At 62.6% G+C, this 115,343-nt stretch carries 101 protein-coding genes and 1 pseudogene (2 of these 102 running past the window's edge); 46 read left to right on the top strand and 56 right to left on the bottom strand.

Annotated elements, in window-relative coordinates:
* Positions 1-1,289, bottom strand: partial view of a xylulokinase gene (gene xylB, locus WN982_RS03595; protein ID WP_341314427.1) — the 5' portion only. 193 nt of this gene lie to the left of the window's left edge; the window shows 1,289 of its 1,482 coding nt (coding positions 1-1,289); it begins with the start codon at positions 1,287-1,289; its stop codon lies beyond the left edge, outside the window.
* A 165-nt stretch (positions 1,290-1,454) separates the two neighbouring features.
* The gene (gene dalD / locus WN982_RS03600) at positions 1,455-2,867 is read right to left on the bottom strand and encodes a D-arabinitol 4-dehydrogenase (RefSeq protein ID WP_341314428.1); all 1,413 of its coding nucleotides are present in this window, start codon (positions 2,865-2,867) and stop codon (positions 1,455-1,457) included.
* Positions 2,868-3,253: 386 nt separating this feature from the next.
* Here dalD and WN982_RS03605 point away from each other — a divergent pair, with 386 nt between their 5' ends.
* The 7 genes from WN982_RS03605 to WN982_RS03635 all read left to right on the top strand — a co-directional run bounded on the left by WN982_RS03605 (position 3,254) and on the right by WN982_RS03635 (position 11,323).
* Positions 3,254-4,234 carry an AraC family transcriptional regulator gene (locus WN982_RS03605; RefSeq protein WP_341314429.1) on the top strand — a complete coding sequence of 327 codons (981 nt, stop codon included), beginning with the start codon at positions 3,254-3,256 and terminating at the stop codon, positions 4,232-4,234.
* A gap of 124 nt (positions 4,235-4,358) precedes the next feature.
* A complete protein-coding gene (locus WN982_RS03610) occupies positions 4,359-5,294 on the top strand; it encodes a substrate-binding domain-containing protein (protein WP_341315706.1) in 936 nt (311 codons plus the stop codon).
* A 60-nt stretch (positions 5,295-5,354) separates the two neighbouring features.
* The gene (locus tag WN982_RS03615; protein ID WP_341314430.1) at positions 5,355-6,875 is read left to right on the top strand and encodes a sugar ABC transporter ATP-binding protein; all 1,521 of its coding nucleotides are present in this window, start codon (positions 5,355-5,357) and stop codon (positions 6,873-6,875) included.
* Entirely contained in the window at positions 6,862-7,869 is a 1,008-nt protein-coding gene (locus WN982_RS03620; RefSeq protein WP_341314431.1) for an ABC transporter permease, read from the top strand. The genes WN982_RS03615 and WN982_RS03620 overlap by 14 nt, the downstream gene beginning before the upstream one ends.
* Positions 7,870-7,906: 37 nt before the next feature.
* Positions 7,907-9,007 carry an alcohol dehydrogenase catalytic domain-containing protein gene (locus tag WN982_RS03625; RefSeq protein WP_341314432.1) on the top strand — a complete coding sequence of 367 codons (1,101 nt, stop codon included), beginning with the start codon at positions 7,907-7,909 and terminating at the stop codon, positions 9,005-9,007.
* A gap of 37 nt (positions 9,008-9,044) precedes the next feature.
* Positions 9,045-10,589 carry an FGGY-family carbohydrate kinase gene (locus WN982_RS03630; protein WP_341314433.1) on the top strand — a complete coding sequence of 515 codons (1,545 nt, stop codon included), beginning with the start codon at positions 9,045-9,047 and terminating at the stop codon, positions 10,587-10,589.
* Positions 10,586-11,323 carry an SDR family oxidoreductase gene (locus WN982_RS03635; RefSeq protein WP_341314434.1) on the top strand — a complete coding sequence of 246 codons (738 nt, stop codon included), beginning with the start codon at positions 10,586-10,588 and terminating at the stop codon, positions 11,321-11,323. The genes WN982_RS03630 and WN982_RS03635 overlap by 4 nt, the downstream gene beginning before the upstream one ends.
* An 836-nt stretch (positions 11,324-12,159) precedes the next feature.
* Here WN982_RS03635 and WN982_RS03640 read toward each other — a convergent pair.
* From WN982_RS03640 to kynB, 4 genes are all read right to left on the bottom strand, one after another.
* Entirely contained in the window at positions 12,160-13,290 is a 1,131-nt protein-coding gene (locus tag WN982_RS03640) for an IS481 family transposase (RefSeq protein ID WP_341313135.1), read from the bottom strand.
* Positions 13,291-13,549: 259 nt separating this feature from the next.
* Entirely contained in the window at positions 13,550-14,476 is a 927-nt protein-coding gene (gene kynA, locus WN982_RS03645; RefSeq protein WP_341314435.1) for a tryptophan 2,3-dioxygenase, read from the bottom strand.
* A gap of 10 nt (positions 14,477-14,486) precedes the next feature.
* Complete coding sequence (gene kynU / locus WN982_RS03650; RefSeq protein ID WP_341314436.1) at positions 14,487-15,737, bottom strand: kynureninase; 1,251 nt, start codon at positions 15,735-15,737, stop codon at positions 14,487-14,489.
* A gap of 28 nt (positions 15,738-15,765) precedes the next feature.
* Complete coding sequence (gene kynB / locus WN982_RS03655) at positions 15,766-16,404, bottom strand: arylformamidase (RefSeq protein ID WP_341314437.1); 639 nt, start codon at positions 16,402-16,404, stop codon at positions 15,766-15,768.
* Positions 16,405-16,534: 130 nt separating this feature from the next.
* Here kynB and WN982_RS03660 point away from each other — a divergent pair, with 130 nt between their 5' ends.
* A complete protein-coding gene (locus tag WN982_RS03660; protein WP_341314438.1) occupies positions 16,535-17,044 on the top strand; it encodes an Lrp/AsnC family transcriptional regulator in 510 nt (169 codons plus the stop codon).
* 17 nt (positions 17,045-17,061) lie between these two features.
* Here WN982_RS03660 and WN982_RS03665 read toward each other — a convergent pair whose 3' ends face one another.
* Complete coding sequence (locus tag WN982_RS03665; protein WP_341314439.1) at positions 17,062-17,571, bottom strand: flavin reductase family protein; 510 nt, start codon at positions 17,569-17,571, stop codon at positions 17,062-17,064.
* A gap of 281 nt (positions 17,572-17,852) precedes the next feature.
* On the opposite strand from WN982_RS03665, the gene msrA reads away from it, so the two are divergent.
* Positions 17,853-18,401, top strand: a complete 549-nt coding sequence (gene msrA / locus WN982_RS03670) for a peptide-methionine (S)-S-oxide reductase MsrA (protein WP_341314440.1) — start codon at positions 17,853-17,855, stop codon at positions 18,399-18,401.
* 98 nt (positions 18,402-18,499) lie between these two features.
* On the opposite strand, the gene WN982_RS03675 is transcribed toward msrA, so the two are convergent.
* The 3 genes from WN982_RS03675 to pdxH all read right to left on the bottom strand — a co-directional run bounded on the left by WN982_RS03675 (position 18,500) and on the right by pdxH (position 21,990).
* Positions 18,500-19,900, bottom strand: a complete 1,401-nt coding sequence (locus WN982_RS03675) for a DUF72 domain-containing protein (RefSeq protein WP_341314441.1) — start codon at positions 19,898-19,900, stop codon at positions 18,500-18,502.
* An 84-nt stretch (positions 19,901-19,984) separates the two neighbouring features.
* Positions 19,985-21,199 (bottom strand): cyclopropane-fatty-acyl-phospholipid synthase family protein, encoded by a 1,215-nt coding sequence (locus WN982_RS03680; RefSeq protein WP_341314442.1) that lies wholly within the window; start codon positions 21,197-21,199, stop codon positions 19,985-19,987.
* 149 nt (positions 21,200-21,348) lie between these two features.
* Complete coding sequence (pdxH, locus tag WN982_RS03685; protein WP_341314443.1) at positions 21,349-21,990, bottom strand: pyridoxamine 5'-phosphate oxidase; 642 nt, start codon at positions 21,988-21,990, stop codon at positions 21,349-21,351.
* A 201-nt stretch (positions 21,991-22,191) separates the two neighbouring features.
* Here pdxH and tcdA point away from each other — a divergent pair, with 201 nt between their 5' ends.
* The gene (tcdA, locus tag WN982_RS03690) at positions 22,192-23,046 is read left to right on the top strand and encodes a tRNA cyclic N6-threonylcarbamoyladenosine(37) synthase TcdA (RefSeq protein ID WP_341314444.1); all 855 of its coding nucleotides are present in this window, start codon (positions 22,192-22,194) and stop codon (positions 23,044-23,046) included.
* A gap of 99 nt (positions 23,047-23,145) precedes the next feature.
* On the opposite strand, the gene trxA is transcribed toward tcdA, so the two are convergent.
* Both trxA and WN982_RS03700 read right to left on the bottom strand, forming a co-directional pair.
* Positions 23,146-23,994 (bottom strand): thioredoxin, encoded by an 849-nt coding sequence (gene trxA, locus WN982_RS03695; protein ID WP_341314445.1) that lies wholly within the window; start codon positions 23,992-23,994, stop codon positions 23,146-23,148.
* A 72-nt stretch (positions 23,995-24,066) separates the two neighbouring features.
* Complete coding sequence (locus WN982_RS03700) at positions 24,067-24,942, bottom strand: pirin family protein (RefSeq protein ID WP_341314446.1); 876 nt, start codon at positions 24,940-24,942, stop codon at positions 24,067-24,069.
* A gap of 196 nt (positions 24,943-25,138) precedes the next feature.
* On the opposite strand from WN982_RS03700, the gene WN982_RS03705 reads away from it, so the two are divergent.
* The gene (locus tag WN982_RS03705) at positions 25,139-26,020 is read left to right on the top strand and encodes an EamA family transporter (RefSeq protein ID WP_341314447.1); all 882 of its coding nucleotides are present in this window, start codon (positions 25,139-25,141) and stop codon (positions 26,018-26,020) included.
* Between the two features lie 95 nt (positions 26,021-26,115).
* Here WN982_RS03705 and WN982_RS03710 read toward each other — a convergent pair whose 3' ends face one another.
* Positions 26,116-27,684 carry an N-acetylmuramoyl-L-alanine amidase gene (locus tag WN982_RS03710; RefSeq protein WP_341314448.1) on the bottom strand — a complete coding sequence of 523 codons (1,569 nt, stop codon included), beginning with the start codon at positions 27,682-27,684 and terminating at the stop codon, positions 26,116-26,118.
* On the bottom strand, positions 27,666-28,250 hold the full coding sequence (gene tsaE / locus WN982_RS03715; RefSeq protein WP_341314449.1) for a tRNA (adenosine(37)-N6)-threonylcarbamoyltransferase complex ATPase subunit type 1 TsaE: 585 nt from the start codon (positions 28,248-28,250) through the stop codon (positions 27,666-27,668). Before tsaE ends, WN982_RS03710 begins: the two co-directional genes overlap by 19 nt.
* A 17-nt stretch (positions 28,251-28,267) precedes the next feature.
* Here tsaE and queG point away from each other — a divergent pair, with 17 nt between their 5' ends.
* The 3 genes from queG to xerD all read left to right on the top strand — a co-directional run bounded on the left by queG (position 28,268) and on the right by xerD (position 31,020).
* Positions 28,268-29,509, top strand: coding sequence for a tRNA epoxyqueuosine(34) reductase QueG (gene queG / locus WN982_RS03720; protein ID WP_341314450.1), 1,242 nt, complete (start codon positions 28,268-28,270; stop codon positions 29,507-29,509).
* A gap of 108 nt (positions 29,510-29,617) precedes the next feature.
* Complete coding sequence (locus WN982_RS03725; RefSeq protein WP_341314451.1) at positions 29,618-30,088, top strand: methylated-DNA--[protein]-cysteine S-methyltransferase; 471 nt, start codon at positions 29,618-29,620, stop codon at positions 30,086-30,088.
* Positions 30,085-31,020, top strand: coding sequence for a site-specific tyrosine recombinase XerD (gene xerD / locus WN982_RS03730; protein WP_341314452.1), 936 nt, complete (start codon positions 30,085-30,087; stop codon positions 31,018-31,020). The genes WN982_RS03725 and xerD overlap by 4 nt, the downstream gene beginning before the upstream one ends.
* Positions 31,021-31,062: 42 nt before the next feature.
* Here the strand turns inward: xerD and WN982_RS03735 are convergent, their stop codons facing one another.
* Positions 31,063-32,625 (bottom strand): AMP-binding protein, encoded by a 1,563-nt coding sequence (locus WN982_RS03735; protein ID WP_341314453.1) that lies wholly within the window; start codon positions 32,623-32,625, stop codon positions 31,063-31,065.
* A gap of 140 nt (positions 32,626-32,765) precedes the next feature.
* On the opposite strand from WN982_RS03735, the gene ybaK reads away from it, so the two are divergent.
* Both ybaK and plsY read left to right on the top strand, forming a co-directional pair.
* Positions 32,766-33,257 (top strand): Cys-tRNA(Pro) deacylase, encoded by a 492-nt coding sequence (gene ybaK, locus WN982_RS03740; RefSeq protein WP_341314454.1) that lies wholly within the window; start codon positions 32,766-32,768, stop codon positions 33,255-33,257.
* 125 nt (positions 33,258-33,382) lie between these two features.
* Positions 33,383-34,027 (top strand): glycerol-3-phosphate 1-O-acyltransferase PlsY, encoded by a 645-nt coding sequence (gene plsY / locus WN982_RS03745; RefSeq protein WP_341314455.1) that lies wholly within the window; start codon positions 33,383-33,385, stop codon positions 34,025-34,027.
* 64 nt (positions 34,028-34,091) lie between these two features.
* Here the strand turns inward: plsY and WN982_RS03750 are convergent, their stop codons facing one another.
* Positions 34,092-34,577 (bottom strand): YajQ family cyclic di-GMP-binding protein, encoded by a 486-nt coding sequence (locus WN982_RS03750; protein WP_007180572.1) that lies wholly within the window; start codon positions 34,575-34,577, stop codon positions 34,092-34,094.
* A 172-nt stretch (positions 34,578-34,749) separates the two neighbouring features.
* Between WN982_RS03750 and murB the strand changes: the two genes are divergently transcribed.
* Entirely contained in the window at positions 34,750-35,778 is a 1,029-nt protein-coding gene (gene murB, locus WN982_RS03755) for a UDP-N-acetylmuramate dehydrogenase (RefSeq protein WP_341314456.1), read from the top strand.
* Between the two features lie 174 nt (positions 35,779-35,952).
* Here murB and WN982_RS03760 read toward each other — a convergent pair whose 3' ends face one another.
* Together WN982_RS03760 and argF are read right to left on the bottom strand one after the other, a co-directional pair.
* The gene (locus WN982_RS03760) at positions 35,953-37,179 is read right to left on the bottom strand and encodes an argininosuccinate synthase (protein WP_341314457.1); all 1,227 of its coding nucleotides are present in this window, start codon (positions 37,177-37,179) and stop codon (positions 35,953-35,955) included.
* Positions 37,180-37,303: 124 nt separating this feature from the next.
* A complete protein-coding gene (gene argF / locus WN982_RS03765; protein WP_341314458.1) occupies positions 37,304-38,233 on the bottom strand; it encodes an ornithine carbamoyltransferase in 930 nt (309 codons plus the stop codon).
* Between the two features lie 444 nt (positions 38,234-38,677).
* Between argF and WN982_RS03770 the strand changes: the two genes are divergently transcribed.
* On the top strand, positions 38,678-39,022 hold the full coding sequence (locus tag WN982_RS03770; protein ID WP_341314459.1) for a DUF3579 domain-containing protein: 345 nt from the start codon (positions 38,678-38,680) through the stop codon (positions 39,020-39,022).
* A gap of 240 nt (positions 39,023-39,262) precedes the next feature.
* Here WN982_RS03770 and rpsT read toward each other — a convergent pair whose 3' ends face one another.
* Positions 39,263-39,541: a 30S ribosomal protein S20 gene (gene rpsT, locus WN982_RS03775; protein ID WP_341314460.1), complete on the bottom strand. Its 279-nt coding sequence runs from the start codon at positions 39,539-39,541 to the stop codon at positions 39,263-39,265.
* A gap of 513 nt (positions 39,542-40,054) precedes the next feature.
* Between rpsT and murJ the strand changes: the two genes are divergently transcribed.
* Positions 40,055-41,605 carry a murein biosynthesis integral membrane protein MurJ gene (gene murJ, locus WN982_RS03780; protein ID WP_341314461.1) on the top strand — a complete coding sequence of 517 codons (1,551 nt, stop codon included), beginning with the start codon at positions 40,055-40,057 and terminating at the stop codon, positions 41,603-41,605.
* Positions 41,606-41,610: 5 nt separating this feature from the next.
* On the top strand, positions 41,611-42,453 hold the full coding sequence (locus tag WN982_RS03785; protein WP_341315707.1) for a SirB1 family protein: 843 nt from the start codon (positions 41,611-41,613) through the stop codon (positions 42,451-42,453).
* A gap of 98 nt (positions 42,454-42,551) precedes the next feature.
* Here WN982_RS03785 and WN982_RS03790 read toward each other — a convergent pair whose 3' ends face one another.
* From WN982_RS03790 to lpxK, 5 genes are all read right to left on the bottom strand, one after another.
* A complete protein-coding gene (locus WN982_RS03790; RefSeq protein WP_341314462.1) occupies positions 42,552-43,310 on the bottom strand; it encodes a 3-hydroxyacyl-CoA dehydrogenase in 759 nt (252 codons plus the stop codon).
* Positions 43,311-43,568: 258 nt separating this feature from the next.
* Positions 43,569-44,234 (bottom strand): adenylate kinase, encoded by a 666-nt coding sequence (gene adk, locus WN982_RS03795; protein ID WP_341314463.1) that lies wholly within the window; start codon positions 44,232-44,234, stop codon positions 43,569-43,571.
* A gap of 215 nt (positions 44,235-44,449) precedes the next feature.
* Complete coding sequence (gene kdsB, locus WN982_RS03800) at positions 44,450-45,244, bottom strand: 3-deoxy-manno-octulosonate cytidylyltransferase (RefSeq protein ID WP_341314464.1); 795 nt, start codon at positions 45,242-45,244, stop codon at positions 44,450-44,452.
* A 143-nt stretch (positions 45,245-45,387) separates the two neighbouring features.
* Positions 45,388-45,591 carry a Trm112 family protein gene (locus tag WN982_RS03805; protein WP_007180583.1) on the bottom strand — a complete coding sequence of 68 codons (204 nt, stop codon included), beginning with the start codon at positions 45,589-45,591 and terminating at the stop codon, positions 45,388-45,390.
* Positions 45,572-46,588, bottom strand: a complete 1,017-nt coding sequence (gene lpxK, locus WN982_RS03810; protein ID WP_341315708.1) for a tetraacyldisaccharide 4'-kinase — start codon at positions 46,586-46,588, stop codon at positions 45,572-45,574. Before lpxK ends, WN982_RS03805 begins: the two co-directional genes overlap by 20 nt.
* Before the next feature lie 580 nt (positions 46,589-47,168).
* On the opposite strand from lpxK, the gene xseA reads away from it, so the two are divergent.
* Entirely contained in the window at positions 47,169-48,548 is a 1,380-nt protein-coding gene (gene xseA, locus WN982_RS03815) for an exodeoxyribonuclease VII large subunit (RefSeq protein ID WP_341314465.1), read from the top strand.
* Between the two features lie 197 nt (positions 48,549-48,745).
* Positions 48,746-49,324: a superoxide dismutase [Fe] gene (gene sodB, locus WN982_RS03820; RefSeq protein WP_341314466.1), complete on the top strand. Its 579-nt coding sequence runs from the start codon at positions 48,746-48,748 to the stop codon at positions 49,322-49,324.
* Positions 49,325-49,731: 407 nt separating this feature from the next.
* On the opposite strand, the gene WN982_RS03825 is transcribed toward sodB, so the two are convergent.
* Positions 49,732-51,699, bottom strand: a complete 1,968-nt coding sequence (locus WN982_RS03825; RefSeq protein ID WP_341314467.1) for a phosphatase PAP2 family protein — start codon at positions 51,697-51,699, stop codon at positions 49,732-49,734.
* Positions 51,700-51,940: 241 nt separating this feature from the next.
* Here WN982_RS03825 and WN982_RS03830 point away from each other — a divergent pair.
* A pseudogene (locus WN982_RS03830) lies at positions 51,941-52,126 on the top strand (LysR family transcriptional regulator); the annotation flags it as partial.
* A gap of 113 nt (positions 52,127-52,239) precedes the next feature.
* Here WN982_RS03830 and WN982_RS03835 read toward each other — a convergent pair.
* Positions 52,240-53,670, bottom strand: a complete 1,431-nt coding sequence (locus WN982_RS03835; RefSeq protein ID WP_341314468.1) for an NYN domain-containing protein — start codon at positions 53,668-53,670, stop codon at positions 52,240-52,242.
* A gap of 193 nt (positions 53,671-53,863) precedes the next feature.
* A complete protein-coding gene (gene clpP / locus WN982_RS03840) occupies positions 53,864-54,511 on the bottom strand; it encodes an ATP-dependent Clp endopeptidase proteolytic subunit ClpP (protein ID WP_341314469.1) in 648 nt (215 codons plus the stop codon).
* Between the two features lie 260 nt (positions 54,512-54,771).
* Here clpP and WN982_RS03845 point away from each other — a divergent pair, with 260 nt between their 5' ends.
* Positions 54,772-55,725: a sigma-70 family RNA polymerase sigma factor gene (locus tag WN982_RS03845; protein WP_341314470.1), complete on the top strand. Its 954-nt coding sequence runs from the start codon at positions 54,772-54,774 to the stop codon at positions 55,723-55,725.
* Here the strand turns inward: WN982_RS03845 and WN982_RS03850 are convergent.
* The 3 genes from WN982_RS03850 to WN982_RS03860 form a co-directional block, all read right to left on the bottom strand.
* Entirely contained in the window at positions 55,681-56,955 is a 1,275-nt protein-coding gene (locus WN982_RS03850) for an EAL domain-containing protein (protein ID WP_341315709.1), read from the bottom strand. The two genes, WN982_RS03845 and WN982_RS03850, sit on opposite strands and share 45 nt — an antisense overlap.
* 347 nt (positions 56,956-57,302) lie before the next feature.
* Positions 57,303-58,688: a multidrug transporter subunit MdtD gene (gene mdtD, locus WN982_RS03855; protein WP_341315710.1), complete on the bottom strand. Its 1,386-nt coding sequence runs from the start codon at positions 58,686-58,688 to the stop codon at positions 57,303-57,305.
* Positions 58,689-58,922: 234 nt separating this feature from the next.
* Entirely contained in the window at positions 58,923-60,338 is a 1,416-nt protein-coding gene (locus tag WN982_RS03860; protein ID WP_341314471.1) for a PLP-dependent aminotransferase family protein, read from the bottom strand.
* 191 nt (positions 60,339-60,529) lie between these two features.
* Here WN982_RS03860 and WN982_RS03865 point away from each other — a divergent pair, with 191 nt between their 5' ends.
* Positions 60,530-60,835, top strand: a complete 306-nt coding sequence (locus tag WN982_RS03865; RefSeq protein ID WP_341314472.1) for a DUF2917 domain-containing protein — start codon at positions 60,530-60,532, stop codon at positions 60,833-60,835.
* Between the two features lie 30 nt (positions 60,836-60,865).
* On the opposite strand, the gene WN982_RS03870 is transcribed toward WN982_RS03865, so the two are convergent.
* A complete protein-coding gene (locus WN982_RS03870; protein WP_341314473.1) occupies positions 60,866-62,101 on the bottom strand; it encodes a citrate/2-methylcitrate synthase in 1,236 nt (411 codons plus the stop codon).
* 116 nt (positions 62,102-62,217) lie between these two features.
* On the opposite strand from WN982_RS03870, the gene WN982_RS03875 reads away from it, so the two are divergent.
* Complete coding sequence (locus WN982_RS03875; protein ID WP_341314474.1) at positions 62,218-63,609, top strand: CoA transferase; 1,392 nt, start codon at positions 62,218-62,220, stop codon at positions 63,607-63,609.
* A gap of 833 nt (positions 63,610-64,442) precedes the next feature.
* Here WN982_RS03875 and WN982_RS03880 read toward each other — a convergent pair.
* Both WN982_RS03880 and WN982_RS03885 read right to left on the bottom strand, forming a co-directional pair.
* On the bottom strand, positions 64,443-65,573 hold the full coding sequence (locus tag WN982_RS03880) for an IS481 family transposase (RefSeq protein ID WP_341313135.1): 1,131 nt from the start codon (positions 65,571-65,573) through the stop codon (positions 64,443-64,445).
* Positions 65,574-65,829: 256 nt separating this feature from the next.
* Positions 65,830-66,576: a GntR family transcriptional regulator gene (locus WN982_RS03885; RefSeq protein ID WP_341314475.1), complete on the bottom strand. Its 747-nt coding sequence runs from the start codon at positions 66,574-66,576 to the stop codon at positions 65,830-65,832.
* Positions 66,577-66,755: 179 nt separating this feature from the next.
* On the opposite strand from WN982_RS03885, the gene WN982_RS03890 reads away from it, so the two are divergent.
* On the top strand, positions 66,756-67,601 hold the full coding sequence (locus tag WN982_RS03890; protein WP_341314476.1) for an aldo/keto reductase: 846 nt from the start codon (positions 66,756-66,758) through the stop codon (positions 67,599-67,601).
* Positions 67,602-67,667: 66 nt separating this feature from the next.
* On the opposite strand, the gene WN982_RS03895 is transcribed toward WN982_RS03890, so the two are convergent.
* The 8 genes from WN982_RS03895 to WN982_RS03930 all read right to left on the bottom strand — a co-directional run bounded on the left by WN982_RS03895 (position 67,668) and on the right by WN982_RS03930 (position 77,625).
* Positions 67,668-68,132 carry a hypothetical protein gene (locus tag WN982_RS03895; RefSeq protein WP_341314477.1) on the bottom strand — a complete coding sequence of 155 codons (465 nt, stop codon included), beginning with the start codon at positions 68,130-68,132 and terminating at the stop codon, positions 67,668-67,670.
* Between the two features lie 284 nt (positions 68,133-68,416).
* Positions 68,417-69,139 carry a hypothetical protein gene (locus WN982_RS03900; RefSeq protein WP_341314478.1) on the bottom strand — a complete coding sequence of 241 codons (723 nt, stop codon included), beginning with the start codon at positions 69,137-69,139 and terminating at the stop codon, positions 68,417-68,419.
* Positions 69,140-69,997: 858 nt separating this feature from the next.
* Positions 69,998-72,160: an ABC transporter ATP-binding protein gene (locus WN982_RS03905; protein ID WP_341314479.1), complete on the bottom strand. Its 2,163-nt coding sequence runs from the start codon at positions 72,158-72,160 to the stop codon at positions 69,998-70,000.
* The gene (locus WN982_RS03910; RefSeq protein WP_341314480.1) at positions 72,157-73,035 is read right to left on the bottom strand and encodes an ABC transporter permease; all 879 of its coding nucleotides are present in this window, start codon (positions 73,033-73,035) and stop codon (positions 72,157-72,159) included. Before WN982_RS03910 ends, WN982_RS03905 begins: the two co-directional genes overlap by 4 nt.
* Positions 73,032-74,054, bottom strand: coding sequence for an ABC transporter permease (locus tag WN982_RS03915; RefSeq protein ID WP_341314481.1), 1,023 nt, complete (start codon positions 74,052-74,054; stop codon positions 73,032-73,034). Before WN982_RS03915 ends, WN982_RS03910 begins: the two co-directional genes overlap by 4 nt.
* A gap of 28 nt (positions 74,055-74,082) precedes the next feature.
* Positions 74,083-75,747: an ABC transporter substrate-binding protein gene (locus tag WN982_RS03920; protein ID WP_341314482.1), complete on the bottom strand. Its 1,665-nt coding sequence runs from the start codon at positions 75,745-75,747 to the stop codon at positions 74,083-74,085.
* 324 nt (positions 75,748-76,071) lie between these two features.
* Positions 76,072-77,091, bottom strand: coding sequence for a HoxN/HupN/NixA family nickel/cobalt transporter (locus WN982_RS03925; protein WP_341314483.1), 1,020 nt, complete (start codon positions 77,089-77,091; stop codon positions 76,072-76,074).
* Between the two features lie 18 nt (positions 77,092-77,109).
* Complete coding sequence (locus tag WN982_RS03930; protein ID WP_341314484.1) at positions 77,110-77,625, bottom strand: cupin domain-containing protein; 516 nt, start codon at positions 77,623-77,625, stop codon at positions 77,110-77,112.
* 231 nt (positions 77,626-77,856) lie between these two features.
* Here WN982_RS03930 and WN982_RS03935 point away from each other — a divergent pair, with 231 nt between their 5' ends.
* Positions 77,857-78,624 (top strand): carbonic anhydrase family protein, encoded by a 768-nt coding sequence (locus WN982_RS03935; protein ID WP_341314485.1) that lies wholly within the window; start codon positions 77,857-77,859, stop codon positions 78,622-78,624.
* Between the two features lie 130 nt (positions 78,625-78,754).
* Here the strand turns inward: WN982_RS03935 and fusA are convergent, their stop codons facing one another.
* The 4 genes from fusA to WN982_RS03955 all read right to left on the bottom strand — a co-directional run bounded on the left by fusA (position 78,755) and on the right by WN982_RS03955 (position 83,001).
* On the bottom strand, positions 78,755-80,860 hold the full coding sequence (fusA, locus tag WN982_RS03940) for an elongation factor G (RefSeq protein WP_341314486.1): 2,106 nt from the start codon (positions 80,858-80,860) through the stop codon (positions 78,755-78,757).
* 280 nt (positions 80,861-81,140) lie between these two features.
* The gene (locus WN982_RS03945) at positions 81,141-81,647 is read right to left on the bottom strand and encodes a DUF192 domain-containing protein (RefSeq protein WP_341314487.1); all 507 of its coding nucleotides are present in this window, start codon (positions 81,645-81,647) and stop codon (positions 81,141-81,143) included.
* A gap of 145 nt (positions 81,648-81,792) precedes the next feature.
* Entirely contained in the window at positions 81,793-81,999 is a 207-nt protein-coding gene (locus tag WN982_RS03950) for a hypothetical protein (RefSeq protein ID WP_341314488.1), read from the bottom strand.
* A gap of 432 nt (positions 82,000-82,431) precedes the next feature.
* Positions 82,432-83,001: a pseudouridine synthase gene (locus tag WN982_RS03955; protein WP_341314489.1), complete on the bottom strand. Its 570-nt coding sequence runs from the start codon at positions 82,999-83,001 to the stop codon at positions 82,432-82,434.
* Between the two features lie 329 nt (positions 83,002-83,330).
* On the opposite strand from WN982_RS03955, the gene icd reads away from it, so the two are divergent.
* From icd to WN982_RS03970, 3 genes are all read left to right on the top strand, one after another.
* The gene (gene icd / locus WN982_RS03960; protein ID WP_341314490.1) at positions 83,331-84,587 is read left to right on the top strand and encodes an NADP-dependent isocitrate dehydrogenase; all 1,257 of its coding nucleotides are present in this window, start codon (positions 83,331-83,333) and stop codon (positions 84,585-84,587) included.
* A gap of 186 nt (positions 84,588-84,773) precedes the next feature.
* Positions 84,774-85,136 (top strand): hypothetical protein, encoded by a 363-nt coding sequence (locus tag WN982_RS03965; RefSeq protein ID WP_341314491.1) that lies wholly within the window; start codon positions 84,774-84,776, stop codon positions 85,134-85,136.
* A 133-nt stretch (positions 85,137-85,269) separates the two neighbouring features.
* Positions 85,270-86,916 carry a multicopper oxidase family protein gene (locus WN982_RS03970; RefSeq protein WP_341314492.1) on the top strand — a complete coding sequence of 549 codons (1,647 nt, stop codon included), beginning with the start codon at positions 85,270-85,272 and terminating at the stop codon, positions 86,914-86,916.
* A gap of 96 nt (positions 86,917-87,012) precedes the next feature.
* Here WN982_RS03970 and WN982_RS03975 read toward each other — a convergent pair whose 3' ends face one another.
* Entirely contained in the window at positions 87,013-87,219 is a 207-nt protein-coding gene (locus WN982_RS03975; protein WP_007180614.1) for a cold-shock protein, read from the bottom strand.
* Positions 87,220-87,748: 529 nt separating this feature from the next.
* On the opposite strand from WN982_RS03975, the gene clpS reads away from it, so the two are divergent.
* Positions 87,749-88,063, top strand: a complete 315-nt coding sequence (clpS, locus tag WN982_RS03980; protein WP_006050100.1) for an ATP-dependent Clp protease adapter ClpS — start codon at positions 87,749-87,751, stop codon at positions 88,061-88,063.
* The gene (clpA, locus tag WN982_RS03985) at positions 88,060-90,357 is read left to right on the top strand and encodes an ATP-dependent Clp protease ATP-binding subunit ClpA (RefSeq protein WP_074765373.1); all 2,298 of its coding nucleotides are present in this window, start codon (positions 88,060-88,062) and stop codon (positions 90,355-90,357) included. The genes clpS and clpA overlap by 4 nt, the downstream gene beginning before the upstream one ends.
* A 121-nt stretch (positions 90,358-90,478) precedes the next feature.
* Here the strand turns inward: clpA and dut are convergent, their stop codons facing one another.
* The 6 genes from dut to WN982_RS04015 all read right to left on the bottom strand — a co-directional run bounded on the left by dut (position 90,479) and on the right by WN982_RS04015 (position 97,859).
* A complete protein-coding gene (dut, locus tag WN982_RS03990; protein ID WP_341314493.1) occupies positions 90,479-90,925 on the bottom strand; it encodes a dUTP diphosphatase in 447 nt (148 codons plus the stop codon).
* A gap of 14 nt (positions 90,926-90,939) precedes the next feature.
* On the bottom strand, positions 90,940-91,959 hold the full coding sequence (locus WN982_RS03995) for an LLM class flavin-dependent oxidoreductase (RefSeq protein ID WP_341314494.1): 1,020 nt from the start codon (positions 91,957-91,959) through the stop codon (positions 90,940-90,942).
* 87 nt (positions 91,960-92,046) lie between these two features.
* Positions 92,047-93,261: a bifunctional phosphopantothenoylcysteine decarboxylase/phosphopantothenate--cysteine ligase CoaBC gene (gene coaBC / locus WN982_RS04000; protein ID WP_341314495.1), complete on the bottom strand. Its 1,215-nt coding sequence runs from the start codon at positions 93,259-93,261 to the stop codon at positions 92,047-92,049.
* A gap of 91 nt (positions 93,262-93,352) precedes the next feature.
* Positions 93,353-93,859 carry a signal peptidase II gene (gene lspA / locus WN982_RS04005; protein ID WP_341314496.1) on the bottom strand — a complete coding sequence of 169 codons (507 nt, stop codon included), beginning with the start codon at positions 93,857-93,859 and terminating at the stop codon, positions 93,353-93,355.
* Complete coding sequence (ileS, locus tag WN982_RS04010; RefSeq protein ID WP_341314497.1) at positions 93,859-96,696, bottom strand: isoleucine--tRNA ligase; 2,838 nt, start codon at positions 96,694-96,696, stop codon at positions 93,859-93,861. Before ileS ends, lspA begins: the two co-directional genes overlap by 1 nt.
* 167 nt (positions 96,697-96,863) lie before the next feature.
* Complete coding sequence (locus WN982_RS04015) at positions 96,864-97,859, bottom strand: bifunctional riboflavin kinase/FAD synthetase (RefSeq protein WP_341314498.1); 996 nt, start codon at positions 97,857-97,859, stop codon at positions 96,864-96,866.
* A 118-nt stretch (positions 97,860-97,977) separates the two neighbouring features.
* Here WN982_RS04015 and purN point away from each other — a divergent pair, with 118 nt between their 5' ends.
* The 6 genes from purN (at position 97,978) to nadC (ending at position 104,891) form a co-directional block, all read left to right on the top strand.
* The gene (gene purN / locus WN982_RS04020) at positions 97,978-98,631 is read left to right on the top strand and encodes a phosphoribosylglycinamide formyltransferase (protein ID WP_341314499.1); all 654 of its coding nucleotides are present in this window, start codon (positions 97,978-97,980) and stop codon (positions 98,629-98,631) included.
* A complete protein-coding gene (locus WN982_RS04025; RefSeq protein WP_341314500.1) occupies positions 98,628-99,887 on the top strand; it encodes an RsmB/NOP family class I SAM-dependent RNA methyltransferase in 1,260 nt (419 codons plus the stop codon). The genes purN and WN982_RS04025 overlap by 4 nt, the downstream gene beginning before the upstream one ends.
* Positions 99,888-99,966: 79 nt before the next feature.
* Positions 99,967-101,322, top strand: a complete 1,356-nt coding sequence (locus WN982_RS04030) for a mechanosensitive ion channel domain-containing protein (RefSeq protein ID WP_341314501.1) — start codon at positions 99,967-99,969, stop codon at positions 101,320-101,322.
* Between the two features lie 203 nt (positions 101,323-101,525).
* Positions 101,526-102,722, top strand: a complete 1,197-nt coding sequence (locus WN982_RS04035; RefSeq protein ID WP_341314502.1) for an acyl-CoA desaturase — start codon at positions 101,526-101,528, stop codon at positions 102,720-102,722.
* 130 nt (positions 102,723-102,852) lie between these two features.
* On the top strand, positions 102,853-103,992 hold the full coding sequence (gene nadA, locus WN982_RS04040) for a quinolinate synthase NadA (protein WP_341314503.1): 1,140 nt from the start codon (positions 102,853-102,855) through the stop codon (positions 103,990-103,992).
* Complete coding sequence (gene nadC / locus WN982_RS04045) at positions 103,992-104,891, top strand: carboxylating nicotinate-nucleotide diphosphorylase (protein WP_341314504.1); 900 nt, start codon at positions 103,992-103,994, stop codon at positions 104,889-104,891. Before nadA ends, nadC begins: the two co-directional genes overlap by 1 nt.
* Positions 104,892-104,972: 81 nt before the next feature.
* Here the strand turns inward: nadC and nadB are convergent, their stop codons facing one another.
* The 4 genes from nadB to radC all read right to left on the bottom strand — a co-directional run bounded on the left by nadB (position 104,973) and on the right by radC (position 108,262).
* Complete coding sequence (gene nadB, locus WN982_RS04050; protein ID WP_341315711.1) at positions 104,973-106,571, bottom strand: L-aspartate oxidase; 1,599 nt, start codon at positions 106,569-106,571, stop codon at positions 104,973-104,975.
* Positions 106,572-106,829: 258 nt separating this feature from the next.
* Positions 106,830-106,997, bottom strand: coding sequence for a 50S ribosomal protein L33 (rpmG, locus tag WN982_RS04055; protein ID WP_007180630.1), 168 nt, complete (start codon positions 106,995-106,997; stop codon positions 106,830-106,832).
* Between the two features lie 10 nt (positions 106,998-107,007).
* On the bottom strand, positions 107,008-107,241 hold the full coding sequence (gene rpmB, locus WN982_RS04060; protein WP_007180631.1) for a 50S ribosomal protein L28: 234 nt from the start codon (positions 107,239-107,241) through the stop codon (positions 107,008-107,010).
* A 229-nt stretch (positions 107,242-107,470) separates the two neighbouring features.
* Positions 107,471-108,262, bottom strand: coding sequence for a DNA repair protein RadC (gene radC, locus WN982_RS04065; RefSeq protein ID WP_341315712.1), 792 nt, complete (start codon positions 108,260-108,262; stop codon positions 107,471-107,473).
* Positions 108,263-108,509: 247 nt separating this feature from the next.
* Here radC and WN982_RS04070 point away from each other — a divergent pair, with 247 nt between their 5' ends.
* The 7 genes from WN982_RS04070 to WN982_RS04100 form a co-directional block, all read left to right on the top strand.
* Positions 108,510-108,965 carry a peptidylprolyl isomerase gene (locus WN982_RS04070; RefSeq protein ID WP_042321518.1) on the top strand — a complete coding sequence of 152 codons (456 nt, stop codon included), beginning with the start codon at positions 108,510-108,512 and terminating at the stop codon, positions 108,963-108,965.
* A gap of 2 nt (positions 108,966-108,967) precedes the next feature.
* Complete coding sequence (gene ispH / locus WN982_RS04075) at positions 108,968-109,927, top strand: 4-hydroxy-3-methylbut-2-enyl diphosphate reductase (protein ID WP_341314505.1); 960 nt, start codon at positions 108,968-108,970, stop codon at positions 109,925-109,927.
* 542 nt (positions 109,928-110,469) lie between these two features.
* Entirely contained in the window at positions 110,470-111,669 is a 1,200-nt protein-coding gene (locus WN982_RS04080) for a branched-chain amino acid ABC transporter substrate-binding protein (protein ID WP_341314506.1), read from the top strand.
* Positions 111,670-111,898: 229 nt separating this feature from the next.
* Complete coding sequence (locus WN982_RS04085) at positions 111,899-112,849, top strand: branched-chain amino acid ABC transporter permease (RefSeq protein ID WP_341314507.1); 951 nt, start codon at positions 111,899-111,901, stop codon at positions 112,847-112,849.
* Positions 112,850-112,862: 13 nt separating this feature from the next.
* The gene (locus WN982_RS04090) at positions 112,863-114,032 is read left to right on the top strand and encodes an ABC transporter ATP-binding protein (protein WP_341314508.1); all 1,170 of its coding nucleotides are present in this window, start codon (positions 112,863-112,865) and stop codon (positions 114,030-114,032) included.
* A gap of 58 nt (positions 114,033-114,090) precedes the next feature.
* Entirely contained in the window at positions 114,091-114,891 is an 801-nt protein-coding gene (locus WN982_RS04095; RefSeq protein WP_341314509.1) for an ABC transporter ATP-binding protein, read from the top strand.
* Positions 114,891-115,343: the 5' portion of an ABC transporter ATP-binding protein gene (locus WN982_RS04100; protein WP_341314510.1), read on the top strand. 264 nt of this gene lie beyond the right edge of the window; only the first 453 of its 717 coding nucleotides appear in the window; it begins with the start codon at positions 114,891-114,893; its stop codon lies beyond the right edge, outside the window. The genes WN982_RS04095 and WN982_RS04100 overlap by 1 nt, the downstream gene beginning before the upstream one ends.

Raw genomic sequence — 115,343 nt, forward strand, 5'->3', positions numbered from 1 at the left:
AGCGCCGCGCCGGTTTCGCCACCGCCGTGCTTGCGGGTGGCGGTGTTGAGCGCGTCGGCGAGCAGTTGGGCCCAGTAGTCGCTGCGTGCGCCGCCGCCGAGCAGCGAGAGCGCCTTCGCCTCGGTGCCTGCCGCGCGCAACGCGTCGAGGCCGTCGGTCAATGCGAGCGTGACGCCTTCGAGCACCGCATAGCCGAGCAACGCGCGATCGGTCGCGTGGTTCATGCCGAAGAACACGCCTTGGGCATACGGATCGTTATGCGGTGTGCGTTCGCCCGAGAGATACGGCAGGAATAGCGGCGCGGTGTTCAACGCGGCGGGCGCGAGCGCCTCGATTTCGGCGAGCAGCGTCGGTTCGTCGGTGGAGGTGAGCTTGCAGACCCAGCGCAGACAACTCGCCGCCGACAACACCACGCTCATCTGATGCCAGCGATCCGGAATCGCGTGGCAGAACGCGTGCACCGCGGAGGCCGGATTCGGTCTGAAACTATCGCCGACCACGCACAGCACGCCCGACGTGCCGAGCGACACGAAGCCGTCGCCCGGTTGCGTCGCGCCGATGCCGATCGCGCTGGTCGCATTGTCGCCGCCGCCGGCCGCGACGATCACGCCGTCGCTCAGGCCGAATTCGCGTGCCACTTCGGGCAGCAGGGTGCCGGACGGCTCGCTGCCTTCGCACAGGCTCGGCATCTGCGCGCGCGTCATGTCACAGGCGGCGAGCAGCGAATCGGACCAGTCGCGTTTGGCGACGTCGAGCCACAACGTGCCGGCCGCATCCGATGGATCGGAGACCTTGCCGCCGGTCAGTTGCAGACGCAGGTAATCTTTCGGCAGCAGCACGCAGGCGGTCTGCGCGAAGATTTCCGGTTCATGACGCGCAACCCATAGCAGCTTCGGCGCGGTGAACCCCGGCATCGCCAGATTGCCCGCGACGCTGTGCAGTTCCGGTGCGCGCTCGGTCAGTTCCGCACACTCCTTGTCGCTGCGCATGTCGTTCCATAGGATCGCGGGCCGCAGTACGCGGTCTTGCGCGTCGAGCAGCACGGCGCCGTGCATCTGCCCCGAGAGGCCGATGCCGCGGATCTGCGCGAATTCGTCGGGATGTCTGGCGCGCAAGGCCGCTAATGCCGTGCGCGTGCCGGCCCACCAGTCCGCGGGATTCTGTTCGGCCCAACGCTGATGCGGGCGCGAAACGGTAAAGGGTGAGCCTGCGGTGCCGATCACGCGTCCATTGGAGGCGAGCAGCAGGACTTTCACTTCGGACGTGCCGAGGTCGATGCCAAGATACATGGGCGCGGAACCTTCGTCGTTAGAGATGCGCTACTTTAGCCGCACATGGCGGGCGGTGCCATGCGCATTAAGCCTGGCACCGTGGCGAGTTGATGCGGCGCCAGCCGCGGCGCTGGTCGCCGCGCTAGCCGCCGCATTAGTCGTCACATTAGCCGTCGCGTTGAATCAAGCCGCGCCGCGTTTGCCGAGCCATACGTCGGCGCGCGCCAATGCGCCCGCCAACACCGATTCCAGTTCGGGCGTCTGCGCCATGCTGCCCCACAGCAGCCGGTCCGCGGCGAACGCCTGCAACGGATCCGGCGCCGCAAAAAAGCCACGCGCGACGCGCTCGTCCATCACGCCATCCTGATACGCATACGGCAGCTTGCCGGCCTGCCAGCGGTCGAGGAAGCGGAAGAACAACGCCGGCAGCATCGCAGTCGCCGCCGGTGCGACGCCGCGCTCGAAGCATTCGGCGAGCGTCGGCGCGATAAAGCCGGGGAGCTTCGAAAAGCCGTCGGCCGCGACGCGTTGATTGGTGTCCTGGATATACGGATTGCTGAAGCGTTCGAGCACCACGTCGCGATAGCGTTCGAGATCGAGCGGACTCGGCGTGAGGCACGGGATCACGTCTTCGGTCACGTAATCGAAGGCGAATTGGCGAATGTCCGGGTCCAGCGTGCCTTCGTGGATGTAGTTCAGCCCGACCAGCGTGCCCGCCCACGCGATGCAGCTATGCGTCGCGTTGAGAATACGGATCTTGGCTTCCTCGTATGGCATCACGGAGTCGACCAGTTCCGCGCCAACCTTTTCCCAGGCTGGACGTCCAGCAATAAACCGGTCTTCGATCACCCATTGGATGAATGCCTCGCCCATCACCGGGCACGCGTCGTCCACACCGGTGGCGGCTTTGACGCGTTCGCGCACGTCCGGGGTGGGGCGCGGCGTAATGCGATCGACCATCGAACTGGGGCACAGGGTGTTGTCGTCGAACCATTGCGCCAGTTCTTGCGCGCCGCGCCGTTCGAGAAACTCGCTCATCCCGGCGTGAAAACGCTCGCCGTTGCTGCGCAGGTTGTCGCAGGTTTGCAGCGTGACCGGACCGGCGCCGCGCTTCATGCGCGCGTCGAGAATCGCCGCGAGCGCGCCGTAGATCGTGGTGTGGCCGCCTTTCAGATCGGCGGCGAGATCGGCGTTGGCAGTGTCGAGTTCGTCCCGTTCGTCGAGGTAATAGCCGCCCTCGGTGACGGTGAACGCGATGATCTTGCAGGCCGGATCGGCGCCCGCTTCGATCAGCGCATCGAGACTCTCGGACCACGGCACCACGCGCTCGATCGAACGAATCGTCTCGTACGCGCGTTCGCCCTGCGGCGTGACGGTCTCGAGCGTATAGGCGCCTTTTTGCGCGGCAAGCGCATCGAGTACCACGTTCATGTCGCTGCGAATATTGCCGACCGTTAGCGACCAATGCGGCTCGCCGGCCGGCCGCGCCTCGTTCAATCGGTGGAGGTACCACGCCTGATGCGCGCGATGGAACGATCCCGCGCCGATGTGCAGGATCACGTGTGCGGCCGCGCCGCTTCCTTGCCCGCTGTTCATGTGCGTCTCCTGAATGTCCTTGACCGCACGGCTCGGAGCGTGCGTTTTTCTTGAGTGGAGCATTTGCTCTATCTGTGAGCGAATGATCGTACCCGCCGAAACGAAAGTCAAGGCGACGTGAACGGCTTTTCGTGGCGCAGCGCGGCGTGGCGGGGTTTCTGGCAGCATGGGCTGTCACGCAACGCGTTACGGGTCGCGTCTGAGCGAGCCTGTTGCATTGCATCAAATTTGACTTGAAGCGCGCCAGGACTAACCCGAGTGCAAAAAAGTATCGGTCCGCGGTTTCATTTTCAGTGGTGGATAACGCGTGAGAAGTCTACTTTTCGCTATACAAGATGAAGATCAGCGGCGCCTCAGTGAGCCGCTTCATGGAGGAAGGAGACGCGATGCAACCGGATCTCGAAATCGTTGCCGTACGCCGCGACGAATCGTTCAAAGTGTGGTCGCACGGCTATCCGTATCGCACGGTGCGCTGGCACTTTCACCCCGAATACGAAATCCATCTGATCGTGGCGACGACGGGCAAGATGTTCGTCGGTGACCATATCAGCGGCTTTGCGCCCGGCAACCTGGTGTTGATGGGCCCGAACCTGCCGCATAACTGGGTCAGCGACGTGCCGGAAGGCGAGACCATCGCGCAGCGCAATCTGGTTGTGCAATTCAGCCAGGAATTCGTGTCGGGCTGTCTCGAGCGTTTTCCGGAATGGCGTCAGGTCGAAGCACTGCTCGCCGATTCTCGCCGCGGCGTGTCGTTCGGCGCTCAAACGAGCGCGGCGATCCAGCCGCTATTCCTCGAATTGCTGGCGGCGCGCGGGCTGCGCCGTCTCGTGCTGTTCATGTCGATGCTGGAAATACTGATGAACGCGGAGGATCGCGAGACGCTCGCGAGCCCTGCGTACCAGGCCGATCCAACGGGCTTCGCGTCGACCCGCATCAATCACGCGTTGTCGTATATCGGCAAGAACCTCGCGGGCGAGTTGCGCGAGTCGGATCTGGCGCAGCTCGCCGGGCAGAGCGTCAGCGCGTTTTCACGTTACTTCCGCCGTCATACCGGGCTGCCGTTCGTGCAGTACGTGAACCGGATGCGCATCAATCTCGCGTGCCAGTTGCTCACGGACGATGACCTGAGCGTGACCGATATCTGCTTCAAGGCGGGCTTTAACAATCTGTCGAATTTCAATCGACAGTTTCTCGCGGTCAAGGGCATGGCGCCTTCGAAGTTTCGCCGCTATCAGCAACTGAACGACGCGAGCCGCGACGCTTCCGAAGAAGCGGCGGCGCGCGGCGCGGGCATCGACGATGCACCCGCGATCGTGCCGTCGCCAGGTTTGCCTCGCACTGCAGCCGCCGCTTATCCACCGACGTAGCCATACGTAGCCCCGCCTAAGCAATAAGCCGAAGCGTTTCATTTCACCCGCGTTTCAACACGCATCGCGCTGTTCCGGACAGCGTGAGGGGCGTGCTTACTTTTAAATAACGGAGACAACCATGATGCAATTCCATTTCACTTCGAAGCAGGCATCGTTGAAGGCATTCGCGACGCTCGCGCTCGGCCTGTCGTTCATCGCCGCGCCTGCGGCACAAGCCACGCCGTTGAAAATCGGCATGACGTTCCAGGAGCTGAACAACCCGTACTTCGTGACGATGCAAAAGGCGTTGAACGACGCGGCGGGGACGATGGGCGCAACGGTGGTCGTCACCGACGCGCATCACGACGTCAGCAAACAGGTCAGCGACGTCGAAGACATGCTGCAAAAGAAGATCGACATCCTGCTCGTGAATCCGACCGATTCGACTGGCATTCAGTCGGCGGTGAGCTCGGCGAAGAAGGCGGGCGTGGTGGTGGTTGCGGTCGATGCGAACGCGAACGGTCCAGTCGATTCGTTCGTTGGCTCGAAGAACTTCGACGCGGGGCAGATGGCGTGCGAGTACCTGGCGAAGTCGATTGGCGGCAGCGGTGAAGTGGCGATTCTCGACGGCATTCCGGTCGTGCCGATTCTCGAACGCGTGCGCGGCTGCAAGGCGGCGCTCGCGAAAGTGCCGGGCGTGAAACTCGTCGATACGCAGAACGGCAAGCAGGAACGCGCGACAGCACTGTCCGTCACCGAGAACATGATTCAGGCGCATCCGAATCTGAAGGGCGTGTTCAGCGTGAACGACGGCGGCTCGATGGGTGCGCTCTCGGCGATCGAAGCGTCGGGCAAGGATATCAAGCTCACCAGTGTCGACGGTGCGCCGGAAGCGATTGCCGCGATCCAGAAACCGAATTCGAAGTTCGTCGAAACCTCCGCGCAGTTCCCGGCCGACCAGGTGCGCATCGCGCTCGGCGTCGCGTTGGCGAAGAAGTGGGGCGCCAGTGTGCCGAAAGCGATTCCGGTCGACGTGAAGATGGTCGACAAGAGCAATGCGAAGGGCTTCAGCTGGTAAGTCGAGCGCGAGTTGCTGTGCTCTTCCGGAGTGCAGCAGCTCGCCGCAGAGGAGGACCCGATGGACACGATTCTCAAACTCGATCAGATCACCAAGAGCTTTCCCGGCGTGAAGGCGCTGCAAGGTATTCACCTGGACATTGCGCGCGGCGAGATTCACGCATTGCTCGGCGAAAACGGCGCGGGCAAATCGACGCTGATGAAGATCCTGTGCGGCATCTATCAGCCGGACGAAGGCACCATCACGATTGACGGCCAGGTGCGCCACTTCACGAACTATCACGATGCGGTCGCTGCGGGCGTCGGCATCGTGTTTCAGGAGTTCAGCCTGATTCCGTATCTGAATGCGGTGGAGAATATGTTTCTCGGCCGCGAGTTGAAGAACGGTTTGGGTCTGCTCGAACGCGGCAAGATGCGGCGCGCGGCAGCGGCGATTTTCGAGCGGCTCGGAGTGGGGATCGATCTGTCGGTGCCGATTCGCGAGTTGTCGGTCGCGCAGCAGCAGTTCGTCGAAATCGGTAAGGCGTTGTCGCTGGAAGCGCGCATTCTGATTCTGGATGAGCCGACCGCAACGCTCACGCCCGCGGAAGCCGAGCATCTGTTCGCGATCATGCGCGATCTGAAACAGCAGGGCGTCGCGATGATTTTCATCTCGCATCACCTCGAAGAGATTTTCGAGGTGTGCGACCGCATTACGGTGCTGCGCGACGGCCAGTATGTAGGCATGACCGAGGTCGCGCAATCCGATGTGGGCCGCCTGGTCGAAATGATGGTGGGGCGCCGCATCGAAAGCAGTTTTCCGCCGAAGCCGCCGTTGCGCGCCGATGCGAAGACCGTGCTCGAAGTCGGCAAGCTGCAATTGCTTAAAGACAGTCCGGTGCTGAGTTTTTCGTTGCGCGAGGGAGAGATTCTCGGCTTCGCCGGACTGGTCGGCTCGGGCCGCACGGAAACCGCGCTCGCCGTGATCGGCGCGGACCCGGCTTACGTGAAGGAAATCCGCATCAACGGCACGGCCGCGAAGCTATCCGATCCCGCCGACGCGCTGCGAGCCGGCGTCGGCATTTTGCCCGAGAGCCGCAAGACCGAAGGCCTGATCACCGATTTCTCGATCAGGCAGAACATCTCGATCAACAACCTCGGCAAGTACCGCTCGCTGCGTTTCTTCATCGACCAGCGCAGCGAAGCGCGCGCGACCGCTGACATCATGAAACGCGTGGGCGTCAAGGCGCCGACGATGCATACCGAGGTCGCCACGCTCTCAGGCGGCAATCAGCAGAAGGTGGTGATCGCGCGCTGGCTGAATCACCACACCAACATCCTGATCTTCGACGAACCGACCCGAGGCATCGACGTCGGCGCCAAAGCCGAAATCTATCTGCTGATGCGCGAACTCACTGCGCGCGGCTACTCGATCATCATGATCTCGTCCGAACTGCCGGAGATCGTCGGCATGTGCGACCGCGTCGCCGTGTTCCGGCAGGGCCGCATCGAGGCGCTGCTCGAAGGCGACGAGATCGACTCGAACGCCGTGATGACCTATGCAACAGCCGGCACCCGTGGAGCAACACATGAACACGCCTAACCCTTCTTCTTCGCCGAGAACGTCGACCGTCAGCGGCAACGCCCCGGACGCTCCACTGCGTCTTACATGGACCGCTTTGAAACGCTCGACGCTGTTCTATCCGTTCATCGGCTTGCTGGTGGTCTGCATCGTGATGGTGTTCGCAAGCGACAGTTTTCTATCCGGCGCGAATCTGGAGAACGTGCTGCGGCAGGTGTCGATCAACGCGATCATCGCCGTCGGTATGACGTGCGTGATCTTGACAGGCGGGATCGATCTGTCGGTTGGGTCGGTGATGGCGCTGGCGGGTACGCTCGCCGCTGGTTTGATGGTCGCGGGGATGAATGCGGTGGCGGCGCTCGCGATCGGCGTTGCAGTCGGTCTGGGCTTCGGCGCGGCCAACGGGTTTTTCGTCGCGTTCGCCGGCATGCCGCCGATCATCGTCACGCTCGCGACGATGGGTATCGCGCGCGGTCTCGCACTGATCTACACCGGCGGCTACCCGATCGACGGTTTGCCGGACTGGGTCAGCTTCTTCGGCAGCGGCAAGATCCTCGGCATTCAGGCGCCGGTTGTGATCATGCTGGTGATCTATGCAATTGCGTGGGTGTTGCTCGAACGCATGCCGTTCGGACGCTACGTGTACGCGATCGGCGGCAACGAACAGGCGACGCGCCTGTCCGGCGTGCGCGTGGCGCGCGTGAAACTGATTGTCTACACGCTCGCCGGGTTGACTTCCGCTTTCGCCGCCATCGTGTTGACCGCGCGCTTGATGAGCGGCCAGCCGAACGCGGGCGTCGGCTTCGAACTCGACGCCATCGCCGCGGTGGTAATGGGCGGTACCTCGATCTCCGGCGGACGTGGCTCGATCGTCGGCACGTTGATTGGTGCGCTGCTGCTCGGCGTGCTGAACAACGGCCTGAACATGGTCGGCGTGAACCCTTATGTGCAGAACGTGATCAAGGGCGGAATTATTTTGCTCGCGATTTACATCAGCCGCGACCGCAGAAAGTAACGCTTCTCCGACTTCCCCTTTTTAGCAGGATCATGCAATGACGAACCACTACGACTCGCAAACCGACCAGCAGAACATGACAGCCATCGTCTGTCACGCGCCGAAAGACTACCGCGTCGAGCGGGTAACGAAGCCTCTTGCTCGCGCCCATGAACTGGTGATTCGCATCGCCGCATGCGGCATCTGCGCGAGCGATTGCAAATGCCACTCGGGCGCTAAGATGTTCTGGGGCGGCCCGAGCCCGTGGGTCAAAGCACCGGTGATTCCGGGCCACGAGTTCTTCGGTTTCGTCGAGGAAATCGGCGAAGGCGCGGCCGAACACTTCGGCGTGAAAATCGGCGACTGCGTGATCGCCGAACAGATCGTGCCGTGCGGCAAGTGCCGCTATTGCAAATCCGGTCAGTACTGGATGTGCGAGGTGCACAACATCTTCGGCTTCCAGCGCGAAGTCGCCGACGGCGGCATGGCCGAGTACATGCGCATTCCGCCGACCGCGATCGTCCACCAGATCCCCGACGGCATCTCGCTCGAAGACGCCGCGATCATCGAGCCGTTGGCGTGTGCCATTCACACGGTAAATCGCGGCGACCTGCAACTCGATGACGTGGTGGTGATCGCGGGCGCCGGGCCGCTTGGTCTGATGATGACGCAGATCGCGCATCTGAAAACGCCGAAGAAACTGATCGTGATCGATCTGGTGGAAGAGCGCCTTGCGCTCGCGCGCGGATACGGCGCCGACGTGACGATCAATCCGAAGCAGGAAGACGCGTTGGCCATCATCCATTCGCTGACGGACGGCTACGGTTGCGACGTGTACATTGAAACGACCGGCGCGCCGATCGGCGTCAACCAGGGCATGGACCTGATTCGCAAGCTCGGGCGTTTCGTCGAGTTTTCGGTGTTCGGCGCAGAGACTACACTGGACTGGTCGGTGATCGGCGACCGCAAGGAACTCGACGTGCGCGGCGCGCATCTCGGGCCGTACTGTTATCCGATTGCGATCGATCTGCTGGCGCGTGGGCTTGTGACGTCGAAGGGCATTGTCACGCACGGCTTTTCGCTGGAAGAATGGGACGAGGCGATCAAGGTCGCGAACTCGCTCGACTCGATCAAGGTATTGATGAAGCCGCGTGCCTGAGCGTTCGTGGAACAAGCGGCACATAAACGGAGACTGTATGGACTACGTCATCGGCGTCGATATCGGCACGCAGAGCACCAAAGCGCTGCTGGTCGATCAGCACGGCGCGATCGTCGCGCAGCATGCGTCGGGCTATCAGCCGGATACGCCCAAGCCGCTATGGGCTGAACAGTGGCCGGCGGTGTGGTTGAAGGCGGTGGTGGCGTGCATCGCCGCGTGCGTGGAGAAAGCGAAAACGGCGGGCGTCGCGGCGAAGTCGATCAAGGCGGTGTGCGTGAGCAGCCTGTACGGCGGCTCCGGCATTCCAGTCGATAGCGACATGCGGCCGCTCTATCCGTGTCTGATCTGGATGGACCGGCGCGCCACCGACCAGGTCGAATGGGTGCGCAACAACGTCGATCTCGAACGCCTCTATACGATTACCGGCAATGGCGTGGACAGCTATTACGGCTACACGAAGATGCTGTGGCTGCGCGATCGCGAGCCGGACGTGTGGGCGCATACGCGCTATTTCCTGCCACCCAATGCGTATGTGATCTACACGCTGACCGGCGAGGTTGCCGTCGACCATAGCTCGGCGGGCAACATCGGCGGCATCTACGACATCGCGAAGCGCGACTGGTCGGATGAAGCGCTCGACATGCTCGGCATTCCCGCGACGATGATGCCGGAGCGGCTGGTGGAATCGTCGGACGTGGTGGGTGGATTGCTGTCGCAGTGGACCGAACAGCTGGGACTGGCGGCGGGCACGGCAATCGTCGCGGGCGGCGTCGACGCAGCTGTGGCGACGTTTGCTGCGGGCGTCACGCGCGCGGGGCAGCATGTCGCGATGATCGGCACGAGTATGTGCTGGGGCTATATCAATCAGAGCGTCGATGCACGGCATGGTTTGATCAGCATGCCGCATGTGTTCAACGGGCAGCGCGACATCTACATTTTCGGCGGCGCGATTACGGCGGGTGCGTCGGTGACGTGGTATCGCGAGCAGTTCTGCCACGCGGAGACTGAAGCGGCACGTGCGACGCCGCATGGTGATCCGCATCGTTTGCTCGAAGAAGCTGCTTCTGGGATTCCAGCGGGTGCCGACGGCGTGGTGTTTTTGCCGTATCTGATGGGCGAGCGCAGTCCGGTGTGGGATGCCAGGGCGAGCGGGGCGTTTGTCGGCTTGAGCCTCTTTCACACGCGGGCGCATCTGTATCGAGCGGTTCTCGAGGGCGTGTCCTTCGCGCTGAAACACAACATTGAAGCGGGACGTAAAGGCGCGCAATCGCTGGATGACAAGTTGATCGTGGTGGGCGGCGCCACGCATTCGGATTTGTGGATGCAAATCATTGCGGACGTTACCGGCTATCCGGTGTACACGATCGAGCAGGAGGTGGAGGCAGCGATGGGTGCGGCGTTGCTGGCCGCGGTGGGTGTCGGGTTGATTTCGCGCGAAGAAGCGCAGGGCGGGTGGGTGACGCTGATCGAGCGCGCTGAGCCAGACGTGCGGCGAATGGTTTTGTATGAAGAGCGATTTGGCGTTTACGCGGATTTGTATCCGGCGTTGAAGCCAGTCATGCATCGGCTGCAGACATCATGAATGCTACTTTTGATTTTTCGGGCAAGTCGATTCTGGTCACGGGTGCATCGAGCGGCATTGGACGGGCGACCGTCGAGGTGTTGTGCGCTTCCGGCGCGAGTGTGGTTGCGGCGGCGCGCAATGTGAATGAGTTGGCGCGATTGGCTGAGGAAACGGGCTGCGAGCCGTTGGTGCTCGATGTGAGCGATGAATCCGCAATTGACGATGCATTGGGTTCGCTCGATGCATTCGACGGGCTCGTGAACTGTGCGGGAATTGCTTTGCTCGAGCGCGCCGTTGATACCACGGGTGCTAGTTTTGATCGAGTAATGGCGGTGAATGCGCGGGGAGCGGTGTTGGTTGCCAGGCACGTGGCCCGCGGGATGATTGGCGCTAAGCGCGCTGGCAGTATCGTGAATGTTTCTAGTCAAGCTGCACTTGTGGCGCTGGATGATCATTTGAGCTATTCGGCTTCCAAGGCGGCGCTTGATGCTGTTACTCGCTCTTTGTGCATCGAGCTTGGGGCTTTTGGCATTCGCGCTAATAGTGTCAATCCGACGGTTACGTTGACACCTATGGCTGTGCAGGCATGGAGTGATCCGGCTAAGCGGGAGCCCGCTTTGATGGCTATACCTATGAGGCGCTTCGCTGAGCCTTTTGAAGTGGCAATGCCGGTTTGTTTTTTGCTCAGTGAGGCGGCTTCTATGATTAGTGGGGTTTGTTTGCCGGTCGATGGAGGGTATACCGCTAGGTGACGTTTTTTTGCCTTCGCGGCGCTATGGTTGTTGTGCCTACGGCGTTGCCTTTCCTTGCTTTGTTATTGGTTTATTAGCGTTCCCCCTGTGCGGGGGGGCACCTACTTTTCTTTGCCGGCCGCAAAGAAAAGTAGGCAAAAGAAAGCGGCTCAAACCGCCAATTCTTAAGCGGGTCCCCTGGCTTGGAGGAGGTAGTGGAGCATCTGGAATCGGTGTTCTCGCGCACTCCGCGCCTGTGACAAGGCAGTCATTCTTCCGGCGGCGCTGCGCGCGCCGCAGCGGTACTTCATCAGACCGCCAGGCAGTTTTGGCGCCTGCACGTGGAATCCGTGTTCTCGCACATTTAGCGTTGGTGACAAGGCAGCCATTCTTCCCGCCTCGCACTGCGTGCTCGCCGGAACGGTCTGCCAGGCGAAGCAGTGGATTCGTTTTGGTTCGGTGGGAGCGCTCGGCTTCGTCTCGGCGATGTCCCGGTGGGAAATGAGGTGAGGCTGGCTTGGTGAGCTTGCGAATGCGGTGCTGCACGTAATGTGGAAATGCATAAACGCACGGCCTGCAGGTCACGGCACAGATGAAACCGCGCAAGCCAGAATCGCCCGCTGGTTTGGTGAAGTACCGCTACGGCGCGCGTAGCGCCGCCGGAAGTATGACTGCCTTGTCATTGACGTGGAATGTGCGAGAACACAGATTCCAGATGCTCCACTACCTCCTCCAAGCCAGGGGACCCGCTTAGCATTAGCGGTTTGAGCCGCTTTCTTTGCTTACTTTCTTTGCGGCGGTGTATAGACCGGGGACATGATTGACAAACGTGCGGAGACATCGTTGACACTTTATGGTCAGTGATTCTCGCTCCTCAGGTCAAGGGTGAGGATGCGGTGATGTGCAAACCAGAATTCAAATACGCCGTCTTCGCCCACCTTTGCGCGTGCCGCAACCGGCAGTCCATAAAGTGCGTTCGAGACCTTAAGTTTCCGTCCCTTAAAGCGTAGCTGGCCATCTGACCTGACTCGTAGCACCACGTCGTCCGGGCCGTATTCAGGCTCCTGCAGGATCGATGGATACGCCCGGGGGCTGGGCTTGTAACGGCTGACCGGCGTGTCCATGCCAATCGCCTCGTGCGGACGTTCGCAGTTATACACGGTGCGCCAGCGGTCCAGTTCCTGTTGCACGTGCTCCTGCGTAGCGAAGCTTCGTCCGTTCAGCACTTCAGCCTTCAACGTACGGTGAAACCGCTCATCCTTGCCATTGGTCTGCGGGTGATACGGCCGGCTGTAGCTGATACGGATACCCAGCCGGATCAGCCAGACGGCCAGCTCGGTAAGCTGCCCCGGACTGCTGGGCGAACCCCACGGCGAGCCGTTATCGGTGTTGATGCGCAACGGCAGGCCGTAGTGCCCAAACGCCTCACGTAATCCCGCCTGCACGGTCGAGGTGTCCGTCGGCCCGCAGGCACGCAGCAGGATGCTGAAACGCGAGTGGTCGTCCAGCACCGTCAGGGGGCTGCAACGCTGCTTCTGGAGGGTATCGAAGTGACCCTTGAAATCCATCTGCCAGAGTACGTTGGGCTGCTCGTGTTCAAAGCGCTTCCACGGTTCGCTCATTGCTGAATCGGTCGGCAGGATCAGGTTATGCCGGTGCAGGATGTCGGTCACGGTGCTGGGCTGCGGCACCGCCTCAAAGCCCAGATCCTGCAGGCGCCGACTGATCTTGCGCCCGCCCCAGCGCGGATGGGCCTGGCGCAGCCGCACCACTTCCTGCTCCATGGCAGCGGGAGTCTTCAAGGGGCTGGTGGCTGGGCGCCGTGATTGATCTGACAGCGCGTTCTCGCCACGCTTAAGCCATTTGTAGCCGGTCTGCCGGCTGATGTTGAAGCGCTGGCACAACTCGGTGATCGTCAGGGTGTCCTGACTGGCCAGATGAACAAATTCCTGTCGGAGGCTCATGGTGTCTCTTGCGTTCCAGGGCATGGTCGGGACCGGGCGTTTTAATACCCGGAAGTGTCAACCATGTCCCCGCACACCTGTCAGCTATGTCCCCGGTCTATACACGGCGGCAAAGAAAGTAAGTGCCTGCCCCGCACAGGGGCGACGCTAATAAACCAATAACAAATCAAGGAAAGGCAACGCCGTAGGCACACAGACAAAAGCGCCGCGAAAGGCAAAAAAGCAAGGAAAGGCCACTGCCGTAGGCGAACACCCCAACCAGGCGCTACGCGCAAAAATTCCCCTATAACATAGTCCTCACATGCCAAAGCTCAGGAAACAAAACCACATCCAGCATCTTGCGCAGATACGGCGCGCCACTAGTCCCGCCCGTACCCTGCTTAAACCCAATAATCCTCTCAACAGTAGTCACATGCCGGAACCGCCATTGGCGAAAAGCATCCTCGAGATCGACGAGCTCCTCAGCCATCTCATACAACTCCCAATGCTGCGAAGGATTCCGATAAACCTCCAGCCAGGCCGCTTCGACAGAAGCATCATGGATAGTAGGCTGAGTCCAATCCCGCTCCAACCTGGAAGGTGAAATAGCAAACCCACGTCGAGCCAGCAGCCGAACTACCTCATCATAAAAAGAAGGCGCTTCAAGCGAAGCCTTAACCTCGGCAAAAATCTCAGCCCGATGCGCATGCGGCTTCAGCATCTGCTCATTCTTATTCCCCAGCAAAAACTCGATCTGCCGATACTGATAAGACTGAAACCCGGAAGAACTACCCAAATAAGGCCGCATCGCCGTGTACTCGGACGGCGTCATCGTCGCGAGAACACTCCATGCCTGAACGAGCTGCTCCATGATTCGCGATACGCGAGCGAGCATCTTGAACGCCGGCGGCAACTCATCGCGATGCACCGCCTTCAGCGCGGCGCGCAACTCATACAACGCGAGCTTCATCCACAGTTCGCTCGTCTGATGCTGAATGATGAACAACATCTCGTTGTGATCCGGAGACAAAGGATGCTGCGCATCCAGCACCGTCCCCAGCGACAGGTAATCGCCGTAACTCATCGATTCCGAGAAATCGAGTTGCGCGTCGTGCCAGCCATCGTCTGAAGCGGCACCAGCAGAAGCAGCCGCGCCGCTACCATGCCCAAACGGACACCCCTGCGCCGGTTTCTCTTCCGGCAGTCCCGGCGTTTGCATGTGATCGGTCATCGCGTGCTCCTCAGGTCACAGCGCCGCGTGCGGCAAATTCAGGTGCCCGCCAGGTCTCTTGCGTCAGCACCTCGCGCAGCGTTTCCACTGCGTCCCACACATCGACAAAGCGCGTATACAGCGGCGTAAATCCAAACCGCAACACATGCGGCTCGCGATAGTCGCCGATCACACCACGCGCGATCAGCGCCTGCATTACTTCATAACCATGCGGATGCTCGAAGCTCGCATGCGAGCCGCGTTGCGCGTGCTCACGCGGCGTCACGAGCTTCAAGGGAAACTCGCCGCAGCGCGCTTCAACGAGTTCGATGAACAGATCGGTCAGCGCGAGCGACTTCGCGCGGATCGTCTGCATATCCGTCTGCAGGAACACGTCGAGCCCGCATTCGACCAGCGACATCGACACCATCGGCTGCGTGCCGCACAAGAAGCGGCCAATACCGTCATCGGGTTGATACGCCGGGTCCATTTTGAACGGCGCGCGATGCCCCCACCAGCCGGACAACGGTTGCGCAAACTCGTTCTGGTGACGCTGCGGCACCCACACGAACGCCGGCGAACCCGGGCCGCCGTTCAGATACTTATACGTGCAGCCCACCGCGTAGTCCGCACCGACACCATTCAGGTCGACCGGCACCGCGCCCGCCGAATGGGCGAGGTCCCATAGCGCAAGCGCGCCCTTGTCCTGAATCAGCTTGGTGAGCGCGGCCATGTCGTGCATGTAGCCGGTGCGGTAGTTCACGTGCGTAATCATCGCGATGGCGGTGTCGTCGCCGATCGCGGCGGGCAGCTCGGACGGATCGTCGACGAGACGCAATTCATATCCGCGGTCGAGCTGTTCGATCAGCCCTTGCGCGATGTACAGGTCGGTCGGGAAATTCGAACGCTCCGAGACGATCACGCGGCGCTTGGGATCGCGCGCGTTTGCCAACCGCACGGCAGCCGATAAAAGCTTGAACAGATTGATCGAAATCGTATCGGTGACGACCACTTCGTTTTCCGCCGCACCGATCAGCGGTGCGAGCTTGTTGCCAAGGCGGCGCGGTAATTCGAACCAGCCGGCGGTGTTCCAGCTGCGGATCAGGCCTTCGCCCCATTCGGCGGCGATCACGGTCTGCGCGCGTTGGGCGGCGGCAGACGGCGGCACGCCGAGCGAGTTGCCGTCGAGGTAAATGGTGTCCGGCGACAGCGCGAACTGGTCGCGCAGTGGGGCGAGCGGGTCGGCGCGGTCGAGCGCCAGTGCTTCGTCACGGTGGTTCATGGTGGTCCAGTCAGAGAGATAAGAGAAATCAGAGCGATTCGGGCAGAGCGCGCAACACGGCGCGCACGGGGCTCGCATCGAGCGTGGTCAGCTTGAGCGGCAGCGCGATCAGTTCGTAGTCGCCGGGCGCAACGGCATCCAGCACGATGCCTTCGAGAATCGCCATCCGATGCGCACGGATCCGGTGATGCGCATCCATCGTCTTCGATTCCTGCGGGTCGAGCGACGGCGTGTCGATGCCGATCAGCTTGACGCCACGAGCAGCCAGCAGGTCGATCGTTTCCGGCGCGACCGCGCAGAAAGCGCTGTCCCAGGCGGCGGTCGGTGCGTTTTTGTAAGTGCGCAGTAAGACGCGCGGCGGCAGATCGTCGAGCGAGCCGGCCAGGTGTTGTGGCGTCACAACAGGCGAGGCGCCGATGCAGTGAATCACGCGGCAGCGGCCAAGGTAAGCGTCGAGCGGCACCTGGCCGATCGCGGCGCCTTCGGCGTCGTAGTGCAACGGCGCGTCGGTGTGGGCGCCGGTGTGCGGCGACAGTGTCAGCCGCGCGACGTTGACGGGCGAGCCCGCCTCCATGCGCCACACGCGTTCGATACCGACCGGCGTATCGCCCGGCCAGACGGGCGTCGCGGTATCGACGGCGGGGGTGATGTCCCAGAGTGTGTCCATGTCTCCATCGGCGATGTGTGTCTATTGGGGAATGATAGGCGGCTTGTCGCGAAATGTGATTGCGAAAAAATCTCCTTCTTAGCCTTGTCTTGGAACATAATTTGAGTCAAATGGGAAAGGGAGACCGAATATGAACGCGATCTCGCTCGACGCCACCGATTGCCGTATCTTGACGGTGCTTCAGCAAGAAGGACGGATCAGCAATCTCGACCTGGCGGAGCGCATCTCGCTCTCGCCGTCAGCCTGTCTACGGCGTCTGCGCCTGCTGGAGGAGCAGGGCGTCATCGAGCATTACCGCGCATGTCTGAACCGCGAAGTGCTGGGTTTCGAACTGGAAGCGTTCGTGCAGGTGTCGATGCGCAACGACCAGGAGAACTGGCACGAGCGTTTTGCGGAGGCGGTGCGGGATTGGCCGGAAGTGGTCGGCGCGTTTGTCGTGACCGGCGAGACCCATTATTTGCTGCGGGTTCTTGCGCACAATCTCAAACACTATTCGGATTTCGTGCTGCAACGCCTGTATAAGGCGCCGGGCGTGATGGATATTCGCTCGAATATCGTGCTGCAGACGCTGAAGGAAGATTCGGGTGTGCCGGTGTCGCTGGTGAAAAAAACCACTGGCCATAGCGCGCAGCATAACTGAGCGCGGCCGCGCCGCATTCAGATCGATTTGAGTCCGTGGAACTGGCCGTTCTGGAAGATCAGCGGCGCTATTTCCGTGGCATTCTCGTGCACGCCGCAGCGCTCCACCTCGCCGACGAAAATCACGTGGTCGCCTTCTTCATAGCGGCTGCGGTTATGGCATTCGAACCACGCAAGCGCGCCGTCGAGCACAGGCATGCCGGTGTCGCCCTGCGCGTGCGACACGCCTTCGAAGCGGTCGCCCTTCACGGTAGCGAAGCGTTTGCACAGATCGAGCTGCGACGCGGCCAGCACGTTGACGACATAATGACTGTTCGCCTGGAACACCGGCATCGACGCCGAGCGCGTCGCGAGGCTCCACAACACCAGCGGCGGATTGAGCGAAACCGAATTGAACGAGCTGGCGGTGATGCCGATCAACTGGCCGGACGCCGCGCGTGTGGTAATCACGGTGACACCTGTAGCGAATTGGCCGAGCGCCTGTTTGAAGGCGGGTTGGTCGAAGTTAGGCGGGCTGGCGCGCTTCATTGGGCGGAAGCCTTCGGCGCAAGCCGGGTGAACCCATCGTGCGCGTGGCCGGAAACAAATGATTCGAAAGTCATAGTGAAAATCGTCGATTTGTCCCAATTTTAACTGCAATCGCGGCGGACTGGCCGCGACCCCTACTGTTAAGTGGAAAAACCGCTAAGCTGGAAAGTCTCGATAGCGGCACGAGCGTTGCGGGTAAGCGGGTATTGAGCAAACGTCAGCGGCAAGCCTCGGGCGAACAACCGGCCCCGGCCGACTATGAGTATCAAGGAGCGAGCAGCATGAGTCAGACAGGCGAAGTCGCCACCCTCGGTGGCGGGTGTTTCTGGTGCCTCGAAGCGGTGTATCTGGGCGTCGAGGGCGTGAACTCGGTGGAATCGGGCTATGCGGGCGGACAGACGCGGCAGCCGACCTATGAACAGGTCTGCGACGGCGAGACTGGCCATGCGGAGGTCGTGAACGTCGATTTCGATCCAGCGAAGATCAGCTATCGCGAGATTCTCGACATCTTCTTTGCGATTCACGATCCGACCCAGTTGAACCGGCAAGGCAACGATGTCGGCACGCAATACCGCTCGGTGATTTTCACGAACTCCGAAGCGCAGCGCGAGGCGGCGCTGCAGGCGATTCGTGAGATCGGCGCCGAAGGGATTTACGACGGCCAGATCGTCACCCAGGTGCTGCCGCTCGACGGTAACTACTGGCCGGCCGAGGCGTATCACCAGAACTACTTTGCGCAGCATCCGAACCAGGGGTACTGCTCGTTCGTGGTGGCGCCGAAGGTCGCGAAGTTTCGTCAGAAGTTCGCGCATCGGATCAGGGCTAGCTGAGCGGCGTGAGTCGCGGCTCAAGTCGACGGACGGCCCGGGCAGTGGCTCAGTGAGCCGCTCGTTGCCGGGCCGTCAGCCGCATGCGGGCAGGGTGTTGCCTAGTCGTGCTCGTCTTGCTTGCCGGGCTGGCCGTCTTCGCCATGGTCGCGCTCGTCCGGTTGCCGATCAAGTTCATGTTCGTGCTCGTGAGCGAGGCGCGCGTACGCTTCGATGATCGCGCGCGCCAGTTCCACGCAGCTTAACGGCGCCGAGCCCTCCGCCTTGTTGTTGACCGCGATCACCACCGGCTGGCCGGCCAGCGCATAGCGCGCGGCCAGTTCGGCGAGCGCGGCGCGGGTGGTCGGGTCCTGGTCGACGAGCTGGTTGAACGGCTCGTACTTGGCCTTCGCCTGCTCGTATTTGAAGCCGCCGTGCAGACTCCAGCGCACGATCAGCGGCCCGGCCGGCTCGCCGTCGAGCAGTGCGAGTGCTGCCGCCTGGCGCAGCGGGTCCGGCATCCGCGCATGAATTCCCACGCAGTACCGTACGCCTGCCGTTTTCAGCGTGCGGATGAAGCGCGGCGTCAGCAAGCTCGCGTCGCGGATCTCGATGGCGTAGCAGGTGCCTTCGGGGAGTGTCGGCAACGCCGTCAGGAACTGGGCCAGGCGTTCGATGAACACCGCCGGCTGCGCAAGCATCTGATCCGGCAACGGTGAGAGCTGGAACACCAGCGCGCCGGCCTTCGCGCCGAGGCCTTCGAGGCAAGGCGTCACGAACTCGTCGATCGCCATTTGCGCATTCAGAAAGCACGGATTCAACGAGACCGGCTCGCCGCGTTCGGCGCGCACGGTGGCGTCGGTGATCGTCATCGGCGCTTTGACGATGAAGCGGAAGTGCTCGGGCACCTGCTGCGCATAGCGCGAGTATTCGGTGACGGTGAGCGCCTGATAAAACGACCGGTCGATGCTGACGGTGCGTAGCAGCGGATGCGCGCCGTAGGCGGTGAGGCCGTCGCGCGAGAGTTTGCTGTTGCTGTATTCGTCGCCGTAGACGATGCCGTTCCAGCCCGGAAACGACCATGTCGATGTGCCGAGATGGACCTGCGGCGGCAGTTCGGCGGCAAGGGCGAGCAGTTCTGAGGAGGGTGGGGCGGCCACGACGTCGCGGGCGCGGCGTTTTCTCGGGGCGTCGGCAGGGGCTGGCGTGGCGGTGGAGGCGGGTTTTGACGCTGACTCGGACGTGGGCTCGGCGATGATCTCCGGTGCATCGTCTTCCTGCCAAAGCGTGACGGCGCCGCCTGCCTTCGCGCGCGGCTGACGCCGCCGCTCAGGCTGCGCCGCGGCAGCAGGCGTGGTAGTTGCGGTTTCAGCGGAACGGGACTCTGGCTTGCCGCCCGCAGCTGGTTCCACGGGTGCTGCGGGTCGCTCCACCGGCATCCCAAACAGGTCGAACTGCACGGCTTCCTCCCCGTGCCCGGCGTTCAATGCTTGTTCAACTCCGCTCGTGCCGCTCTGGCCCATCGGTGTTCGACCTGCTGTTTAAAGTTTGCGCCGCGGCGGCCGCTCATGTACCCGGACCCGGCACGTCGCCGCGGCGCAACCGTATCACGGCTGTTTGTCGTACATATAGCGGCGCGACCACGGCAAGGTTGTCGCACTGCGGCCGGCTTTGCGGCACACCACCTGGTAGATCGAGACGTCGTCGTTTTCGAACGCGTATGCGCAGCCGGCGAGATACACGCGCCAGATGCGGAATTTTTCGTCGTCGACCAGCTTGCGGGCTTCTTCCGCATGCGTTTCGAAGTTTTCCGCCCAGATGTTCAGCGTGTGCGCATAGTGACGGCGCAGGCTTTCGACGTCAACCGCTTCGAGGCCGCCGCGCTGCATCGCTTCGAGCGCAAGGCTGATATGCGGCAACTCGCCGTCCGGGAACACGTAGCGGTCGATGAATTCGCCACCGCCGAGCGCGGTTTCGCCGCTCTCCGCATCGCTCGACGTGATGCCGTGATTCATCGCGATGCCGTCGTCCACCAGCAGATCGCGGATCTTCTCGAAGTAGCCCGGCAGGTTTTTGCGGCCGACGTGCTCGAACATCCCGACGCTGGTGATGCGGTCGAATTGCCCTTCGACGTCGCGATAATCCTGCAGACGGATCTCGATCCTGTCTTCGAGGCCCGCGGCTTTCACGCGCGCAGTGGCGAGGTCGAACTGGTTCTGCGACAGCGTCACGCCGACGCACTTCGCACCGAACTTCGTTGCCGCGCGCAGCACGAGCGCACCCCAGCCGCAGCCGATATCGAGCAGGCGCTGTCCGGGCTGCAACTGGATCTTGGTGAGGATGTGGTCGATTTTCTTGATCTGCGCGGTGGCGAGATCTTCGTCGCCATTCTCGAAGTACGCGCACGAGTACACCATGTTCTCGTCGAGCCACAGCTTGTAGAACTCGTTCGAGACGTCGTAGTGATACTGGATCGCCTTCTTGTCCGACGACTTCGAGTGATTGAAGTAGCGCCGCACGCGCGCCAGCTTGCTTGCGCCGGTGACCGTGTTGCGTGCGAGCTGATAGCTGATGTTGATGATGTCCGACAGCTTGCCTTCGATGTCGATCTTGCCCTTCACGTACGCCTCGCCCAGATTGTCGAGGCTCGGTTCTAGCAGGTAAGGCAGCGCCGTGGCGCTCTTCACGTGCAGCGTGACCTGAGGCGCGGCAAACTGCCCGAAGTCATGTTGCTGGCCGTCCCACAGCACAAGGCGCGCCGGCAGGTTCGCCCTGGTTTTGACGTCTTCCACCCACTGCGCCAGCTTTTTCTCCCAGAACATGCGATTTCTCCGTGTCCGTTGAATTAAAGCAAAGCCTGTGTGGACCGCCGCTCACCGCGGCGTGACTCCTATGCCGTGAGGTGGCGCAATCCGCGCCTTCGAGCACGCGGCTTCGTTGGCGGCGTGCGCGAAGACATTTATGTTCAGATTCAAGGCGATAGGCGGGCGATGTGCCAGTCGCTGCTTTCGCTTGAACGCGTGTAGAGCAGGCGGTCGTGCAAACGCGACGGACGGCCTTGCCAGAATTCGATTGCTTCGGGTACCAAACGATAGCCGCCCCAATGCGGCGGGCGCGGCGGTTGGTCGCCGTATTGCAGGCTGATTTCGCGTTCGCGTGTTTCGAGTTGCGAGCGGCTTTCAATCACCTGACTCTGATTCGAGGCCCACGCACCGATACGTGAGTCGAGCGGGCGCGACGCGAAGTACGCGTCGCTTTCTTCCGCGCTGGTCTTGACGACGCGGCCCTCGATCCGCACCTGGCGTTCGAGTTCGATCCAGTAGAACAGCAGGCTCGCGTACGGATTGGCGGCGAGTTCGCGGCCTTTGCGGCTTTCATAGTTGGTGAAGAACACAAAGCCGCGCTCGTCGACGCCCTTGATCAGGACGATGCGCGCCGACGGCCGGCCACGCGAGTCGACCGTGGCCAGGGTCATCGTATTCGGCTCGGGAAGTTGGGCTTCGACCGCTTGCGCAAACCACGCGTCGAATTGACGGAATGGGTTGCGGTCGATATCGGCAATGTCCAACGACCCAAGCGAATAATTTTTTCGAAGTTCGGCGAGTGTGGTCATGTTCTTATGCGAACGCTACAGTCCAACCAGTATAGCCAAGGAGCGAATTTTTTGCGCGCGACCTAGTCAAGGCGGCGCGCCGCTCGTTCATGCATGTCGCCGTGCATATTGATGCGATCAGGCAAAATACGGGCTGCAAGCGCCCGAGCGTTGCCACCTTCTGCACATTCTGTTTTGCCTGCTTTCAACGAGCCTGCCACCATGTCCAGCACCACCGCGCAATCTGATCTTACTACCAGCCTCGACGGCAGTGAAACCGCCGATCGCGCGCGGCGCTTCGGCGGCATCGCCCGGCTGTACGGCGCGCCGGCGCTCGCTGCGTTCGAGCGGGCGCACGTTGCGGTGATCGGTATCGGCGGGGTCGGCTCGTGGGTGGCGGAGGCCCTGGCGCGCAGTGCGGTCGGCACGTTGACGCTGATCGATCTCGACAATGTCGCCGAGAGCAACACTAACCGCCAGATCCACGCGCTCGACGGCAACTACGGAAAACCGAAGGTCGAAGCGATGGCTGAACGCATCGCGGCGATCAATCCGTTTTGCGACGTGCGGCTAGTTGAAGACTTCGTCGAACCGGATAATTTCGCGTCGGCGCTTGGCGGCGGTTTCGATTACGTGATCGATGCGATCGACAGCGTGCGCACGAAAACCGCATTGATCGCGTGGTGCGTCGAGAAGAAGCAGCCGTTGATTACGGTGGGCGGCGCGGGTGGCCAGCTGGACCCCACGCGCATTCGTATTGACGATCTCGCGTTGACGATCCAGGACCCGTTGTTGTCGAAGGTGCGCGGACAGTTGCGCAAACAGCACGGCTTTCCGCGTGGTCCGAAAGCGAAGTTCAAGGTGAGCGCGGTGTATTCGGACGAGCCGTTGATCTATCCGGAAGCAGCCGTCTGCGATATCGACGAGGAAGCCGAGCACGTGATCACTTCACCGGGTCATACGGGGCCGGTCGGTCTGAACTGTGCGGGGTTTGGTTCGAGCGTATGTGTGACCGCGAGCTTCGGTTTTGCGGCGGCCGCACATGTGTTGCGGGCGTTGGCGAAACAGGCGGGGTGAAGCGGGCGGGTTGAAGCAGGATAAGGTGGCGGTTTAAGCGGCAGCAGGTTCAGGCGCGGCGCATCGGCCACACGGGCCGCACCTGAACGCGGCGCAAAATTAAAACAGCCACGCGCTCAGCTTGCGCCGCCACTGCGACACCAGTTCCGGCTGGTGCGCGGCGAGATCGAACACCGACAGCATCGTCTTACGGCCGATGTCGTCGCGGAACGTGCGGTCGCGTTGCACAATCGCCAGCAGATGCTCGAGTGCGCCCGCGTAATTGCGGCGGGCGATCAGCGCGTTAGCCAGGTCGAAGCGTGCTTCGAGATCGGCTGGGTCCGCTGCCACACGGGCTTCGAGTGCGTCGGTGGGCGGCAGATCCGACGCTACGTCCACGGCGTCGAGGCGGGTCTTGATCGCGTTAAAGCGCGGGTCGATGCCTTGCGTGATTTTCGGCGACAGCAAATCGACTTCATTGCGGGCTTCGTCGATCCGGTTGTCTTCCAGCAGCAGTTCGATCAGGTCCATGCGCGCGTCATCGAAGCCGGGATCGTAGGCGAGCGCGGCTTGCAGCGCTTCGTACGCGTCTTCGCGGCGGCCTTCGGCAAGCGCGGCCTGCGCTTCCATGCGCGCCCCATCGGCACCTTGCGGCACGAGGCGGTCGAGAAACTCGCGCAGCTGACCTTCCGGCAGCACGCCGACAAACTGATCGACCGGCCGGCCATCGGCAAACGCCATCACGTGCGGAATGCTGCGCACCTGAAAGTGCGCCGCCAGTTCCTGATTCTCGTCGACGTTCACTTTCACCAGCTTCCATTTGCCGGCGGCTTCTGCTTCAAGTTTTTCCAGCATCGGGCCGAGCGTCTTGCAGGGGCCGCACCACGGCGCCCAGAAATCGACCAGCACGGGGGCCAGCGTCGACGCGGTAATGACGTCTTGTTCGAAAGTGGCCAGAGTGGTGTCCATTGCGTCCTCGTCGATAAAACGGATTGTTGAACTAGATGGGGCCGACGACGGGAATTTCAATGCGCCTTGCGCTCATTTGCGCACCGGCAAAGGAATCCATTCAGTTTCGCCCGGCACCTTGCCCATTTCCTGATTCGTCCAGGCGGTCTTGGCGGCCTCGATCTTTTCCCGCGAACTGGCGACGAAATTCCACTCGATAAAGCGCTCGCCGTCCAGTTTCTCGCCGCCTAGCAGCATGACGCGCGCGCCGTGGGTGCTGGCGAGCGTGACAGTTTCGTCGAGGGCCAGCACGGCCATCTGGCCGGCTTCGAGCGGCGTGCCGTCGATCTCCAGATCGCCGTCCACCAGGTAGACGCCGCGTTCCTCGTGTTCCGGTTCGAGCGCGAAGGCGCCGCCCGGCGCGAACTGCGCGGCGACATAGAGCGTGCCCGAAAATGTCGCAACCGGCGAGGTTGCGCCGAACGCCGTGCCGGCGATCACGCGCAGCGTGACTCCGTTGCGCTCGACTACCGGCAGCGTATCCGCCGCGTGATGGGCGAAGGACGGTTCAGTGTCTTCGTCGGCGAGCGGCAGCGCGACCCACGTCTGGATGCCGTGCATCGTCTGACCGCTCGCGCGGTCTTCGGCCGGCGTGCGCTCGGAATGGACGATGCCGCGGCCGGCGGTCATCCAGTTGACGTCGCCCGGGACGATCTTCTGCTCCGAGCCGAGGCTGTCGCGATGCATGATCGCGCCTTCGAACAGATACGTGACCGTCGCGAGGCCGATGTGCGGGTGCGGCCGCACGTCGAGGCCGATACCGGGTTCGTGCGTGGCGGGGCCCATGTGGTCGAAGAAGATGAACGGGCCAATCAGGCGCGCCGCCATCGCAGGCAACACGCGGCGCACGGTGAGATTGCCGACGTCGCGCAGATGCGGCTTGAGGACTGCTTTGATCGAGGAGGTCATGGACTGGCTCGGCTAGGAATGGTGGCTTGGGGGATTTGCTCAATGAACGATTCTACTGCGGTGCGCCAAATGCTGACGGTTGGCGACGATCTGACGTTCCGGCAACCCGGCGTTCCGGGAATCCGTAATGCGTGCGATCGCTCGACGCTTCCGGCTCCGCTAAACTGCCGGATTCAACAGTCAAATGGAGACCGGGATGTCGCCCAGAGATCTGCTGCTCGCGCTGGTCGTCGTCATCGCATGGGGTGTCAATTTCGTCGTGATCAAAGTGGGTCTGCATGGCGTGCCGCCCATGCTGCTCGGCGCGCTGCGCTTCACGCTCGCCGCGGTGCCGGCGGTGTTTTTCGTCAAGCGGCCGCAGATGCCGTGGCGCTGGCTGCTCGCGTACGGCGTGACCATCTCGTTCGGCCAGTTCGCCTTTCTGTTCTCGGCGATGTACGTCGGTATGCCGGCCGGGCTTGCTTCGCTCGTATTGCAGGCGCAGGCGTTTTTCACGCTGATTTTCGCGGCGCTGTTCCTGCACGAGCGCTTTCGCGTACCGAACATCGTCGGTTTGCTGATCGCGGCCGGCGGTCTTGCGGTGATCGGTCTGCAAGGCGGCCACGCGATGACTCTCGCCGGCTTCGTCCTCACCCTGTGCGCCGCGTGCTCATGGGCGCTTGGCAACATCGTCACCAAGAAGGTCGGCAAGGTCGATCTGGTCGGGCTGGTGGTGTGGGGCAGTCTGATTCCGCCGTTGCCGTTTTTCGCGCTGTCGTATGCATTCGAGGGGCCGCAGCGCATCGTCGCGGCGTTGTCCGGCATTGGCGCGATGTCGATCTTCGCGGTGGTGTACCTCGCGTTCGTGGCGACGCTGCTCGGCTACGGCCTGTGGAGCCGGTTGCTGTCGCGCTATCCGGCGAGCCAGGTCGCGCCGTTTTCGCTGCTGGTGCCGATTGTCGGGCTGGCGTCCGCGTCGCTGTTTCTCGACGAGCAGTTGTCCGAGACGCAGGTCGTCGGCGCGCTGCTGGTGATGGTGGGGCTGGCGGTGAACGTGTTCGGCGGCTGGGTCGTGCAGCGGTTTGCGCCGGCGCGATGATCGCCGACGCGTCGGGACATAGTTAAAACAACGGCCGCATCGAGCGGCCGTTGTTTTATCGCGTGCACAGCGTGACGTAACGCGACGCTGTGACATCAAGTCATGCGGTTTTTCGCCAACGGCGGATTCGCCGCGAAATAACGCTTGATGCCGGTCATGATCGCATCGGCCATCTTCTCGCGATAGGCGTCGTCGTTCAGGCGCCGCTCCTCGTCCGGGTTGCTGATGAAGGCGGTCTCGACGAGGATCGACGGAATGTCCGGCGCCTTCAGCACCGCAAATCCGGCCTGTTCGACCGAGCCCTTGTGCAGCTTGTTGATGCCGCCGATTTCCTTCAGCACGAAGTTGCCGTAGCGCATCGAATCGCGAATCTGCGCGGTGGTCGACATATCGAACAGCGCACGGTTGACGGTCGCATCGGCCGATTTGATGTTGATGCCGCCGATCTGATCCGACGCGTTCTCCTTGTTCGCCATCCAGCGCGCAGCCGCACTCGATGCGCCGTGCTCGGACAACGCGAACACCGACGAACCCTTCGCATCGGGCGTGGTGAACGCATCGGCGTGAATCGACACGAACAGGTCCGCGCCGACGCGCCGCGCTTTCTGCACGCGCACGTTGAGCGGCACGAAGAAGTCGGCGTCACGCGTCATCATCGCGCGCATGTTCGGCTGTGCGTCGATCTTCGCGCGCAGTTTCTTGGCGATGTCGAGTGCGACGTGTTTCTCATACGTACCCGAGCCGCCGATCGCGCCCGGGTCTTCGCCGCCGTGGCCCGGGTCGATCGCGACCGTTAGCAGACGCACGGTGTTGCTCTTGCCGGATTTGGGCGCGGTGAATGCGTAGGTATCGTCGCTGTCGTCGCCACCGCTGTTGCTGCCGTTGTTGCCGCCTTTGTTGCGGGCGATCGCGGTGGGCGGCGTCACTGGCGCTGCCGGCCTGCCCAGGATGGGCGGAGCGGGCACTGGTGTCGGCGTGATGTGTACCGGCGGACGCGGTACGTTGGGCGCGGGCCCGCCGCTGCCATTCTGCGCGTAGCGCTCGAAGAACGCTTCGCTGTTGTCGGCGGTTGGCGGCGTGGTGCCGGGGCCGCTCAGCGTGGCGGGCGGCGCATTGTTTTCATTCAGGCTCTGTTCCTTGCGCTCGGTCTGCGCGAGCAGATCCATCAGCGGATCGGGCGCGACGGCGGGGTACAGGTCGAACACCAGCCGGTACTTGTACGCGCCGACCGGCGGCAACGTGAACACCTGCGGCTTCACCGACCCCTTCAGATCGAACACCATCCGCACGACGTGCGGTTGATATTGTCCGACGCGTACCGACTGAATCTGCGGATCGTTCGGCGTGATCTTCGACACCAGATCCTTGAGCGCCTGATCGAGATCGAGGCCGTTCAGATCGACCACCAGCCGGTCGGGGCCTTGCAGCAACTGCTGTGCGTTCTGCAAAGGCTGATCCGATTCGATCGTCACGCGGGTGTAATCCCGCGCCGGCCACACGCGCACGCCGAGTACCGAACTGGCCCACGCGAGACGCGGGGCGACGAGACCGAGCACGAGCGTGGACGCGCCCGCGCGCAGAATCTGCCGGCGCCGCCAGTTATGCGTTGCGGTGGCCGCCGATTCGATCGAGCGGAACGGTTTGATCAACATCTTTCGAGACATGCCTTTCCTGATTCGCTGTATGCCCGTGCGACGAGCACCCGGCCGTCGCCCTCGCTGTCCAGTTCGAGCGAGAAGACGAGATCCGGCACGCCGAGGAGACGCCCCGCGCGTTGCGGCCATTCGACGAGGCAGATTGCGCCGCTGTCGAAATACTCGCGAAAGCCGGCGTCGGCCCATTCGGCCGGATCGGTGAATCTATAAAGATCGAAGTGATAGAGCGCGAGTTCCCCGGCGGGCCGTTCGAGCACGTAGGGTTCGACGAGTGTGTAAGTGGGACTGCGCACGCGGCCGGTGTGGCCGAGGCCGCGCAAGGTCGCGCGCACGAGCGTGGTTTTGCCGGCACCGAGATCGCCGCTGAGTTGTACTTGCAGTCCGTGGAAAGCCCCATCACGCTTAGCGTCTGGCGTCTGCTGCCGCGTTTTTTGCTGCATTCCGCGCACGCTTTCGATCGCCTGCGCAAAACGCGCGCCGAATGCGTTGGTGGCGGCTTCGTCCGCGAGCGCGAAAGAGCGTTCGAGCAGGACGTCGGCGGGCGGTTGGATCGCGAGATCAGAGTTGACGGGCATTCTCGTAAAATGGCGTGATGAACCGAAGTCCGGAGTCCCCTGTTTCCCGCACGCCTGCGTCCGTTGACGATGCGCGTGCCGTGCGTCATTTCGATGAAGCGGCGCTGGAAGCGCTCGCGCTGCGCATCAAAACGTGGGGCCGTGAACTGGGTTTCGGGGCGATCGGCATCAGCGATACCGACCTCTCCGCTGCCGAAGCGCCGCTTGCAGCATGGCTGGAGGCGGGTTGCCACGGCGAGATGGATTATATGGCGAAACATGGGATGAAACGCGCGCGGCCCGCCGAGCTTGTGGCCGGCACGCGACGTGTGATTACCGCCCGCATCGCCTATTTGCCTGCGCAAACGCTGGACGCAAAGGTGGACGAAAGCGCGTCGCCGGATGCTCCGCTTGTGCCGCAAGACTGGCGCGCAGCCGAGCATGCGCGGCTCGCGGACCCGTCGGCCGCGGTGGTGTCGATCTATGCGCGGGGCCGCGATTACCACAAGGTGATGCGTAACCGTTTGCAACATCTGGCCGAAAAAATCGAGGCGGAGATCGGCGCGTTTGGCTATCGCGTGTTCACCGATTCCGCGCCGGTGCTGGAAGTCGAACTGGCGCAGAAGGCGGGGATTGGCTGGCGTGGCAAACATACACTGCTGCTGCAACGCGATACCGGTTCGCTGTTTTTTCTCGGCGAAATCTATGTCGACGTACCGCTGCCCACTGATGCCGAGACCTCGCCTGAACAGGCGCCCGAAACCCCTGGTTCGCACTGCGGCAGTTGCACGCGCTGCATCGGCGCGTGCCCGACCGGCGCGATCGTCGCACCTTATAAAGTCGATGCACGGCTGTGCATCTCGTATCTGACGATCGAATTGAAGGGCAGTATTCCCCTGGAATTGCGGCCGCTGATCGGTAATCGTGTGTATGGCTGCGACGATTGCCAGCTCGTGTGTCCATGGAACAAGTTCGCGCAGGCCGCGCCGGTCGGCGATTTCGATGTGCGGCACGGGCTCGATCGCGCGACACTGGTCGAGCTGTTCGCATGGTCCGCGGACGAGTTCGATACGCGGATGCAGGGCAGCGCGATACGCCGCATCGGCTATGAGAGCTGGCTGCGCAATCTGGCGGTGGGGATGGGCAATGCGCTGCGCGCGTCGCCTGAGAGCTTGAGCGTCGATGCGCGCGAGGCGATTGTGGCGGCGTTGCGCTTGCGTGCCGCCGACCCTTCCGCCGTGGTGCGCGAGCATGTGGAATGGGCGTTGGAAGCGGCGTAAAGTAGCGGCATTCTGGAGGGGTGTTTTTTCTGCGTAGCGCGCCTGTACCCCATGCAGGTACGTTACCGCGAAACCTGAAATGCCCCGCTGTTCACGGAGCAGGCAATCATGTTCAACGCAGTGATCGATGCGCCGTTCGGCAAGGTGGGCATCCGTCTCGAAGGCGGCGCCGTGCGCGAGATCGTCTATCTGCCGGATTCGATGCGCAACGTCGCGCCAGATACACCGTTGGCGAAGCAAGCCGTCGAGCAGATCGAGCGTTATTTCGAGCGGGCGTCGGCGAAGTTCGAATTGCCGCTGGCGCCGGTCGGTACAGCATTTCAGAAGCGCGTCTGGCAGGCGATCAGCGATATCCCGCCCGGCGTCGTGCTGACCTACGGGCAATTGGCGAAGAGAGTGGGCAGTGCGCCGCGAGCGGTGGGGCAGGCGTGCGGCGCGAACTATTTCCCGATCGTGATTCCATGTCATCGGGTGGTGAGCTCGAGCGGCATCGGCGGCTTTGCGAATCACGCCGAAGATGGCTTCTTTCGCAACGTCAAGCGCTGGCTATTGGCGCATGAAGGCATTCCCTACGCATGAGCGACACACTGATTGACGACGCGCCCGCCGCGTCACCTCTGTTTCTGGCGAGCTCGGCGTCTATCGACGCTTTCTGCGACGCGTTGTGGCTCGAACACGGACTGTCGCGCAATACGCTCGATGCATACCGCCGCGATTTGCGGCTCTTCTGCGAATGGCTCGCGCAAACCCGCAACACGTCGCTCGACACGGCCAGCGAAGCCGATCTCAATGCGTATAGCGCGGCGCGTCAGAAAGACAAGTCGACGTCGGCGAACCGGCGGCTCTCTGTGTTTCGCCGCTACTATGGCTGGGCGGTGCGGGAGCATCGCGCGAATGTCGATCCGACGCTGCGCATCCGTTCGGCCAAACAGCCGCCGCGTTTTCCTTCGACACTCACCGAAGCGCAAGTCGAAGCGCTGCTCGGCGCGCCCGATATCGACACCCCGTTAGGCCTGCGCGACCGGACGATGCTGGAGTTGATGTACGCGAGCGGGTTACGCGTGACCGAACTGGTCACGTTGAAGACGGTAGAAGTGGGTCTGAACGAAGGCGTGGTGCGCGTGATGGGCAAGGGCTCGAAAGAGCGCCTGATTCCATTCGGCGAAGAGGCGCACGGCTGGATCGAACGCTATCTGCGCGAAGCGCGGCCGGCGCTGCTGGGCGCTCGCGCGGCCGATGCGCTGTTCGTCACGGCCCGCGCGGAGGGCATGACGCGTCAGCAGTTCTGGAACATCATCAAGCGGCACGCGGCAGCGGCCGACGTGCACGCGCCGCTCTCGCCGCACACGCTGCGGCACGCGTTCGCGACGCACTTGCTGAACCACGGCGCCGATCTGCGCGTCGTGCAACTGCTGCTCGGCCACACCGATATCTCGACTACGCAGATTTACACGCACGTTGCCCGCGAGCGTTTGAAGTCGCTGCATGCGCAGCATCATCCGCGGGGGTGATCCGCGCTCGCGGTTGCGATCGCCATTGCCCTTGCCGTTGCGTTAAATGAACTCGCGCAGGCGGTGCTTGAGAATCTTGCCCGTCGATGCAGACGGCAAAGCGGCGAGCACTTTCACTTCGGCGGGGCGCTTATACGGCGCGAGACGTTCGCCGCACCACGCAATCAGTTCAGCGGGCGTCACCTTGGCACCTGCTGTCAATTCGACGAACGCGACCACTTCCTCGTTACCTTCGACCGCGCGTCCGATCACCGCCGATTGCACGACCTCCGGATGCGCATTCAACACATGCTCGACCTCGGCCGGGTAGACGTTGAAGCCCGAGCGGATGATCAACTCCTTGCTGCGCCCGACGATATGCAACGCGCCGTCCGCGTCCTCGCGCGCGAGATCGCCGGTCTTGAGCCAGCCGTCTTCAGTGACGGTTGCACGAGTCAGCTCCGGGTTGCGGTAATAACCGAGCATCACGTTCGGTCCACGCACCCACAGCTCGCCGATCTCGCCTCGCGCGGCATGGACGCCATCGAGCCCGACGAAGCGGACCTCGACACCCGGAATGACTTCGCCGACCGAGCAATCGCTGCGCGGCGCGTCGAGCATGGTGTGCGAGACGGTTGGGCTGCTCTCGGTCATGCCGTAGCCGTTGTGCAGCGGCAGGCCGTAGACGCTTCCGACCTGCGCTTTCAACGTGGCGTCGAGCGGCGAGCCGCCCGAATAGGCAAAGCGCAGATATGGCGCGGACCACGCTTGGCCGTGCGTCTGCAGGTGTTCGAGCAATTTCGCGTGCATCGCCGGGACGCCCTGGAAGATCGACACGCGCTCGTCGGCGAGCGCGCGGCGCACGGCTTCCGGTGCGAAACGCGGCGCGAGGCGCAGGGTCGCGCCGGCGTACAGACTGCCGAGGCAAACCGACGCGAAGCCGTAGACGTGCGAGATCGGCAGCACGGCGTAGACGACGTCGTCCGGACCGACTTTGCGCAAGCGGCTCGACACGGCCGCGATGAACAGCAGATTGCGGTGCGACAGCATCACGCCCTTCGGCGCGCCGGTGGTGCCCGTGGTGTAGATGAGCGCGGCGCATTGACGGTCGTTGTCGGCTTCGACGCGTTCCGCCTTTACCGTGTCGTCCACCACGTAGGACCACGCGCCGATATCCGGCGTGATGGTGGGCGCTGGGCTGGTTTGATGGCGCTGCGCGTGCTGTTGCGCATCGGCCGAGCTTTCGACCGCATAGGCGACCACGCGTGGCTGCGCATGCGCACGGATCGCGTCGAGCTCGGCAGCGGACAGGCGCGCGTTTGACACCAGCGCCCACGCATCGAGCCTGGCGGTGGCAAACAGCAGCACGATCTGCACGATGCAGTTTTCCGCGACGATCATCACCCGATCGCCGCCGCGCACGCCCCATTCGCGTAGCAGCGCGGCAGTGGCATCGACGGCGTCCAGCAGTTGCGCGCTGGTGAGACGGCGCGCATCCTCGATCAACGCAATGTGCTGTGGATCGCGCGCCGCGGCGAGTGCGGGAATCTCGGCGATACGCGCCGGCAGCGCGGCGAGCAGCGCCGGAATGTCGATGGCATGGCGAGTGGGCGAATCGAAGCTCAATGCTGTCTCCTGAAAACGGTGCAGTGCCCGGCATGCTTCGCGCCGGACAATTTTCGAACGATCGTGCCACAGTCGCCGAGCCCGCACAATTGGCCATTCGGCAAATAGCCGTTGTGCAAACTCGCCATTACAATGCGCCGATGAGCAAATCCAGACACGTTTCCGAAACGCCCGCGACACAGTTTCTGCGCCGTCACGGCGTTACGTTCGGCGAACATCCTTACGATTACGTCGAGCACGGCGGCACCGAGGAATCGGCGCGCCAGCTCGGCGTGGACGAACACCACGTCGTCAAGACGCTGGTGATGGAAGACGAGCACGCCAAGCCGCTGATCGTGCTGATGCACGGCGACCGTACCGTCAGCACCAAGAATCTGGCGCGGCAGATCGGCGCAAAGCGCGTCGAGCCCTGCAAGCCGGAAGTCGCGAACCGTCATTCCGGTTACCTGATCGGCGGCACCTCGCCGTTCGGCACGCGCAAGCAGATGCCGGTGTATGTCGAGTCGAGCATCCTGGAGATGGACAAGATCTGGCTGAACGGCGGGCGGCGCGGCTTTCTGGTCAGCATCGCGCCCACGGTCCTGATCGGGTTGCTGGCGGCGAAACCCGTGCAGTGCGCGAGCGTCGATTGACGTTTGTCTGAATGTTTTCCAGGCGGGCGGGTTCGGTAGAATGTGCGCCGCTTTGTTCCCTGTTGCGTTCCCCGTTGCGGTTGGGGTATCGAGTTTCAGACCGCCGATCCTTATAAGAGTCCCAGATGCAAAACCTGATCGTTGCCGTTGTTGCCTACCTGATCGGTTCGGTGTCGTTTGCCGTGATCGTGAGCGCCGCGATGGGGCTGGACGACCCGCGTTCGTACGGCTCGGGCAACCCGGGCGCCACCAACGTGCTGCGCAGCGGCAGCAAGAAGGCCGCGATTCTCACACTGATCGGCGACGCATTCAAAGGGTGGCTGCCGGTGTGGTTCGTCGTGCACTTCGGCGCACGTTACGGACTCGACGACACCGCGGTTGCGATTGCGTCGGTCGCCGTGTTTCTCGGCCACCTGTATCCGGTCTTCTTCCGCTTCAAGGGCGGCAAGGGTGTGGCCACTGCAGCGGGCGTGCTGCTCGCGATCAACCCGATCCTTGGCGCAGCGACCTTGCTGACGTGGCTGATCGTGGCTTTCTTCACGCGCTATTCGTCGCTGGCGGCATTGGCCGCGGCGGTGTTCGCGCCGCTCTTCGACGGTTTTCTGTTCGGGCCGCACATTATCGCGCTCGCAATCGTCGTGATGAGTTCGCTGCTGGTGTGGCGCCACCGCGGCAATATCGTCAAGCTGATGCACGGCCAGGAAAGCCGCATCGGCGACAAGAAGAAGGCCGACGCGGCTGCTAGCACGGCGACTGGCAATGAACCTTGAACCGCGCTGATACGCCGCCATGCAGGGCGCCTCGCGGGCGCCCGCCGGTTTGATGCGCTGAGGCTTAATCGCGGAAGTTGTTGAAGTCGAGCGGCGTATCGGTAACGTCCTTGCGCAGCATGGCGATGACGCTTTGCAGATCGTCGCGCTTGCCGCCGGTAATGCGCACCGCGTCGCCTTGAATGCTCGCCTGGACCTTGATCTTGCTGTCCTTCACGAGGCGCACGATTTTCTTCGACAGATCGCCGGACACGCCTTTCTTGATCTTGATGACCTGCTTGACTTTGTCGCCGCCGATCTTCTCGATCTTGCCGTAGTCTAGGAAGCGCACGTCCACGTTGCGCTTGGCCATTTTCGACAACAGCACGTCTTTCACCTGACCGAGTTTGAAGTCGTCGTCCGCGTAGGCCGTGATTTCGTTTTCCTTGTGTTCGACGCGCGCGTCCGACCCTTTGAAGTCGAAGCGGGTTGAAATTTCCTTGTTGGACTGCTCGATCGCGTTCTTGACTTCGATCATGTTCGCTTCGCAGACGACGTCGAACGATGGCATTGCTTTCTCCCAATAGTGCTGCGGTGCGTGACGCGGCCGGTCGGTCGCTCACGGGGCACTCGCTATAATCACAGACCGGACGTCATTTTACCGATGCCTTTCCCTTTTGCCCAAGGCTGCCGCGCATTGTCGTGCAGCCGGGGCCAGACCAAGCCGCATTCCGCTCATTCCGATGCTCCAGTTCGACTCCCCCGCTTTCATTGCCGACTATCCACTGAAGGCGCATAACACCTTCGGCTTCGATGTCCGCGCGCGGTTTGCGTGCCGGATCGAGCGCGAAGCGCAGCTGATGCCGGCGGTGCGCGATCCGCGTGCTGCCGGCTTGCCGCGGCTGCTGCTGGGCGGCGGCAGCAACGTTGTGCTGACGGGCGACTTCGGCGGTCTGGTGCTGCTGGTTGCATTGCGAGGCCGCCAAATCGTGCGTGAGGATGATGACGCATGGTACGTCGAGGCGGCAGCGGGTGAGCCGTGGCATGACTTTGTCGCGTGGACTTTGGCGCAAGGGCTGCCTGGCTTGGAGAATCTCGCGCTGATTCCGGGCACGGTGGGGGCGGCGCCGATCCAGAACATCGGCGCGTATGGGCTGGAGATGTGCGAGCGCTTTGCGTCGCTGCGGGCGGTGGAGCTGGCGACGGGCGAAGTCGTCGAACTCGATGCCGACGCGTGCCGGTTCGGCTATCGCGACAGTTTTTTCAAGCGGGACGGGCGCGACCGTTTCGTGATTACGTCGGTGACGTTCCGTTTGCCGAAGGTTTGGACGCCGCGCGCCGGGTATGCGGATCTTGCGCGTGAACTGGCCACGGACGTGGCGCCCACCGCACAGGCGATCTTCGATGCGGTGGTCGCGGTGCGGCGCGCCAAGCTGCCCGATCCGCTTCAACTCGGCAACGCGGGAAGCTTCTTCAAGAATCCGGTGGTCGAGGCGGCGCAGTTTGAAGCGCTGAAGGTTCAGGCGCCGGACCTCGTGTCCTACCTTCAGCCGGATGGCCGGGTGAAGCTTGCGGCGGGCTGGTTGATCGATCGATGTGGCTGGAAAGGCCGCGCGATGGGCGCAGCCGCCGTGCATGAGCGGCAGGCGCTGGTGCTGGTGAATCGAGGTGGGGCGAGCGGTGCGGAAGTGTTGGCGCTGGCGCGGGCGATTCAGGAGGATGTGCTGGCGCGGTTTGGCGTTGAGCTGGAAGCGGAGCCGGTTTGTTTGTGACGGCGTGATTTGCTTGCTGCGATGAAAAAAAGGCGCCGGGAGAAAACTCCCGGCGCCTTTTTAATGTTAGCGGCCGCGATGCTCAGCTACGCTGACGGGGCGTTTTGGTTCCGGCCGCGCCTTGCGGCGCTTAACTTCGCTGCGCGAAGTTAGCCTTCACCGAAACGCACGTCCTCAGCTACGCTGACGACGTGCGTTTTCTGCAATCCGCATGCGCAGCGCGTTCAGTTTGATGAACCCGCCAGCGTCGGCTTGATTGTATGCGCCGCCGTCGTCGTCGAACGTGGCGATGGTCTTGTCGAACAGCGTTTCCTTCGAATCGCGCGCGACAACCGACACGCTGCCCTTGTACAGCTTCACACGCACCCAGCCGTTGACCTTCTCCTGGGTATGGTCGATCAGCACCTGGATTGCGCGACGCTCCGGGCTCCACCAGTAACCGTTGTAAATCAACGCAGCGTAGCGCGCCATCAGGTCGTCCTTCAGGTGGGCCACTTCACGGTCGAGCGTGATCGACTCGATGCCGCGGTGCGCCTTCAGCATGATCGTGCCGCCCGGCGTTTCATAGCAGCCGCGCGACTTCATGCCGACGTAACGGTTTTCCACCAGATCCAGACGGCCGATGCCGTGCTTGCCGCCCAAGCGGTTCAGTTCGGTCAGCATTTCAGCCGCCGACAGACGCTTGCCGTTGATCGCAACCGGATCGCCGTGTTCGTATTCGATGTCGAGGTATTCGGCCTGGTCGGGCGCCTGTTCCGGCGACACCGTCCAACGCCACATATCGGCTTCGGCTTCTGCCTTCGGATCTTCCAGGTGACGGCCTTCGAACGAGATGTGCAGCAGGTTCGCGTCCATCGAATACGGCGCGCCACCTTGCTTGTGCTTCATTTCGATCGGAATGCCGGCCTTTTCGGCGTACGCGAGCAGCTTTTCGCGCGACAGCAGGTCCCATTCGCGCCACGGTGCGATCACCTTGATGCCGGGTTCCAGCGCGTAGTAGCCGAGTTCGAAGCGAACCTGGTCGTTACCCTTGCCGGTCGCGCCGTGCGACACCGCTTGCGCACCCGTGGCGCGCGCGATCTCGATCTGGCGTTTGGCGATCAGCGGACGCGCGATCGACGTGCCCAGCAGGTACTCGCCTTCATAGATCGTGTTGGCGCGGAACATCGGGAACACGAAGTCACGCACGAATTCTTCGCGCAGGTCTTCAATGAAGATGTTTTCCTGCTTGATGCCGAGTTGCAGGGCTTTCTTGCGCGCCGGTTCCAGCTCTTCGCCCTGGCCGATGTCGGCCGTAAACGTGACGACTTCGGCGTCGTAGTTGTCCTGCAACCACTTCAGGATGACGGAGGTGTCGAGGCCGCCCGAATAGGCGAGCACGACTTTCTTGATATCGCTCATGGTGAACTCGTAGCTGGAGAAAGCGGGAAAACAGGGCACACCGGGCGTTCCGGAGCGCGGAAAATCACTATTTTGACACTAAACCGTCGGGTGCCCGCGTTTTTGGGACGGTGCGATGGCCGGCTTAGTGATTCAGCTTGCCGAGCAGCAGATATTCCATCAACGCCTTTTGCACGTGCAGACGGTTTTCCGCCTCGTCCCACACGACGCTTTGCGGACCGTCGATGACTTCCGCGCTGACTTCCTCGCCGCGGTGGGCAGGCAGGCAGTGCATGAAGAGCGCATCCGGATTCGCGCGCGCCATCATTTCGGCATCGACGCAAAAGTCCGCGAACGCTTTCTTGCGTGCTTCGTTTTCGGCTTCGAAGCCCATGCTGGTCCACACGTCTGTGGTGACCAGATCGGCGCCCGCACAGGCTTCGTTCGGATCGTCGAATTCCTGATAGAAGGGCGCGCTCCCGGCGGCGACCAGCGCGTGGTCGAGCTTGTAGCCCGGCGGTGTGGACAGGCGCAGCTTGAAGCCGAGAATCTGCGCGGCTTCAATCCACGTGTACAGCATGTTGTTGGCGTCGCCGACCCATGCGACCGTCTTGTCGCGAATCGGCCCGCGATGCTCGAAGTACGTGAAAATGTCCGCCAGCACCTGGCACGGGTGATATTCGTTGGTCAGCCCGTTGATCACAGGCACGCGTGAATTCTCGGCGAAGCGCTGGAGGATGTCCTGGCCGAACGTGCGGATCATGATGATGTCGACCATGCGCGAGATCACTTGCGCTGCGTCTTCGATCGGTTCGCCGCGGCCGAGTTGCGTGTCGCGCGTGCTCATGAACACGGCGTGGCCGCCCAGCTGGAAGATGCCGGCTTCGAACGACAGGCGCGTGCGCGTCGAGTTTTTCTCGAAGATCATCGCAAGCGTGCGGTCGTGCAGCGGATGGTAAGTCTCGTAGTTCTTGAATTTGCGTTTCAGAATGCGCGCGCGTTCCAGCACGTACTCGTAGTCTTCCAGCGAGAAATCCTTGAACTGCAGGTAGTGGCGAATTTTCTTGGCGGTCATGAAACAAATACGGCGGTCTCACCCGGCAGAATTGCCGGACGGCGCCGCCGTCGTTTGTGGTAACTCAAAGCAGCATAAAGGATTTTGCTTCGTTTGACGAGTCGGCCAAAAGGCCGGGTAAGCCCGCTGAAAGGCTCGCGCAACCTTCAGATGGAGCTTGTGTGCGCTGCGGAAAAAGGTCCTCTGCGCTATAATCCACCGGTTATCCCTAAGCCCAGCAGGCCGGTATTGAGCTTGCGGGACACGGCTCGCGCGGTTCGGAAAGTTTCCTCGTGGTGCGCCGTCATGATGAGCGTCGAGGCGGGTCAACCGGCCTTCGCCGTTTTTGGTGGCGCATCGCCAAAGCGGCCTATACGACGGTGGCGACGTGTTCACGCATCCCAAAAGCCGCTTTTCAGTCAGCTTTGCCGTCATCCCGCTGGGCAGTCACACAGGTATTCCTACATGGCCGAAGCAGCTCCAACCGAATATTTCATTCAGGGCATCACGTCGACCGGAAAAAAGTTTCGACCGAGCGACTGGTCGGAGCGGCTCGCAGGCGTGATGTCATGCTTCGGTCCCGGCCCGGGCGGCAAGGGGCCGAACGCCTACCTGCAATACTCGCTGTACGTCCGGCCCACCATGCTCGGCGACCTCAAATGCGTGATTCTCGATTCGCGCTTGCGCGACATCGAACCGATGGCCTTCGATTTCGTCCTGAACTTCGCGAAAGACAATGATCTCGTCGTGACCGAGGCGTGTGAGTTGCCACCTGAGCACGGCACGCAACAACCCAGGAACACGCGTTAAGGCTTACGCGGGATCAGCAAAACAAAAACCCGCCGGCAGCGGGTTTTTTTATGCCTGAAGGAAGCGCTGGCTTTAATAAGCAACCAGTTGACTCGCGAACATGCGCAGCAGCCAGCTAACTCGCAAGCGGACCCGGATGAGTATCCGGATCAACAATCCCCAAGCAAAAAAGCCCGCCGAAGCGGGCTTTCATGACGCAGCGGAAACAGGAGGTAGCCCACCGAAGCGGGCTGACCGAATTTACTGCGCTGCGGACGCTTGCAGACCCTTAAGGGCTGCAGCGAGGCGGCTCTTATGGCGAGCTGCCTTGTTCTTGTGCACGATTTTCTTGTCGGCGATGATGTCGATGGTCTTCGACGACGCCTGGAAGATTTCAGCGGCCTTAGCCTTGTCGCCGGCGTCGATCGCCTTGCGAACAGCCTTGATAGCCGTGCGGAACTTCGAGCGCAGTGCCGAGTTGTGCGAGTTTGCCTTGGCGGCCTGGCGGGCGCGCTTGCGTGCTTGTGCGGAGTTAGCCATGACGGTTCCTTATCCTGTTCCTGTTTCCAGTACCTGACCTTCAAGTGGTGAGGTGCTGCTTTTAATCCGAACCCCTGGAAGCGATTGCCCAGGAGCGCAAAAGTGTCGAAATAATCGACGAATCAGCCGATCGAACTACGCGAAGGCGGGCTCGTGTTCCGGTGTGTTTGGAGGCTGGCTGGCGCTTGAATACTGCGTGCCTGAACCCCATCCGAAAATTGAGCGAGCTTCGAAACCGGCGATTATAGCAACAAAATCAGGCACGTGGCAACGGGCAATGAGCAATCCAGATGCGCCGGCGCGGCGCACGAAGCCTTGCGTTCCGTAAGCCGCCACGCGCCGCGCGCTTGCCGGAGGCCCGCGATAGGCCAGCAACAGGCATGCGGACCAGCAAGCCAATCAACAAAAAACCGTCTCGGTCGGCCACATGATCGAACGTCTGCGGCTTAAATCGGTCCGATTCGCTTCCCGGCTCGTCGTCCGCACGTGCGGCACCCGTATAATAAGCGCCCCATGAATCTATTCCGAGCCCTGCTGACGGTCAGCGGCTTCACGCTGCTGTCGCGCGTGACCGGACTGGCCCGCGAAACGCTGATCGCTCGTGCGTTCGGTGCCAGTCAATTCACTGACGCGTTCTACGTCGCCTTCCGTATTCCAAACCTGCTGCGCCGCATTTCCGCCGAAGGCGCGTTCTCGCAGGCCTTCGTGCCGATTCTCGCCGAGTTCAAGAACCAGCAGGGACACGACGCTACCAAGGCGCTCGTCGACGCCACCTCGACCGTGCTCGCCTGGGCGCTGGCGATCCTGTCGGTGATCGGTGTGGTGGGGGCGTCGGGCGTGGTGTTCGTCGTCGCGTCCGGTCTGGCGCATGAGGGTCAGGCGTACGCGCTTGCCGTCACGATGACGCGCATCATGTTCCCGTACATCATCTTCATCTCGCTGACGTCGCTGGCGTCGAGCGTGTTGAACACGTACAAGAACTTTTCGCTGCCGGCTTTCGCGCCGGTGCTGCTGAACGTCGCGTTCATCGTTGCGGCGGTGTTCGTCGCGCCGTATCTGCAAACGCCGGTCTACGCGCTTGCGTGGGCGGTGATCGCGGGCGGTGTGCTGCAGTTCGCCGTGCAGTTGCCGGGTCTGAAAAAGATCGACATGCTGCCGCGCATCGGTCTCGATCCGCTGCGGGCGCTCGCGCATCGCGGCGTGAAGCGCGTGCTCTCGAAGATGGTGCCGGCGATGTTCGCCGTGTCGGTCGCGCAGATCAGCCTGATTATCAACACCAATATTGCGTCGCGGATCGGTCCGGGCGCGGTCTCGTGGATCAACTACGCTGACCGCCTGATGGAGTTTCCGACCGCGCTGCTGGGTGTCGCACTCGGCACGATTTTGCTGCCGAGCCTGTCGAAAGCGCACGTCGATGCCGATCCGCACGAATATTCGTCGCTGCTCGACTGGGGCCTGCGCATCACCTTCCTGCTGGCCGCGCCGAGTGCGATCGCGCTGTTTTTCTTCGCCGAACCGCTCACCGCGACGCTGTTTCACTACGGCAAGTTCGACGGCCACGCGGTGGTGATGGTCGGCCGCGCGTTGGCGGCATACGGCATCGGGCTGATCGGCCTGATTCTCATCAAGATCCTCGCGCCCGGTTTTTACGCGAAGCAGGACATCAAGACGCCGGTGAAGATCGGTATCGGCGTGCTGATCGTCACGCAGTTGAGCAACTACCTGTTCGTGCCGATTTTCGCGCATGCAGGCTTGACGCTGAGCGTCGGGTTGGGCGCGTGCGTCAACGCGCTGTTGCTGTTCCTTGGTTTGCGCAAGCGCGGCATTTATATGCCGTCGAAGGGCTGGCTGAAGTTCTTCGTGCAATTGCTCGGCGCGTGCCTCGTGCTCGCCGGCACGATGCATTGGCTGGCGATCAGCTTCGACTGGGTCGGCATGCATAGCCGGCCGGTCGACCGCATCGTCTTGCTGGGCGCGTGCCTCGTGCTGTTTGCCGCGCTATATTTCGGTATGCTTTGGCTGATGGGCTTCAAGTACGCGTATTTCAAAAGGCGAGTGAAGTGATCACGATGATGCGAGTTCTCGACTATTTCAGCACGCTCGTCGCCGAGGACGATAGCCTGCCGCTGACCGAGGCGGCGCTTTCGCTCGCGCAAGATGCTTATCCCGACCTCGATCTGCAAGGCACCTTGGCCGAGATCGACGAGCTGGTGGTGCGTCTTCGGCGCCGTATGCCGGACGACGCCGATATCAGGCAAAAGGTCGGCATCCTTAACCGGTTTTTCTTCCGCGAGCTGGGTTTCGCCAGCAACCTCAACGATTATTACGATCCCGACAACAGCCACCTGAACGCGGTGCTGAAACGTCGCCGCGGCATTCCGATTTCGCTGGCGGTGCTATATCTGGAGATGGCCGAGCAGATCGGCATCCCGGTGCGCGGCGTGTCGTTTCCCGGCCACTTTCTGCTGCGCGTGACCACACCCGATGGCGACGTGATGCTCGATCCGACCAGCGGCCATTCGCTCTCCGAATCGGAGATGGTGGAAATGCTGGAGCCGTATGTGGCGTCGGCGGGCGAGTCGGTGGGCAGGGCGTTGCGCATGCTGCTGCAACCGGCAACGCGTCGCGAGATCATTGCCCGCATGCTGCGCAATCTGAAATCCACTTATCTTCAGACGGAACGTTGGCAGCGCCTACTGGCGGTGCAGCAGCGTCTCGTGATCCTGTTGCCGGAAAGTATCGAAGAAGTGCGCGACCGTGGCTTCGCCTATGCGCGGCTCGATTATCTGCGCCCGGCACTCGAGGATCTCGAGCGATATCTCGGCGACCGGCCGGATGCCGAAGACGCGACTGTGGTGGAGTCGCAGTTGCACGAGTTGCGTCAACGCACCCAGCACAACGATCGCGACTGAAAAGCGTTGCCGAACGAAACAAAAACGCCTGCACATGAACCATGCGCAGGCGTTTTTCATTGGCGCAGCCGCGTAAAAGCGGCGCGCCGCATGCATCGTTACTTGGGCTGCATGCGGATCGCGCCGTCCAGACGAATCACTTCGCCGTTGAGCATCGGATTGTCGAAAATCTGCTTGGCCAGCATCGCATATTCCGCCGGTTTGCCCAGGCGCGGCGGGAACGGCACCATTGCGCCGAGCGCGTCCTGCACTTCCTGCGGCATGCCGAGCAGCATCGGCGTTTCGAAGATGCCCGGTGCAATTGTCATCACGCGGATCGCATTGCGCGACAGGTCGCGCGCGATCGGCAGCGTCATGCCGACCACGCCGGCTTTCGACGCCGCGTAAGCCGCCTGGCCGATCTGGCCGTCATACGCGGCCACCGACGCCGTGTTGATGATCACGCCACGCTCGCCATTCGCGTTCGGTTCGTTCTTCGACATTGCCGCGGCGGCGAGCCGGATCATGTTGAAGGTGCCGATCAGGTTGATTGAGATGGTGCGCGCGAACGAATCGAGCGGATGCGGACCATCCTTGCCGACCGTCTTGATGGCCGGCGCGACACCCGCGCAGTTGACGAGGCCGCGCAGCGTGCCGAGTTTCGTGGCAGCTTCGACCGCTTGCGTTGCGTCTTCTTCGCGGCTCACGTCGCATTTGACGAACACGCCGCCGAGCTCTTTCGCGAGCGCTTCACCTGCATCCTGGTTCAGATCGGCTAGCACCACCTTGCCGCCGTTTTCGACGAACAGGCTCGCGGTAGCGGCGCCGAGGCCGGACGCACCGCCGGTGATCAGGAATACGTTGTCACGAATCTCCATGTCTTCTCCTTTGCTTCAGTTCGGTAATGTCGAGATCGAATATTTTTTCGATAAACGATTGTAACGGCTATGTTGCAGCGCGGAAAGCGGAGCGGCGGCGGGCGTATCGGCTTGGCGTTTCCCATCCGTGAACAACCGCTACGGATGGCTAAATAATGCTGAGCGTGGCGTGCGGCTGTGAGCGCAAGGCGCGCGGCCGGCAATAAAAAAACCCGCCGGAATGGGCGGGTTTTTTTAACAGCTCACGCAAAGGCGAATTTACTTCAATGCATCGAACGCGCGGGCGCGAATTTCTTCGACTGTGCCGAGGCCCGAAATGCGCCGGTACTGCGGCGCCTTCAGCGGCGACGACGGGTCGCCGTTCTTCGCCCAGTTGTTGTAGTACTCGATCAGCGGCTTGGTCTGCGCAACGTACACGTCCAGACGCTTCTTGACCGTTTCTTCCTTGTCGTCATCGCGCTGGATCAGCGGCTCGCCCGTCACGTCGTCCACGCCTTCGACCTTCGGCGGGTTGAACTTGACGTGGTACGTGCGGCCCGACGCGGCGTGCGAGCGGCGGCCGCTCATACGCACGATGATCTCGTCGAACGGCACGTCGATTTCCAGCACGTAGTCGATCGCGACGCCGGCCTGCTTCATCGCTTCAGCTTGCGGGATCGTGCGCGGAAAACCGTCGAACAGATAACCGTTCGCGCAGTCCGGCTGCTGCAGGCGTTCCTTTACCAGGTTGATGATCAGCTCGTCCGTGACCAGTTCGCCGGCATCCATGAAGCGCTTTGCCTCGATGCCGAGCGGCGTGCCTGCCTTGACGGCCGCACGCAGCATGTCGCCGGTGGAAATTTGCGGAATGCCGAACTTTTCCTTGATGAAGTTTGCCTGAGTGCCCTTACCCGCTCCAGGAGCACCCAAAAGGATCAAACGCATGTGATATCTCCAGATCTATGTGAATTCTTTGGCGGCGCTGTAGCCATCCCATGAGTCGTCCGGGGACCCGCATCGGCTGCCGTGGTGCGCCTCGCGCTGCGCGTCGAGAAAGACGGCGCTGCAAGACGACGACGGCGCGACTGGGTGCAAACCCTGACTCTCGCTTTGAACGGGAGGCGCGCAGAACCGTCTGATTATGCCATGGGTTTTTCTGCTCAAGCCCCGAATAAAGCCTGCACGCGCGCCAGATCGGCGGGTGTGTCGACGCCGGGCAGCGGCGCGTCCTGGGTGACGAGCACCGCGATGCGCTCGCCATGCCACATCGCGCGCAGTTGTTCGAGCGCTTCGGCCTGCTCGATCGGCGAGATCGCGAGACTCGGGTAAGTGCGCAGGAATTGGGCGCGATATGCGTACAGGCCGATATGCCGGTGGACGGCCGCGGATGCAGGCGGTGCGGGCATCGTGGCCACATTGGGCCAATACGGCTGATACGCGTCGCGTGCCCACGGAATCGGCGCGCGCGAGAAGTACAGCGCGACGCCGCGCGCATCGAGCACGACCTTGACGACGTTCGGATTGAAGATTTCGGCGGGGTCCGTGATCGGATGCGCCGCGGTGGCAATAGCACAGCCGCTACTGGTCGCGAGGTGCGACGCAACGCCGCATACCAGCGCGGGGTCGATCAGCGGTTCGTCGCCCTGCACGTTCACGACGATCGTGTCGTCGCTCCAGCCGAACTGCGCTGCCACTTCCGCGAGACGGTCGGTGCCCGACGGATGATCGGCGCGCGTCAAGACGGCTTCGAAGCCGTGCTCGCGGGCCACGTCGAGCACCGCTTGCGCGTCGGAGGCGATCAGCACCTGTTGCGCGCCCGATTCGCGCGCGCGCTCGGCGACCCGCACCACCATCGGTTTGCCGCCGATGTCGGCGAGCGGCTTGTTGGGCAGACGCGTCGAGGCGAGCCGGGCGGGCACGACGGCGATGAACGGGGAAGTGGTGGCGTTGGTCATCGGAAAGATGAGCGGCGATGAAACCGGAAGAGAGCGCCCGCGATTGCACCGCGAGCGCTAACAGGAAAGAACGCAAATGCAGATTGCAAATGCGGACCGGAAGCGCGGGGTTGTCGGAATGCAGCGACTCCGCGTGGGCAAACTCAGGCGACGGAGCCCGGATTCAGGTCGACGGGCGTGCCTTCAACGGTTTGCCGCGCTTCGTCCACGAGCATCACGGGAATACCGTCGCGGATCGGATAGGCGAGCTTGTCGGCGTTGCAGATCAGTTCCTGCGCCGCACGGTCGTAGCTGAGCGGACCCTTGCAGATTGGGCAGACGAGAATTTCAAGCAGGCGAGCGTCCACGGATTTTCTCCACAACTAATGCAATGAGGCGATGATCGAGCGCGGCTTCGACCGGGACAACCCAGATGCGCGCATCGTGCCAGGACCCTAATTTTACCGCATCCTTTTCCGTTATCAGGATGGCATCGGCGTCCACGTCTGTAAAAGGATTGCGCTCGAACGCGTAGTGGTCCGGCAATGCGCGGGTAGAGGGCGTGAGACCGGCGGCGCGCAGCGTCGCGAAAAAGCGCTCCGGCGCACCGATGCCGGCGGCCGCCAGCACGCGATCGCCGCTGAACTGCGCGAGAGGCCGGCGCAGAGCCGGATTGTCGAGGTGCCAGGCATCTGCGGGCGCGAGTTGCAGCGCGAAGGTGTTCGGCCACGCGGGCAGCGAGCGTGCATACGGATCGTTGATCAGCGTCGCATCGCGGCGGCGCGACAGCGGCTCGCGCAGCGGGCCGGCCGGCAGCAGAAAACCATTGCCGCCGAGCCGATGATCGAAGACCACCAGTTCGGCGTCGCGTGCGAGTCGGTAATGCTGCAAGCCGTCGTCGCTGACGATCACGTCGACCTCGCGATGCGCGGCGCACAGCGCCTGGGCGGCTGCGACGCGGTCCGGGCAGACCCACACCGGTGCGCCGGTGCGGCGTGCGATCAGCAATGGTTCGTCGCCGCCGACGCTCGCCGCCGACGCGGACGTGACCGGCGTCGGCGTCTTGACGCGCGCGCCGTAGCCACGTGACACCACGCCGGGCGTAAAGCCGGCCGCGCGCAACGCTTCCACCAGCGCGATCACGGTCGGCGTCTTGCCGGTGCCGCCCACGGTCACGTTGCCGACCACCACCACCGGCACGCCGACGCGCACCGATTTCAACCAGCCGAGCGAGAAGGCGGTGCGGCGTGCGGCGGCAATCGCGCCGAACGCGCACGCGAAGGGCGTCAACGCCCACGCGAGCGGGCCGCGCTGCTGCCATTCGCGTGTTAGGCGAGCTTCGAGACGGTTGTTCAGATCGCTCATCGGCAAGCCGCCGGGACGCGCGACGCGCAGCAGCGCACCAGAAGTGGCTGGGGCGGTGGCGTAGAAGCGCAAGGCGCGATACACGGGGCAAGCATCAACGCGGTTCTCCGGGCAGTCGAAAAGGCAGTTGAAAATGAGGCGGCGGCGTTCGACGCCCAGCGTCCGACACGTCAGCAGTGTGCCGTAGTGGCGAGCGCTGCGGGGCGTGCAGCACGCCGTCGAACCCGCCACTCTAGCGCGCGTGCGTCCCGCGCGGCAAGTCGTGCGCCGAGCGTCGCACGGCGAATTGACACTTTTGGCGAGGCACACAGTCTGTGGATAACTTTGTGGAAAACCTGCCTTCCGACCGGCTGGGAAGGCCGTTCCGAGCGCTCCGTATCGGCAATCATTCTCTTTAACGAGATATAAATGCCATATAAATCAACGGCATGCTTCCAATTTGCAAGGCCTGGCGGGCAATTGGGAGGCGTTCATCTGACGGGGCCCGCCATGTGGACACTTTTGACAATTCTTACGCTGCGCTGGACGTCGGTGGCCACTCGGTCTATCGTCTGTCCGGCCAGTCAAACATATTCCTCGCATGAATTCCGAAAGCCCTTTTTCGTCGTCGGCCGCACTCGGCGGTGAGGTCGTCGTTCCCGTTTCCGTCCTCAATCGCGCGATCGGCACGATGCTTGAACGCTCGTTTCCGCTCGTCTGGGTGGCCGGCGAAGTGTCGAACTTCACCCGCGCCGCAAGTGGCCATTGGTATTTCTCGATCAAGGATGCGCAGGCGCAGATGCGTTGCGTGATGTTCCGTGGTCGAGCGCAATACGCCGAATTCACGCCGCGCGAAGGCGACCGCATTGAAGTGCGCGCGCTGGTGACGATGTACGAGCCGCGTGGCGAGTTGCAACTGAATGTCGAAGCGGTGCGCCGCACGGGGCAGGGGCGTCTCTACGAAGCGTTTCTCAAGCTGAAAGCGCAGCTTGAAGCGGAGGGCCTGTTTGCCGCTGAACGCAAGCGCGCGTTGCCGGCCCATCCGCGCGCGATCGGTGTCGTGACGTCGTTGCAAGCCGCCGCGTTGCGCGATGTCTTGACCACCCTGAGCCGCCGCGCGCCGCATATTCCGGTGATCGTTTATCCGGCGCCGGTGCAGGGCGTGGGCGTCAGCGCGAAACTCGCCGCGATGGTCGATACAGCGAACGCCCGGCGCGAAGTCGACGTGCTGATCGTGTGCCGCGGCGGCGGGTCGATCGAAGACCTGTGGGCGTTCAACGAAGAAGTACTCGCTCGCGCCATTGCGGAAAGCGCGCTGCCGGTGGTGAGCGGCGTCGGTCACGAAACCGATTTCACGATTGCCGATTTTGCCGCCGACGTGCGCGCGCCGACGCCGACCGGCGCCGCCGAACTCGTCAGTCCACAGCGCGTTTTGTTGCTGCGTGAACTCGATCACCGGCATGCGACGCTTGCACGCGGCTTCGGCCGGATGATGGAGCGGCGCGCACAACAACTCGACTGGCTCGCGCGCCGGTTGGTGTCGCCGGCCGAGCGGCTCTCACGGCAGCGTGCGCACCTGCAGCAACTGAGCGTACGGCTCGCGTCGGCGGGCACGCGCCCGGTGCGCGACGCACGCGCGCGTTTTTCGCTGCTGCAGATGCGCTGGCAACGCTGGCGTCCCGATCTTGCTGCGCATCAGGCGAAACTGAAGAGTCTCGCGCAGCGTCTCGACAATGCATTGTTACGCCAGCATGAACGTCAGACCGCTCGTATCGCGACGCTCGCCGCGCGGCTCGAAGTACTGAGTCCGCGGCGCACGCTGGAACGCGGCTATGCCGCGGTGCTCGATGCGCAGAGCGGCCGTGCGGTGCGCACGCCGGCGTCGTTGAAACCCGGGCGGCGTCTCACGGTGCATCTCGCCGAGGGCTCCGCGGACATTGCACTCGCCGATGTGCAACCGCGTCTTACCGAGGGTTTCTGACACTTCGCCGACACCGTACTTTTGACCTCGCAAACGGCATGCGCGAGCACTAATTACGCCATCCGTGCAGCATGTTCGCCGATGCCGGACATAAAGTCCGTTGGTTTGCGGGGTTATTCCAAGTCGCCTACAATCCAGTGCTCTACAGCGTTATCCGCAGACTCCCCATAAACAGATACAGATAGAAGGAAAGCACCATGGAACATACGCTCCCGCCGCTGCCGTTCGCGAAAAACGCACTCGCTCCGCATATGTCGGAAGAGACGCTCGAGTTTCACTACGGCAAGCACCACCAGACCTATGTGACTAACCTGAACAATCTGATCAAGGGCACGGAGTTCGAAAACCTGTCGCTCGAAGAAATCGTCAAGAAAGCATCGGGCGGTCTCTTCAACAATGCAGCTCAAGTGTGGAACCACACGTTCTTCTGGAACAGCCTGTCGCCGCAAGGTGGCGGTGCTCCGAGCGGCGCACTCGCTGACGCGATCAACGCCAAGTGGGGTTCGTTCGACAAGTTCAAGGAAGAATTCGCCAAGACCGCAATCGGCACGTTCGGCTCGGGTTGGGCATGGCTGGTGAAGAAGGCCGACGGTTCGCTCGACCTGGTGTCGACGAGCAATGCTGCTACGCCGCTGACCACGGACGCCAAGGCACTGCTTACGATCGACGTGTGGGAACACGCGTACTACATCGACTATCGCAATGCGCGTCCGAAGTTCGTCGAAGCGTACTGGAACATCGTGAACTGGGCATTCGCCGAGAAGAATTTCGCGTGAGATTGTCTGTTCCGTCACGATGAAGTTTGGAAACGGCAACAAAGTCTGGAAACGCCGCAGGATGTTTCGCAATAAACTTTGGAAACCGTAGCCGATCTGAAAGCCCTCCGCTGTGAGGGCTTTTTTTCGTCTGTTTCCGCGCCCGCTTGAACGTTGCTTGACGGGTTGTGGTACGCGCTTCGACTGATGACCGGCAGGCCTGCCTCAAAGCGGTTTTCGCCGTGGAATTCGGGCTGCTGAGCCTGCGCGCGCAAGCCGGCGCCGCAGAGTGCCCGTGCGACTGTCTGAGGCGGGCACCGAGGACGTAGGCGCAGGGGCAAAGTCACGTACTGCCGCAGCAGCGTTTCGCTGGCGACAAATGTATAAGCCATCCTAACTAGATTGAGCGGGCGTCGCAACCTTCATCCTCAGGCATCCAGATGAATCTGCAAGCCTGACGCGCTATACAACGCGGTCGCCTTAAAGCCGTCGACCGTCACGGTCGAGAAGCGTCCCTGCAGGCCGTTGCAATCGATCAGCGCAATCGTGTCGCCCACCTTGGGCGTGTAGCCCGCGGCGAACTTCACATGCAGCGTGCCGCCCACGATCGACGTCTGTCCGCTTACCGCCATGCGGCCCTGATCGCCTGCACCGCGATCGATCTCGAGCGTGCCGCCTGCCAACTGCGTGTACCTGCCGCCGATATTCACACGCGAGGTCGCATTCGCGACCACCGTGCCGCTACCGACATACACGTCACCTGAACCAAACGCGTTCACCGATCCGGCGACCAGCGTTCCACCCTGTACCTGAGTTCCGCCGCTATACGCGTTCGATCCGGCCAGCGTGAGCGAACCCGTCCCGTTGAAGGTCAATTTGCCCGCGCCAGCGATGTCGTTGCGCCACGTATCGGCGGCATTGAAGCCACCTTGCGAGGCGTCCATCGACACCACCACGTTGCCCGCGAACCCGCCATAGCCGTCGGCCGCGGCGAACAGGTTCAGGCGACCCCAGCCTTCCGCATCGTCGAGGACCGGGAAGCCCGAGGTGAGCGCGGTCGTCTTCAGTACCACGCGGCGCTGATCCGCGCTCAGATACGGAAGGCGCGTTTCGAGCAGCACTTCGGCGCCTTTAGGCACGACGGCGGCGGTCGTGGTCGCGGCGATCGGCGTGAAGCCGAAGGTCAGCCGGCGCATGAAGTTCGCCTTGTTGGTCGCGTAATCGGCGAAGCGGTCGGTAGCCGTCGTGCCCGATTCAGCCAGCGCGCGGAAGGTGGTCGCATTCGTGTTGGTCAGCGTGTACAGCGTGCTATGCGCTTGCGTGACCGCAGTCTGTTTGAGCGTCGCATTGTTCGGATCGACGAGGTTCGCGGCGACCACTGCTTCAGCCAGGATGCGTCCGCCGATCACGTCGAGCGGTGAGTGCATACCGGCCAGAATGCGGTTTTCGCCAAGCTCGAGACCGCGCTCCAGCATCTCCTGATAGCGTTCAGGCAGCGCGTAGGCCATCGCCAGCGCGTCACGTGTCGCTTCGGCGGAGTGTCCACTCGGGAAGCCGCCGTCAGTTGACGGCGTCGTGCTTTCAGCCGGCACGAGCGTCGGCACGACGACCACGCTGGTGCTCCACCGGAATGGCCGCGCGTATTTGTAGAAGCGTTTCGCCGGTTCCGTCGATCCGTTGGTGCCCATCGCGTTGATGAAGTCGACCACCGAGCCGAACTGCGCGTTCGCCGTGCCGCCTACGCCCGTGTTGTTGCCGGTGTCGTTATACGCGGTGGTCGTGGCGTTCGCCGGAATACTCGTGATGCTGGTGGTCTGCTGCGCGGCGCTGCGCCACACGTTGGTAAGCGGGCCCATGCCGTCGGACACGCTATAGCCCTTGCCACGACGGTCGTCGTAATACGCGGCCTCGGCCTGCGCGGCCGTGCGCTGCGTGGTCGCCGTGACCACATATTGAACATTCGCGTTCAGCACGGTGGCGTTCAGCGGCGTGCCGTTGGGCGTGCCGTCCGTCGGTACGCCGGTCCACGTCGACGCCACCACAGCCGGAAAACTGCCCACGGCCGGCGCGCTGACGCCGGCGTCGACAATATCGGTCAACGGTTGCCACAGCGCCCGAAAGCCGTTGAGCACGCGCACGCCCGCGTTGGTGGCCATCGTCGCGTAGCGCGCGTCGCCTCGCTGATTGCTGAAAGCGTTGTCGACGAACGCGGCGACCGAAGTCTGGACCGGCGCGCTATCGACGAACCCAGGATCGGCCGGCGGCGCCGGCACCGCGGCGACTATTGCGGCCGAACTGTTGCCGTCACTGACCTGGCCACCGCACGCGCCGAGCAAAAAGGCAGCGAATGACAGGTTAACAAGGAGGCCGAACCGATATTGTTTTGATGAGGGCATGACGGGCGTTTCCTGTGAAAGAAGATCCAAGAACGCGCGCAGTCTATCGGCGCCTCATGAAGCTCCGGTTACACGGCCCTTTATATTTATCCGGAAGCCAACGACGCGCTTGACGTCAGGAGCACCACTTCAGTGCTCCGGCGTGCCAACTCCCAGTATCTGAATACGTGTCACGAGATCGCGACGCATACTCAATCGCAGGCGTGTTCTTTCATCTGCCTCTCGCGGACAAGATGCTCCAGCTGCCGCGCCCTTGATCCAGAGCGGCCGTCTCGTGCGCCTGCTGCCCCGTTATCTGCCGCAAACGCTCGGCATTCATGGCATCTACAGTTCCCGACGCCAGATGCCGTTGGCGTTGCGAGCCATGCTCGATTTTCTGGTTGACTGGTTTGCAACGCATCAGGCCGCGATGAGTAACGCGAGTTGAATTTAAAAGGCCCTGTCCGTTGCGGACAGGGCCTTTTTGTTTGCGGCGCATGGTTTGCCGCGTTCGGTACGTTTGCTGCGGGCCTCCTCTTATGCGAGGCCCGCGTGAGATGCCTACTCCGCGTCGCTCGTCGCCACCGTTTTACGCGGGCGGCGGCTGCGCGGCGCGGATTTGCGTGCGGCCTTTTTTGCCGCTACGGGCGCTTCTTCCTGCACAGGCTGCATTGGTGCTTCAGGCGGCGCCGCGATCTCCGGTATGTCAGCGACCGTTCGCTGCGCGGTCTTCTTCGTTTTCTTCGCGGCTGTCTTGCGCGGTGCACGTTCCTTACGGCGCCTGGCTGGCGTGCTGCTCGCTTCTTCCCGGCCCTCTTCTTCGACGACGGCAACCGGCTCTGCGGCGAAGGTTTCCGGTTCTATCCACGTATGTTTCCGCGGTTCAGGAACGGGCTCGCTGACCACCGGCGCTTGCACGTCTGTTTCAGCTTCCACTTCCGTGTCGCGGCTGTGTTCGACAGATGCGTGCTCGTCGCGGATGGCTTCCTGCTGGCCACGTGACCCCTTGCGATTGCCGCGTCCTCCTCTACGGCGTGACTCATGTTTACCGCCCGACTCGGCGATTGCCGTTTCCGTCACCTGCGCTTCATACATCTGTTCCGCCGGTTCTGCCTGTTCGGCTTGCTCGCTCGCGCTTTCGCCGGTCACGTTCGCAGCCGTGCCACGATAAACATACGCGCCCGACTTTTCATCGCGGCCAAATTCGAGCAGTCCACGTGCGTGAGCCTCTTCGAGCAGATTGCCGAACGCGCGAAAACCGTAGTACGTCTCGTTGAAATCCGGCTTGCGGCGCTTGATCGCGTTCTTCAGCACCGAGGCCCAGATCTTGCCGCTGTCGCCGCGCTCGGAAGCGAGCGCGTCGAACGTTTGCACGGCGATTTCGATCGCTTTGGTGCGGCGCTTTTCGAGGTCCTCCTTGCTGCGGCTCTTTTCTTCGTCCGGCGCGCGTTTGGCCGTCGGCTGGGCAGCCTGTTGCGGGCGCGACGACTCGCGTTTGGCCACCGCGCGCTGACTTTCGCGCACGAGGTCGTCGTAAAAGAAAAACTCGTCGCAGTTCGCGATCAGCAGGTCGGAAGTGGATTGCTGAACGCCGACGCCGATCACCTGCTTGGCGTTCTCACGCAGCTTCGACACCAGTGGCGAAAAGTCCGAGTCGCCACTGATGATGACGAAGGTATTGACGTGCGATTTGGTGTAGCAGAGGTCGAGCGCGTCGACCACGAGCCGGATATCGGCCGAATTCTTGCCCGATTGGCGCACGTGCGGAATTTCGATCAACTCGAAATTGGCCTCGTGCATCGCGCCCTTGAAACTCTTGTAGCGGTCCCAGTCGCAATACGCTTTCTTCACGACAATGCTGCCCTTGAGCAGCAGACGCTCGAGCACCAGCTTGATGTCGAACTTGTCGTACTTCGCGTCGCGCACGCCGAGCGCAACGTTTTCGAAGTCGCAGAATAGCGCCATGCTGACGGTTTCATTGGATGACGCCATGTATATCTCCATTGAAGCGATCGTCAAACTCGACGAATCGCGATCATGATAGCGATTCCTGCGAAGGTGATCAGCTTTTGTGTTCGGCGCGCACCGATGCAGGAAGCAAAAAGCCCTCGGAATCGAGGGCTTTGTGTCCTATGCGCGAGCCGGGCGGGCGCTTGAGGAGCAAGGCGGCCAGCGTTCTGCGTGGCTACCAGCCGTGGCGGCCGGGCGCGCCGCTTAGCGCTGCGCGAGTCTCGAGCACGTCGTCGATCAATCCATAGGCCTTCGCACTGGGCGCCGACATGAAGTTGTCACGGTCGGTGTCGCGCTCGATCTCCTCGATCGTGCGTCCCGTGCGCTCGGCCATCATTGCGTTCAGCCGCTCTCGCTGATACAGGACCTCCTTGGCCTGAATCTCGATGTCCGCGGCCGTGCCCTGGCTGCCGCCCGACGGCTGGTGAATCATGATGCGCGCGTTCGGCAACGCGTACCGCTTGCCGCGCTGGCCGGCCGTCAGCAAGAAAGTGCCCATGCTCGCGGCAAAGCCGGTGCACAGAGTCGACACTTCCGGCTTGATGAACTGCATCGTGTCGTAGATCGCGAGGCCGTCGTACACCGAGCCGCCGGGCGAATTGATGTAAAAAGAAATATCCTTGTCGGGATTCTCGGATTCAAGAAACAGCAACTGCGCGACGATCAGACTGGCCGACTGTTCGTTCACCGGGCCGACCAGGAACACGATGCGTTCGCGCAGCAGGCGGGAATAGATGTCGTACGCGCGCTCGCCGCGGCCGGACTGCTCGATCACGGTGGGCACGAGGCCGAGGCCGGTGACGGATGGATAGCTGGAATGCATGCGGACCTCGTTGATGTGGCGCGGTAAGCGGTAGTGAGCCGATCAGGAAACCGTGCACGTGCTGCACCGGTTGTTGTTCCTATGACGAAGGCGGGCACGGCGGTGTGACAAATTTATTTTTGCGCCGGGTTGTCACATCGACGGGTGCTCGAGCGTCAAGCTGAAAAGGATGCCGATGGCAGCGCGCGCCCGCAAATCGGCGCAGGCAGACAAGCAGGGCGAGAGCGCTTTTCACCACGCGCGATCCGGGAGGTCGACGAATGACGGAACAAGGAATCGACAAGGCATCCGCCTTCGAGGCCGTGCGCGCTCGCCTGCTCGCGCTGGCATACCGGATGCTCGGCAGTCACGCCGAAGCGGAAGACGTGGTGCAGGACGTGTGGCTCAAATGGCATCTCGCCGATACGCAAGAGGTGCTGACCCCGGCCGCCTGGCTCACCACGGTCACCACGCGCGCGGCCATCGACCGATTGCGGCATGTGCAGCGCGAACGCGCGTCGCTGGCCGCAGGCTGGCTGCCGGAGCCGTGGCTCGACGAGCTCGCGCCGTCCGCGGAAGAACTGGCGTTGCGCGCGGCGGAGATGTCGTACGGCGTGATGCTGCTGCTCGAACGTCTGAAGCCCGATGAGCGGGCGGCGTTCGTGCTGCACGAAGCCTTCGATTGCGACTACGCGGAGATCGCGAAAATCCTCGAGCGCACGCCGGCCAATTGCAGGCAGATCGTCCATCGGGCCAAGGCGCGTCTGCAGCGCGCGGGCGCGCCGCTGGAACGGCCCGATCCCGCAGCGCATGCCCGAATTGTGGAGCGCTTGCGTACTGTGCTGGAGGCGCGGGATCGGGCCGGCTTGCTGCACCTCTTCAGCGACGCGCCGGAAGTCGTCAGCGATGCGCCGGTGTGTACGCGGGAACCGGCGGTGTCGGGCTGGGTGGACCAGGTGGCATCGCTCGCGCAGCGGGCGAGCCATGCCGAGGTGGTGTCGATCGAAGGGGCAATGTGTGTCGCGCTGCTCTTCGAAGGCGAGGTGGTCGGAGTGATCGACGTGTCGACGGACGGCGCAACCAGGATCGTCGCGTTGCGCGCCGTGACCAGCGCGGCGCGTTTGCAGTCCGTCAATCGCGTGCTGGGCCGCGCAGCTGTCGCGCGCTTGCTCGCACGCATCCAGCGGACCTCAATTACGATGCGCCGCGACTTCCCAGTTGATGTCGACGCATAGCACCTGGGTGCCGTGCGACGTATGCGCGGCGATCGAAGCGGTCACGCACAGGTGCGCTTCGTTGATCGACAGATAGGGTGGGGTGAGATGCACATGACCGGGCGTGCGCATCGCCTGAATGAAGTACGGACGGCGCTCCCAGCTCGCGCCTTCGGAATGCAGCAGCGGCCGGAAGCGCTTGGCGCGTTGCGAAGCGCGCCCCGGCGGCAACACGTTGTCGCCGATCTGGCGGCCCGATCCGTCGAGCACGAAGCAGCGTGCCGTCTCGCCGAGCTTGAGCAGCGGCGCCGTTGCCTGGGTGACCGATTCGCCGGCCACCAGTTGCGCGCTCGCGGTTTCCAGCGCCGTGACGTACGGTGCGAGCCGGGCGGATTGCGCGCGTCCGCGAGTGGCGACCTGTTCGCGCAGCGCCGCGGAGAGCGCGTCCATCAGACCGGCCGCGGTCTGTGGCTTGACCGGCTCGACGCTTGGACCGGCAAAGTACGCGCCCTGCACGAAATCGACGTTGCATTCGAGCGCGATCAGCGCGTCGCGCTCCGTGGTTAGGCCACCCATCAGCACCAGTTGCCCGGATTCGTGCAGCAGCGAGACAAGCCCCGGCAGCACGCGTTCGATATGCGAGTGTTCGCTGGCTTGCGCGAGGATGAAGCGGTCGAGCGTGACGATGTCGGGCCGCAGATTCCACACGCGATCGACGTTCGAATGCTTCGCGCCGAAACCGTCGAGCGCGATCAGGAAACCGGATTTGCGCAGCGCGTCGATGATGTCGGCAAAACGCGTGGTTTCGCCGCCGGCCTGTTCGGACACTTCCAGCACCACACGTTGCGGCGGCAGGCCCAGCGCCTTGAGACCGGCGAGCAAGGCGTCGCCGTAGCTGGTGTCCATCAGCGCCGCCGGGTGCAGGCTCAGGAAAAGCCACTCGTCGTGACTATCGAAGGCGTTGAAGTTGCCCAGATGCAGCGATTCGGCGAGCCGCCCGAGTTCGAGCAGGTCGCCGCGCCGCGCGGCTTGCGTGAAAACTTCGTGCGACGGCACCTGCAGCGCATGTTCGTCGTGTGCGCGCAGCGAAGCGTGATAACCGATCGCGCGCCGGTGCGACACCGAGAAAACCGGCTGGAACACGCTGAAAACGGTGTAGCCGCCGTATAGCACGGTGCGCCGGGAGCCTTCGTCGCCGGCCATCGGCCGCGGCGGCTGGAAGCCGGGAGGATCGAGTTCGATCATGCTCATCATGTCAGTCGTCTGGAAGTAGCGGCGCGCTCGGCATGTTCGACACGAGTCCGCACGCGCAAAGCGTGAGTTTATAGGATAGCCGAGCAAGAACTATGCGCGTGCGGAAAGCACGCCGTATGCGCTATGAGGCCCGTCAGTTGCGACGATTGTGCGCCAGCGCGGGCGCGAGGGCGATTATTCGCACTTTGCTGGTGCGGCCTACGCCCCGTTGCGGGTCGGCGGCGCAAGCCGCTCGCAGGTGAATTCGCGCGTGAGTGCGCGCATGTTCCCGCACAAGTCACCTGTAACTTCGTCCTTAAATTCGCCGGCTAGGCAGCCGGCTGAGTTGCCCACTGAGCCATCCGTCAGGTCCGCTCCGAAGGATCGGTTTTGTTGGCGGGCGTGCGGATGTCCGGCGCCAGTTGCGCGAAGATCCATGACGAGCCTGCCGTAATGATGCCGACACACAGGAAGGTCGCATGAAACGCGGGCAGCGAGTTGGCCGCCGTCACGCGCGGTAACAGGCCGGTGAAGGTCGCGAGCAACGCGCCGGCCACCGTCACGCCGAGACTCATCGACAGCATCTGAACGAGCGAGAACAGGCTGTTGCCGCTACTCGCGCCGCCGGTGCCGAGGTCTTTCAGCGTCAGCGTGTTCATCGCGGTGAACTGCATCGAGTTGACGCCGCCGAAGAATGCCAGTTGCACCACGCGCAGCCACAGCGGCTGGCCGGCGCTGGTGAGCGCGAAGCTCGCCATGGTCAAGCCCACCAGCACCGTATTGACGATCAGTACGCGTCGATAGCTGTACTTGATGATCAGCCTGGTGACAAGGCGCTTGGACGCCATGCCTGCCGCCGCCACCGGCAGCATCATCATGCCGGCTTCGAATGCGCTATAGCCGAGACTCACCTGCAATAGCAGAGGGATCAGATAGGGCATCGCGCCGCTGCCGATCCGCGCGAACAGATTGCCCAGCAGGCCGACGCTGAAGGTATGGATCTTGAACAGATCGAGCGAGAAAATCGGCGCGGGCTCGCGCACGGCATGCAAGCCGTAGGCGACAAAGCACGCGAGGCTCAGGATCAGCAGCACCAGCACAGTCGCATGCTGGATGCCGAACTCGGTATGGCCGTCGAGCGCGAACGAAATCGCCACCATGCCGACGATCAGCAGCAGATAACCTTTCAAATCGAACTTGCCGGTGTGCTCATTGCGGCTATCCGGCATGAAGATGAACGTCGCAATGCAACCGACGATGCCCACCGGCACGTTGATCAGAAAGATCCAGTGCCATGACGCGATCTTCACGAGCCAGCCGCCGAGCGTCGGTCCGATCAGCGGCCCGATCAACCCCGGAATCGCGACGAACGACAGAGCCGGCAGGTAGCGTTCCGCCGGAAAGGTGCGCAGCACCGCGAGCCGCCCGACCGGCAGCAGCATTGCCCCGCCCACGCCCTGCACGACGCGGAAGACCACCAGTTGATTCAAGGTGTGCGCGTTCGCGCACAGCAAGGAGCCGACCGCGAACACGAGGATCGCGCTAAAGAACACGAGCCGCGTACCGAATTTGTCGGCGAGCCAGCCGGACACCGGGATCATCACCGCCATTGTCAGCGAATAGGCGATCACCACCGATTGCATGCGCAACGGCAACTCGCCGAGGCTCGTCGCCATCGCCGGAAGCGCGGTATTGACGATGGTCGAGTCGAGCGTCTGCATGAAGAAGCCGGTGGCGACGAGCCACAGCATCACGGTAAGCGAGCGGGCCGAGGGAGTGGCTGTCTGGGCGGCAGTAGCGGCGGAGGCGGGCAGGGTCGGCGGTGTGGACATGGAGGGCGGCTAGGCGCGCAGGGGCGGGCTGGGGAGTCGCTATTCTAGGGAAAAGCGCGCCCCGGCGCAGCGAGCGGGCGGCGCGGATGGCTCCGGCGCAGCCCGAACCGCGCACTTGCCGCGTGCTTTCCGTGTGTTCCCCAGCTCAGGCGGTCAGCGCGCAGGCAACGCAACAGCGGCGTGGAAAAACGCCTGCGCGCGCGGCTCGTTGCCGAACGCCACGTGAATCCTGATCCACGGACTCACTTCCATGTTGGGCCGGAAATAGCTGCCGGGCACCACGGTCACACCCAGCGGCGCGCCGCATTCCACCAGCCGCTCGGCATCGTCGATATGCGGCACGCGTGCCCATAGGAACGTGCCGCCCACCGGTTTTTCGAACAGCTCCCAGCCGGCGTCTTCGAGTGTCTGAATGGTCGAGCCGAGCGCGTCGCGCATGCGCCGGCGCAACCGCTCCAGATATTTGTGGTACGCGCCGCGCTCCAGCATCGACACGGCAACCGCTTCGGCAAAACGCGAGCCGCCGAGGCTCGTCAGCATCTTGATGTCGACCAGATCCTTGATGATCGCGTGACTCGCCACCACACAGCCGATCCGCAGCGACGACGACAGCGTCTTCGACAGGCCGCCCACGTAGATCACGTGTTCGAGCTGATCGAGTGTCGCGAGCCGGTCGGTGACTTCGGTCTGGAGATCGGCGTAGACGTCGTCTTCGATGATCGAAAAGCCGTGTTCGCGCGCCAGTTGCAGCAGCCGGAACGCAACGGGCGGCGCGATCGTGGTGCCGGTCGGATTATGAAACACGGTGTTGATGAAGAACAGCTTCGGCCGATGCAACTGCAACTGCGCTTGCAGCACGTCGAGATCGGGGCCGCTGCGCGTGCGCGGAATGCCGATCAGCTTCACGCCGTGCAGCTTCAGCAGGCCGTACAGGTTGTAGTAGCCGGGGTCTTCGACGAACATCGTGTCGCCGGCTTTCAGCATGTAGCGCATCAGCAGGTCGAACGCCTGGCTCGCGCCGTTGGTGATCAGAATCTGCGACGCGTCAGCCTGAATTCCCAATTGACCGATGCGGCTTTGCAGATGCTCGCGCAGCGTCAGATTTCCGAGCGGCGTCGCGTAATCGACCATGCTCGCGGGGTCGGTGCGCGACACGTGGCGGATCGCCTTCGCGATGCTGTCCATGTCGCACCACGCCTCGGGGATGAAGCCGCTGCCGAGCTTGAGCGTCTCGCCCGGGTGATTGAACTGCTGCAGGATATGCCCGGATTCGTCCTCGGCGCGGCGCGGGTCCGATGTGCCCTGGCAACTCATGCCCGTCGGCAGGCGGTCGGCCACATAGAAGCCCGAGCCGTGGCGCGAGTCGACGTAGCCAAGTGACACCAGCCGGTCGTATGCCTCGATCACCGGGAAGCGGCTGACGCCGTAATCGGCGGCGAACTGGCGGATCGACGGCAGCTTCGAGCCGGGGCGCGCGATGCGCGAGCGGATCCACGTGGTGACGCCCGTCACGATCTGCTCGGTGAGCGGTACGCCGTTGTCGCGATCGAGTTCGATTTCGAATTTCATCCGGTGCTTTCCTGGTCGCTGGACCGCCCTGCTGCCCGAGCTGGAGCGCCGGTCCTAAAACGCGATCTTTGCCAACTGTTCGGTTTTCCGACTGAACAGTTCTGATAAAACTGTTCGGAACTGTGCATGTGATTTCAATCATCGCACGCCAATAATGAGACAACACAAAAGTTTTTTGAAGGAGAACGGCGATGCGTGAAGTCCGTATTTTCGAGCTGGAACATGGCGAGCCCGCGGCGGCCTGGCGTGTCGCGCATCCGTCGCTCTTCAAGGTGATCTCGGGCGAAATCTGGCTGACCGTCGAAGGCGACGCTGAGGATTACTGGCTGGCCGCCGGCGAATCGTTCGAGTTGCCGCGCGGCGCAGTGGCGTGGGTCAGCTCGGGCCAGGCGGGCGCGCGCTTCGCGCTGGCTACCGGCTCGGAGCAGTCCGCCGCGATGCCCGCGCGCACTTTGCCGATGTTGAACTGGCTGCCGCGCTGGTTGGGCGTGGCTTGAACGGGCCGGTGTTGCGACGTGGGCGGCGTCTCAATCTGCCGCCATATATTCTCCGACGTAGCGTGCGCGTGGCCGGATCAGCCGGCCGTCGCGGGTCTGTTCCATCGCGTGCGCGATCCAGCCGACCACCCGGCCGACCGCGAACAGCGTGAACGCGGCGCCGGCCGGCAGGCCGAGCACCCGTTCGATGGCGGCGAGCGCGAAGTCGACGGTCGGTTCCGCGCCGGTCGTGTCGCGCACCGTGCGCGTGAGCGCATGCACTTCGCCGAGCGGCGAACGGGCCGGCGCACAGTCGGCTAGCATGTCCAGCAGCAGACGTGCTCGCGGATCGCCTTCCGGATACAACGGATGGCCGAAGCCCGACAGCACCGGCCCATGTGCGCCGTGTTCGTGGCGCGCAAGCCGGTTCGCCAGATAACGGTCGAGATCGGGCGCGCGCGATGCTTCATCCAGCAGCGCCGCGATGCGCACGGTCTCACCGCCGTGGCGCGGCCCGGCCAACGCGGCCAGCCCGCCGGCGACGGCGCCGAACAGATGCGTGCCCGTCGACGTGATGCAGCGAACTGTGAAAGTCGACGCATTCAATTCATGATCCGCGCAGGCTACTAAAGTCGCGCGCAACAGTCCGCTCTGTCGCCGGTTGCGCACATTCCACGCCGAAGCCAGTTGCCGATGAAGCGGTTCGTTCGACGGCGCAGCCGAGATCATCGCGGCGGCCAGCAGCCGCATCACGGCGCAGGCGGTATCGAGTTGGGCATCGCGGCCGAGCGCCCAGACGCGCGGCATTTGCGCCGCGGCGGCCGGCAGCAGCACGAGCGCGCGATCGAGCGGTGTGCTGTCGCTCCAGAGCTTGAGCCACGCGGCCCATTGCGCGGTGGCGAGCGGTACCGGCGGCGCGTCGGTAATGCGCCTTGCGCCGCACTCCCACAACAACGCGGCGATATCCTCCAGCGATGCCGTGCGCGCCAGTTCCATCGCGTCGTGTCCGCGATACAGCAAGCGGCCGTCGGCCACCAGCGTGATCGACGATTCGAGCACCGGCACGCCCCAGTCCAGCACCTTCTGCGCGACCTTGCCGGCGCGCTTGCCGTCTTCCTTGCGTTTGGCGAGGCGCCGTACTTCGGCGGCATCGTAGAGCCGGTGCTTGCCCTGAGCGTCCGGCGCCGAACGAAGCATGCCGCGGCTCACATAGGCATAGAGCGTCGGCACGCTGATGCCGAGCGCGGCGGCAGCTTGGGTAGCAGTGAGGGAATTCGAAGTTGGCATGGAAAAGCGCGGAAACCGAAGAAATCAATATATATTGATTATCATAATCAAGATTGATTGCGGCGAGTCGGAATTCTAGACTCGGCTCACTTCCTTCCTGCTGCAACGTGAACGCCATGACACCTGAACTCGCTCTCTCGTATCTGTGGAATGCCGCCGGCTGCGATCCGGCCGCGCTTGAATCCGTGTCGCTTGCCGGCAGCGATCCGGGGCTGCCGTCAGTGTATCGAGTTGGCACGTTGGCCTCGGCGACCATCGCCGCGACCGGCCTCGCTGCGGCCGAATGCTTGCGTTTGCGCACTAGTCGCCGGCAACGTGTCGCGGTGGAGATGCGGCGCGCGCTGGCGTCGTTTCGCAGCGAACGCTATTTGCGCATCGACGATGGTCCGCCGCCCGCCTTGCGCGATCCGGTGACGGGTTTTTACGCGACCCGCGACGGCCGCTGGATTCAGTTGCACACGAATTTTCCGCACCACCTCGCAGGCGTGCTGAAGGTGCTCGGCTGCGCAAACGATCGAACCGCGGTGGCTGCCGCGATTCGCGGCTGGGATGGCGCGGCGCTCGACCAGACGCTCGCAGACGCTGGCCTGTGCGCCGCGTTGATTCGCTCACCCGACGAATGGGCCGCGCTCGAGCAGGCGAAAGCAATTGCCGGGTTGCCGCTGTTCGAGATCGAACGGATCGGCGACGCGCCGGTTGAACCGGCCGGACGGGGCGATGTGGATCGGCCGCTGGCCGGTGTGCGGGTGCTGGATTTGTCGCGGATCATTGCGGGGCCGGTGGCGGGACGGGCGCTCGCGCAGCACGGCGCTGAAGTTTTGCTGATCAATGGGCCGCATTTGCCGAATATTGCACCGTTGGTGATCGATAACGGACGGGGTAAGCGCTCGGCAGTGGTGGACTTGCGGGATGAGGCTGGGCGCGAGACGTTGCGAGGGTTGGCCGGTGGCGCGGATGTGTTTTTGCAGGCATATCGGCCGGGGGCTTTGGCAGCGCGAGGGTTCGGTCCTTCAGACCTGGCGCGGGTACGGCCGGGGATTGTTTATGTTTCCGTTTCCGCGTATGGGCAGGAGGGGCCTTGGGCTGGGCGGCGCGGGTTTGATAGCCTCGTGCAGTCGGCTAGCGGGATTGCTTTTACTGAACGCCTGGCGGCGGGATGGGATGAGCCTAAGCATTTGCCTTGTCAGGCACTGGATCATGCTACTGGGTATTTGGCCGCCTTCGGCGCCATGGCCGCTCTGGGGCGGCGGGCCGCTGAAGGTGGGAGTTGGCATGTGAAGGTTTCGCTCGCGCAGACCGGGAGGTGGTTGCAGTCGTTTGGTGTTCTACCCGAGGGGTGGGAGGTCGATGATGTTTCTATCGATGATGTGCGCGACTGTTTGGCGCGCGTTGATTCGGAGTTTGGAAGCGTTTTGGGTGTTGGGCCTGCTGAGGTTTTGTCGGAGACGCCAGCTTATTTTGGGCTGCCGCCGGCTAGGGTTGGGGCGCATGAGGCTAAATGGAAATAGGTTTTTTTGCCTTTGGCGGCGGCATTCTTCTGTGTGCCTACGGCGTTGGCCTTTCCTTGATTTCTTAGTGGTCCATTAGCGTCGCCCCTGTGCGGGGCAGGCACTTACTTTCTTTGCCCACCAAGTGGACTTCCTTCGGGGCGCCGCCGCAAAGAAAGTAAGCAAAGAAAGCGGCTTCACACCGCTAATTCTTAAGCGGGTCCCCTGGCCTGGAGGAGATAGTGGAGCATCTGGAATCGGTGCTCTCGCACATTCCGCCCCGGTGACAAGGCAGTCATTCTTCCGGCGGCGCTGCGCGCGCCGACGCGGTACTTCATAAAACCATCGGGTCGTTTCTGCGGCACGTTGAGGCGAACGCCGCGGTACTTTTCAAGTCATAGCATTCTGCGTCCCGCCGAATTGACGGCCGGGCGTTACTTTTCCAGCAATCCATAAAGCGCAAGCCGCAAATCATTTCGGCGCCTCGCCGAGGCGAAGTGCCTGGGTGTGCGAGTGCGGTCACCACTCCGAGTGAGACGCTATTCCTTAGCCAGGCATTGGGGACACAAGGGCGAGCCACCGCGCCGAACCAGGCGCAGGCGCTAAAACCGCCAGGCGGTTTTGTGAAGTACCGCCGCGGCGCGCGCAGCGCCGCCGGAAGAATGACTGCCTTGTCACCAGCGCCGAATGTGCGAGAACACTGATTCCAGATGCTCCACTGCCTCCTCCAAGCCAGGGGACCCGCTTAAGGGTTAGCGGTGTGAGGCCGCTTTCTTTGCTTACTTTCTTTGCGGCGGTGTATAGACCGGGGACATGATTGACAAACGTGCGGAGACATCGTTGACACTTTATGGTCAGTGATTCTCGCTCCTCAGGTCAAGGGTGAGGATGCGGTGATGTGCAAACCAGAATTCAAATACGCCGTCTTCGCCCACCTTTGCGCGTGCCGCAACCGGCAGTCCATAAAGTGCGTTCGAGACCTTAAGTTTCCGTCCCTTAAAGCGTAGCTGGCCATCTGACCTGACTCGTAGCACCACGTCGTCCGGGCCGTATTCAGGCTCCTGCAGGATCGATGGATACGCCCGGGGGCTGGGCTTGTAACGGCTGACCGGCGTGTCCATGCCAATCGCCTCGTGCGGACGTTCGCAGTTATACACGGTGCGCCAGCGGTCCAGTTCCTGTTGCACGTGCTCCTGCGTAGCGAAGCTTCGTCCGTTCAGCACTTCAGCCTTCAACGTACGGTGAAACCGCTCATCCTTGCCATTGGTCTGCGGGTGATACGGCCGGCTGTAGCTGATACGGATACCCAGCCGGATCAGCCAGACGGCCAGCTCGGTAAGCTGCCCCGGACTGCTGGGCGAACCCCACGGCGAGCCGTTATCGGTGTTGATGCGCAACGGCAGGCCGTAGTGCCCAAACGCCTCACGTAATCCCGCCTGCACGGTCGAGGTGTCCGTCGGCCCGCAGGCACGCAGCAGGATGCTGAAACGCGAGTGGTCGTCCAGCACCGTCAGGGGGCTGCAACGCTGCTTCTGGAGGGTATCGAAGTGACCCTTGAAATCCATCTGCCAGAGTACGTTGGGCTGCTCGTGTTCAAAGCGCTTCCACGGTTCGCTCATTGCTGAATCGGTCGGCAGGATCAGGTTATGCCGGTGCAGGATGTCGGTCACGGTGCTGGGCTGCGGCACCGCCTCAAAGCCCAGATCCTGCAGGCGCCGACTGATCTTGCGCCCGCCCCAGCGCGGATGGGCCTGGCGCAGCCGCACCACTTCCTGCTCCATGGCAGCGGGAGTCTTCAAGGGGCTGGTGGCTGGGCGCCGTGATTGATCTGACAGCGCGTTCTCGCCACGCTTAAGCCATTTGTAGCCGGTCTGCCGGCTGATGTTGAAGCGCTGGCACAACTCGGTGATCGTCAGGGTGTCCTGACTGGCCAGATGAACAAATTCCTGTCGGAGGCTCATGGTGTCTCTTGCGTTCCAGGGCATGGTCGGGACCGGGCGTTTTAATACCCGGAAGTGTCAACCATGTCCCCGCACACCTGTCAGCTATGTCCCCGGTCTATACACGGCGGCAAAGAAAGTAAGTGCCTGCCCCGCACAGGGGCGACGCTAATAAACCACTAAGAAAACAAGGAAAGACCAACACCGCAGGCACACAGACACAAGCGCCACGCAGGCAAAGAGACTAAAGAAAAGACCAACGCCGCAGGGCGTACAACCATACCGCCGCTAAAGGCAAAAACTACTTCCTGAGCTCCGCGACAAAATCATAGTAATCATTCCGACAGTAAGTATCGGTCAACTCAATCGCCCGCTGATCAGCGGTATAACCGATGCGGGTTATCAACAACAACGCCTCGTTAGGGGCAATACTCATTTGCTGTGCGATTTCCTCACTCGCATTCACCGCGCGGAAATGCTGCAGCGCACGGACAATCGACAACCCGCGATTCTCCAGATACGTATACAAAGAGTCACCAATCGCCTGCGGATCAGGAATAACCGCCGCAGGAAAGGTGGAATTCTCCACAGCCATCACAATGCCGTCAGCCAACCGCAAGCGTCGCAGCCTGGTCACAGCCGCCGCAGGCGATAACCCAAGCTGAATCACCTCGTCCCGGTTAGCCGGCAGAATCTCTCGCGATAGCCACTTGGAGCTCGGCGTGAAACCGCGCCGCCGCAACATCTCGCTAAAACTCGACAGCCGCGACAGCGGATCTTCATAGCGCGGTGTGATGAAACTCCCCGCACCCTGAGTGCGGCGGATCAAACCCTGCTCGACCAGCAAAGCAATCGCCTTGCGCGACGTGATCCGCGAGACGCCCAGCGCCTCGGATAGCACGCGCTCCGATGGCAGCGCCTCGCCAGCGTTCCAACGGTTCTCGTGAATCGCATTGCCGAGCTTGCGAGCAAGTTGCAAATATAGCGGCGTGTCGTTTTCCGGGTCCGGGCGCAGGTCGCGCCAGCGGTCTTCCGAGGCAGAGGTCATGGGGCTCACGCAAGAAGGGCAAGCGGCAATTCTATGACATCGGCGCGCTCCGTTATAGCGGGCTTTTGCCTGGTGGCCGATCCAATGCTCATTCAACAGCTAAACTCGTCACTAAAGTTTCCACTGAAATGGGCGGCGCACGCGCGTCACCGCACCGTCAGCCACCTCAAGGAGAAAGCATGACGACCGATATCGCCACCGTGAGCTTGCCTGACGGCGAACGCATTCCGAAACTGGGGCAGGGCACGTGGGAGATGGGCGAGCAGCCTGCGCGGCGCGCCGCCGAAATCGCCGCGTTGCGCTGCGGCATCGAATTGGGTATGACGCTGATCGATTCGGCGGAGATGTACGGCGATGGCGCCACCGAATCGCTCGTCGGCGAAGCGCTCAGCGGCCTGCGCGATCAGGTGTTTCTCGTCAGCAAGGTGTATCCGCATAACGCCAGCCGGCGCGGCGTGATCGCGGCCTGCGAACAGAGTCTCAAGCGTTTGAAAACGGATCGGCTCGATCTGTACCTGTTGCACTGGCCCGGCTCGGTGCCGCTCGCGGAAACTGTCGAGGGCTTCGAGGCGCTGCGCCGTGCGGGCAAGATCCGGCATTGGGGCGTGAGCAACTTCGATACCGACGATATGGAAGAACTCGTGGCGACGCCGGGCGGCGAAGCTTGTGCGACCAATCAGATGCTCTACAACGTCGCGCGCCGCGGGCCGGAATTCGACTTGTTGCCGTGGCTCGCCGCACGCCATATGCCGGCGATGGCGTACAGCCCGGTCGATCATGCACGCCTGCCGAAGCGCTCGCCGCTCGACGACATTGCCGACGCGCGCGGCGTCTCGGTGTTTCAGGTGGCGCTCGCGTGGGTCTTGCAGCAACCCGGCGTGTTCGCGATTCCGAAGGCGGCCCGCATCGAGCACGTGCGCGACAACCATCGCGCGTCGCAACTGCAACTCGGCGCCGATGAACACGCCGCCATCGACGCGTACTTCAAACCACCGCGCAGCAAGCGTCCATTGGAAATGCTGTAAGCCGAGCGGCGGCCGTCATCGAAACGCAGGCGGCCATTTGCGGCGCCTCGACTCGTTGTGCCAGCGTCAGTTGCAGCCGTGGTGCATGTGCACGGAACCTAGTACGGCGACCTCCGCGGGGGTGTGCTTGAGCGAATCTTCGTTGACCTGGGCGGCATCGGCGACGAACTCATCGACGATCGACGACACCTGCGTGCTGCGCAGACACAGCGACACCCGTTGCGTTTCGTTAGCCGGCAGCGACGCGCGCTGTCCGAGGAACAGCACGCCGTACTGATAGCCGTGGATGATGCCGCGAATCGCGCCGACGCATTGGCCCTGCGCGACATTGTCGTTTTTCTGCTTGCAAGTCTGCGCGAGCGAGTAGGCGGAGAAGGTCGGATCGACCGGCGGCGCGGCTTGCGACAGCGTTTGAGGCCGCATTTGCGCCGATGTTTGCGCATGAGCGAGCGATGCGAGGCCGAGGGCGGCGACCATTAGCAGGCCGGCTGCTGCTGTGCGCGCTGCGGAGTGGGGGAGGTTTCGTTGCATGTTGTAGGGCCCTCATATCGAACGTTGAACTTGATATGAGGCAATCGCCGCGGTTTGGTTCCAGCCGCGCCACGCAGCGATCGATTGTTTTGCTCTTAAGCGCGCGAGAGAGGTGATGGGTTGCCGTTCTAGCCGGCTTCCCTGTGCCGCTGTTCGCTGGCGAACACGACCGGTCTCGGGCGGTGACGCTCGACCGGGGGATCGAGACATCACCGCCGATGCCGGCGGGCTGCAGCCAGAATGCCGGAGTGTGTCATGAGCGACGGGTAGGGCGCGGGGCCGCCCTACCTGTGGAACGAATGACTGCTAGTGTCCGTTCCCGCCGCCATTGCCACCACCGTTACCACTGCCGCCCTTGCCTCCGTGACCGCCGCCGAAGCCTCCGCCAAAGCCCCCGCCAAAACCGCCACCGAAGCCGCCGCCAAACCCACCACCGAAGCCACCACCAAACCCACCGCCCTTCCCACCGCCGTTAGCGCCACCGCCGCAACCGCAGCCACCGTTTCCGCCGCCGCTGCTTCCGCCGCCGCTGCTTCCGCCGCCGCTGCTTCCGCCGCCGCTGCTTCCGCCGCCGCTGCTTCCGCCGCCGCTGCTTCCGCCGCCGCTGCTTCCGCCGCCGCTGCTTCCGCCGCCGCTGCTTCCGCCGCCGCTGCTTCCGCCGCCGCTGCTTCCGCCGCCGCTGCTTCCGCCGCTGCTTCCGCCGCCGCTGCTTCCGCCGCCGCTGCTTCCGCCGCCGCTGCTTCCGCCGCCGCTGCTTCCGCCGCCGCTGCTTCCGCCGCCGCTGCTTCCGCCGCCGCTGCTTCCGCCGCCGCTGCTTCCGCCGCCGCTGCTTCCGCCGCCGCTGCTTCCGCCGCCGCTGCTTCCGCCGCCGCTGCTTCCGCCGCCGCTGCTTCCGCCGCCGCTGCTTCCGCCGCCGCTGCTTCCGCCGCCGCTGCTTCCGCCGCCGCTGCTTCCGCCGCCGCTGCTTCCGCCGCCGCTGCTTCCACCGCCGCTGTTTCCGCCACCACCGCCCTTACCGCCCTTACCGCCGCCGGAGTTTCCGCTACTCGAGCCTGCCGCGCCGCCAGCACCATTGCCGCTCGCGCCCGCGCTACTGTTGCCCGAACTCGCCGCCCCGTTGCTGCCGCTCCCGCCGGCACGCTGCCCACATGCGGCGTTGTTCGGGCCGGTGCAGTCGCGCGGCTGAAAGACGGTGGCCGCATCGTCCGCAGCGGCTATTTCACCGGGCGCTACACCGGCGGCCACTGCGCCCGCCGCCGACCCGTCGTCCTGCCCGAGCTGTGTCGCACCAAGCGCACCGCTGGCGGGCAGCGGCGCCTCGGCAAGCACAATCCACTTGGGGATCACATCGGTAGAAGCCGAATGCGCAACCTGGGTCATCAGCAAAGCCACGCCGGCCACAATCGCTGCACCCCGTACAACTCTGCAGTAGTACTGATTGAATGATTTGTTTTTCATCACATCTCTCCCCGAGGGAACACAGGCGCCTCGTTGCCACCATCTCTCACGCTGGTTTATCAGCGGCGGGCCTGTCTGGGCGCGGGCCTCGTCGCCCCCCTCGAGTTTGTTGCGCAGATGCCGGTACAACACCCTCACTGTCTTCCCGGCTGTGTAGCCGGTGCGCCTATATGCGCTTCAGCGGTTTCGCGTCGATGCGCACAATCGTGCCTCGCCGCGCGGATGAGCATGTGGCAGCCGCGTTCCCGATTCCTTGGTCTTCAGTGTCTGGACCCACACTTAGCGATATCCATGCCATTGCCCGCGGAGCCTTGCGGCATGTGGCACTGGAGAGGGCGATCCGATGCGCGCGGGAAAAAAACGCAAGAAAACGTTTCGGCGATGAAACGAGCAGTAAGAAAGGCGCGTTATTCGTTGCGCGCGGCGTTTTCCGGCGCCTGGCCGGTGGCCTTGCCGTCGTCGTCGAGGATGACCGATTGCAGCACGCGCAATTCATCGACGGGGATATGGCAGCGGATCCGATGAACGGCCGGCCGGCCAGCGTCATGGGCGTCGACATCGGCTTCGCGGAACGGCGGATCTTGCTGCTCGCAGATCGCCCCGAGCTTGCGCGGGCAACGCGTATGGAACACGCAGCCGGACGGCGGCGATGCCGGGCTCGGCAGATCGCCCGATAAGCGTATGCGTGCTTTGCTGTCGTGGGCGTCGAGCGTCGGTACCGACGATAAAAGCGCTTCGGTATAAGGATGATGCGGTCCGTCGAACACGGCGGCGGCAGGCCCGATTTCCAGCAGCCTGCCGAGGTACAGCACCGCGATGCGATCCGACAGATAGCGCACCACATTCAGATCGTGAGAGATGAATACGTAGCTCACGCCGCGCTCGCGTTGCAGATCGGCGAGCAGGTTCAGAATCGCGGCTTGCACGGAGACGTCGAGCGCGGAAGTCGGTTCGTCGCAGACCACCACGCGCGGTTCGCCGGCGAACGCACGCGCAATCGCCACACGCTGCTTGAGTCCGCCTGACAGTTGCCGCGTGCGCGAGCCGAGATAGCGTTCGGGCAAACGTACGGCGGCCGTCAACGTGGCGAGCCGCTCGTCGATAGCAGGGCCGCGCAACGCGGTGAGGCGCGAGAGCGCGCGGCCGATCAGCCGCTTCACCGAATGCGCGCGATTGAGCGCCGAGTCCGGATTCTGGAACACGATTTGTAGCGACTTGACCTGCTCATCGTTGCGGCGCGTGACGCGTGCAGCGAGTTGCGCGCCGTCGAGTTCGAGCACACTGCCTGCATCCGGTGCAAGCAGGCCGAGCATCAGTTTGGCGAGCGTCGTCTTGCCGCTGCCCGATTCGCCGACAAGGCCGAGCGTCTCGCCGCTCGCGAGATCGATCGAGACATCGTCGACGGCGCGCAGCGGTGCGCCGGAAACGTGGAAGGTCTTCGAGAGTTTTTCCGCGCGAAGCACGAGGCCAGCGCGCTCGCCTTCATGGGCCGTATTTTGCTGCGGCACTGCTTCCGGCGTCGCGCGCGGCAGTTCGTTCGCGTGTTCGTGGTGATGGCAACGCGACATCCGATCGCCGTGCGCGGCGCTCACCCGATAGGGTGGCGGCGCTTCGCGGCGGCAACGGTCGTCGGCGAGGCGGCAACGGTCCGCGTAGATGCAGCCTTGGGTGGCCGAGCCGGGCAAGGGCAGGTGACCCGCGATCGTATCGAGCCGTTCGGTGTCCTTGCTGCGCCCGGCAGTGGGCAGACAGCGCAGCAGTCCAACCGTATAAGGGTGGCGTGGCCGCGCGAACACATCCTGGGTCGCGCCCTCTTCGACCAGCTTGCCCGCGTACAGCACGCCGACGCGCTCGCACATGCGCCCGATCACCGCGAGGTTGTGGCTGATGAACAGTACGGCGGTGCCGAGTTCTTCGCGCAGTTGCGCGACGAGGTCGAGCACTTCGGCTTCGACCGTGGCGTCGAGGCCGGTGGTCGGTTCATCGAGAATCAGCAGCGCCGGGTTCGACGCGAGCGCCATCGCGATCACCACGCGCTGCTGCATGCCGCCCGACAGCTGATGCGGATAACTGTCCATCACGCGCTCCGGCGCGGCGATGCGCACACGCTTGAGTATCTCGAGCGTGCGCTGCACGGCGTCCTCACGTGAAACGCCGGCGGCTTCGAATGCCTCGGTCACTTGCCGCGCGATCGTCAGTGACGGATTTAACGCGCGGCCCGGATCCTGGTAGACGATCGAAATCGCGTTCGCGCGCATCGTGCGCAACGCATCGGCGTCGAGCTTCTGCACGTCCTGACCGGCGATGATGATCTTGCCGGCCTTCACCTTGCCGTTGCGCGGCAAATAGCGCAGCGCCGCCATCGCCACCGTCGATTTGCCGCAACCGGATTCGCCGACGAGGCCATACGCTTCGCCACGCCGTACGCGAAACGATACGTCTTGCAGCACTTCGCGATCGCGTCCGCGGATCCGGTACGTGACCGTCAGACCGACGACGGTCAACGCATCCGTGCGATCGCTCTTCGATACATCGAAGGCGGGAAACGAAGCGGGCGGCGGGCCGTTCATCGGTCGAGGACTCCTTGCACGCTGTCGGCGATCAGATTGACACCGACCACCAGCGTGGCAATCGCGCCGGCCGAGAACACGACCGTCCACCATGCGCCGCCCGCCATCAGCGTGTACGACTCGGACAGCGCGAGCCCCCAGTCGGCGGAAGGCGGTTGAATGCCGAAGCCGAGAAACGACAGCGTGGCGACCGCGAAGATCGCGTAACCGAGGCGCACGGTCGCCTCGACGATGATCGGCGGCAGCACGTTCGGCAAGATCTCGGCGAACATGATGTACGGCGGGCGTTCGCCGCGCAGTTGCGCGGCGGCGACGTAGTCCAGATGCCGTTCGGCGAACACAGCGGCGCGTACCGTACGCGCGGTGATCGGCGTGAAGGTGATGCCGATCACGAGGATCACCGTGAAGTTCGAGGCGCCGACCGCGGCCAGCGCGAGCAGCGCGACAATCACGAGCGGCAGCGCGAGCACGGCGTCGATCGCGCGGCCGACCACGTTATCGACCCAGCCCTCGAAGTAGCCGACGATCAATCCCAATGCGGTGCCCGCCAGCGTGCCGAGCAAGGTCGCCAGCGGCGCGATCGTCAGAATGTCGCGTGCGCCGACGATCACCCGCGAGAACACGTCGCGGCCGAGTTGGTCGGTACCGAACCAGTGCGTGCGGTCGGGCGGCATCAGCGAGTTGAGCGGATCGGACGCATACGGATCGATCCGCACGAACCATGGCCCGGCGATCGCGCAGACGATCCACCACGCGACGATCAGCACACCGATCACGAAAGTAGGCGAACACAGCAGTACGCGCAACTGGTCGAAGCGCGGTTCAGTAGCCGGATGTGGAGTAGGCGGCGCGGCCGGCGGAACGATGGTGCTCATTCGGCGCTCCTCACCCGCAGCCGCGGATTGAGCAGCACATGCAGCGCATCGGCGACGAGATTGGCGACGGTGTAGATCACGCCGACCGTCAGCACGCCTGCTTCGAGCATCGGAAAGTCTTTGGCCTTCGCGGCGTTGTAGATCAGCGAGCCGATGCCTTGATAGTGGAACAGTGTCTCGACGACCACGAGTCCGCCGATCATGTAGCCGAACTGGGTGGCGGCGACGGTGATGGTCGGCAGCAGCGCATTGCGCAATACGTGCCGCCAGATCACGGTACGGCGCGGCAAGCCCTTGAGGATCGCGGTACGCGTGTAGTCGGCATCGAGTGCTTCAACGGTGCCCGCGCGCGCCATTCGTGCGATGTAGCCGAAGAACACCAGCACCAGCGGCAGCACCGGCAGAATCAGATACCGCAGCTGTTCGAGCGCGTTCGCTTCGGGCGGATACGACGCTTCGATCGGCAGCCAGCGCAGCCAGACGCCGAACACCAGAATCAGCACGATCGACGAGACGAACTCCGGCACCACGGTTGCCGACAAACCGGTAATGCTGATCGTGCGATCGAGCCAACGGCCCGCATGCATGGCCGACCACACGCCACCCGCAATGCCGAGCGGCACGACGACGATAAACGCGAGCAGACCGAGCTTCGCCGAATGCGCCATGGCGTCGGCGATAAACGGTCCGACCGGCTCGCGGTACGCATACGAGAGCCCCATATCGCCACGCACGAAATGCGTGATCCACTCGATGTATTGCGTCAGCAGCGGCCGGTCCGCGCCGAGTTGATGATTGAGCGCGGCCACCGCGCGTGCATCGGCAAGCGGCCCCAGTACCGCGCGGCCGATATCGCCGGGCAACAACTGGCCGCCAGCGAACACGATTACTGACAGCAGCCACAGCGTGATTAACGACAAGCCCACGCGCGTCGCCAGAAAACGCACGACACGCCCCGCGTTGCCGCTCGCATTGCCACCCGAGGCGTGAGGTGCGGAAGGGGTCACCGTGGTCGACATCGTGATCTCCTGCCGAAGCGCAGTGCGCTCACGCGCTCAGCACCGCGCGGTCGAAATAGAGTTGCGCGAGCGCGGTGAAGCGCACGCCGTTCACGCCCTTGCGCATCGCGATCAACTGATCGTAGAAGAACGGAATGATCAAGGGCGTTTCATCGAGGAGCAACGTCTGGATCTGTCCGGAGAGCTTCTTCTGCGAACCGAGGTCGACCGCTGCAACGAATTGCGCGACCAGTTGATCGTATTGCGGGTTCTTGAAGTGCGCGGCGTTCCACGTGCCGTTGCTCGTGAGCGGCGCATTCAGAAACACGTTCGGCACGCCGCGATGGCCGTAGTCGGTGATGCCGAGCGGCGAGTCGAGCCAATCCGATTTGCCCGGCGTGCCCGCGCCGTAATACAGCGACTGGCTCTCGACCTTCAGATTGATACGCACGCCGATCGCCTTCGCCGCGTTCTGCACGACAACGGCAAGGTCGGGAATCTCCATGTACTTTTCGGTCGTGAGCGTCACGTCGAAACCGTTCGGCACGCCCGCTTGCGCAAGCAACTGCCTGGCCTTCGCGATGTCGATCCTGCGTTGCGCAACGCCCGCATCCGACGACGGAAACACTGGCGCAAACGGGCTGTCGTTGCCGAGTTGCGCACGGCCCTTGAACAGGCCACGCACCAGCACGTCGCGATCGAGCGACAACGCCAGCGCCTGGCGCACGCGCTTGTCTTTGAACAGCGGATTGTCGTTGCGCATATGGATCTGCCGATGCGCGCTCGACTTCACGCCGACTGCCTTGAAGTCGGGATTGTTCAGGATACCGGCGCCGCCCTGCACGGTGAAGGTGCCCATCACGTCGGCCTGGTGGCCCTGCAGCGCGAGCATCTGGGCCTGTTCGTCGGCGTAGAACGAGAACTGTACGCGCTGCGGTAACGCTTTGTCGCCCCAGTAGTCGGGGTTGCGCACGAAGGACGCGCCGACTTTCGCCTGATACTTTTCGAGCTTGAACGGACCGGTGCCGATAAAGCTCTTTTCATAGCCACCTGCATAGTTCGCGGGCAGGATCACGGCGTTGTAATTGTCGGAGGAAACGTAATACGGGAAGTTGCCGTTCGGGGCATCGAGATGGAACGCCACGGTCTGGTCATCGACCACTTTCGCGCCGCCTTTCGACAGCACGCCCTTGAGGACCGAGAGCGCCGCCGAACCGCTGGCCGGATCGGCGAGACGATCGAAGGTGGCCACCACGTCTTTCGCCGTGAACAGCTGGCCGTCGTGGAACTTGACGTTCGGGCGCAGCTTGAAGGTCCATACGTCGCCCTTGTCGTTCGGCTTCCACGACAGCGCCAGCGCGGGCTTCAGCATGAGGCGCTCGCCGTCGTCGTCGATCAGGAATTCGCCGGTTTGATTCAGCAGCGCGAGACTTGCTGCGTCGGTGACGGTCAGCGGATCGACCGCGCCGGCAGGCGTCAGATGGGCGACGCGGATCGTCGCGCTAGACGGGCTCTGTGCGCCTTGCGCACGCGCTTGCGGCGCGTTCAGGATGCCGCCGCCAACCAGCGACAAACCGATCACGCTCGCGTAGCGCAGCAGGTCGCGGCGCGTAATGCGGCCCGCGAGGAATTCGTCGATGGCATGGCTGCCGTAGGGGTCGGCGGTGCGGCGGGCTGTGTCGAGTTGGGGAAATCGGTCCGCGGGAGTCTTCATCGATGGAGTGTCCAGTCCGTTCTGCTGTCGGTTCTGAAGGGCCGCGCCGGATGCACGCGACAGGGCGATGTTATTGCTATGGCAAAAAGCGCAACGACGGAAAGCGGTTTCAGTGTAAGCGATTGCCCGCGAATCCGGAGCACCTGCGAGGGCGTCAGGGTCACGTTTGGCGGATAAAAGGGTCGGTGTGTGTCGTGACGGCAACGCTCGTTGGAGCCGCCGTGCAGCGTACCGCGCGCGACACCTGACGTGACTGATGCCGCAGCGCGGGAATCGCTGCTGCCGTGCCATCCTTACCGAAAGCCTGCCTGAAGCAAGTTGGATCTACCGTGCCGCCGTAGCGGGGCGGCGCCAGCGATGGAACAGCACCGAGCCGATCCAGCACGCCATGAACGTCGCGACGATGCCATAACCGAGCACGCCGAGGCGCTCGTTGAGGCTCGCTGCCGCATCCCATATGCCGCCGTTCAAACCGAGTTTGTCCGACAGCAGACCCAATGCTTCGACGCCGCCGATCACGATCGCCACCACCGCCGATACGAACGTGATGCTCGCGTTGTAGTAGAGCTTGCGTTTCGGGTCGTCCATCGCCCAGCCGTACGCGTGGACCATCAACACGTTGTCGGTTGAATCGACCAGCGTCATGCCGGCTGTGAAGAGCGCCGGAAACACAAGAATCGAATACAGCGGCAGACCTTTGCCCGCTTCGGCCGCGGCGATCGCCAGCAGGCCGATCTCGGTCGCGGTGTCGAAGCCGAGTCCGAACAGCACGCCGACCGGGTACATGTGCCAGCTTTTTGTCACGAGCCGGAACATCGGCCGCAATGCACGCGACAGCAAACCGGCGGGCGCGATGGTGTCCGTCGTTTCAGCGGTCAGTTCGCCGCCGCGTTGGACGTGACGGTAACGGCGCCATACGTCGCGCAGAATCACGAGGTTCACGCATGCCAGCGCCAGCAGAAAGACCGCCGATACGATTGTGCCGATGGTGCCGCCGACTGCCTTGAAGGTTTCGAAGCGGCCGTGCAGCGAATGCGCGGTCCACGCAATGCCGATCGTCGCCGCGATCACGATCGACGAGTGACCCAGCGAGAACGACAGGCCGACGCCGAGCGGGCGTTTACCTGCTTGCATCAGCTTGCGCGTGACGGCGTCGATCGCTGCGATGTGGTCTGCATCGACCGCGTGACGCAGCCCGAAACCATACGCGAGCAGCGCGGTGCCGAGCAGCAGCGGATAGTGCCGAAACGCGATCAGCGCCCCCGCCCACGCGCCGAGATTGGCGGCGATCAGGACGGCATACAGCGTGATGAGGCGAGGGCGTAGCGAAGCGGTCGGCGTCATGAGTCGCGGCGGTAAGGATTAGTGATCGTGCGGATGCTTGTGAATCGGATCGACCCAGTAGACCGTTTCCGGCGCTTCGACCGCGTCGATGTTCAGATTCACCACCACCGCCTCGTTGTCGCTGCGCACCAGCACGCATTCGAGCGGATCGTCGGTGCTCGCATTGATTTCCTGATGCGGCACGTAGGGCGGCACGAAAATGAAGTCGCCCGGACCGGCTTCGGCGGTGAACTCGAGATGCTCGCCCCAGCGCATGCGTGCCTGGCCGCGCACCACGTAGATCACGCTTTCGAGCGCGCCGTGATGATGGGCGCCGGTCTTCGCATTTGGGTGGATCATCACGGTGCCGGCCCAGAGTTTTTGCGCGCCGACCCGCGCCGCGTTGATCGCGGCCGCGCGGTTCATACCCGGTGTCTGCGCAGTGTTGCTGTCGAGCTGGTCGCCTTTGATGACCTTGACGCCGTGCTCGCGCCAGTCGATGGACGCCGACGGTTGCTCGTCACGGTAATGCGGGTGTTCGTGCTCCTGGCTCATAGTGTGTCTCCTCGTGGGCGTGAATCCGGGCGATAAGCGCGGCGCCGTCTGACATTTTTGCACGTTCAAAAACGCGTGTGTGACTTGCCGATGTGCGCGCCCACGCTTCCGAACCAACCCGCACATCTCGTTGCTTCTCTTTTCGCCACCCACTTTTCGGACTTTTCCGATAGGGATGCCGCGTGTCCCGTTGCACGCTGATGCCCTGTCAATTTCAGGGGTGTAACAACAATGAACAAGGTCAAACGGTTGTCTTGCGGTGTGTTCCTATTTATGGCTTGCGCTACGTTCAATGCTTCGGCCGAACCCAGCCACGAATGGACCTACAGCGGCGAACACGGCCCTGATCACTGGGGCGAAATCAGCAAAGACTTTCACGCTTGCGAAAGTGGCCGCGCCGAATCGCCGATCGATATCAGAGGTGCGAAGAAGGCGCCCGCCGATATGCCCAGGCTGAAAATCAACTACCAGCCCCTTCCCATCGACATCACCAATACCGGGCACTCTGTGCAGTTCAACGCGGCACCGGGCACGGATAGCGTCTCGCTCGGCGATCACCCATACCAACTGGTCCAGTTCCACTTCCATGCACCGGGTGAAGAACGCTTCGCCGGCAAAGCAAGCGTGATGGATGCTCACTTCGTTCACCATTCCGACGGCGGCAAACTTCTTGTACTAGCCGTTCAGTTCAAACTCGGGGCGCAACCCAATCCGGTGATTCGGGCCATGCTGGATCGCATCCCCCGTGAGAAGGGCGCCGAACTGATGGCTAAGGGCGTCATGATCAACCCGCTCGACCTGCTGCCCAGGAACACCGGCTACTACACTTACAGCGGCTCCCTGACCACGCCGCCTTGCTCGGAAGGTGTGACGTGGATCGAGTTCAAAGAACCCATTACTATCACCCAGCAGCAGCTCGACGCGATGGAGGGTTTCTATCACGGCAATCAACGTCCCGTGCAAGCGCTTAACGGGCGCGATATCTGGGAAGTGAACTGATTCGCCGGCGCCAGGAAATCACTTAAATCCACGGCATTCACGCCGCGATGAAAAAAAGCCCGTCCACAAAGGACGGGCTTTTTAGCTCTGGCCTACGCTGCAGCACATGGCGCGTTGCAAGCTTCAGCGCTTACTTCTGCTTCGCGTTGATCACCGCTTCGGCCACGTTGTTCGGCGTTTCAGCGTAGTGCTTGAACTCCATCGTGTACGTCGCGCGGCCTTGGGTCGCCGAACGCAGCGACGTCGAGTAGCCGAACATTTCCGCGAGAGGCACTTCGGCGCGCACCAGCTTGCCACCGCCGCCGGCGATGTCTTCCATCCCTTGCACGAGTCCACGACGGCTCGACAGGTCGCCCATCACGTTGCCCATGAAGTCTTCCGGCGTTTCCACTTCGACGGCCATCATCGGTTCGAGCAGTACCGGCTTGGCGCGGCGCATGGCTTCCTTGAACGCGATCGAACCGGCCATGCGGAACGCGTTTTCATTCGAGTCCACGTCGTGGTACGAACCGAAGGTCAGCGTGACCTTCACGTCGACCACCGGATAGCCCGCCAGAACACCGGCCTTCAGCGTTTCCACAATGCCCTTGTCGACCGCCGGGATGAACTCGCGTGGGATCACACCGCCCTTGATCGCGTCGACGAACTCGTAGCCCTTGCCTTGCGGCGCCGGTTCGAGCGTGATCACCGCGTGGCCGTATTGGCCGCGGCCGCCCGACTGCTTGACGAACTTGCCTTCGACATCCTCGACCTTGTTGCGCACCGTTTCGCGGTACGCGACTTGCGGCTTGCCGACCGTCGCCTCGACACCGAACTCGCGCTTCATCCGGTCGACCAGAATTTCCAGGTGCAACTCGCCCATCCCGGAGATGATGGTCTGGCCGGATTCTTCATCCGTTTGCACGCGGAACGACGGGTCTTCCTGCGCCAGGCGATTGAGCGCGATGCCCATCTTTTCCTGGTCGACCTTGGTCTTCGGCTCGACTGCCTGCGAGATCACCGGCTCCGGGAAGATCATCTTTTCAAGGATGATCACGTGGTTCGGATCGCACAGCGTGTCGCCCGTGGTCGCTTCTTTCAGGCCGACCGCCGCGGCGATGTCGCCCGCGTAGACTTCCTTGATTTCCTTGCGCTCGTTCGCGTGCATCTGCAGGATCCGGCCAAGGCGTTCCTTCTTTTCCTTGATCGCGTTGTAGACGGTGTCGCCCGAATTCACCACGCCCGAATACACGCGGAAAAAGATCAACTGGCCGACGAACGGGTCAGTCATGATCTTGAAGGCAAGGGCGGAGAACGGATCGTCGTCTTTCGGATGACGCTCGATTTCGTTGTCGTGCTCGTCGTGACCGGTGATGGCAGGCACGTCGAGCGGCGACGGCAGATAGTCGATCACCGCGTCGAGCATGGCCTGCACGCCCTTGTTCTTGAACGCGCTGCCGCACAGCATCGGCACGATCTCGTTGGCGATCGTGCGCACACGGATACCGTGCTTGATTTCCTCTTCGGTCAGCGTTTCGCCGCCCAGGTATTTCTCGAGCAGATCCTCGCTCGCTTCAGCGGCGGCCTCGACCATCTTGTCGTGCCATTCCTTGGCGGTGGCGGCGAGCTCTGCCGGGATATCCTTGTACTCGAACTTGATGCCCTGGTTCTCTTCGTCCCAGACGATCGCTTTCATCTTGACGAGATCGACCACGCCCTGGAAATGCTCTTCCGCGCCGATCGGAATCTGGATCGGCACGGCGACGCCCTTCAGACGATCGCCGATCTGCCTCTGTACGCGGAAAAAGTCCGCGCCGACGCGGTCCATCTTGTTGACGAATGCAATGCGCGGCACCTTGTACTTGTTCGCCTGGCGCCACACCGTTTCGGACTGCGGCTGCACGCCGCCGACCGAGTCGTACACCATGCAGGCGCCGTCGAGCACGCGCATCGAGCGCTCCACTTCGATCGTGAAGTCGACGTGGCCCGGGGTGTCGATGATGTTGATCCGGTGTTCCGGATAGTTGCCGGCCATGCCTTTCCAGAAGGCGGTCGTGGCCGCCGACGTGATAGTGATGCCGCGCTCCTGCTCCTGTTCCATCCAGTCCATCGTCGCCGCACCGTCGTGAACCTCGCCGATCTTGTGGGTCACGCCGGTGTAGAACAGGATGCGTTCAGTGGTGGTGGTTTTACCGGCATCGATGTGAGCGCTAATGCCGATATTTCGGTAGCGCTCGATGGGGGTCTTGCGGGGCACGTGAACCTCCTTGGAATAGCGCGCCTGAAGGCGCTTGCCGGGCGGCAGTCTGTGCTGCCCGGGCAGTCTGGGTGCTGCAGTGTCAAGAATACTAGGATAGCGCGTCGGCCCGTCTTTTGCAGGAATCTTGCCAGCTGGATCCGAGCGCCTGCTGGCGGGGTTTCGGCGGCCGGAACGGCGCGCGCCGGGCAAATGAAAAAGCCGGCGCCCTGCAAAAGGCACCGGCTTTTTTTGAAGCAGCGGCTGACGAAGTGGCGGGCGCCGCCATGGTCGACGCGACTTATTGCGCGGCCGGCAGCCCCTGGATCTTCATCCCCGGTTTGATGCCCTTCGACGTGAACCAGCCTTTGCTCATCTCCAACGCATACACGCCGTTGTTCTTCGGGCAGTGATTGTTGGTGGTCTCGGCCTGCATCTCGTCGATGTCGGTGATCGTGCCGTCGGCGCGCATGAATGCGATCGACAGCGGGATCAAGGTGTTCTTCATCCAGAAGCAATGCCCTGCGTTTTCATTGAAGACGAACAGCATGCCTTCGTTCGGTGCGAGGTTCGTGCGATACATCAAACCTTGCTCGCGGTCCGGATCGTTGGCGGCGACGGCGGCGTCGATCACGAACATGCCCGCTGTCAGCTTTGCGCGCGGAAAATCGCCGGGCTGCTTCGCACCGGCCGGCATCTGCTGCGCATGGGCGGGAAGAGCGGTAGTGGCGGCGAACGACAGTGCCGCGAGCGGCAGTGCAACGGCAAACGCGAAACGCGCAATCAACGAGCGCATGGAAAATCGCACGGCATGACTCCTGGCTGGAAATTAACCCGCGAATGTTACGCGAGCGCGTCAAAAACAAAAAGGCAGATCGCCTTGCGGCGATCTGCCTTTCAACGCCGTAAGAACGGCAATGAAGCTAGTTCTTGACTGCGTTGTTACAACAAACTTACTCCGAAGCGCCCGAAGCTGCAGCTGCTGCTGCCTTCTTGTGCGACTTCTTGTGAGCGTGGTGCTTGGTGGCCTTCTTTGCCGACGAAGCTGCTGCTGCCGGAGCTGCCATCGGAGCTGCCGAAGCTGCTGCCGGTGCCGAAGCTTGTGCGAATGCTGCCGTTGCGAAGAGACCAGCGACCAGAGCGGCGATCAGTTTGTTCATTTTGTGAATCCTCAGCTTTAGTTAATTAACCAAATGACCCGGCTATATGTAGAGTCATGTCGGTAAACGTGCCATCCACCTTTCGGTTGACAGCCGCATCGAACAAATTTTCGACGCGTCTGCTTTAGCGCTCAGACTCCCTGTACCTCCCGCGAGAGCGGCTTGCACAAAGGCCCTTAAGGCTGAATGCCGGATAGCTTCGGGCGGCATCTGTGTCGAATAACGCGTGAGCTCGCGCACCGGTTGACGTAATTTTTCGCGAATGTTTATTCGTCGACACGCGAATGGAAATGGATCGCCGGGCAGTGCTCGCGAGCTCTATTGTTTCACGCATGTTTCACAGCAGTTTCGCGCGGAATTTTATTTGCGAATACAACGAGTTAGATTTTTCGATGCAGATGCAAAAATGCGTAAGTGTGTATGCAATGTGGTTCAAACGACGCCGTCCCACGGCGCCTTAAGCGGCAACTCAGTGCTCTCGCCAGGTTGCAGCCCCAGCGAAAAAATATCGAGCGCGCCCACGCCGACGCGTACGAGGCGCAGCGTCGGAAAACCCACCGCCGCAGTCATTCGGCGCACCTGGCGGTTCTTGCCTTCGGTGATCGACAACTCGATCCATGTGGTCGGAATCGCGGCGCGATAGCGGATCGGCGGGGTGCGTGTCCATAGTGCGTCAGTCGGCTCGACATATTCAGCGCGGCATGGCCGTGTGACATAGTCGCCGAGATCGACGCCGCGCGCGAGCTTCTTCAGGGTGGCCTGATCGACCGCGCCTTCCACTTGCGCCCAATAACGTTTGACCAGTTTGTGGCGCGGCTCGGCGATGCGCGCTTGCAGCGCGCCGTCGTCGGTGAGCAGCAGCAGCCCTTCGCTGTCCGAGTCGAGCCGGCCCGCCGGGTAGACGCCGGGCACCTTGACCCAGTTGGCCAGCGACGCGCGCGTTTCGTGCGGCGAAAATTGGCAGATGGTGCCGAACGGTTTGTTCAAAGCGAGAAGACGCATACTGGATCGGTGAAAGACGCGGGTGCCGGCCGGGCGGGGAAGCGCCGTCCAAGCCTTGAGAGGCGCGGGTTCAATAGTAAATGGCGGGGATAATAATGCATAATTAGCGCTGGCAAGTCTTTTATCTTATATAAGACATAAGAATAAGAAGCGCTTCAGCGTGCACGTCATGTAGGAAAACCCCGACCCGCGGCAGGCTCGCTCCAGTATCGGCGTGGGCTAGAATAGCGGCCTGGCCGCCTGCGGGCGTCCAGCATGCGCGTAGCGAGGAGCGCCCGGTTTCGCAGTCTCCCATCAGCTTTCAGCACAGCCTTCACTGGAGTCCGATCATGCCGTATCAGCACATCAAGGTTCCGACCGGCGGTGACAAGATCACTGTCAATGCAGATTTCTCGCTCAACGTTTCCGACCAGCCGATCATTCCGTTTATCGAAGGCGACGGCACAGGCGCCGACATCACTCCGGTGATGCTCAAGGTGGTGGATGCGGCAGTTGAAAAAGCGTATGCAGGCAAGAAGAAGATCCACTGGATGGAAATCTACGCCGGCGAGAAGGCAACCAAGGTGTACGGCCCGGACGTGTGGCTGCCGGAAGAATCGCTGCAGGTGCTGAAGGAATACGTCGTGTCGATCAAAGGTCCGCTCACCACGCCGGTGGGCGGCGGCATCCGTTCGCTGAACGTCGCGCTGCGTCAGGACCTGGATCTGTATGTCTGTTTGCGCCCGGTGCAGTACTTCAAGGGCGTGCCTTCGCCGGTGCGTGAACCGGAAAAGACCAACATGGTGATCTTCCGCGAGAACTCGGAAGACATCTACGCCGGTATCGAGTGGGCGGCGGAATCGGAACAGGCCAAGAAGGTCATCAAGTTCCTGCGCGAAGAAATGGGCGTGAAGAAGATCCGCTTCCCGGAAACGTCGGGCATCGGTATCAAGCCGGTGTCGCGCGAGGGCACGGAGCGTCTGGTGCGCAAAGCGATCCAGTACGCGATCGACAACGATCGCCGCTCGGTCACGCTCGTGCACAAGGGCAACATCATGAAGTTCACGGAAGGCGCATTCCGCGACTACGGTTATGCGCTGGCGCAGAAGGAATTCGCCGCGGAGCTGATCGACGGCGGCCCGTGGATGAAGGTCAAGAACCCGAAAACCGGTGGCGACATCGTCGTGAAAGACGTAATCGCCGATGCGTTCCTCCAGCAGATTCTGCTGCGTCCGGCGGAATACGACGTGATCGCCACGCTGAACCTGAACGGCGATTACGTTTCGGACGCACTGGCTGCGCAAGTCGGCGGTATCGGTATCGCGCCGGGCGCGAACATGTCGGATTCGGTCGCGATGTTCGAAGCCACGCACGGTACGGCGCCGAAATACGCGGGTAAAGATTACGTGAACCCGGGTTCGGAAATTCTCTCGGCGGAAATGATGCTGCGCCACCTCGGCTGGACTGAAGCGGCGGACCTCATTATCAAGTCGATGGAGAAGTCGATCCTGCAAAAGCGGGTCACGTATGACTTCGCGCGTCTGATGGAAGGCGCGACGCAAGTGTCGTGCTCGGGTTTTGGTCAGGTGATGATCGAGAATATGTAAGCGATTCGAGCTGGTTTCTCCCAGCCTGGAATGGGACCCCGGCGCCGTGAGGCGGCCGGGGTTTTTGTTTTTTGAGGTGGAACATGGGTGGACGCGATTCAAGCGGGAGGTAAAAGTAGCTTGCGTTATGATTCTTCGATTACCTGCTTTTCGTGCATCGTACCTATTCGTTCTGCAATGACCTCCGTGTGGCGAATCCTCATCGTGCTGGCCCTCGCGTTGCTTGCGACGCAAGGTGCGTTCGCGCACGAACATGCCACGGCGCCGATGCAAGGCGCTCGCGCGATGCAGGCCGTCCAACCCGCCGACGGTGCGTTCGCCACCGTCAGTGAAACCGCACCCTGCGCCAGTATGGCCGCCGCCGGGGTGCCCTGTCGGCACGATCATTCTTTGTGCTGCTCGAACGCGTGCGGCACGCATTGCGCCGCACTGTTCGTCGTATTTGCTTTCGAGCCGCGCGCGTCCGGCGCGTCGCTGCCGCGGGCGCTTGCCGAGCCGCAGCGCACCGGTGTCACTCGTGCGCCTCTGTTGCGGCCGCCGATAGGCTGATCGTTGTGCGTGCCAACGCCGCGCACGCCACAAGGTCAAGGTCGCGCTTCCCATAAGCCGACCCGTTAACGATCGAGCGTGGACTCGCCCCGGCGCCTGTCCCGCTATCTGAACAAAACAGAGGAAATCATCCATGATTCGCAGGCAATTTCTCGCCCGCGCGTTGAGCGCGGCAGCCGCGTCGTTGTTCGCGCGCAGCGCGTTCGCACAGCATGACGCCCATTCGATGCACAAGATGTCAGGCGTGGACGATATGGGCGGCATGGACATGTCCGATATGCCGTCGATGTCCGCACACAAAGCGGCCAAGCCGGCGGCCGCGTCATTGGCCGCGCCTGACGCACTTCCGGCCGGCGCGCCGCTCGCCGCTTTACGTACGCTCGCCAACGAAAGCCGTGAGCCTGGCGTGTTCCGCGCGACGTTGGTCGCGCAACCGGTCAAACGCAAACTGCTGCCCGGCAAACCGTTCACCATCTTCTGGCAATACGACCAGGGCGGCGCAAACGCCAGCGTGACACAGACCGCGGGTCCAGTCGTCGGTCCGTTGATCGACGTTCGCGAAGGCGACACTGTCGAGATCCGCTTCGTCAACCGTCTGCCGCAAGCGTCGACGATTCACTGGCACGGCTTGCCGGTGCCGCCCGACCAGGACGGCAATCCTTCGATGCCGGTCGCGCCGGGCGCTTCGCATGTGTACCGCTTCACGTTGCCGCCGGGCAGCGCCGGCACCTACTGGTATCACCCGCATCCGCACATGATGTCGGCGGAGCAGGTATTTCGCGGACTGGCCGGACCCATTGTGGTGCGCGCAGCCGACGATCCGCTTTCAGTCTGGCCCGAGCGCCATCTGTTCTTCTCGGACCTGAAGCTCGCTAGTGACGGCACCATCCCGCCGAACGACATGATGGACTGGATGAACGGCCGTGAAGGCCAGTTCGTGCTGGTCAACGGCGCGCGCCGTCCGCGCATCGAGGTAACGAACGACGAGCGTTGGCGTCTGTGGAATGGATGCAATGCCCGTTATTTGAGATTTTCGCTCGGCGCCGGGCAGCATTTTGCGCAGGTCGGCACGGACGGCGGCCTGCTGGAGCAGCCGCGCGAAGGACTCACGGAGCTGTTGCTGGCGCCTGGCGAGCGCGCCGAGGTGATCGTCCGCGCGGGCGCGAACCTGTCGCAGGTGGTGCTGAGCGCCGGCGTTTACGATCGCGGCAAGATGGCGATGTCGCACGGCAGCCTGCCGCCCGACCCAGCCCATGCGCTCGCCGACGTTAGCTTTAATCCGCCATCTGGCGTCAAGGCGCGCGAGTTGCCGGCGACGTTGCGCCCCATGTCGCCGCTCGGCACGCCGGCCGCGAAGAAATCCGTAGTGTTCTCGGAACAGATGGACATGGCCGCGATGCACAACCCGAAGGCGTCAGCTGTGCATGGCAACACAATGCCTGCCGGTATGACTTTCATGATCAACGGTCAGGTTTTCGACCCATCGCGCATCACGTTGACCAGCCGGCGCGACGAAGTCGAACTCTGGTCGATCGAAAACCGCACCGACATGGATCATCCGTTCCATCTGCACGGCACGCAGTTTCAGATTGTCGAGCGGGAGCGGGGCGGCGCGGTCACGCCGGAGCCATATCGGGCGTGGCGCGACACGGTCAATGTGCAGCCGGATGAGATCGTGCGGATTGCCACCGTACAGCGGATGGTGGGCGAGCGCATGTTCCATTGTCACATCCTCGAACACGAGGACCTCGGCATGATGGGCACGCTGAAGGTGGTGTGACGCGTGCGGTGAGCGCTCAGCAGGTTTAGAAGGGGAAGCCGAAAAAAAGAAACCCGGCACGAAGCCGGGTTTCCAAGGAACGGGAATCGAACAGATTCAGGCAGGTGCCTGGATGTTCGATGCCTGCTTGCCTTTCGGGCCTTGCACGACCTCGAAGGTTACTTTTTGACCTTCCTTGAGGGTCTTGAACCCATTCATCTGGATGGCCGAGAAGTGTGCAAACAGATCCTCACCACCTTCATCAGGCGTAATGAATCCGAAACCTTTTGCGTCATTGAACCATTTGACCGTACCAGTTGCCATTCCAACTTCCCCTGTAACTCATGTCACTACCACGAGCCCTCGAAAAGCTCCACGACCGCGATGCAGCCGCTCCCTCCTCACAAGCTCACCATCGGCATTTTTTCGAAATTTATGGCGCAGTGAAAAAAGTGCCAGCTTGATTGTTGAGGCTCTTTATTCGAGTGTCAAGAAAATTTTGAGACGCTCGTCGCCTCGTTGCAAACAGTCGATTTCCAGGGTTTTTCCCGCTTTTGTTATGTGCGGTTGCGCAAGCGGGCCGTCTTGAAAAGTCGCATAATCGACTCACCTGCTGTTCTGCGGGGCGCCCGTTGCTGACAACCCGCCCCGGCAGGTTGTGCGATACTCGATCCGACTGCGGCGCAGCACGGCCGCGAAGCATCACTGGATAGGGGCCGGCTCCGCAATCGGCTCGTGGAATGACGCACGCTTGGGGGGGATTACCCATCAGGCGGCAGCGAACGGGCTCACCGGCCGGACGGTCGGGTTTTGACAGGATTGCGGGCCTGTCCTAGTTGTTTAGAATGGGTGTATGGCGATTATCCCGGACAAGCAGGACGGCACCGTACTGGAGCGGCAGGAAAAGAAGCTGAAGCCGCCTTCCATGTACAAGGTGGTGCTGTTGAATGACGACTTCACGCCGATGGAATTTGTCGTGATGATCGTGCAGGAATATTTCAATAAAGATCGTGAAACCGCAACGCAGGTTATGTTGAAGGTGCATCGCGAGGGCAGGGGAGTTTGTGGGGTCTATACGCGGGACATCGCGTCGACCAAAGTCGAGCAAGTCGTTACCCACGCACGGCAGGCCGGGCATCCGCTGCAGTGTGTGATGGAGGAAGCATGATTGCCCAGGAACTGGAAGTCAGCCTGCACATGGCGTTCATGGAAGCACGCCAGGCACGGCACGAGTTCATCACGGTCGAACATCTTTTGCTGGCACTGTTGGACAATCCGACGGCCGCGGAGGTGTTGCGTGCATGCGCGGCCAATATCGAGGATCTGCGCCAGAACCTGCGCAACTTCATTCATGACAACACGCCTACCGTGCCCGGCACGGATGACGTCGACACGCAGCCCACGCTGGGTTTCCAGCGTGTGATTCAGCGCGCGATCATGCATGTGCAATCCACCTCGAATGGCAAGAAGGAAGTCACCGGCGCGAACGTGCTGGTGGCGATCTTCGGCGAGAAGGACTCGCACGCGGTGTACTACCTGCAACAGCAGGGCGTGACGCGCCTCGACGTGGTGAACTTCATCTCGCACGGCATTGCGAAGACCAGCAGCACGGACGCCGCGAAAGCGAGCGACGCGAATGCCGAGTCCGACGAGGCCGCCGCGCAGAAGGAAACCCCGCTGGCACAGTTCACGCAGAACCTGAACCAGATGGCGAAAGACGGCCGCATCGATCCGCTGATCGGGCGCGAGTCGGAAGTCGAGCGCGTGGTGCAGGTGCTGTGCCGTCGCCGCAAGAACAATCCGCTGCTGGTCGGCGAGGCCGGCGTCGGCAAGACGGCGATCGCCGAAGGGCTCGCCTGGCGCATCACGCGCGGCGAAGTGCCGGACATCCTGGCGGATGCGCAAGTGTATTCGCTCGACATGGGCGCGCTGCTCGCCGGCACCAAGTATCGCGGCGACTTCGAACAACGTCTGAAGACGGTCCTCAAGGAATTGAAGGAACGTCCGCACGCCATCCTGTTCATCGACGAGATTCATACGCTGATCGGCGCGGGTGCTGCATCGGGCGGGACGCTGGACGCGTCCAACCTGCTGAAGCCGGCGTTGTCGTCGGGCACGCTCAAGTGCATCGGCGCGACGACCTTCACTGAGTATCGCGGCATCTTCGAAAAAGACGCGGCATTGTCGCGCCGGTTCCAGAAGGTCGACGTGACCGAGCCGACCGTCGAGCAGACGGTGGCGATCCTGCGTGGCCTGAAGTCGCGTTTCGAAGAGCATCACGGCGTGAAGTATTCGTCGGGTGCGTTGTCGGCGGCGGCTGAGTTGTCGGCGCGCTTCATCACGGATCGTCATTTGCCGGACAAGGCGATCGACGTGATCGACGAAGCAGGCGCGGCGCAACGCATCCTGCCGAAGTCGAAGCAGAAGAAGACCATCGGCAAGAACGAGATCGAAGAAATCATCTCGAAGATCGCCCGCGTCCCGCCGCAAAGCGTGTCGCAAGACGATCGCAGCAAGCTGCAAACGCTGGATCGCGATCTGAAGAGCGTGGTGTTCGGGCAAGACCCGGCCATCGACGCACTGTCGGCCGCGATCAAGATGGCGCGCGCAGGTCTCGGCAAGCTGGACAAGCCGATCGGCGCGTTCCTGTTCTCCGGTCCCACGGGCGTCGGCAAGACGGAAGTGGCGAAGCAACTGGCGTTCACGCTGGGGATCGAGTTGATCCGCTTCGACATGTCGGAATACATGGAGCGTCATGCGGTGAGCCGTTTGATCGGCGCGCCGCCGGGCTACGTCGGTTTCGATCAGGGCGGTCTGCTGACCGAAGCTGTCACGAAGAAGCCGCATTGCGTGCTGCTGCTCGACGAAATCGAGAAGGCGCATCCGGACATTTACAACGTGCTGCTGCAGGTGATGGACCACGGCACGCTGACGGACAACAACGGCCGCAAAGCGGATTTCCGTAACGTCATCATCATCATGACGACGAACGCGGGCGCCGAGGCAATGGGCAAGTCGGTGATTGGCTTCACGAATCGCCGGGAGACCGGCGACGAAATGGTCGACATCAAGCGCATGTTCACGCCGGAGTTCCGTAACCGTCTGGACGCGACGATCAGCTTCCGCTCGCTCGATGAAGAAATCATCATGCGCGTGGTCGACAAGTTCCTGATGCAGCTGGAAGATCAGCTGCATGAGAAGAAGGTCGATGCGCTCTTCACTGACGCGCTGCGCAAGCATCTCGCCAAGCACGGTTTCGACCCGTTGATGGGCGCGCGGCCAATGCAGCGTTTGATCCAGGACACGATCCGTCGTGCACTGGCCGACGAGTTGCTGTTCGGCAAACTGATGAACGGCGGTCGCGTGACTGTCGACGTCGATGCGGAAGACAAGGTGCAACTGACCTTCGACGAGCATCCGGCGCCGCGCAATCCGAATCCGGAAGCGGTCGAAGTCGAGTAAGGGCGAAGTTGACGCTTCGTTTCACTTGAAAGAAGAAGGGCGCGGGTTAAATCCCGCGCCCTTCTTCTTTTTGCATTTCAATCTACTTCGTCGCGCCGCAATCACGCCGCCAAGCGATAGATCAATGCTTGCCGGTGCTGCCGAAACCGCCTGCGCCACGCTCGCTTTCCGCGAAATCGTCGACGATGTTGAACGCGGCTTGCACGACCGGCACGATCACGAGTTGCGCGAGGCGCTCCATCGGATTCAGCACGAAGGTGGTTTCGCCGCGGTTCCACGTCGAAATCATCAGCTGCCCCTGGTAATCCGAATCGATCAGACCGACCAGATTGCCCAGCACGATCCCGTGCTTATGGCCCAAACCCGAGCGCGGCAGGATCAAGGCCGCATAGCCCGGATCGCCGACGTGGATCGCCAGACCCGTCGGCACCAGTGCGGTGCCGCCGGGCGCGAGCGTCAATGGTTCGTCGAGGCAGGCGCGCAGGTCGAGGCCCGCGCTGCCGGTGGTTGCGTAGGCCGGGAGTTGGTCGCGCATCCGCGCATCGAGAATCTTCAGGTCGAGTTTCATGCAGGTTCGAAAGGTTAAGAGGTGGAGGCTTGGCGTCCGAGCTGGAACGCGTCGGCCAGGAGTTCATAGGAGCGCAGCCGGGCGCGATAGCTGCCCGCTACGGTGAGTACGATCAGTTCGTCGGCCTGGAATTGCGCCTGCAAATCCTGGAGGCGCTCGGTCACGGTTTCCGGCGTGCCGATGATACTGCGCGGCTTCTCGCGGTCGATCACCAGTTGCTCGCGTACGCCGTATTCTTGCGCCGCGCCTTGCTCGACCGTCGGAATCGGCGCATTCAGGCCAAGGGCCATCTGCACGCGGCGCAGGTCGACCGCTTTTTCCAGGTTGGCGGCTTCCTGCTCGGTGTCCGCGCAAATCACGAACACGGCGGCGGCCAGGTACGGCTGTTCCGCTTCCAGGCTAGCCTTGAAGCGGTCACGATAAGCCAGCGCCACCTGATGCCCGAAGTGCGCGTTGATGAAATGCGCGAACGCGAAGCGGATACCAAGTTGCGCCGCGAGCAGGCCGCCGAATTCGCTCGAACCGAGCATCCAGAGTTGCGGGCGCGTGGCGACTTGCGGTTGCAGCAGTACGCCGCGCGCGAGATGGCCCTCGGGCAGCGGGCCGTGCATCAGGCCGACCAGATCCGCGACCTGCTGCGGGAAAATGTCGCCGCGATTGTAGGCGCCGGCCGCCACCGCTTGCGCCGTTTGCATGTCTCCGCCCGGCGCGCGTCCTACGCCGAGATCGATACGATTGGGAAACAGCGCCTCGAGCATCATGAACTGCTCGGCGACTTTGAACGGGCTGTAGTACGGCAGCATCACGCCGCCGGAGCCGATGCGGATACGTTTGGTCACGCTGCCGAGGTGCGCGAGCATCACCTCGGGGCAGGGGTTCGACACGCCGCGCAGGCCGTGGTGTTCAGCGCACCAGTAGCGTGTGTAGCCGAGGTCGTCGGCAAGTTGCGCCAGTTCGACAGTGGCGGCGATCGCGTCCGCCACCGAGTGCCCGTCGATCACGGGCGTTTGATCGAGCACGGAAAGTAGCGTCATGTCAGTACTGCTCCAGATGATTCAGTGCGCTCGGGCGACTCGCGGCAAGGCATGCTGAATTCACAGCGTGCGTCGCAGCGGGCAGCTTCAGCGAATCGGACTAGTGTCGGGCAGACGCCTGGCGATCTCCGCAATCAGCGCGCGCGCGAGCGTCTGCTTGTCGGCGCGTGGCAGCCTGGTCACGCCGCCTGCTTCGAACAGAATCACTTCGTTATCGTCGAGGCCGAAGGTCAGCGGGCCGAGATTGCCGATCAGGAGCGGCACCTTCTTGCGCACGCGCTTTTCTTCGCCATGCACTTCCAGGTCGCCGCTTTCCGCCGCGAAACCGACCGCAAAAGGCGGATGCGGGAGCTTCGCTACCGAGGCCAGAATATCCGGATTTTCGACGAAGGTGAAAGCCGGCATCGCGCGCTCGGCGGTCTTCTTGATCTTGTGCTCGCTCGTGTGATCGACGCGCCAGTCGGCGACCGCGGCCACACCGATGAAGATGTCGCAGTCGGCGACCGACTGCATCACCGCGTCGTGCATCTGCTGCGCGGTTTGCACGTCCTCGCGGAACACGCCCCACGGGGTTTCCAGCGCCACCGGACCGGCGACCAGATGCACGTCGGCGCCCGCTTGTTGCGCGGCGCGAGCGAGAGCGAAGCCCATCTTGCCGCTCGAACGATTGGTGATGCCGCGCACCGGATCGAGCGGTTCGAAGGTCGGGCCGGCCGTCAGCAACACGCGCCGGCCAGACAGAATTTTGGGTGAAAAGAATGAAGCGATCGCTTCATAGGTCGCCGACGCTTCCAGCATCCGCCCGTCGCCGACTTCGCCGCACGCTTGCGGACCCGAGTCGGGGCCCAGCACTTCGATACCGTCCGCGCGCAGTTGTGCGACGTTGCGCTGTGTCGCCGGGTTCTGCCACATCTGCCGGTTCATCGCGGGCACGACCAGCAGCGGACAATCGCGCGCGATGCACAGCGTCGACAGCAGATCGTCGGCCATGCCGTGCGCGAGTTTGGCGAGGAAATCGGTGGAGGCGGGCGCGATCACGATCGCATCCGCTTCACGCGACAGATCGATGTGCGCCATATTGTTCGGCACGCGCGCGTCCCACTGGCTCGTGTAGACCGGACGGCCCGACAGCGCCTGCATGGTGACGGGGGTGATGAACTGCGTGGCCGCTTCGGTCATCACGACCTGCACGGTCGCGCCGGCTTTGGTCAGCAGGCGCGTGAGTTCGGCGATCTTATAGCAGGCAATACCGCCCGTCATGCCGAGGACGAGGTGTTTTCCTGCGAGTTCTTCGGTTGCCAACGAAAGCCTCCGACAAAGCGTGGTGGCGAGCAGCGGCGCATTGCACCGCCGCCGGCCTTCAAACCGGACGTAAGCGCGGACCTAAGCGGCGTTAGCGCGCGCCGCGCACGCGCCGCAATTCGTCTAGCACAAGCAGGATCGCGCCGATCGTGATCGCGCTGTCGGCGAGATTGAACGCCGGCCAGTGCCACGTGCGCACGTGGAAATCGAGAAAGTCGATCACGTGGCCGTACGCCAGCCGGTCGATCACATTGCCGAGCGCACCGCCGAGAATCAGCGAGAGCGCCGTGCAGAACATCCGCTGCGTGCCGTGACGCTTGAGCAGATAGCTGATCACCAGCGCCGCGACCACGCCGAGCGCGGTGAACGCCCAGCGCTGCCAGCCGCCCGCCATCGCGAGGAAGCTGAATGCCGCGCCACGGTTGTACACGAGGATCAGATTGAAAAACGGCGTGACCTCGTGCGCGACACCGTACGCAAATACTTTCTGGACCGCGATTTTCGTCAGCTGATCGAACAGGATCACGATCAGTGCAACGCCGAGCCATGGCGCCAGCGAACTGTTTCCGGTTGACGATTTCGACATGCTTCTCGCCATTATGCCGCGCTCCTGGTTTCACCGTTGCCGAACAGATTGCTGAAGCAACGGCCGCACAGCGTGGGGTGTTCGGCGTTCGCGCCGACGTCCGCGCGATAGTGCCAGCAGCGTTCGCACTTCAGATACTTCGATGCGATGACTTCGACGCCTTCTTCCGCTTCGCTGTCGACCTTCGCGACGGTCGCGGCCGACGTGATCAGCACGAACTTCAGGTCGTCGGCGAGGCTTGCGAGCGCGTCGTAACGCGCGCCGCTCGCACGGATTTCGACTTCCGCCTGCAGCGACGAGCCGATCAGGTTCGCCACGCGCGCTTCTTCCAGCGCCTTCGTCACGTCGCTGCGCGCGGCGCGCAGCAGCGTCCATTTGTCGAGCAGGGCGCCGGCGTCCGGCACCGCCGGGAACGCGTGATAGGTTTCCGTGAAAATCGTTTCGCTGTTCGGCGAGAAGATCTTCCACGCTTCTTCGGCGGTGAACGACAGGAACGGCGCCATCAGACGCAGCAGACCGTGCGCGATGTGATACAGCGCGGTTTGCGCCGAACGGCGCGCGACGGAGTCAGCCGCCGTGGTGTACAGACGGTCTTTCAGCACGTCCAGGTAGAAACCGCCGAGGTCTTCCGAGCAGAACGTCTGCAGCTTCGCGACCACCGGGTGGAACTCGTACTTGTCGTAGTGCGACAGGATGTCGTTCTGCAGATTCGCCGACAGCGCCACCGCATAGCGATCGATTTCGAGCCAGTCTTCGACCGGCCGCGCGTGCTGCGCGAAGTTGAAGTCCGACAGGTTCGCGAGCAGGAAGCGCAGCGTATTGCGGATGCGGCGATAGCTTTCCGTCACACGCTTCAGGATTTCCTCGGAGATCGCCAGTTCGCCCGAGTAATCGGTCGAGGCGATCCACAAGCGGATGATTTCCGCGCCGAGGCGGTTCGCGACTTCATGCGGATCGATACCGTTGCCGAGCGACTTGCTCATCTTGCGGCCTTCGCCGTCGACGGTGAAGCCGTGCGTCAGCAGCGCGTTGTACGGCGGGCGGCCGTCGAGCATCGACGCGGTCAGCAGCGACGAGTGGAACCAGCCGCGGTGCTGGTCCGAGCCTTCCAGATACAGGTCGGCCGGGAATTGAAGTTCGTCCTTATGCGAGCCGCGCAGCACGTGCCAGTGCGTGGTGCCGGAATCGAACCACACGTCGAGCGTGTCGCGATTCTTCTCGTACATGTTCGCGTCGTCGCCGAGCAGTTCGCGCGGGTCGAGCGTTTGCCATGCTTCGATGCCGGCCTTCTCGACGCGTTGCGCGACTTCTTCGAGCAATTCCTGCATGCGCGGATGCAGTTCGCCGGTTTCCTTGTGCACGAAGAACGCCATCGGCACGCCCCATTGGCGCTGACGCGACAGCGTCCAGTCCGGGCGGTTGGCGATCATGCTGAACAGACGCTGCTTGCCCCACGACGGATAAAACGCGGTGTTTTCGATGCCTTCGAGCGCGGTTTCGCGCAGCGTTTTGTCGGTGTCGTTCGGCTTCACGTCCATGCCGGCGAACCACTGCGACGTCGCACGATAGATGATCGGCGTCTTGTGGCGCCAGCAGTGCATGTAGCTGTGAGTGTATTTCTCGCTGCGCAGCAGCGAGCCGGCGCCTGCAAGCGCTTCGACGATCTGCGGATTGGCCGCCCAGATTGACAGCCCACCGAACAGCGCGAGCGATTCGATGTAACGGCCGTCGCCCATTACCGGATTGATGATGTCCGAATCGGCCATGCCGTGCGCTTTGCACGACACGAAGTCTTCCACACCGTACGCCGGCGACGAGTGAACGATGCCGGTGCCGGTTTCGGTCGTCACGTAGTCGCCGAGATACACCGGCGCCGTGCGCTTGTAGCCCGGATGCGCGGACGCGAGCGGGTGGTTGAAGCGCAGGTTCACGAGCTTCGCGCCCGGCGTAGTCGCGACGATCGTGCCTTCCAGGCCGTATTGTTTCAGGCACGCTTCGACGCGTTCTTCCGCGAGGATCAGCAAACCGCGCGGCGTATCGACCAGCGCGTAGACGATTTCCGGATGCAGGTTCAGCGCCTGGTTGGCGGGGATGGTCCACGGCGTCGTGGTCCAGATCACGATGCCGCCTTCGTTGCGCGGCAGCGCTTTCAGGCCGAACGCGTGTGCGGTCTTTTCCGGCTCGGCGAAGCCGAACAGCACGTCGATCGTCGGATCGGTCTTGTCCTTGTATTCGACTTCCGCTTCGGCCAAAGCCGAGCCGCAGTCGAAACACCAGTTGACCGGCTTCAGGCCGCGAAACACGTAGCCCTTTTCCATGATCTTCGCGAGTGCGCGGATTTCGCCGGCTTCGTTCGCGAAGTTCATCGTCTTGTACGGATTGTCCCAGTCGCCGAGCACGCCCAGACGCCGGAAGCCGACCTTCTGCTTCTCGATCTGTTCGGTTGCGTAGGCGCGCGCCTTCTGCATCACTTCGGCGGCCGGCAGCGACTTGCCGAACTGCTTTTCGATCTGGATTTCGATTGGCATGCCATGGCAATCCCAACCGGGCACGTAGACCGCGTCGAAGCCCGCCAGATTGCGCGCCTTGACGATCATGTCCTTCAGGATCTTGTTCACCGCGTGGCCGAGGTGGATGTCGCCGTTCGCATACGGCGGGCCGTCGTGCAGGATGAACTTTTTGCGGCCACGGCTGGCGGCGCGGATCTTTTCGTAGATCTTGCGTTCCTGCCATTCCTTGACCCATTGCGGCTCGCGCTTGGGCAGGTCGCCACGCATCGGGAACGACGTGTCGAGCAGGTTGACCGGGTAGCGGGACTGCGGTTTCGAATCGGCTTTCTTGTTGCTCATGATGAGATCGCGGTGAATTCTTTCTATGCGCAGCGGGGCGCGGTATGCGCAAGATGCGCAGGGCGTTGGGCGCGCCCGGCAGGCATGTCGCGTAATTCACGGACGCCTTTCGATGCGCGCAGCGAGGGTACATGCAGCACAGATAGCGCTCGCATGTACCGCGGCGGCTATCTAATTCGGTCGGTGGCCGAGGTGGCGAAACCGGTGGAGCGGCTGCCCGGCGTGCCGGCGCCGACGGCCGCGAACCACGCGCGGGCATTGGCGACGTCGCGCGCGATGGCGGCAGTCAGCGTTTCGAGGTCGACGTATTTCTCTTCGTCGCGCAGCTTTTTGAGGAATTCGACGCGCACGAGTTTGCCATACGCGTCGCCGTGCCAGTCGAGCAGATGCACTTCGAGCAGCACGCGGCCGGAATCGTCGACGGTGGGGCGCAGGCCGAGGCTCGCGACGCCCGGCAGCGGTTCGTCAGCCACGCCATGCACGCGCACGACGAAAATGCCCGCGAGCGCCGGACGCTTGTGGGCGATCGGCAGATTGAGCGTGGGAAAGCCGAGATCGCGGCCCAGTTTCATGCCGTGCACGACGTGGCCGCTGATCAGGTAGTCGCGGCCCAGCGCGGCCCGCGCCGAATCCAGATCGCCCGCCACCAGTGCCGTGCGCACGCCCGAACTGGAAATGCGCGCGCCCGACGGATCGGCCACGGTTGCCATCTGCTCGACCTCGAAGCCGTACTGCTGACCGGCGGCCTTGAGCGACGCGAAGTCGCCCGCGCGCCTGGCGCCATAGCGGAAGTCGTCGCCGATCATCACCCAGCGCGCATGCAGGCCGTTGACGATGATCCGTTCGACGAATGCATCCGGCGACTGGCTGGCGAAGGTGTGATTGAAATGCTCGACTACCACCCGGTCGACGCCGTTGGTGCGCAGCGCCTCGAGCTTGTCGCGCAGCATCGCGATACGCGGCGGCGCGCCAGCCGGGTTGAAGAACTCGCGCGGGTGTGGCTCGAAGGTCATCACGCAGACGGGCAGGCCGCGTGCATCGGCAGCCGCGCGCACATGGGCGAGCAAAGCCTGATGGCCGCGGTGGACACCGTCGAAGTTGCCGATGGTCAGTGCGCAGGGCGCACGGCTTTCGGCATTGGGAAGACCGCGGAAGACTCTCACGATAGCGGGTTTGAGGTAGGGCGGCCGAGGTGCCGCAAAACAAATGATTATAAACGCTCAGCGCGTGAGACGGCGGCGCGTCGCGGTTTCAGTGTCCCCCGAATGATAAAATCCGCGGATGAAAAAACTCGTCATCCTGATTTCCGGGCGGGGAAGCAACATGGAAGCCATCGTTCGCGCCTGTTCGCGCGAAGGCTGGCCGGCGCGAGTCGCCGCCGTGATCGCCAACCGTCCTGACGCCGCGGGCCTTGCGTTCGCGGCGTCGCACGGCATTGCCACGGCGGTGGTCGACCACCGCCAGTTTCCCGATCGCGAGCGCTTCGACGCTGCGCTGGCGCGCGAAATCGATAGCTTCGCGCCCGACCTGGTCGTGCTCGCCGGCTTCATGCGGGTGCTCACGGCCGGTTTCGTCGACCATTACGCCGGGCGCATGCTGAACGTGCACCCGTCGCTGCTGCCGAGCTTCCCGGGGCTGAAAACCCATCAACAGGCGCTCGATGCGGGCGTGCGGCTGCATGGCGCGTCGGTGCATTTTGTCACGTCGCAGCTGGATCACGGGCCGATCGTCGTGCAGTCGGCCGTGCCCGTGCTGGCAGGCGACACCCCCGCCATGCTCGCCGAGCGCGTGCTGGCAACCGAACACATCATTTATCCACGCGCGGTGCGCTGGTTCGTCGAAGGGCGTCTTGCTCTCGACGGCTTGCGTGTCACGCTTACGCCGCCGGAGCCGCAATGGCTCTTTGCCGGTCACACCGCCGGAGAGGGCGCATGAGATTGCATGGTTTTCTGATTGGACAAACCGAGACTTTGCTGGCTGAAGTCCTGAAACTGAACGGCCCGGCCGACGCCACCACCAGCCGTTTTTTTCGCGCGCATCCGAAGCTCGGGCACGGTGAACGCGGCGTGATCGCCGAGGCGGTCTTCGCGGTGCTGCGCCGGCGCATGGAATTCGCCCATCTGGCCGAAAGCGGCGCCGGCAGCCCGGCGCGCCGGATGGCCTTGCTCGGTCTGATGCAGACGGCCGGCCGCACGGCGCTCAAGCCGTTCGTGTCCGAAGCCGAATCGAAGTGGCTCGAACACGTTGCGACGATCGATCCGGCGAGCCTGCCGCTGCGGATTCGCCTGAATCTGCCCGACTGGATCTGCCAGGCGCTGAACAAGCGCTTTGAAGCCGAAGAACTGGCGCAACTGGCCGCCGCGCTGAACTACCCGGCGCCGCTGGACCTGCGCGCCAACCCGATCAAGGCAAGCCGCGACGACGTGCTGACCGCGCTGTCGAAGGCCGGTATCGAGGGCGGCGCGACGCCGTTCGCGCCGTTCGGTGTGCGGGTGGTCGGCAAGCCGCCGCTCACCAAGCTCGACGCGTTCCAGCACGGCTGGGTCGAAGTGCAGGACGAAGGCAGCCAGTTGCTGTGTTCGCTGGTCGCACCCAAGCGCGGCGAGATGATCGTCGACTTTTGCGCGGGCGCGGGCGGCAAGACGCTGGCGCTGGGCGCGGCGATGCGCTCGACCGGGCGCCTGTACGCATTCGACATCTCCGAGCGGCGCCTGGCCAAGCTCAAACCGCGCCTTGCGCGCAGCGGCCTGTCGAACGTGAATCCGGTGCTGATCGACAGCGAACACGACGCCAAGATCAAGCGTCTGGCCGGCAAGATCGACCGCGTGCTGGTCGACGCGCCGTGCAGCGGGCTGGGTACGCTGCGCCGTAATCCCGATCTGAAATGGCGTCAGTCGCCCGAATCGGTCGCCGAACTGGCGCCGAAGCAGGCGTCGATTCTGGCGAGCGCAGCGCGTCTGGTGAAGAAGGGCGGCCGGCTCGTCTACGCGACCTGCTCGATCCTGGAAGCGGAAAACGAGGTGGTCGTGCAGCAATTCCTCGCCGGCCATCCCGATTTCGTGCTGGTGCCCGCCCGCGACGTGCTCGCGGAGCAGCGCATCGATCTGGAAATGGGCGATTACCTTTCTCTGTGGCCGCACCGCCACGGCACCGACGGCTTCTTTGCCGCCGTGCTGGAACGTCAGGGCTAAGCACAAGACACAAGAGACTTTTTTGCCGGCGCCCGCGTCCTTTCTTTGAACACGGCGCGCAGGCGCATTCGGCAACATCATGCAAAACCGTATTTTTCCTCACATGTTCGGCGACCTCGCGCGCGATTTCGGTCAGCCGGTAATGCTGTGGCAGGTCGGCGTGCTGCTCGGGACGCTGGCGATCGCGTGGCTGCTCGCGCGAGTGTTGCGCAGCACGCTCGATCTGCGGCGCCAGACGCGCTACCAGACGCTGCGCTTCGGCGCGGAAAGTCTGAACCGCGCGGTTTTTCCGCTGATCGGCGCGGCGCTCGTCTGGGTCGCCATAGCGATCACCGGCCAGTTCATGCATACCTCGCTGCTCGATCTTGCGCTGGTGCCGCTGTTCGGCATCGGCTTGATTTACATCGTTTTTTTCTTTGCGCGACGGGTGTTCAGCCGTGACGGCGAGACCCATCCGTGGCTGTTTCTGGTCGAAAAGTTCGTCTCGCTGATCGTCTGGGTCGGCATGGTGCTAACCGTGATGGGCATTCAGGACGACGTGATCCGATGGATGGCCAGCGTGCAGTTCCGGGTCGCCAATGCGCACATGACGCTGCTCTCGCTCACCACGGGGCTGTTGTGGGTGTGCGTGACGATGATCGTCGCGATGTGGCTCGGCTCCACGTTCGAAGACCGGCTGATGCGCTCGAAGACGCTCGACGCCAATCTGAAAGTAGTGGTGGCGCGTGTCGGCCGGGCGGCGTTCGTGCTGGCGGCGGTGCTGATCAGTCTGTCGCTGGTCGGTATCGATATCACCGTGCTGGGCGTGTTCGGCGGCGCGCTAGGCGTGGGGCTCGGGTTCGGGTTGCAGAAAATCGCCAGCAACTACGTGTCGGGCTTCATCATTCTGATCGACCGCTCGCTGCGAATCGGCGACACGATCAACGTCAGCGGCTTGCAGGGCATGGTCACGCAGATTCGCACCCGCTACACGGTGGTGCGGGGTCTCGACGGCATCGAAACGCTGATTCCAAACGAAAAGCTGATTACGGATGTGGTGCAGAACCAGTCGTCGTATCTGACCCGCGGCTATGCGAAGGTGGCGGTGCAGGTTGCGTACACGTCCGATGTCGAGCAGGCGATGGCGTTGCTGACCCAAGCCGCTGGGGGCGTCGCGCGGGTACTGCGGGAACCGGCGCCCACGGCCTATCTGGCCAGCTTCGGCGCCGACGGTATCAATCTCGAACTCGGTTTCTGGATCGAGGACGCGGCAACCGGTACCTCGGGCGTGCGCTCGGCCGTCAATCGCAATATCTGGCGTCTGTTCTCCGAGCACGGCATCTCGATTCCGCTCGCGCAACGCGAAGTGCGAATCGTCGGCAACGTGAGCGACGCAATGCCGCGGCCGGTAACAATGACCGCCACAGCGGCGAGCCAGGCCGACAGCGCTCCCTGACGGGCACTTCGAACACGCCGGCATGTCTTAACAGGACGTCTGGCGTGTTCCTTCCGGTTGATACCGCACAAAAAAACTCTATTTGTTACAAACACTTGGAACGCTTCAAGTAGAATGTCGTCCAATCCCGCTGTATGCTTTCACTTTCTTGACATGCGCATTTTGCGTGTGTCTCGTGTCTCTCGTTCCACAGGTAAATTGCCTTGTTGAATTCCTTGCTCGATTTCCTTGCCCACGGCCTGTTGCACTTCTCATGGTTGCAACTTGTGCTGTACACGCTGATCGCAACGCACATCACGATCATCGGCGTGACGGTCTATCTGCATCGCTGCCAGGCGCACCGTGCGCTGGAGCTGCATCCGGTCGTCAGTCATTTTTTCCGTTTCTGGCTGTGGATGACCACCGGCATGCTGACCGGCCAATGGGCCGCGATTCACCGTAAGCATCACGCGAAGTGCGAAACCGAAGAAGATCCGCATAGCCCGCAAACGCGCGGCATCTGGAAGGTGCTGCTCGAAGGCGCGGAACTGTACCGTGCCGAAGCGAAGAACGAAGAAACGATGCGCAAGTTCAGTCACGGCACGCCGAACGACTGGATGGAACGCAACGTTTACACGAAATACCCGATCCTCGGCGTGAGCCTGATGATGGTGCTGAACGTCGCGCTGTTCGGTGTCGTCGGCCTGACGATCTGGGCCGTGCAGATGATCTGGATTCCGTTCTGGGCTGCCGGCGTGGTCAATGGCCTCGCGCACTTCTGGGGCTACCGCAACTTCAATTCGTCGGATGCGAGCACCAACATCTTCCCGTGGGGCATCATCATCGGCGGCGAAGAGTTGCATAACAATCATCACACGTATGCGACGTCGGCCAAGCTGTCGAACAAGTGGTACGAGTTCGATATCGGCTGGATGTACATCCGCATCCTGTCCGCGTTCCGTCTTGCCAAGGTGAAGAAGGTCGCGCCTACGCCGCGTCTGACCACCGGCAAGCTGGTGCTCGATCAGGACACACTGCAGGCCGTGCTGGCGAACCGCTACGAAGTGATGGCGCGCTACGGTAAGGCGCTCAAGCGCGCCTACCGCCAGGAACTGGCGCATCTGAAGGAAGTTGGCGCACGTGAGAAGTATCAGGCGATGCGCGGCGCGCGTAGCTGGTTCCACAAGGAAGAGGCCGGTCTGGACGAGCCGCAGAAGCGTCTGCTGCCGCAAATCTCCGCGAACAGCCAGAAGCTCAAGACGTTTATCGAACTGCGCAACGAACTCGCGGCGATGTGGGAACGCTCCAATGCATCGCGCGATCAGTTGCTGATTCAGTTGCAAGACTGGTGCCATCGCGCTGAGCAGAGTGGTATTAAAGCGCTGCAAGAATTCGCGATGCGTCTGCGCCGCTATGCTTGACCACGAAATCTATTAAAATTTCGTTACGTCACAAAACCCCGCGTTGGCGGGGTTTTGCTTTTTGGGCCGCGGAAATTGCAACGGACAGCGATTGACAGGGCGCGGCGGTAGAGCGAAGGCAGAGGAAATCATGGATCAGCAGGCGATCAGGAGCGTCGAGTACGACCGCCCACAGGCGCAGGGCACCGCCTGCGGAATCGGGCAGGCGTGGGCGAAGGTGCCCGACGTGCCGTCGGCGGAAGAGAAGGTCGCGCTGAAGGCGCGTATTCGCGCATTGCTTGCACGTGAAAAAGCCGTGCTCGTCGCGCACTATTACGTCGACGCGCAATTGCAGGAGCTCGCCGACGAAACCGGCGGCTGCGTGGCCGATTCACTGGAGATGGCGCGCTTCGGCCGCGATCACGAGGCGCAAACGCTGGTGGTCGCAGGCGTGCGCTTCATGGGCGAGACCGCGAAAATCCTGAGTCCGGACAAACGCATTCTGATGCCCGATCTCGACGCGACCTGTTCGCTCGATCTCGGCTGCCCGGTCGATGAATTTTCGGCTTTCTGTGATGCTCATCCGGATCGCACGGTCGTCGTGTACGCGAACACGAGCGCGGCGGTCAAGGCCCGCGCGGATTGGATGGTGACGTCGTCGATCGGTCTGGAGATCGTCGCTGATCTGCATGCGCGTGGCGAAAAAATCATCTGGGCGCCGGATCGGCACCTCGGCAGCTACATCCAGAACAAGACCGGCGCGGACATGTTGTTGTGGCAGGGTTCGTGTCTCGTGCACGACGAGTTCAAAGGCATCGAACTCGATCTGCTGCGCGCCGAATATCCCGGCGCCAAAGTGCTGGTGCATCCGGAGTCGCCGGCAAATGTGGTCGCGCAAGCGGACGTGGTCGGTTCGACAACCCAGCTGATCGACGCCGCGCAGAAACTCGACGCGACGCATTTCATTGTGGCAACCGATCTCGGCATTCTCCACAAGATGCAACTCGCCGCGCCCGGAAAGACCCTCATCGCGGCACCGACGGCGGGCAACAGCGCGACTTGCAAGAGCTGCGCGCATTGCCCGTGGATGGCGATGAACGGGCTCGCGAATCTGGCCGACGTGCTCGAGCGTGGCCACAACGAGATTTTTGTCGATCGTGCGGTTGGCGAGCGGGCGCGTTTGCCGATCGACCGGATGCTCGACTTCGCCGCGCGTCACAAGAAGCGCGTGCAGGCGAGCGGCGATCTCGCGCGCGACGCGCAACTGTATTCGAACGTGGGGGCGGCGTAATGGGGGCGGTTGAACGCAGTCAGGTCGAGGCGGTGTCGCCGCTGTTCGCTGAAATTCGGGCGCAGTACGGCGCGGCATTCGATGCCGCGTTGGCGCGCAACGTCGCCGACGCGCTGGCCGAAGATATCGGCGCGGGCGATCAGACCGGCCGCCTTGTGCCCGCGGACGACGTGCGCGATGCACGCATCATCGTGCGCGAAGATGCTGTGCTGTGTGGTGTGCCATGGTTCGACGCGGTGATGCGCGAGGTCGATCCGCGCATCGATGTGCGGTGGCGCTACCGTGAAGGCGACCGGATGACGGCCGACACGCCGGTTTGCGAGCTGCGCGGCCCGGTGCGCGCGTTGCTGACTGCGGAGCGCAACGCGCTCAACTTCCTGCAACTGCTGTCGGGCGTGGCGAGCGCAACGCGTCGTTATGTCGACGCGATCGCGCACACGCGTACGCGCATCCTCGATACGCGCAAGACCTTGCCGGGATTGCGACTCGCGCAGAAATACGCGGTGCGCGTTGGCGGCGGCGCGAATCAGCGGCTTGCGTTGTATGACGGCATTCTGATCAAGGAAAACCACATCGCGGCGGCCGGCGGCGTCGGCGCGGCGATGGATGCGGCGCTTGCATTGAATGCGGGCGTGTCGATCCAGATTGAAGTCGAGACGCTGGCGCAATTGGAAACCGCGTTGGCGCATCGCGCGCAATCCATTCTGCTGGACAACTTTTCATTCGATGCGATGCGCGATGCGGTCCGTATCACGGCAGGACGCGCGGTGCTGGAGGTGTCTGGCGGCGTGAACTTCGACACGGTGCGGACTATCGCGGAAACGGGCGTCGATCGCGTGTCGATCGGTGCGTTGACCAAAGACGTGCGCGCAACAGACTACTCGATGCGGATCGTCTGAGCGGCACGCAAGCGCTGCGGCAGTAAACGAAAGGCCGTCGCGGATTTATCCGCGATGGCTTTTTTACTTAGTTCGGACAAATCATACGTTGCGGTTGCGCACGTTTTCCGGCGAGAGAACCGTCGGCAGCGCTTTGGGCAAGGTTGCTGGCCAGTCGCGGCTGAAGTGCAAGCCGCGGCTTTCGCGCCGCGAGCGCGCGCCTTCGACGATCAGCGACGCCACGTCGACCAGATTGCGCAGTTCGAGCAGATCGCGGCTCACCTTGAAGTTCGCGTAATACTCGTGGATCTCGTCGCGCAGCAGCGCAAGACGATGTTTTGCGCGCGCGAGCCGCTTGTCCGTACGCACGATGCCGACGTAGTTCCACATCAACCGGCGCAACTCATCCCAGTTGTGCGCGACCACCACTTCTTCGTCCGGATCGGATACCCGGCTTTCGTCCCAGTCCGGCAGCGGTGCGTGAACGGCGGCGCTGAAGCCTTCTTCCTCGATCGCCCGCGCCGCGGAGCGTCCGATCACGAGGCACTCGAGCAACGAGTTGCTGGCGAGCCGGTTGGCGCCATGCAGGCCGGTGCACGATGTCTCGCCGACCGCGTAAAGTCCCGTGAGATCCGTGCGCCCCGCCAGATCGGTCACGACGCCGCCGCACGTGTAGTGCGCGGCGGGGACGACCGGGATCGGTTCTTTGGTGATGTCGATGCCGAATTCGAGGCAGCGGGCAAGAATCGTCGGAAAGTGTTCGCGCAGGAATTCGGCCGGTTGGTGGCTGATGTCGAGATACACACAATCTATGCCGCGTTTCTTGATCTCGAAGTCGATCGCACGTGCGACGATGTCGCGCGGCGCGAGTTCAGCGCGTTCGTCGTGGTTCGGCATGAAGCGCGTGCCGTCCGGCAGCTTCAGGATGCCGCCTTCGCCACGCACCGCTTCGGAAATCAGGAAGGACTTGGCGTATGGATGGAACAGGCAGGTTGGATGGAACTGGATGAACTCCATGTTCGACACGCGGCAGCCGGCGCGCCAGGCCATCGCAATGCCGTCGCCGGTCGCGGTGTCAGGATTGGTGGTGTAAAGATAGACCTTGCCGGCGCCGCCGGTGGCGAGCACGGTGTGCGGCGCTTCGATCGTGACGGTGCGGCCGTTTTGCAGGTCGAGCGCGTACAAACCGTGGCAGCGGCGGCCCGGCAGGCCAAGGCGGTTGGACGTGATCAGGTCGATCGCGTAGTGGTCTTCGAGCAGGGTGATGTTCGGGTGACTGCGCACGCGCTCGCTGAGCGTGGCGACCACTGCATGGCCCGTTGCATCCGCCGCATGAATGATTCGGCGATGGCTATGGCCGCCCTCGCGCGTCAGATGAAAGCCGAGTTCGGCGGCGTCGTCTTTGGTGAACGGCACCCCTTGCGCGATCAGCCATTCGATTGCCGCCCGTCCGTGCTCGACGATAAAGCGGGTGGCCGCTTCGTCGCACAGGCCACCGCCGGCGATCAGCGTGTCGCGCACGTGATTTTCAATGCTATCCGTCGAATCCAGCACGGCGGCGATGCCGCCTTGCGCCCAGTCGCTCGCGCCTTCGGTCATCGATCGCTTGGCGACCACCGCAACCCGCCGGGTCCCCGCGAGATTGAGCGCAACGCTCAAGCCTGCCAGACCGCTACCGACAATCGCCACATCGAATTCCATCGCCTGCATCTCCGTCTTTCGTTTTGCCATGACGGCGCGCTATCCGCTCGCCGATAAACGAGAAAGGATACGCGCCGCGGCGGACGAGGGAAAGCTGGCTGATAGGTCTAAGACTGTCTTAAGGGGCAAAGCGCGGTTAAACGGAGCGGCAAAGAGAACACAAAGACTAAAACAACGGCGCGCTGAAAACAAAAAAGCCTCGCACGAATGCGAGGCTTTTTTGCATGTCATTTGCCTTCGTCAGGCAGGAGCCAAGACTTACTTGATCTTGGTTTCCTTGTACTCAACGTGCTTACGGACGACCGGATCAAATTTCTTGATCAGCATCTTTTCCGGCATGTTGCGTTTGTTCTTCGTCGTCGTGTAGAAGTGACCCGTACCTGCGGTCGATTCCAACTTGATCTTGTCGCGTGCGCCTTTCGCCATGATTTACTCCTTAGGCTTCACCGCGTGCGCGCAGATCTGCGAGCACAGCGTCGATACCGTTCTTGTCGATCAGGCGCAGGCCGGCGTTCGAAACGCGCAGACGCACCCAACGGTTTTCGCTTTCCACCCAAATACGGCGGTTTTGCAGGTTCGGCAGGAACCGGCGCTTGGTTTTGTTGTTCGCGTGGGAAACGTTGTTGCCGCTCATCGGCGCTTTCCCAGTTACTTGGCATACGCGTGCCATGAGAGCACTCCTAATACGCTAATTCTGAGTTCGAACGCCGTGAAAGTTTCCCGGAAAGAACCGCGCTGAAATTCAGTCGCTTTTCCTTTCCGGAAGGCCTTGGTGGCTTCGGAACAGGGGGTTGGAAATAGGCAAACCGGAATTCTAGCAGAAAAAAAGCCGCAAAATCAAACCTTATTTGCGATGCCGGACACGGCGCTGTGCCTTTATACGCCAGGTTCAGGCCGTGTCACGGCCAGCCGGCGCGGGCGAACGAGTACGTGTGATCGGCGCCGATAACCAGATGATCGATCAGTTGCACGTCGATCAACGCCAGCGCGTCGCGCAGCGTGTGCGTCAAACGGCAGTCGCTCGCGCTCGGCTGGACGGCGCCGGAGGGGTGATTATGCGCGACGATCAGACTGGCGGCATTCAGGCTTAGCGCTCGCCGCACGATCTCACGCGGATAGACCGCCATACGCGTCAGCGTGCCCCGCGCGCTTTCCTCGCAACGGATCAGCCGGTGCCGCGCGTCGAGAAAGAGCGACACGAAGACCTCCTGCGGGCGGCCGCCGATCAGAAGGCGCAGATAGTCCTGCACGGCTTCGGGCGAGTCCATGAGCGAGCGCTTGCGCATTCTGTCGATCAGCGAGCGTCGCGCCATTTCCATGATGGCCAGCAACTGCGCTTTTTTTGCCGGACCGATGCCGCGCAGGCCCTCGAAGTCCGTATGGCTCGCGTCGAGCATCGCGCGCAGCGAGCCGAAGCGGTCGAGCAGTGTGCGCGCGACCTCGAACACGTTATGGCCCGGCAGGCCGGAGCCGAGCACCAGCACGATCATTTCGGTGTCCGACAGCACGCCCGGTCCGCCATCGAATAGCCGTTCCCGCGGCATGTCTTTTTTGTGCCATTTGACGCTTGCAGACGGGCGGGGCGCGGGTGTGCCGGCATCCGCGGCGGCCGCCGCGCAAGGCGCGCCAGGCGGCGTTGCGGACTGCACCCGTTCACGCTTCGCCGCAGCGGGCGTCCCGGCCTCGGGCATGGCCGCCTTTGGCGGCGTTTCGTATATCGTGCAGGCGCAATCGTCCATATGCTGATCCTCGTGGTTCGGGTTTGCGGCGGCGGGCGGTGCCCGAGCTTCCCGGCGGCGCGCGCGACGGACCCAAGCCGCCGCCCGCTATGTGGCTTACAATATGCACTTTGCGCACGGGCACCCCGACGGTTTGCCACACGCGTCGACTGCAACTGCGGCGCACGCGTGCCGCGCGCTTCGACTGAGCGAGCACTGCATGAGCATCATCGACATTTCCGAAGTGAAACCCGGTTCACATGTGACGCTTCACTACCGGCTTTCCCTTGCCGATGGCGCCGAAGTCATCAATACGTTTACCGATAAGCCCGCTACGCTTCTGCTTGGGGCCGGCCAACTCGCGCCGCCGCTGGAAGATATTCTGCTGGGATTGAAGGTCGGCCACCATTCGACCTTTCAGCTAACGCCAGGTCAGGCGTTCGGCCCGCGCAATCCGGAGTTGATCCAGCGCGTTTCGCTGGCTACGCTGCGTGAAAACAGCATGATCGGCGAGGACTTTTCACCGGGCGATCTGGTCGAATTCAACGCGCCGGGTGGCGGCCGCTATGCCGGCGTCTTGAAGGAAGTCGGCGAAACGTCGGCTCTGTTCGATTTCAATCACCCGCTTGCCGGCCAGGCGCTGGCGTTTGAAGTGAAAATCATCGGGATTCTGTAAACATGAGCATCACGGATACGACTCTTGCCGAAACCGAGATCCTGCTGGCGCAGCCGCGCGGGTTCTGTGCCGGTGTCGATCGAGCTATCGAGATTGTCGAGCGTGCAATCAAGTTGCACGGCTCGCCGATCTACGTGCGCCACGAAATCGTCCATAACGCCTATGTCGTCGAAGATCTGCGCAAGAAGGGCGCAATCTTCATCGAACAGCTTGAAGAAGTGCCAGCCGGCAATACGGTCATTTTCAGCGCGCATGGCGTGTCGAAGGCAGTGCGCGCCGAGGCGGAGTCGCGCGGCCTGCGGGTGTACGACGCCACCTGTCCGCTCGTCACCAAAGTGCATATCGAAGTCGCGAAGATGCGCCAGGACGGGTTTGACATCGTCATGATCGGCCACAAGGGGCACCCTGAAGTGGAGGGCACGATGGGGCAGGCCGGCGAGGGCATGCATCTGGTCGAAGACATCGCGGACGTGCAGGCACTGACGCTGGCCGATCCCGAGCGGATTGCGTTCGTTACGCAAACCACCTTGTCGGTCGACGATGCGGCCGAGATCATCGGTGCCTTGAAGGCGAAATACCCGGCGATCCGCGAGCCGAAGAAGCAGGACATCTGCTACGCCACGCAGAACCGCCAGGACGCGGTGAAGTTCATGGCGCCGCAGTGCGACGTCGTGATCGTGGTCGGCAGCCCGAATAGTTCGAACTCGAACCGGTTGCGCGAGTTGGCCGAAAAGCTCGGCGTGCCCTCCTATATGGTGGACTCGCCGGATCAGATCGATCCGGTCTGGGTCGAGGGCAAACGCCGGATCGGCGTGACGGCGGGTGCCTCGGCACCCGAGGCGCTGGCGCAGGCGGTAATCGGCCGGTTGCGCGAGCTCGGCGTGCGTAACGTGCGCGCGCTCGACGGCATTGAGGAAAACATCGCGTTTCCGCTGCCGCGCGGGCTAGGTCTGCCTGCCTGACAGTCTGCCAACACTTCTGAAAGAAAAGCGCGCCCAAGGGCGCGCTTTTTTTACGTCCGCGAGATGGCCGCTCCATCAACAATAAAGTGTCAGATCATGGAAAAGTGGCGATTTCGGTGCCGCCGCGCGCAAATTATTTTGAATTGCGATTGCGTTTTTATTGAGTCCGACTTCGATGTGTCCCCGTTTATAAGTCATCAAAGCGGTTGCATCGATTTTTGGCGCACTAAAATAGTGCGCACGCCTTGATATCAATGGAAACGTAATACTTAACGCGAACCACCATGAAATCAGGCGTCGCGCCGGATCGCTGCAACACTTGATGCCATTGGGCGCAAGGGTGGTGCAACTGATGCACGAAAAATAGTCGCAACCGGGTTGCGCCTTTTGGCGGATTTCGCTCTCAAAATAAGGTTGCAATGCAGGAAAACCCCACCGTTTCAACAATATTGCGCGTCGCATAATTGGAGTTACAATGCGCGCGTTCTCAAGGCCTCCGGGCCCCGAACAGCGGATTTTGCAAGGCGCAGGAGACCTACTTAATGCGAGTCAAATTTGCTTACACCGTGTCCATCGCGGTCGCGGTTGCGATGTTGACCGCGTGCGGCAAGAAACAGGATAGCGGGGCGGGAGCGGGTGCATCGGCGGCTATGGCTGCGGCAGCACCGGCGAGCGAAGCGACTGTCGTGAAGATCGGTCATGCGGCCCCATTAACGGGCGGCATTGCGCATCTTGGCAAGGACAATGAAAACGGCGCGCGTCTGGCGGTCGAGGAAATCAATACGCAGGGCCTGACCATCGACGGTCACAAGATCCAGCTGCAGCTCGATGCGCAAGACGATGCCGCGGATCCGAAAACGGGTACGGCGGTCGCCGAAAAGTTCGTCGACGATCATGTCGTCGCTGTGGTCGGGCACCTGAATTCGGGCGTGTCGATTCCGGCGTCGAAGATCTATAGCGATGCCGGCATTGTGCAGATCTCGCCTTCGTCGACGAATCCGGGGTACACGCAGCAAGGTTTCAAGACAACTTATCGGGTGGTCGTGACCGATGCCCAGCAGGGCCCGGCGCTTGCCAACTACGCGACGAAAGTGCTTGGCGCGAAACGCATCGCGATCGTGGACGACTCGACCGTCTACGGCAAGGGACTGGCCGACGAGTTCGCGAAGACAGTACAGGCGAGCGGGGCGAAGATCGTCGCTCGCGAAGCCACGAATGACAGGGCTACGGAGTTCCAGGCGGTCCTTAAGAAGATCAAGAGTGTTCAGCCGGACGTGATCATGTTCGGCGGCATGGACGCAACGGGCGGGCCGTTTACGAAGCAGGCGGCGGCGCTCGGTATCAGGGCAAAAATCCTTGGCGGCGACGGCGTGTGTACCGACAAGGTAGGGGAGCTGGCGGGAACCGCCGTGCAGAACCTGGTCTGTTCGGAGGCAGGACTTGCGCTTTCGAAGATGAACAAGGGAGCGGACTTCGAAAAGAAGTACGTGGCCCGCTTCCACACGCCGGTGCAGATTTACGCGCCGTTCACGTATGACGCTGTGTACGTGATTGTCGATGCAATGAAGCGCGCTAATTCGATCGAGGCGCCCAAGGTGCTGGCTGCGATGCCGTCCACCGATTACAACGGGGTAATCGGCCACATCGCGTTCGACGACAAGGGTGATTTGAAAGAGGGCGCCATTACGCTTTACGACTTCAAGGACGGCAAGAAAGCGGTTCTCGACGTCGTGAAGATGTGATGACGGGACGTTCAGCCTGACGGCACCGAAACCACCCAACGGTGCCGTTTTTGCATCCGCTATCGGCAAGTCCGCGACTGCATCCCAGTCGTAAGACGAACCGGGCAGCGGATAACCCTTACCGGTCTTTTACATCAGTACCCGCAGTGCTGTTGAGATTCTGTAACGCATCACCGCCCACCGGCTGATGAAGAGCGTGAATCCAGTCGCACGGGCTAAGGAGCATTAAATGGATATCTTCATCCAGCAGGTCCTCAACGGGCTGGTGCTTGGCAGCGTTTACGCCATCATCGCACTGGGCTATACGATGGTTTACGGCATCCTGGGCATCATCAACTTCGCGCACGGCGATGTGTTGATGGTGGGCGCGATGGTTGCGCTTTCAGCCATAGGCGTGCTGCAGAACCACTTCCCCGGCCTCGGCAATGTGCCGACGCTCGTCATCGCGTTGATCATCGCGGCAGTGGTTTGCTCGCTGGTCGGCTACACGATCGAGCGCGTGGCCTACCGGCCGTTGCGTAAAGCACCGCGTCTCGCCCCGCTGATCACCGCGATCGGCGTGTCGATCCTGCTGCAAACCCTCGCGATGATGATCTGGTCGCGCAATCCGCTGCCGTTCCCGCAGCTGTTGCCCACCGACCCGATCAACGTGATCAAGGCCACCGACACGACGCCAGGCGCCGTGATCTCGATGACCGAAATCGTGATCATGGTCGTGGCGTTCCTCGTGATGGGCGGTCTGCTGTTGCTGGTTCACAAGACCAAGCTGGGCCGCGCGATGCGTGCGATCGCTGAGAACCCGGGTGTCGCAAGCCTGATGGGCGTGAACCCGAATTTCGTGATTTCGGCGACCTTCATGATCGGCTCGGCGCTTGCCGCTCTGGCCGGCGTGATGATCGCGTCCGAATACGGCAACGCACACTTCTATATGGGCTTCATCCCGGGTCTGAAGGCCTTTACCGCGGCGGTGCTCGGCGGGATCGGCAATCTCGGCGGGGCGATGGTGGGCGGCGTGCTGCTCGGCCTGATCGAACAGTTGGGCGCCGGCTACATCGGCAACCTGACGGGCGGTGTGTTCGGCAGTAACTACCAGGACGTGTTCGCATTCATCGTGCTGATCGTCGTGCTGGTGTTCCGTCCGTCGGGCCTGTTGGGCGAACGTGTTGCGGATCGAGCATAAGGAGTAGACAGACATGACCTCAATTCAACCGATCGAGCCGTCCACGACGCTCATCCCTGAAAAGAACCTGACGAAGACGCTGACCGTCGGCATCATCACCGCGATCTTCGTGATCGCCGCGCCGATGATCATCGGTGCCGCCGGCGGTAACTACTGGGTCCGCGTGCTCGACTTCGCGATGCTGTATGTGATGCTCGCGCTCGGCCTCAATGTGGTGGTCGGCTTCGCCGGCCTGCTGGACTTGGGCTACATCGCGTTCTACGCCATCGGCGCGTACACCGCGGCGCTGCTGAGCTCGCCCCACCTGACCTCGCAGTTCGAGTGGATCGCGCACCTGTTCCCGGGCGGCCTGCATACGCCGATCTGGATCATCGTGCCGATTGCGATGGGGCTCGCCGCGACCTTCGGCGTCCTGCTCGGCGCGCCGACCTTGCGTCTGCGTGGCGACTACCTCGCGATCGTGACACTGGGCTTCGGGGAGATTGTGCGGATCTTCATTAACAACCTCGACCGTCCGGTCAACATCACAAACGGGCCGAAGGGGATCACCGGTATCGCTCCGGTGTCGGCAGGCGGCTTCAGCCTCGCGCAGACACACACGTTCCTCGGGTTCTCGTTCCCGTCGGTGTACATGTATTACTACCTGTTCGTGCTGTGCGCGCTGTTCGTGATCTGGACCTGTACGCGTTTGCAGCACTCGCGTATCGGCCGTGCATGGGCCGCGATCCGCGAAGACGAAATCGCCGCCAAGGCGATGGGCATCAACACCCGTAACGTGAAGCTGCTGGCCTTTGCAATGGGCGCGTCGTTCGGCGGCCTGTCGGGCGCGATGTTCGGTTCGTTCCAGGGCTTCGTGTCGCCGGAGTCGTTCACGTTCTGGGAATCGGTCGTCGTGCTGGCGTGCGTGGTGCTCGGCGGTATGGGCCACATCCCTGGCGTGATTCTCGGCGCGGTGCTGCTCGCCGTGTTCCCGGAATTCCTGCGCTCGACGATGGGTCCGTTGCAGAACATGGTCTTCGGCCATGAAATCGTCGATACCGAAGTGATCCGTCAGTTGCTGTACGGCCTTGCGATGGTCGTGATCATGCTGTACCGCTCGGAAGGCCTGTGGCCGTCGCCGAAGCACGAAGACAAGATTGCGAAACTGGCGAAGCGCGCTGGCAAGAAGCCGGTGCGCGCCTGAGGCCATGGGACCCGAGTAAGCGCTAAAGCGCTAACTCGGGTCGACAGGAGAAAATCATATGAGCGATAACGTAAGCAACAACGTGGGCAGCGATCAGATTCGCCTGTCGGTGAAGGGCGTCAACAAGCGCTTCGGCGGCTTGCAGGCGCTGTCCGACGTCGGGCTTGAGATCAAGTCGGGCCAGATTTACGGCCTGATCGGCCCGAACGGCGCCGGCAAGACAACTTTCTTCAACGTGATCACGGGTCTGTACACGCCGGATTCGGGCGAGTTCAAGCTCGACGGTTCGGCATACACGCCGACCGCCGTCTATCAGGTGGCCAAGGCGGGCATTGCCCGTACGTTCCAGAACATCCGTCTGTTCGGCGGCATGACCGCGCTGGAAAACGTGATGGTCGGGCGCCACGTGCGTACCAAGCACGGTCTGCTGGGCGCGGTGTTCCAGACGCCGTCCGAGCGCAAGGAAGAGCGCGAGATCAAGGAGCGCGCGGTCGAACTGCTGGAGTACGTCGGCATTGCGCAGTACGCGGACTACACGTCGCGCAACCTGTCGTATGGCCACCAGCGTCGTCTGGAAATCGCCCGTGCCTTGGCGACCGATCCGAAGCTGCTCGCGCTGGATGAGCCGGCAGCCGGCATGAACGCGACCGAGAAGGTCGAACTGACCAAGCTGCTCGACAAGATCCGCAGCGACGGCCGTACGATCCTGCTGATCGAACACGACGTGAAACTGGTGATGGGCCTGTGCAATCAGATGACAGTGCTCGATTACGGCAAGGTGATTGCCCAGGGTCTGCCGCAAGACGTGCAGAAGGACCCGAAGGTGATTGAGGCTTATCTGGGTGCGGGGGTCCACTGATGGCTACGGCAATGTTGAAAATCAAGGGCCTGCAGGTCAATTACGGCGGCATTCAGGCAGTCAAGGGCATCGATCTGGAAGTCGCGCAGGGCGAACTGGTCACGCTGATCGGCGCGAACGGCGCGGGCAAGACCACGACGATGAAGGCAATCACGGGTCTGAAGCCTTACTCGGCAGGCGACATCGAGTACATGGGCCAGTCGATCAAGGGCATGCCCGCGCACGAGCTGCTCAAGCGCGGTCTGGCGATGGTGCCGGAAGGCCGCGGTATTTTCGCGCGCATGTCGATCGTCGAAAACATGCAGATGGGCGCTTATCTGCGTAACGATACGGACGGCATCAAGGCGGACGTCGATCGCATGTTCGGCTTCTTCCCGCGCCTGAAGGAACGTGCGACGCAGTACGCGGGCACGCTCTCGGGCGGCGAGCAGCAGATGCTGGCAATGGCGCGC

The organism is Paraburkholderia sp. IMGN_8, from assembly GCF_038050405.1.
Lineage (GTDB): Bacteria > Pseudomonadota > Gammaproteobacteria > Burkholderiales > Burkholderiaceae > Paraburkholderia.

Bases quoted from the DNA above. Each gene is read 5' to 3' on its own strand.
- WN982_RS03920 (WP_341314482.1), bottom strand. From the start codon at position 75,747: ATGAAGACTCCCGCGGACCGATTTCCCCAACTCGACACAGCCCGCCGC.
- WN982_RS03915 (WP_341314481.1), bottom strand. From the start codon at position 74,054: ATGTCGACCACGGTGACCCCTTCCGCACCTCACGCCTCGGGTGGCAAT.
- WN982_RS03890 (WP_341314476.1), top strand. From the start codon at position 66,756: ATGACGACCGATATCGCCACCGTGAGCTTGCCTGACGGCGAACGCATT.
- purN (WP_341314499.1), top strand. From the start codon at position 97,978: ATGAAAAAACTCGTCATCCTGATTTCCGGGCGGGGAAGCAACATGGAA.
- WN982_RS03620 (WP_341314431.1), top strand. From the start codon at position 6,862: ATGAACACGCCTAACCCTTCTTCTTCGCCGAGAACGTCGACCGTCAGC.
- WN982_RS03885 (WP_341314475.1), bottom strand. From the start codon at position 66,576: ATGACCTCTGCCTCGGAAGACCGCTGGCGCGACCTGCGCCCGGACCCG.
- WN982_RS03760 (WP_341314457.1), bottom strand. From the start codon at position 37,179: ATGAGCGATATCAAGAAAGTCGTGCTCGCCTATTCGGGCGGCCTCGAC.
- WN982_RS04085 (WP_341314507.1), top strand. From the start codon at position 111,899: ATGGATATCTTCATCCAGCAGGTCCTCAACGGGCTGGTGCTTGGCAGC.
- WN982_RS03880 (WP_341313135.1), bottom strand. From the start codon at position 65,573: ATGCCCTGGAACGCAAGAGACACCATGAGCCTCCGACAGGAATTTGTT.
- xerD (WP_341314452.1), top strand. From the start codon at position 30,085: ATGAGCGACACACTGATTGACGACGCGCCCGCCGCGTCACCTCTGTTT.
- WN982_RS03870 (WP_341314473.1), bottom strand. From the start codon at position 62,101: ATGCCAACTTCGAATTCCCTCACTGCTACCCAAGCTGCCGCCGCGCTC.
- WN982_RS03875 (WP_341314474.1), top strand. From the start codon at position 62,218: ATGACACCTGAACTCGCTCTCTCGTATCTGTGGAATGCCGCCGGCTGC.
- ispH (WP_341314505.1), top strand. From the start codon at position 108,968: ATGAGCATCACGGATACGACTCTTGCCGAAACCGAGATCCTGCTGGCG.
- clpP (WP_341314469.1), bottom strand. From the start codon at position 54,511: ATGCATTCCAGCTATCCATCCGTCACCGGCCTCGGCCTCGTGCCCACC.
- WN982_RS03790 (WP_341314462.1), bottom strand. From the start codon at position 43,310: ATGGAGATTCGTGACAACGTATTCCTGATCACCGGCGGTGCGTCCGGC.
- icd (WP_341314490.1), top strand. From the start codon at position 83,331: ATGCCGTATCAGCACATCAAGGTTCCGACCGGCGGTGACAAGATCACT.
- dalD (WP_341314428.1), bottom strand. From the start codon at position 2,867: ATGAACAGCGGGCAAGGAAGCGGCGCGGCCGCACACGTGATCCTGCAC.
- WN982_RS03635 (WP_341314434.1), top strand. From the start codon at position 10,586: ATGAATGCTACTTTTGATTTTTCGGGCAAGTCGATTCTGGTCACGGGT.
- rpmG (WP_007180630.1), bottom strand. From the start codon at position 106,997: ATGGCGAAAGGCGCACGCGACAAGATCAAGTTGGAATCGACCGCAGGT.
- WN982_RS03770 (WP_341314459.1), top strand. From the start codon at position 38,678: ATGGCCGAAGCAGCTCCAACCGAATATTTCATTCAGGGCATCACGTCG.
- WN982_RS03630 (WP_341314433.1), top strand. From the start codon at position 9,045: ATGGACTACGTCATCGGCGTCGATATCGGCACGCAGAGCACCAAAGCG.
- tcdA (WP_341314444.1), top strand. From the start codon at position 22,192: ATGTCCAGCACCACCGCGCAATCTGATCTTACTACCAGCCTCGACGGC.
- WN982_RS04025 (WP_341314500.1), top strand. From the start codon at position 98,628: ATGAGATTGCATGGTTTTCTGATTGGACAAACCGAGACTTTGCTGGCT.
- murJ (WP_341314461.1), top strand. From the start codon at position 40,055: ATGAATCTATTCCGAGCCCTGCTGACGGTCAGCGGCTTCACGCTGCTG.
- WN982_RS03925 (WP_341314483.1), bottom strand. From the start codon at position 77,091: ATGACGCCGACCGCTTCGCTACGCCCTCGCCTCATCACGCTGTATGCC.
- nadC (WP_341314504.1), top strand. From the start codon at position 103,992: ATGGGGGCGGTTGAACGCAGTCAGGTCGAGGCGGTGTCGCCGCTGTTC.
- WN982_RS03610 (WP_341315706.1), top strand. From the start codon at position 4,359: ATGCAATTCCATTTCACTTCGAAGCAGGCATCGTTGAAGGCATTCGCG.
- ileS (WP_341314497.1), bottom strand. From the start codon at position 96,696: ATGAGCAACAAGAAAGCCGATTCGAAACCGCAGTCCCGCTACCCGGTC.
- dut (WP_341314493.1), bottom strand. From the start codon at position 90,925: ATGAAACTCGACCTGAAGATTCTCGATGCGCGGATGCGCGACCAACTC.
- WN982_RS03675 (WP_341314441.1), bottom strand. From the start codon at position 19,900: ATGGGCCAGAGCGGCACGAGCGGAGTTGAACAAGCATTGAACGCCGGG.
- WN982_RS03710 (WP_341314448.1), bottom strand. From the start codon at position 27,684: ATGTCTCGAAAGATGTTGATCAAACCGTTCCGCTCGATCGAATCGGCG.
- WN982_RS03615 (WP_341314430.1), top strand. From the start codon at position 5,355: ATGGACACGATTCTCAAACTCGATCAGATCACCAAGAGCTTTCCCGGC.
- WN982_RS03785 (WP_341315707.1), top strand. From the start codon at position 41,611: ATGATGCGAGTTCTCGACTATTTCAGCACGCTCGTCGCCGAGGACGAT.
- kynU (WP_341314436.1), bottom strand. From the start codon at position 15,737: ATGAACCACCGTGACGAAGCACTGGCGCTCGACCGCGCCGACCCGCTC.
- xseA (WP_341314465.1), top strand. From the start codon at position 47,169: ATGAATTCCGAAAGCCCTTTTTCGTCGTCGGCCGCACTCGGCGGTGAG.
- WN982_RS03860 (WP_341314471.1), bottom strand. From the start codon at position 60,338: ATGAAATTCGAAATCGAACTCGATCGCGACAACGGCGTACCGCTCACC.
- WN982_RS03895 (WP_341314477.1), bottom strand. From the start codon at position 68,132: ATGCAACGAAACCTCCCCCACTCCGCAGCGCGCACAGCAGCAGCCGGC.
- murB (WP_341314456.1), top strand. From the start codon at position 34,750: ATGCTCCAGTTCGACTCCCCCGCTTTCATTGCCGACTATCCACTGAAG.
- WN982_RS03935 (WP_341314485.1), top strand. From the start codon at position 77,857: ATGAACAAGGTCAAACGGTTGTCTTGCGGTGTGTTCCTATTTATGGCT.
- WN982_RS03665 (WP_341314439.1), bottom strand. From the start codon at position 17,571: ATGAAGCGCGCCAGCCCGCCTAACTTCGACCAACCCGCCTTCAAACAG.
- WN982_RS03930 (WP_341314484.1), bottom strand. From the start codon at position 77,625: ATGAGCCAGGAGCACGAACACCCGCATTACCGTGACGAGCAACCGTCG.
- WN982_RS03975 (WP_007180614.1), bottom strand. From the start codon at position 87,219: ATGGCAACTGGTACGGTCAAATGGTTCAATGACGCAAAAGGTTTCGGA.
- WN982_RS03640 (WP_341313135.1), bottom strand. From the start codon at position 13,290: ATGCCCTGGAACGCAAGAGACACCATGAGCCTCCGACAGGAATTTGTT.
- WN982_RS03680 (WP_341314442.1), bottom strand. From the start codon at position 21,199: ATGTTCTGGGAGAAAAAGCTGGCGCAGTGGGTGGAAGACGTCAAAACC.
- WN982_RS03700 (WP_341314446.1), bottom strand. From the start codon at position 24,942: ATGACCTCCTCGATCAAAGCAGTCCTCAAGCCGCATCTGCGCGACGTC.
- tsaE (WP_341314449.1), bottom strand. From the start codon at position 28,250: ATGCCCGTCAACTCTGATCTCGCGATCCAACCGCCCGCCGACGTCCTG.
- WN982_RS03905 (WP_341314479.1), bottom strand. From the start codon at position 72,160: ATGAACGGCCCGCCGCCCGCTTCGTTTCCCGCCTTCGATGTATCGAAG.
- WN982_RS04090 (WP_341314508.1), top strand. From the start codon at position 112,863: ATGACCTCAATTCAACCGATCGAGCCGTCCACGACGCTCATCCCTGAA.
- adk (WP_341314463.1), bottom strand. From the start codon at position 44,234: ATGCGTTTGATCCTTTTGGGTGCTCCTGGAGCGGGTAAGGGCACTCAG.
- WN982_RS03835 (WP_341314468.1), bottom strand. From the start codon at position 53,670: ATGGCGTCATCCAATGAAACCGTCAGCATGGCGCTATTCTGCGACTTC.
- msrA (WP_341314440.1), top strand. From the start codon at position 17,853: ATGAGTCAGACAGGCGAAGTCGCCACCCTCGGTGGCGGGTGTTTCTGG.
- WN982_RS03725 (WP_341314451.1), top strand. From the start codon at position 29,618: ATGTTCAACGCAGTGATCGATGCGCCGTTCGGCAAGGTGGGCATCCGT.
- WN982_RS03955 (WP_341314489.1), bottom strand. From the start codon at position 83,001: ATGCGTCTTCTCGCTTTGAACAAACCGTTCGGCACCATCTGCCAATTT.
- WN982_RS03605 (WP_341314429.1), top strand. From the start codon at position 3,254: ATGCAACCGGATCTCGAAATCGTTGCCGTACGCCGCGACGAATCGTTC.
- plsY (WP_341314455.1), top strand. From the start codon at position 33,383: ATGCAAAACCTGATCGTTGCCGTTGTTGCCTACCTGATCGGTTCGGTG.
- nadA (WP_341314503.1), top strand. From the start codon at position 102,853: ATGGATCAGCAGGCGATCAGGAGCGTCGAGTACGACCGCCCACAGGCG.
- mdtD (WP_341315710.1), bottom strand. From the start codon at position 58,688: ATGCTGTGGCTCGTCGCCACCGGCTTCTTCATGCAGACGCTCGACTCG.
- WN982_RS04095 (WP_341314509.1), top strand. From the start codon at position 114,091: ATGAGCGATAACGTAAGCAACAACGTGGGCAGCGATCAGATTCGCCTG.
- lspA (WP_341314496.1), bottom strand. From the start codon at position 93,859: ATGGCGAGAAGCATGTCGAAATCGTCAACCGGAAACAGTTCGCTGGCG.
- WN982_RS04030 (WP_341314501.1), top strand. From the start codon at position 99,967: ATGCAAAACCGTATTTTTCCTCACATGTTCGGCGACCTCGCGCGCGAT.
- WN982_RS04070 (WP_042321518.1), top strand. From the start codon at position 108,510: ATGAGCATCATCGACATTTCCGAAGTGAAACCCGGTTCACATGTGACG.
- WN982_RS03825 (WP_341314467.1), bottom strand. From the start codon at position 51,699: ATGCCCTCATCAAAACAATATCGGTTCGGCCTCCTTGTTAACCTGTCA.
- clpA (WP_074765373.1), top strand. From the start codon at position 88,060: ATGATTGCCCAGGAACTGGAAGTCAGCCTGCACATGGCGTTCATGGAA.
- WN982_RS03910 (WP_341314480.1), bottom strand. From the start codon at position 73,035: ATGAGCACCATCGTTCCGCCGGCCGCGCCGCCTACTCCACATCCGGCT.
- trxA (WP_341314445.1), bottom strand. From the start codon at position 23,994: ATGGACACCACTCTGGCCACTTTCGAACAAGACGTCATTACCGCGTCG.
- sodB (WP_341314466.1), top strand. From the start codon at position 48,746: ATGGAACATACGCTCCCGCCGCTGCCGTTCGCGAAAAACGCACTCGCT.
- ybaK (WP_341314454.1), top strand. From the start codon at position 32,766: ATGAGCAAATCCAGACACGTTTCCGAAACGCCCGCGACACAGTTTCTG.
- kynA (WP_341314435.1), bottom strand. From the start codon at position 14,476: ATGACCGATCACATGCAAACGCCGGGACTGCCGGAAGAGAAACCGGCG.
- pdxH (WP_341314443.1), bottom strand. From the start codon at position 21,990: ATGACCACACTCGCCGAACTTCGAAAAAATTATTCGCTTGGGTCGTTG.
- WN982_RS03970 (WP_341314492.1), top strand. From the start codon at position 85,270: ATGATTCGCAGGCAATTTCTCGCCCGCGCGTTGAGCGCGGCAGCCGCG.
- WN982_RS03995 (WP_341314494.1), bottom strand. From the start codon at position 91,959: ATGACGCTACTTTCCGTGCTCGATCAAACGCCCGTGATCGACGGGCAC.
- WN982_RS03865 (WP_341314472.1), top strand. From the start codon at position 60,530: ATGCGTGAAGTCCGTATTTTCGAGCTGGAACATGGCGAGCCCGCGGCG.
- WN982_RS03625 (WP_341314432.1), top strand. From the start codon at position 7,907: ATGACGAACCACTACGACTCGCAAACCGACCAGCAGAACATGACAGCC.
- lpxK (WP_341315708.1), bottom strand. From the start codon at position 46,588: ATGAGCGATCTGAACAACCGTCTCGAAGCTCGCCTAACACGCGAATGG.
- WN982_RS03750 (WP_007180572.1), bottom strand. From the start codon at position 34,577: ATGCCATCGTTCGACGTCGTCTGCGAAGCGAACATGATCGAAGTCAAG.
- WN982_RS03950 (WP_341314488.1), bottom strand. From the start codon at position 81,999: ATGAACAAACTGATCGCCGCTCTGGTCGCTGGTCTCTTCGCAACGGCA.
- rpsT (WP_341314460.1), bottom strand. From the start codon at position 39,541: ATGGCTAACTCCGCACAAGCACGCAAGCGCGCCCGCCAGGCCGCCAAG.
- kdsB (WP_341314464.1), bottom strand. From the start codon at position 45,244: ATGACCAACGCCACCACTTCCCCGTTCATCGCCGTCGTGCCCGCCCGG.
- rpmB (WP_007180631.1), bottom strand. From the start codon at position 107,241: ATGGCACGCGTATGCCAAGTAACTGGGAAAGCGCCGATGAGCGGCAAC.
- WN982_RS03660 (WP_341314438.1), top strand. From the start codon at position 16,535: ATGAACGCGATCTCGCTCGACGCCACCGATTGCCGTATCTTGACGGTG.
- WN982_RS03845 (WP_341314470.1), top strand. From the start codon at position 54,772: ATGACGGAACAAGGAATCGACAAGGCATCCGCCTTCGAGGCCGTGCGC.
- nadB (WP_341315711.1), bottom strand. From the start codon at position 106,571: ATGGAATTCGATGTGGCGATTGTCGGTAGCGGTCTGGCAGGCTTGAGC.
- WN982_RS03850 (WP_341315709.1), bottom strand. From the start codon at position 56,955: ATGAGCATGATCGAACTCGATCCTCCCGGCTTCCAGCCGCCGCGGCCG.
- radC (WP_341315712.1), bottom strand. From the start codon at position 108,262: ATGCCCGAGGCCGGGACGCCCGCTGCGGCGAAGCGTGAACGGGTGCAG.
- kynB (WP_341314437.1), bottom strand. From the start codon at position 16,404: ATGGACACACTCTGGGACATCACCCCCGCCGTCGATACCGCGACGCCC.
- queG (WP_341314450.1), top strand. From the start codon at position 28,268: ATGAACCGAAGTCCGGAGTCCCCTGTTTCCCGCACGCCTGCGTCCGTT.
- clpS (WP_006050100.1), top strand. From the start codon at position 87,749: ATGGCGATTATCCCGGACAAGCAGGACGGCACCGTACTGGAGCGGCAG.
- WN982_RS03705 (WP_341314447.1), top strand. From the start codon at position 25,139: ATGTCGCCCAGAGATCTGCTGCTCGCGCTGGTCGTCGTCATCGCATGG.
- WN982_RS04080 (WP_341314506.1), top strand. From the start codon at position 110,470: ATGCGAGTCAAATTTGCTTACACCGTGTCCATCGCGGTCGCGGTTGCG.
- argF (WP_341314458.1), bottom strand. From the start codon at position 38,233: ATGACCGCCAAGAAAATTCGCCACTACCTGCAGTTCAAGGATTTCTCG.